Consider the following 96,955-nt stretch of genomic DNA (forward strand, 5'->3'; position numbering starts at 1 on the left):
CCCCACTGTCTTGTTGTATCCCAGCCGCGGTCGGGATTCCTGCGTTAACGAGACGCGTTGCGTCTCGTTCGCACCCCAGAACGCTCTGCGTGCTGGGGACGTCTTCAGGGGCGAGAGGATGTCAAGAGTAGAAGACGACGGGACGTCGATCGCCACCGTGCTCATCTGAACGGTGTGCTGAAAGATCGTCAAGATCGTCCTCACCGAGGAGTTGATTGAGAACATCGATCGCTGATGCCCTCAGAAGTGGCTTGTTATCGTTGCCGCAGTTTTCATCGAACGTACAGGCAGGACAGCCATTGGGTCGCCCACAGCTACAGTCTCTGAGTTGATCTCGAGCGCGTTCGGCGAGCGCCTCGAAATTGTCGTAGATGGCGCGTGCAAAGCCAAGACCACCGTCAACCCCGTCGTAAATGAACCAGCCCGAGGAGGGACGGCCGGACAGTTCGCTGGTTCGTTGTTCGAGGGCGTGTGTTGCAGCTTCGAACGAGTCCCTGATCGAATCGGCGATGTCGTCATACTCAGGGTGGGTATAGTGAGTGTCCATGACGAGTGTGGCGAGACCGCCGAGGTCGTTCTTGTCGACACGAAGCTCGAGCGGCGCAGTCTGAATCGTGGCGTGTTCTGCAGCGTGCAGTCCGGCGACGTATCCGAGATGTGCCACCCCTGCCTGATCCGAATCAACGCCGGTTTCGACGCCGTAGTCCTGGTACTTCCGTATCAGTGGTTTCTCGACGGCTTCGGGGACCTCAACCCAGCAGAGCTGTGTTTCCATGAGGATCGGTGGGTTTTCGGTCGGGATCAGCTGTTGTTTCGGCTCGCTGTTACCGATGTACATCTGATCGTAGGCGTGGTGATGCACTAACACCGTTCCACGGCCGAAGTGGAGCGTAAAGCCGTTGATCTCACGAGACTGCTCGGAGTCGGCATCGAGTACGTTGACCTTGTTACGAGAACGGGTGTAGTACTCACATTCGACCGGCTCGAGTTCGATAATCGGTTGGGGACGGTCCTCATCGACAGTGACGACCTCATACTGCTGGCCGTTCTGGAGCCTGACAGCCCCTTCGTGGTAATCCCGGTAGGCCCGGTTCTGATCGACTGGCTCGAGATCGAGGTCGTCGGGGAGGCCCCAGCGTTCGCGGTCGACGTCATCGGCAAGCTGCAGCCGGTACTCCGTGGTGTTGGTGCCATAGAGATTGACGCGAGTCTGTGGGCGGCTGGGACCGCTGTAGTGGACGGCTGCGTCGAGAGAGCCATCGACGAAACCAGCCTCACGCCACATGCTGACGGCAGACCGAAGCCGGTCTTCGTCGGCGAACGTCCCGATATCGGACTCGTCGAGTGCGATTTCGTCACAGGCACAGCAGACGTGCGTCGCGAAGACGGCATTGTTCGAGGTGTCGACGACGGCGTCTTCGACGTCGGTCTCGAGTAAGTACTCGGGGTGGGTGAGGATGTACTGATCGAGGGTCCGATGATCACCGACCAGGACCGCAAGGCTCCGGCTTGCCTCACGACCGGCGCGACCGATCCGCTGCCAGAAGGACTGCCGTTGTCCGGGATAGCCCATCAAGACGGTCGCATCGAGAGTCCCGATGTCGATTCCGAGTTCCAGCGCCGACGTCGTTGCGAGGCCTGTGAGGGCGCCGGTTTTGAACTGGTGTTCACGGGAGTGGCGGGTGCGGCGACCGAGCCCCGCGTTGTACGCTTCTCGACCGACAGCGGGTAATCGGTCGTATGCTCGAGGATTGTTTCGTCGGTGGTCCTCAGCACGTTGGATACTGAGTTCGGTGAGTTTTCGGCTCGGACAGAACAGCAACGTGCGAACATCGTGTGCGGTGAGATGATTGAATACTTTCGGCGCGTCGACGCTGGCCGGCACTCGTTCCGCGACGAACTCGTCCTCGGAGTCCGCTTCGGAGTCGTCCTCGAGTTCGGAACTGAACGGACCCTCATCGGGTGTCGTGTCACGCGTTTTGTCTCGCGGTGGTGGATTCCACAGGACGATATCGCGTGGCCCGTGTGGTGAGCCGTCGTCGTCGACGACGGTCACGGGAGCGTTGATGAGTTCCGCAGAGTGATCCTGTGGGTTTCCGATCGTCGCAGAGGTGAGGACGTACTGTGGGTCACCACCCCAGTAGTCGGCGACGCGTTGCATTCGGCGGAGAATCCACGCGACGTTCATCCCCTCGATCCCCGTATAGGTGTGTGATTCGTCGATCGCGACGAGGTCGAGGGCGCTGTAGAACCGACTCCACTTGTCGTGGTGCTCGAGGTAGACGTTGAGGCCCGCGAAGTTTGTGAGGATGACGTCTGCCTGCTCGCGGATCGCGCGGCGATCACCCGTCGTATCGCCGTCGTAGGTCCGGACTCGGATGTCGAGGCCGAGCTGGTCGTACAGCACCTCGAGTGACTCCTGTTGGTCATTCGTCAGCGCCTTCATCGGATACACACACAGCGCGGTGGAGGCGTCGTTCTGTTCAGACACACGGGTGCCATCCGCGTTGAGAACGCCAGCCTCGAGGAGATTTCGAGCGATCTGCAACCCGTAAATGTGAGTTTTTCCGCTCGACGTGGATGTCGCCACCGTGACGTTGTCGCCGGCGTCGAGGGCCTCGAGGGCGTCGGCCTGGTGACGAAACAGTTCGTACGGATAGGAGTCGGCGAGTGCTGGTTGTAACACGTCGTCCGTCGAGACTGTGTCGGCTGGTTTTGCAGGGAGTTCAATGGTGTCGACGTATGTGGAGTCTGGTGTGAGACTCGAACGGGGAAAGCTATCGACGAGAGCCGTCCCTGAAACGTCGATGCGAGTGTTCCTGTCGGTTTCGGTGTTGTGTTCGCTCATTTTCAAAAGTCAGTGAGCCCTGCCTGGCGTCCATCTGCGCCGCCAGCGCCGCTGTCAGTCATGTCGCGCCGTGTTGCATCGGTGATCGCTTCGTAGACGTGCCAGAGCGCCCGGCAGTCATCTTCACAGTACGTCTCATGTCGGTCCCAGTCGAGTGCTCGCTCGGGATCGTCTGGGTTCCGCATGAACGACTGGTATGCAACAGCGGTCTGTGCACCCGTCAAGCCGGTTCCAGCAGACTCGTAACCGAGAGCACGGGCCACGTGATCGAGCTTGTTCGTTCGGCCAGGGAGCAACACGTTACCGTCACGAACGGCCCACTTGTACAGATCGTAGGTCCAGACGTCGTCCCAGGCGTCGACGTACGCCGGACAGTACCGATTGAGGAACTGAGTGATGTAGCGGTAGTCGAACCCGTGGCCGTTCCACGTCAGCACCGTCCGGTCACCGTGAGTGGCAAGAAACCAGGTCATAAACGCCTCAAGCACTGGCTTCGGATTCGTTGGATGTTGTTTCTCGATGAACGCTTGGTGACTGTCAGTCGCCGGATCGTAGACGCCGAACTGCCAGATGATTGACGGAGAGAGCCCGTCGGTTTCGATATCGAGACAGATCGGCGGCCGATCGTCACGCGTTTTGACCGGCGTTTTGTTCGTCAAGACGAGCGGCTCTCCCGACTCGATGACATCCGCATGGGCATGCATCTTCTCAGCAGTCGTCCGTCCGATACCTGAGAGGCCGGTGAGATCGGTGACCGAAACGTTTCGGACGTCGTCGATCGTTTCACACCCACGTCGATGCAACTGTTGGGCAGTTGCTTGGCCAACCCCGTGCAGTGCTGTGAGCCCGAACCGGTCGGCGTCGACAGCTTCTGCGGCGACGCTCCCGTGTGTCGTGCACGTGTACTGTGCGAACTTCGATCCGCCTCGAGTCGTTGCGCCGAGTCCGGCGATCGGGACGCGCACAGACGAGCAGTTGTGCGTCAGTGTCCACTCGTGGTAGTACTCAGCTGGCTGGCCGCCCGCAAGAACGGTAACTGGCTCGGAGAGGGCCGCACTGATCGCTGCGAGCTGTTTGGCGTTCGGAAGGGTCGTCGAGAGTGTCGTCGGATTCCAGTCGATGGTGAGTTGCGGGACGAACAGAAACGTCGCGGCGTTGTCGCCTGTCTGGCGCTCACCCGTTGTAAGTTGCGTTTCGAGACGGGAGAGGACGTCACGACTCTGAACGGCGAGGAGATCGATCGTCTCCGCTGATGAGGCTGTGTCGGACACTTCGTGCACCCCTGTCTCGAGAGCGTACCGATAGTGCTCGATGGGTCCTCCACCGTGGCCGAGTTGTGGGTGAATGACAGGCCGGTTCGGAGCACTATCACGAGCGAGTGCGTACGCGTTGCCAGTTCGGGTTCCAGGGATCGTGACACAGTCCGGGGAAAAATACTGGACAGCATCCTGGACTGTGGCTCGTGAAACGCGCTCGAGCGTTGATGCGGGAAGCGAGAGCACCGCCACCGACTCATCAACCGCCATACGGAACGTAGTTCGAACTGTCGCTGTATAAGTGTACCTTCAGCCCTCGAGAGCACGACCCGAGGCACGCTGCCACCTCAGCCCGCAGACACCACTATTATTATCGACAGCTTCCCGCGAGTTCGGGCGCGGGAATCAACCGAACAGCGAGCACGCTACCCGAACGTCTGTTCGGCTGTCTCCCCGTCCACAATCGCGAGCTCGTACTCGACAACGTCGTCCTCGAGACTCATGATCTCGAACGGAATTTCCTCCTCGTCGTCCATGTCGCCGATGCGCGTCGAGCCTTCGTCGACGCGCTCGCCGTCGGCGTCGTAGAACGCGACAGCGACTTCGACAGACATGAGTTCCTCTCCAGAATCGTTGACGACGATGCCGACAACTGTCACCGAGTACTCGTCTTGGACGAGGTCGTCGTCGGTGATGCGAAGGCCTTGGACCGGTGGTTCGCTGTCCACGCCGAACGGATCAGCCTCGTCCTCGGTCGCGTCTTCGTCCTCACTGTCCGTCTCGCCCTCATCGTCGGTCTCCGTCTCGTTTCCGCTCCCGTCGTCATCGGTCGTTTCGCTTTCGGTCTCGTCATCATCGGTCTCGCCGGCGGACTCTCCGTCGTCTGAGCCCTCTTCGCTGGCACAGCCAGCGATGATCGTCGGCAATGCAACACCCGTTCCGAGTAACACCTGACGTCTACGCATGACGCGAGCGACTCCGTCAGGGCGGATAGTCATACGCTGCTTAGGTCAGTGTACGATACCAATATGTGCGCCGTGTGACGACTCTCCGATCGTCGCACTCTCGCTGCGGTGACGGCCTTCACTACGAAGCAGAAGGCGGCCATCCGGCGATGGACTCGAGAAAGAGCACTGCTCCGCTGAGTCGCGCGTTCCACGCAGACTCGCCCGTTGAGACACGGAACTGTGACAGCCCGTACGGTGGGTCTACTGCTGGCGGTAACTGCGTACGGGTCGCCTGCTGTCCCAGACCTTCACGTCTCCATGAACATGGACCTCCTGTTTCGCTGGCGTCAAACTACGGCTCGTAGTGTTCGCGATGGACGACTTCCGACTCGTTTTCCGCCTCGTTGATTGCGGTCACGACTATCTGGTCGCCATCAGTATCGTAGGCGATGTAGAGAGTCATATCCTCCCACGTGGCGGTGAATTCGTCATCATCACGGTCGAATGCTCCCGTGCTCGCACCTTCGATAGTGGACTCGACCTCGATCCGATTTGCATCAACGCCTCGCTCATCGGTGAGCACGACAGCGGCCTGTGGAACGTCGCTTGTCGGACTGTCGTACTCCCAATCGATCTCGACGACTACGTCGTCGTTTTCGTCCTCGATCGGCTCCTCGAACACCGCTTCAGGATCGTCTGGGGTGTCGTCGATTGGTGCTGAAAACAGATACCGCCACTCACCATCCTCAGTCGCGAGCATCCAAACCGTATCGTCCTCGGTTGGATCGTCGACAGTAACCTCGACCGTGGCCATGTCCTCACCCTCAAGCGTCTCAGCGAGTTCGTCCTCTTCGAACCAGAACGCTGCACCTTCTAGCTCGAACACATCCGCGACCGTGGCGTCGTCATCGATTACCTCAGCATCGAGCCCCTCGAGATCCTCCTCGTCGCCGCCGCCACGGAACTCCCAGCCATCCTCGACCCATGCCGCAGGATCCAGTGGATTGTGTGAGTGAGAGAGTTCGCTCATCCGATCGAGGTCTTCTTCCGCAGCTGCCTCCAAGAACGCATAGACCACGGTCAGCGGACCCTCGTCCGAGTCGGTCTCTTCTTCCTCCGATCCGTCGCCATCACCGCTACTCTCGGACTCGGTGTCACTCTCACCGTTCGGGTCGCTCGAGTCAGTATCAAGACAGCCCGCAAGTGAGACGGCAGTGACGAGCCCGGCTTGCAGTGCACACCGACGAGAGACTGTGGTGGTCTCGGTGGTACGGTTACCATCGCTGGACTGGAGGGAATCGTCTGTATCGAAGACCATACGTTGACTACGAAAGTTAGATATTTGAGATTTTTGGCTCTGGAAAACCGCCATACTACGTGGGTTCTGGCGTAGTGTTGTCTCTGCGAGACCGCCCACTCGGTTCGTCAACGCTGGGTCCCTCGAGATTATAGTCAAGAGCGTTCCAGCGTGCCGCCTCGAAAGACGTTGTCACCTTCGACGAACAGGCTGCTCGAATTGTTCGACTCCGGGTCACGGGCCACTGAAACGACGTCGAGAGTTGTCGATCAACCGGCACAGACATGCTCGAGCAGACCGCCAACGTTCCCTCCTGTTGTTATATTACCAAATATAAGGAGTATATCGACACTGCTAGAGACTAGCACTCCATGAACGGTCCAGGGATGCTTGTTCCGACCGTATTCGTTCACCATACGGCGACATACACTATACAATACCGCGGAAAATCTTTTCAATGATGGCTATTTCTAAAGGTCTGTGTTGAATATGAGCACGATCTCAAAACAGGGACCTGCTATGCGAGAGAGACGCGTCGAAACAACAGATTTCGACGTTTGCACCGGGAGAGCGAGTCACAGAGCGACGGCGCAGACGGTAGTCGACTCAAGTTCGTCAACTGGACGTGGGAAAACGGTGATCGAATGTCCGGAACTGTAATCATCGGTGGCGTAGCCATTTTCCTGACGGTGTGTATCACCATCGGGCTCTACATGGCCCGCAACGTCGACGGAAGCAGCGAGAACTACATTCTCGCCGGCCGTGGACTCGTGTTGCCGATCGTCGCGGCGACCCTGATGGCACAGTCGCTAGACGCAAACGCCACGCTTGGAAACACGGACCTTGCAGCTGATTTCGGCTTCTGGGCCGGAGCTGCACTCCCCGTCGGACTAGCGGCCTGTCTGATCATCTGTGGCCTGTTCTTTGCGAAGCCGCTCAATCGGATGAACCTGATGACGCTACCGGATTTCTTTCGCCGCCGCTACGGCCGTTCGGTCGAGGTCTTCGCCTCGGTAGTGACGTGTCTCAGCTTCACGATCCTGTTGGCGGGAAACCTCGTCGCGGGCGGCTTTCTCTTCGAGACGTTCCTCGGAACGTCCTACATCACTGGAATCGTGATTCTCGGATTGATTATCCTGCTGTACACGCTCACTGGTGGGCTGTTCGCCGTCGCGTACACGGACATCATCCAAGCGAGTGTCGCCCTTGTGGGCTCGCTGGCGCTTCTTGGATGGATCGGGATCAACTACGGTCTCGTCATCCCCGACGGCACCGGACCGACGGCGACGGCCCAACTCACCGATCCTGACTCGGGAGCGATCATTAACTGGGCCCAGATCACCGCCCTTGCTTTTGGAAACCTCGTCGCACTCGATTTCAATGAACGGGTGTTATCGGCAGAGTCACCCGAAACGGCCCAGAAAGCGTGTTTCGGCGCTGCAATCGGGACCTTGCTGATCGGCCTCCCGTTCTCGCTGGTTGCGCTCTCGGCACCCGAAATCCTCGCCCAGGCTGGCGTCGACGCCAACGGTGCCCCCGTCCTCTATGCGCTCATGCAGGACGTCGTTCCCCCTAGTCTCGCGGTGCTCGTCCTCGCCGGCGTGATCGGTGCCTCGCTGTCGACCGGTGATGGTGCCGTGCTTGCGACCTCGTCAGTGATCGCCCGCAACATCGCAGGCATCCGCGTCGAAGAAACGGCGTACGACACCACGCAGATGGACAAACTGCTCCTCTTTACCCGCGTCATCGCCGTTCCCGTAGCCGTGATTGGTGCGTTCTTTGCGATTCGGCTCCCCGAAACCGGACTGTTGCTCGTGCTCGCATTCGACATCAGTCTCGCCGGCGTCGTCGTCCCCTACGTGCTCGGGATGTACTGGTCGAAAGCGAACACGCCCGCTGCCCTCACGGCGATCGTCGCCGGTGCTGTGAGTCGAGTTAGCCTGTTCGTGCTGATGCCAGAAACCTACGGCCTCGAGAACACACTGTTGTACGTGCCAAACGATGTGTTCACCGTGGCGTTCGACGGCTACCCGACGTTTATCTGTCTGGGACTCTCGCTGGGCGTGTTCGTCATCGTCGCACAGATCACTGACGAAACCGATACGCCAGCACCAAGCCCGACCGCGTACAACGCGGCCGGCAGCAGTGACGACGACTGATCGACCCCGCCATTTATATCAGTTATTCGTTGTATTGTAGGGACATGGCAGCGGTTGCTGGTACCAAATGGCGTGCACTTGTTCTCATCGGCGTCGCCGAACTGTTCGCGATGACGCTGTGGTTCAGCGGGACCGCTGTCGGTCCTGAGTTGGCCGAGCTGTGGTCGCTGACGGCCGCCGAGACGGCGTGGTTGACCAACGCCGTCCAGCTTGGGTTCGTCGTCGGAGCGTTGCTATCAGCATCGCTGACGATCGCCGACGTCGTTCGACCGCGGTATCTCTTTGCCGGCTGTGCGTTCGCCGGTGCGGCGTCGACAGCACTGATCGCCGGCGTCGTAGACAGCGGGTTCCAAGCCATTGTCCTGCGCTTTCTCACCGGTGTTGCACTTGCCGGCGTCTACCCGACCGGGATGAAAATGATGGCTTCGTGGTTCGTCAAAGGCCGTGGGCTCGCGATCGGCGTCCTCGTCGGCGCGCTTACCGTCGGCTCTGCCTCGCCACACCTGCTGCGGGCCGTCGGCGGGATCGGCCAGCCACGCCTCGTTCTGTATGGGACGGCCGCCATCGCAGCCGTCGGTGGCCTCCTCGCATTAGCCTACGAGGACGGCCCACACCAGCCTGAGACAGCCCCGTTCGATCCGAGCGCGATCCGCCGGATCGTCTCCGATCGCGGCGTCGTCCTCGCCAACACCGGCTACTTCGGCCACATGTGGGAACTGTACGCGGTCTGGACGTGGATTCCGGTCTTTCTCCTCGCCAGCCTCGAGGCCAGTGGGACGCCGACTCCCGAGCGATGGGCGGCGCTGCTTGCGTTTGGCACGATCGCGATCGGTGGCGTCGGTGCGTGGCTCGCCGGCTCGGCCGCGGACCGAGTTGGCCGATCGATAATCACGAGCGCGTCGATGATCGTCTCCGGGGCCGCGTGTCTGCTTGCAGGCGTGGTCTACGGCTCATCGCTGGCGATCATTACCCCATTTGTGCTTATTTGGGGCTTTTTCATCGTCGCGGACTCCGCACAGTTTTCCACAGCGGTCTCGGAACTCGCAGACGACAGCTACGTCGGCTCCGCGCTGACGCTCCAGACGGCCATCGGCTTTCTCATCACCATCGGGTCGATCCAGCTCATCCCCATCGTCCAGCGGGCCGTGGGCTGGCAGTGGGCGTTCGTTCCCCTCGCGATCGGGCCGCTGATCGGGACGATCGCGATGCTCTGGCTGCGCTCCCTGCCGGAATCGGCGCAGTTAGCCGGCGGTCGTGGATAGCGTACCGTCTGTCGAGACGACGTCGATCACGGGCCATCAAGCGAGCGTGTGACAAAAAACCGCGTGGCGAAAAACAGCAGTGCGTGTCTCGTTCGTCAGTCGTCTGCCGGGGCCTCGAGGTCGCCTTTCGGTCCGAGTGGTTCCTTGGGTTTGATCGGTGAGCCTTCGGTGCGGCCCTGTTTGGCGAGTGCCATACTGCCCATCACCTCGAGGATGAGGCGGTTGGCGAAGCCGGAGGTGATCCCGCCGTTGTAGGAGTTGGTGTCGCTGGCGTCGTACTGGGGGGCGACTTCGACGACGTCGAACCCGAAGTGGTCGGGGTCGAGCTGTTTGACGGCGTCACGAACCATGGCGATCGCCTCACGAGGAATGAGGCCACCAGGTTCGGGTTCGCCGGTGCCGGGACAGTAGGCCGGCTCCATGACGTCGACGTCGAAGGAGATCCAGACGGCGTCGGTGCCGTCAGTTGCGCGCTGGACCGCGTCAGTGACGATGTCGTGGAGGTCAAACTGGGCGACTTCCATCGCCGTGTACCACTTCATGCCGGCCTCACGCATCTCCTCGTAGGTGTCCGGGCCGGGCCAGAAGCCACGCGGGCCGATGAGGGTGTAGTTCTCGCCGGCCATCAGATCACTGTCGTAGAGGCGTTTGACCCATGCACCGTGGTCGAACTCGAAGCCACAGAGGCCGTCATCGCCGGTGTCGGCGTGACAGTCGAAGTGGATGAGTCCGATGTCGTCGTAGTCGTTGGCCTCCGCCCAGCCTTTGATGTCGGGGTAGGAGATCGAGTGGTCGCCACCGATGACGATCGGGGTCGCGTCCTGATCAGCGATCTCGTACACCGCGTCTTCGATGTTGTCCTGACTCTCCTTCGTGTCGCCGGGTGAGATCGTCGCATCGCCAGTGTCGGCGACTTTGAAACTGTCGAACGGGTCGATCCCCGTCTCGATGTTGAAGTGCTGGTACGGCGGCGAGGGAACTGTCGACGCTGCACGGACCGCACGCGGTCCGTAGCGCGTTCCGGGGCGGATCGTCGTCGCCGTGTCAAGCGGTGCACCGAGGATCGCGATGTCGACGTCGTCCTCGCCGACCGCATCGCGGTCGATCTGGGGCAGCTTCAGGAAAGACGGAATCCCCGCAAAGATCGGTTCGTTCGCTTCGTCGTACGCGTCGCCGTACATGTCGCGTCCAGATTTGTCGTTTGTCATAGTTATGATCGTTCGAGTCAGTCTCCAGAACAGTGGTCAAACGTGTTCTGAATCAGCTGAACATGTGGAAATTCGGAACCAAATGTAAAAGCGTTCCTTCGAATGTGTACTACGGTCTCCTGATTCCAAGAGCGGGGACAAACCATCGGAGTGGGCATGAACTCCTAATACGCCCTAATACTGTCATCTCTGCGAGGTCTCGAGTCGATCGCCCACACTCGAGTCACGGAGCGGGCAGTGCTCGAGAGCCAAAGCCGTCTCTCGGACGAACTGTCGTCGCCGTCCTCGCGACAGGCCACGATGGGACGACCCACTTCGGAAATCCGTCACCCAGCGATGAAACGTGCTCTCGAGGCAGGGATCAACCGAACCCGTTCACAGTCGCACAAAACCAGCTACGGTTCGTCGGTCGCCGCGTCCGTATCGACGACCGATCGGGAGCGAAACGCGAAGTGATCGGCGACGTCCAGACTGTCCGTCGCGTGCTCGCCGCTCGAGCGCAACGCGGTGAGGCTTCGCTGGAGGACGAGCAGCGGCTCGGGACGTGTTTGCTCGAGATGGGTCTGTGCGCCATCGACGGCCGTCGAGAGCGTGTTCAGTGCCCCGCGTGCTCGACTGATCTCCTCGTGGTCGGGTTCGGTGACGGCCGCCCGGGTCGCATCGGCCGTCGTTGCGAGTGCGTCAGCGACGGCCCGGAACTGTGCCGTCGTGTCGTCGTCGAGCGGTGTGGGATCGTCGCTCTCGGCGACCAGCGTCGCGATTCGGCGTGCTCGTTCGGTCATCAACACGACGTCCTGTGCAACTGAGCGGTAGCCGATCAGCGGGAAGCCGGTCTCGAGGCCGACGGATTGGTTCAGCCGCGGGTTTCGGTACGTCGTCAACACCAGCCGCAAGAAGAGATAAAACAGCTTCTCGACCTGACGCTCGTGGTGGATCGTTCGCCGGGCCAACTCGTCGTCACCGGTACAGAGCGCATCGACGGCGTGCTCTCGCATTGTCGCTTCGGTGCGCCAGAGCCGGGAGAGCAGCGTTGGCAGTTCGAAATCGTCGGGCGCGACGGAGCAGCGAACGTCGACGCGCTCGAGGCGTTGCTCGACGATCCCAAGCCCCATCAACTGGCGTTCGACGTCGGCGACGGCCTCGAGCGCCGCCGGTGAGAGGGTGGTGTCGCTTTCGACGCGGATGAGCTGTCGACCGAGGACGTACTGGGCGAGGATCGCTCGCTCGAGGGCGTCGGGCGCTAAGGCATCGGCATCGATCACCGCCGACTCGTCTGCAGTAGCGGACGACTCGGGAATAAGCAGGAGCGAGCCGCCGTTTTCGTCGCGCTGGATGAGCAACTCGTCGCCTTTCCGTGCGTCGTGGTCGCGGGCCCACTCTGCCGGAAGGGTGACCGCCAGCGTCGAGGAGCCCAGTTGCTGAATCTTCCGTTTCATTCGGATGTCGTCGGCGACCACCGTCGATCACCGCGACCGTACCGACTGATTCACTCGTGCGATCCTGACTGTCCGAGCCATACGTCACCCCCTCGAGGACCGGCCATTTACGTCCACTGATTGCCACAACCAACTTATTTCACACCATATCTGGCGAAATGTACAATCCTAATACGACCTTCACGTGATGATGTTTCAGGAGAGGTATTCCTACCCGTTCGTAGTTTAGAATCACAGCACCGTGGGCAAATATTGTTGTTCATGCTCGAGTTTACATGATATGTGCATCTAACTCGCCATATAATGAAACAACACAGTAGTGAGTCAGTACTGCTCGAGCCGGGTGTCATCGACACATGAGCGAGTTCGTTCCGGGCGAGTTACGCCCGGCCGAGGACCCGGTACGGATCAACGAGGGTCGAGAGACGGCGACGGTACCCGTCGAAAACACCGGCGACCGCCCCGTCCAGGTCGGCTCGCACTTTCACTTCTTCGAGGTCAATCCCGGCCTCACGTTCGACCGGGAGACGGCCTACGGGATGCGCCTCGACGTCCCCGCCGGAACGGCGATGCGGTTCGAACCCGGCTGTGAGCGCGACGTCGACCTCGTCGCCATCGGTGGCAATCGGATCGTCCACGGGATGGGCGGGCTGGTTGGCGGCGACCTCGACGACGACGAAGTCCGGGCTCGAGCCATAGAGCGCGCTCGAGCGCGAGGCTACATGGAGGCCGAGCAGTGAGCCGCGACCTGCCTCGCGAGGAGTATACGGACCTGTTCGGGCCGACCGAGGGCGACCGCCTTCGACTTGGTGATACGAACCTGTTCGCGAAAATCGAGACCGACTACGGCGTTCCCGGCGAGGAGGCCGTCTTCGGCGGCGGGAAGACGATGCGCGACGGCATGGGGATGCAGTCGGGGACGACACAGGCCGAGGGTGCGCTCGACTGGGCGTTTACGAACGTCGTCGTCATCGATCCCGTCCTCGGGATCTGCAAGGGCGATATCGGCGTCCGTGACGGCGAGATCGTCGGCGTTGGCAAAGCCGGCAACCCTGACACGATGGACGGCGTCGATATGGTGATCGGTCCGAGCACCGACACGATCCCCGCCGACGGACTGATCGCGACCCCCGGTGCGCTCGATATACACGTCCATTTCAACAGCCCGCAACTCGTCGACCACGCGCTCGCCTCGGGCGTCACGACGATGTTCGGCGGCGGCTTTGGCGGCGGTGCGACGACCTGCACGCCCGGTCCCGAGAACATCAAGCGGTTCCTGCAGGCTGCAGAAGAGTGGCCCGTCAACGTCGGGTTCTACGGCAAGGGCAACAGCAGCCAGCCCAACGCGCTCTACGAGCAGGTCGAGGCTGGGGCCTGCGGGCTCAAACTTCACGAAGACTGGGGATCGACGCCCGCGGCGATCGACACCTGCCTCGAGGTCGCCGACGAGGTGGATGTCCAAGTCTGCATTCACACCGACACCCTGAACGAATCTGGCTTCGTCGAAGAGACGTTCGATGCCATCGACGGCCGTGCGATCCACACCTTCCACATCGAGGGCGCAGGCGGAGGCCACGCACCTGACGTCCTCGAGTTGATCGGCCACGAGCACATGCTGCCGTCGTCGACGAACCCCTCGATGCCCTACACCGAGAACACGTTCGACGAGCATCTGGATATGGTGATGGTGTGTCACCATCTCAACCCCGACGTCCCCGAGGACGTCGCCTTCGCCGAATCCCGCATTCGCGCGGAGACGATCGGCGCGGAGGACGTCCTCCACGACACGGGCGCGATCTCGATGATGACCACCGACTCCCAAGCGATGGGCCGAATGGCCGAACTGATCTGTCGGACGTGGCAGACAGCACACAAGATGAAAGCCCAGCGTGGGCCGCTCGAGGCCGACGCGGGAACCGAGGCCGACAACGCCCGAATCAAACGCTACGTCGCCAAGTACACGATCAACCCTGCGATCACGGCAGGGATCGACGACTACGTCGGCTCGCTCGAGCCGGGCAAGCTGGCTGATATCGCACTCTGGAAGCCCGGCTTCTTCGGCATCAAGCCGAAGGCAGTGATCAAGGGCGGCTTCCCGGTCTGGTCCCAGATGGGCGAGGCCAACGGTTCGCTGATGACCTGCGAGCCGGTGATCGGCCGCGAACGCGCCGGCGCACAGGGCCGGGCGAAACACGCCCTTTCGGTCTCGTTTGTCAGCGAGGCCGCCTCCGAGAACGACGTTGGCGACGCCTACGATCTCAAAACACCCGTCCGGCCGGTCCGCGACACGCGGTCGGTCCGGAAATCAGATATGCTCTACAACGACCACTGCCCGGATGATATCGACATCGACGCCCAGACGTTCGAGGTCGAGGTGGACGGCGAACACGTCACCTGCGACCCCGCCGATGAAATCCCGCTCGCACAGCGATACCTGCTCTGAACCGATGGTCTACTCAACGAACCCAACCCCCACGACGATTGTTGTATCAACGAAACGAACGACACACTCGAGTCGGCCGACTCATCCACCCATGGCGACAACGGGGGTGAACCAATGAACCTCTCGCCGAAAGAACTGGAGCGACTGACGGTCTTCATGGCCGCCGAACTCGCCCGCCGTCGGAAAGACCGTGGCGTAAAACTCAACCATCCTGAGACGGTGGCGTATATTTCCGACTGGGCCTGTGAGGCCGCCCGCGAGGGGAAGTCGGTCGCCCAAATTCGGACTGAAGCGACTCAGCTGCTCACTCGCGAGGACGTCATGGACGGCGTCCCTGCACTGGTCGACATCATTCAGGTCGAACCCGTCTTCCCCGACGGCACCAAGCTGGTGACGGTCCACGACCCAATCCGCGCCGACAGTCGCGACCAACTCGAGACGGTCGATCCGGCTCCGGGTGCCGACCTCGAGCGATCGGAGGGCGAATAGATGGGGTACAGAGATGTTGCGAAAGTCGGCCTCGGTGGCCCCGTCGGTTCCGGCAAAACGGCGCTGGTCAAACACCTCGTGCCCAAACTCGTCGATGACGGCTACGAGGTCGGCGTCATCGCCAACGACATCATGACGCAGGAGGACGCCGATGTCTTTCGGGAGTCGTTTGCCGACCTGCTGCCTGCCGATCTCGTCGAGGGAGTCGAAACGGGTGCCTGTCCACACACGGGCATTCGTGAAGATCCCTCGATGAACCTCGCCGCGATTGATGAGTTCACCGAGCGCCACCCTGAACTAGACGTGGTGCTGATCGAAAGCGGCGGCGACAACCTCGCCGCCACCTTCAACCCGGAGCTGGCCGACTACTTCGTGTTCATCATCAGCGTCGCAGAGGGCGAGGATATCCCGCGCAAGCGCGGCCCCGGCGTCACACAGGCCGACCTGTTGGTCGTCAACAAGACCGACCTCGCACCCCACGTCGACGCCGATCTGGACGTGATCGAAGCCGACACAAACGAGGTGCGAGGCGACGACCCCTTCGTCTTCACGAACTGCAAGGACGCGACGGGAATTGAAACGGTGCTCAAGCACATCAAGCGCGAGGTGCTGTTCGCGTGAGTGCGATCCACTCGAGAGGTCCCACGGACGGTTTCCCACCGCTGCCACCCGCTTTCGAGGGTTACGCCGACGAATCGCTCGCACAGGCCCCTGCCGGTGGCCCCGGAAAGAACGGGCTGCTCGAAGCGACGTTCGCCCGTGAGGGGGCCAATCCGACCCGGCTCATCCGCGATCACGTCAAAGTGCCCTACCATCTGACGGGCACGCTCGAGAGCGACCCAGCACCCGGCCTCACGACGCTGGTCGCTCAGGAACCAACTGGCGGCGTCGCACAGGGTGATCGACATCGGATGGTCATCGACGCTCGCGCGGGTTCTCGCGCGCACGTGACGACTCAGAGTGCAACGAAAGTCCACAGTATGGGCGCAAACTACGCCCACCTCGACGCCTCACTCAAGGCGGAAGCGGGCAGCTACCTCGAGTATCTGCCGGGAGCGACGATCATCAACGAGGACGCCCGTTGTCTCCAGACGGTCCGGGTCGACCTCGCCGACGACGCTTGTGTCATCGTGGGAGACATCCTCGTTCCCGATGGATTGAGTGACCACGAGCCGTTCAGTCTTGACCACTATCACGCGCGTGTCGAAGCCGAGCACGACGGCCGGTTGGTCTGTGCCGACGCCGTGGATCTGCGGCCGAGCGAACGAAACCCGCAGGATTCCGCGAGCGTCGGCGAGTACGGCGTCATCGGCTCGCTGTACGTCTTTGCGCCGGCCTCGAGTGACAGAACAGCTGCGTTCCGCCTCGAGGAGCTAGTCGAGGGCATCTACGACCGGATTTCGGACCGCGAGGGCGTCCAAGCCGGCGTTTCAACGCTGCCCCATGAGGTGGGAGCAGTCGTCCGCATTCTCGGCCACCGCGAGGCAGACGCAACCGAGACGCTTCGCGCCGCGTGGGACGAAACGCGACAGCAGCGACTGGGGGTCGGCGCACCTGCCGACCGGCGATACTGATGGAACGAATCGACGGCATCGTCGGCAACGTCCACGCCGACGACGACCTCGCCGCGCTTCGAACGGACCACGAGGCAGCCGGCACGCTCGAGCGCGTCGTCATCGACGCCGACAACCGGCGGCGCTCACGATTTCGGGCAACGACAGATTCAGGGACGGATATCGGCGTCACCGTCGACAAAGCAGCAGTCTCCGCTGGCGATGTCCTATTGGTTGATGCTGACCGAATGATTGTCGTCGCGTTCGAGCCACGCGACGCGCTTGCAGTGACGCTACCGACCGACGCAACGACACAGACACTCGAGGCGGCGGTCGAACTCGGTCATCGGATCGGTAACCAGCACTGGGATCTCGCGGTCGAAGAAGGGGTCGTCTACGTCCCGCTTGCGGCCGACCGTCGCATCGTCGAGCGGGTCGTCGCCGATGTCGTTCCCGGCTCGACGATTCAGGAGACGACTGTCGAAGCTGACCTGTTCGTGACGGACCCCGACGACGCCGGGACGGATCACAAGCATGGGCGTGGAGACGAGCAGACCGGTGACGACCACGGCCACGAGCACCCACACGACGGTCACAGCCACGGACACACGCACAGCGATCACAGCCACGACCACCACCATGACCACTGATCCCGGCTCGTTCCTGACTGCACTTCGGCTCTCCGACTCGTTTCTCCCCGTCGGCGGCTACACGGCCTCGTACGGCTTAGAACAGTACATCAACGAGGATCGACTCGAGGACGGCGACGAGTTGCAGGCGCTGCTCGCGGCGTACCTTCGGCGCGTCGTCGGCCCCTGTGAGACCGTCGCGCTGGCCAATGCCCACCGGGCGAGTGAAGCGGGAGAGTTCGACATGCTGCTGGCCGTCGACAACAGACTCCACGCGGTGACGATGCCTCGAGAGTTCCGCGAAAGTTCGACGAAGGCGGGAGCAAAGCTGTGTGAGTTGCTCGCGGAGACGGGTCCGAACCGTGCGAGCGGGGATGAGCGCGATCTCGAGTCATTGTTCGCCACGGCTATCGAAACCGACGAGACGCCGGGTCACTATCCGGTCGTCTTCGGTGTCGTCGCACAACGGCGCGGACTCTCCAGACTCGAGGCCTGCCTTGCTCACGCCTACTCGTTCGTCACGGGACTGCTCGGAGCGGCCCAGCGACTCGGTCGGTTCGGCCACACCGAAATCCAGTCCGTGCTCGAAGAACTCCAGCCCGTAATCACGACTGTCTGTGGACGTCACATCGATGACGAACCGACGGCGATGGCTTCGTTTGCGCCGCTGGCTGAAATTATGGGAATGCGCCACGAACGGGCGGGCCGGCGACTCTTCATGAGTTGAGCGCGGATCCACAGCAACTTGTCCGTCGAGAGGCCCCACGCCGTACACTCTCTGGTCGTCCCAACTGGATCAACGGCCACGAAGGGCGTCTCTTCGCCTTTGCACTTGTACTCGAGCAGTCAGGAAAGGGCCTAGCGCCTCTGTTCAGCTACAGTACTGATTGTGAATCGTGACCTCTGTGGCCGGTGCTATGAGGTGTCATAGCCATGTTCTCGAAGCAGTTCGGGGAGTCGGTCACGGTGGTCGCCTTGTAGTTCGATGGTACCATCATTGACCGTCCCGCCCGTCGCCAGTGACGATTTGAGCGATGAGGCAAGCGATTCGATCTTTGATTCCGGAACATCGAATCCCGAGACGGTTGTGACTGCCTTTCCGTATCGCCGTTCGTCGATACCAATTGATACCTGTTGCTGTGCCTTGTCGAGATCGCCATGGCTCTCAAGTTCATCCAACAACTCGTCTAGGGATTCATCCTTTGTCACAGTATTAACTTTGCACTCTTAGTTAATATAATTTGTTGTACAATACTCCCGGTCGACTAACGCTTCGATGGGGCTCTGACCTATATTGGACAACAGCTCTTGACACGGAGAATTCGTCAACCGATAGGACTATATTTCGCAAATATATTCTCCCAGTATGGTCCAGAGAAGATCAAAAGGTGGGCCGAATAGTATCGGGCTACCGATTGGGAAGCCAAGCGTCCAGGTTGAGACGGTGGTTCATCGTGCAGATTGAGGATACTCGAGCGATATTCACCGCTCTCTTCGCTGGCTCTGTCGTTCTTGCGAACGTGCTGGCGGCGAAATTGACGTGGATTGAGCTGCCTGGAATCGGCGGCGTTGCCGTCCCAGCTGGATTCGTTGCGTTCGGCGTCGCATATCTGGCGTCTGACTTGCTTGTTGAGTACCACGGACGTGAGTACGCGGCATCAGTTGTCAACGGGACCGTGTTCACACTTGTTGTGTCATATCTGCTGGTCTTCTTGGCGATTTGGATGCCGACGGCACCGTTCTACGACGGGCAAGCGGCGTTCGTCGCTACGTTGGGTGACTCGGCATCGATCATTCTCGCGTCAGTTGTAGCATTGGCAATCGCTCAGCACATGGACGTGAGATTGTTCTCGAAGCTCAAGGCTCGAACATCCGGTCGCCACCGATGGGTACGGAACTGCGGATCGACAGCTGTCAGTCAGGGCGCTGATACAGTCGTGTTCATTACGCTTGGGTTCGCAATCTTCCCCGCTCTCGGACTTGGTGGTGATCCAACATGGGGATGGGCGCTAGTCTCGATCGTCGTTGGTCAGTACTTGGTCAAGTTACTGGTTGCGCTTATTGACACAGTCCCGTTCTATGCGGTGACAGAAATCATCGAACAGAAGGCCTGATACACCAATTCGTACGCGACACAACTTCTCGGAGAATCGTTTCTAACTCATCTTCCAGCTCGGAGGCCTGAAGGATCGCGATTTCGCGGTTGGATCCCTCCTCGAGCAGTCTCGACAGTCTACAGGCAGAGCAGGCCGAGTGCCTCGGGGTCACTCAGAAGACGGCCTCGAGTAGTTATCTGAAGACGACGGCTGTCCAACGGGGTGCCCAAGTCTCGCTTTGTTGAGGAGCGTATCGAGACGCTGTAGTGGGAGCAATGATATCAGAACGATATTTCGTGATCGAGAGAGGCAACTGTTCTTATCCTAGTGGACATACAGACGGGGAGGAGACCGCTGACTATGGTAGTAGATCAGAACGATCAAATTGATCAAGAAGTGGTTGACGCGATCACTTCACTCGGAAATTCTCAGCGCTTGCAGATTTTACTGGCGTTGGGTGAGGTGGAACGGGAGCATCACGAACGGCGGCATACAAAGACGTTTACAGAGTTATATGATGCAGTCGATATCGATAGTTCGTCTCAATTTTCGTATCACCTGAACCAACTCGTCGGACAGTTCGTCAGTGAGACACCCAACGGATACCGGCTGACGTATAGTGGTACCAAGATCGTTCGAGTTATTCGCTCTGGTGTGTATGAGAGTACGTCAGCGTTTGATGATCGAGAGATTTCTGGAGCCTGCTTGTTTTGTGATGAGACGACACTTCTGGCAACGCTCGACATCGATCAGTTCCGTATTCGATGCACATCGTGTGATGCGATTCTCATCACTGATTTCTGTCCACAGAGTCAAACTCGTGACCGAACCACCACAGAAATCATCGAGAGTTATTGCTACCGCATCTGGAGTATGTACATTCAGCTCCGAGGTGGTATCTGCCCAGAGTGTTTCGGTCCTGTCGATACAGTCGTTGACCAGTATGAACACGATGAAAGCGTCCAACACATCCACAATAGCTCGTGTCGTGAATGCCAATTCCTGGTCAGTATGCCGATCGAAGTACCGGTGGCGTTTCACCCTGCTGTCCTCACCCTATTCTGGGAACACGGTATTTCGGTACTCGATGTTCCTCTCTGGGAGCTGTACGAGTACATCACATCTGACGTGATTGTAATGGAGATCGTCTCTGACGAGCCGTTCGAAGCACGGTTCACCGTCACACTGAACGACGAGTCACTGGCTCTTAGAATGGACGATACCGTGACTGTCACACTCGAGCCGTGATCACGGGGAACGCTATTTTCGAATGGCTACGCTCCTAATCTCTCGAACCGGGACACCGGCTCATCGAAGCGAAATTCGCGTAGGTGCGTACAGACCGTCTCAAATGTATTTGAGTTGAATACCTGTCAATATGTAAGATAAACAACAATATTTATGCCAACGCGATGATTGAGTGCCCCTATGGACAACCGAACACCAACTCTACACTCCTTGTCGAGGTGTGACCATGGCCGCGATTGAAATAGAAGGCCTCACCAAACGGTTCGGCGATGTCGTTGCTGTCGATAATCTCTCACTCCGGATTGAAGAAGGAGAGATCTTCGGATTTCTCGGGCCGAACGGCGCGGGAAAATCAACGACAATTGATATCTTGCTTGACTTTATCCGACCAACCGATGGAACCGTGACGGTACTCGGCCACGATGCCCAGACGGAGGGAGAGACGGTCCGGCAGCGAACGGGCGTCCTTCCTGACGCCTACCACGTTTACGATCGGCTCACCGGTCTCCAGCACATCCAGTTCGTCCTCGAGATGAAAGGGGCAGACGAAGATCCAATGGCACTCCTCGAACGGGTTCGAATCGCCGATGCTGCGGACCGAAAAGCAGGCGGGTACTCGAAAGGAATGCGCCAACGACTGGTCCTTGCGATGGCGCTCGTTGGCGATCCAGATCTACTCGTTCTCGACGAACCCTCGACAGGGTTAGATCCGAATGGTGCCCGTGAGATGCGTGAAATAATTCGAGAGGAGAACGACCGAGGAACGACCGTTTTCTTTTCCAGTCACATCATGGAGCAGGTCGAGGCAGTTTGTGATCGTGTGGCGATCATCGATCAAGGACAGCTCGTCGCCGTTGATACGATTGATGGACTCCGTGATGCGACCGAAACAGGAGAAACCCTGCAGATCTACGTCTCCGAGATTGATGATGGGGTTGTAGAGCAAGTGTCTGAACTCGACGGGGTTGGAAATGTCTCGGTTACTGATGGTCGGCTTCGAGTCACCGTTGATGGTGTCTCGAAGTTCGCTGTGTTGCATGCAATAGACGCTGATGTAGTTCCTATTCAGGATTTCTCGGTCGCCAAATCCTCGCTCGAAGATCTGTTCGTTCGGTATACCAACGACGAACAAGAGGTGCAGGTATGACTTGGCTGATCATTGCGAAGAAAGATTTCCGAGACGCTGTCCAGTCTCGGGCACTGTGGGCACTCGTCACGGTATTTGTATTGCTCTCGGTGATCTCAGCGTACGCGTACATCGAAGTGCCAGAGATGTTCGGCGAGCCAGCAGGGGCAACGTTTGGTGGACTGATCTTTTTCATTGTCGGCCTCACTGGGCTATTCGTTCCCATCGCGGCCATCGTCGTTTGTTACAAATCTCTTGCTGGGGAGCGTGAATTGGGAAGCATCAAACTGCTTCTTTCATTACCGACCACCCGGTTGAACGTCTATACAGGGAAAGTCGTTGGACGAGCAGCAGTGCTTGCGTTCGGGTTGGGAATCGGACTCGTAATTGGACTCGGATTCGGGTCCTTGCTACTTGGCGAGATTAACGTGCTGTCGGTACTGGTATTCGTTCTCGTCACAATCGCGTTTGCAGCGATCTACGCCGGAATTATGGTTGGACTTTCAGCGACGACAGGGTCCACGTCACGAGCCACAACGCTTGCACTCGGCTTCTTTGTGGTGTTTGAACTGTTCTGGGACGTTGTCCCAATGGGAGTTCTGTATGTCACTGAAGGGTTTTCACTGCCGACCGAAATTCCAGATTGGATCTTTCTCGTCACTCAGGTCTCGCCGTCATCTGCCTATTTCACGTCAATCGTTGCGCTGTTACCCGATCTTGCAGACGGAGTTGGTGCTGATCCAGCACAAGCTGGAGGCGTTGAAGTAACGCCTGCCGAAGCTGACCCGTTCTACGTAACCCCCGAGGTCGGTATTATCGTGCTCGTCCTCTGGCTCATCGTTCCGTTCGCCGTAGGATACTATCGATTCAATTCTGCGGATTTTTGAGATCCGCTCCGTCCTCGAAAAACGACGCGTTTCGGTTTGTGGTTCGAGATGTTACTAGGTATTCGACTCCGACAAGTATGCTAACTATGAACATTCGGTGTGACGTCCTGCTCGTCTCACAGCCTGGCAATTCCTTCTTCGGTCTTCTCGAGGACAAGTCGTAGCACGTCTTGGTAGTCGCTTGGCGACGAGCTATCCTCGCCAAGTGTCGGGACAGTTGAAAAAAGATGAGAATGGGCAGCAAGAACGCCGAATCATTGTAGTACTCGGGGTCAAAGTGTTGTTTCTGTTGATGCCCCTAGCACATTTGGCGGCGCTGACGGGTCCTAAACACATCTGCTGTACCATCCAAGACCGAATCACGTGGAGGCAGCCAGCGGGTTCAGACGCCCTCCACGACCGCGGCATCATCCCACGATTCGCGAAAGCCCTCCTCGACCCGTGCAGCGAAGATTGGGTCCCGGAGGTTCAGCATGCCGAACAATCGGTTGGGTGCGAGCGGGTCAGGAACCTCCAGACACACCTCTTCACCGTCGATGAGGTGGAAGGTGCCGTACATGTCATCGGAGACGCGGAGCTCGAAGGGGCCTTGTGTGAGGGTACGTGCGACGCGCTCGTTGTCGATCGCGGCCATCGCGTCGTCGAAGAGTGACGGTGAGAGGAGGACCGATACTTCCACCCCTCGCCGTATCGCGTCGAGTAGGTGGTTCAGCAGGTCTGGTGTCTCGCGGTCGAGGTCGAACTGCTCAGAGACCGCAGGCGAGGCGACGACCACAGACTCGTCAGCGGCTTCAACGCGCTCGATGAGCAACTCTAACGAGTCGTCAGCGCCGACTGCTGCGGTCCAGAACTCCTCGGCGGGAAGGCTGGTGTCCGCAAGCCGGGCGATGAGCTCGTCCCGTCCGGATTCGTACGTTTCGATCCGTGTCTCCAGCTCACGCCGCTTGGCGCTCACCAGCCGGTCGACGGCGATGTCCGGCTCGACCGGTACGTAGCGTTTCGGCTCGCGGTCAGACTGTACCCGGACCAGTCTCCGTGACTCCAGCCCGCCGAGCGCATCGTACACACGCCCCTTTGGAACGCCACTCTCCTCGGCAACCGCAGCCGCTGTGCCGGTGCCGAGTTTGAGCAGCCCCCGATACGCGCGTTCCTCATAGCTTGAGAGTCCGAGGTCACAGAGTGACTCCATGGTTGACAGTACGATCTCAGTATTTAAACTCCCGTCGGTGAAACCAGATTTCGTTTCAGTCGATGTCAGAGATGGGACAAAATATCGCTGAACTACCGGCACAACGTCTCGAGACAGCATCTATTTCCAGATAAACATACAGAAACTGATGCGAAGTTTTCCTATGTTTGCCAACCGTATTAGTCGTCGACGCAATATCAAACACTACATAATATGGATCGAACTGGGGCGGTCCTCACCGTCGCACTCCTCACGCTCATGGTTGCAGGGACTGCAACGTTGGTGGCTGCCAACGACACCGCCGTCGGCGATCCGGACGTCGATGGGTACGCGCCGGAGACCGAGTTCGTGCCGGGCGAAGAGGCAACGCTGTCAGTGACGCTGAACAACCGCGGAGATCTAACCCAAAGCGGATTCGACAACCTCGAAAGTGAGGTATTGACAGCCCACGAGACAACCGCGCGAGTCCTCACCGGCGAGGAGGCCGATAACAAGGGGTTTGAGGACGTCCCTCTGGACGTGCGTACGGATGAGCAAGCCATTGGCGACGTACCACAGGGGACCACCGGCCCCGTCGATTTCACTGTCGTCCCCGACAAGAACGCGGAGTCGGGCGTCTACGAAATCCCGGTCGAGCTAGAGTACCGCAACGTGCGTCTCGCCGAGGATGACAACGGAGCCACCGACCGCCGCGAGACGACCGAGACGCAAGTAGTTCCGGTCGTCATCGAAATTACCGACCGCGCGGAGTTCGCCGTCGTCGACATTACGGGTGACGTACAGGCCGGCGTCCCAGGGACCGTCGACGTGACCCTTCGCAACGTCGCCGGGGAGTCGGCCCGAGACGCCAGCGTGAGTGCTACTTCTGTTGATCCAGACCTCTCGTTCACCTCCAACGCCGATGCTACGGACACCTACGTCGAGGAGTGGAAGCCGGATGAGAATGTCACGTTCACTTACCGGGTCGACGCCGACGCCGAGGCGACGACTCGTCCCTTGACGTTCAATCTCGACGTCGACTACCGCGACGGCGAGAACGCGGACGCCGAGGCCCGGACGGTCCGGACTGGAATTACCCCGCTCGCCGAACAGTCATTCGGCTACGAGGGACTGAAATCCACGCTTCGCGTCGGCGAAGACGGCACTTTCGAGGTGGAGGTAAAAAACGATGGTCCAAAGAACATCTCCGACTCCGTCGTGGTGTTTGATAACGAGGCACCCGCGGTCGAGGGTATCGTCGACGAGCCCCTGCCCACGGATCCGAACGTCGTTCCCCGAGACACGCAGGTGACCGTCGGCGATCTGGCGGTCGGCGATTCCGAGACAGTCTCGTTCGAGGCCGGCATCCGCGATGACGCTTCGCCCGGTGACCGCACGCTCAACCTTGCAACCCGCTACCGGACTGCTGAAGGTGACCTCGCGGTCTCTGACCCCGCAGACGTCGTCGTTGACGTAGCCGAATCCAAGGACACCTTCGCCGTCGAGCCAGCCGATCCCGCTACGGAGCCCGCGAAAGCGACCGCGGGCGAGACCGTCCGCTACGACATGCGCGTCACGAACAACGGCCCCGAGCCAGTGACCGACGTGCAGGCCAAGCTGTTCGTTGACGACCCGCTTGACGCGGACGACGACGAGGCATTCGTTCCCGCGCTCGATCCCGGGGAAGAGACGACAGTGAGCTTCACTGTCGATGTGGACGGCAGCGCGAACTCAGAGGCGTACGCCGCCTCGGTCGACTTCCGGTACGACGACGCCGACGGCGACGAGCAGCTGTCGGACACCTACCGGGTGGCGTTCGACGTAGTTGAGGATGACGACGACGGACTGATTCAAGTGATGCTCCTCGTTGTCGGACTATTTGGCTTCGTCGCTGCTGTCGGGTTCACCGCCTACAGGCGAGGTGGGCTCACCAACCTGGTCGACGATACACGCAACTGGTCCCGGGACCGACGCGAGTAGATGCGCCGTTCAGAGCAGCTCTTTCGGGCAGTCACTGATCGGGTCGTGGAGCAGCCGCGCCGGATCGTCGCCGTCTGCCTGCTGCTTACGCTCTGTTTTGCGCCCGGTATGGCGCTACTAGAGGCGGAAGCGGGCAGCGACCAGTTCGTTGACGACATCCCCGAGGCGGACGCGCTTGACCGCGTCAACGAGCAGTTCGACCCCGCGTTTGGCGACGAGGAACCGACAACACAGCTGATCCAGCAGGACGGAAACGTCCTCGACCGGCGCGGGCTGCTCGCCATGCTGGAAACCGCAGAGCGGTTAGAAGAGCGCGACGAGCTTCGGGTGCAAGACGTCTCTGCGCCGGCCGTACAGGTCGCAAGGGAGCTCGATCCCGAGGCAGAGACGCTCGAGGAGCAGCGCAAGGCCGTCGAGCGCGCCAGCCCGGGGGAGATAGACGACGCCGTTGAGTCGGCGGGCGAGGACCCGGCGTTTGCCACGCTGCTCGGAGAGGACTACAACGAGGAGGCCGGCTCCGCGTCCGCGTCCCTCGGCATCGTCAGCCATGAGTTCCCGGCGGAAACAGATCTTCAGGCAGTCCAGTTGGAGGCCGAGACGGTCGCCGAGCGTTCGCAGGGCGACGTGGTCGTCTTTGGCGGCGGAGTCGTCGATGCGGAGTTCGGGGGCGTTATTTTCGACTCACTCACCATCGTCGTCCCGGCTGCGCTCGCCGTCATTCTCGGGCTGCTGGCGTATGCCTACCGAGACCCGTTCGACTTCGTGCTCGGCGGGATCGCGCTGCTGATGACCGTCGTCTGGACGTTCGGATTCACCGGGTACGCTGGCATCCCATTCTCCGACATGTTGATCGCAGTGCCAGTCCTGTTGCTCGCCATCGGCATCGACTTCGGCATTCATACTGTGAACCGCTACCGTGAGGAGCGCGTCGAGGGAGTTGCACCCGTTCCAGCGATGCGGGTTTCGCTCCGACAGTTGATTGTCGCCTACACTGTGATTGCCGGCAGCACAATCATCGGATTCCTCGCAAACTTAGTCAGCGACCTCGGCCCGCTCCGGGAGTTCGGCATCGTCGCCGGCATCGGCATTCTCTTCACGCTCGTCATCTTCGTCGGGTTTCTCCCCGCAGCCAAACTGGAGATCGACCGCTGGCGGGCGTCGACAGACTACCAGATTCCCGAATTCGGCACCCGGCCGCTTGGCTCCGCCGACTCTGTGCTCGGACGCGTTCTCCCCGCTCTCTCCGTGCCCTCACGTCACGCACCAGGCGTCTTTCTCGTCATTGTCCTCCTCCTGACTGCGGGAGCAGCGGGCTACGGTGCGGGCGTCGACACAACCTTCGACGACGAGGATTTCCTGCCGCCGAGCGAGGAGCCATCGTACGTCCAGCACTTCCCCGGCCCCATGCAGCCCGGCGAGTACACCGTCACCGAGACAATCGACTTCCTCTCGGAAAACTTCGAAACGGGTGAAGACGATACGATCACGATCTATGTCGAGCAGCGCATGACCGACGACACAGCGATCCAGTCGCTCGAACGCGCGGAGCGCGACCCTCCCGACACGTTCCTCGAGACCAACGGGCAGGCCCGCACCGAGAGCATCACTGATCCGATCGACGGTTATGCCGTCGAGAACCCCGAGTTTGGAACACTGGTCGAGAACAGCGCGCTCGACGACGGGCCTCCGAGCCGAAACTTGGACTTGATCTACGACGAACTCCGCGCGAGTGAGTTTGCGCCGTTCACGAACGAGTACCTCGCCGAGGACAACCGCGCAACCCGCATCGTCTACGAGGTCCAATCCGACGCCGACGACGAGGCGATCACTGCTGACGCCCGCGAAGTCGCCGACCGCTACCGCGGAAGCGCGATTGCCACCGGCGAGATTGTCGTCTTTCAGGCAGTCGCCGATGAGATTTTCGAGTCTGCTATCCAGTCGCTGGCAGCCGCACTCGGCCTCTCGGCCATCTTCCTCGTCGTCCTGTTCGGGCTCTTCCTGGGTCGTCCCTCGCTCGGACTCGTCACCCTGATCCCCGTTATCGTCGCTATCGCCACGCTAACTGCCTCAATGCGGTTCGCCGGCATCCCCTTCAACGCGCTCACCGCGACGATCCTCGCGATCACCATCGGGCTCGGCGTCGACTACACCGTCCACGTCACTCACCGCTTCCACGACGAGTACGAGGCGACTAACGACGTCGACGCTGCCGTCCGCACCACCCTGCAAGGCACTGGCGGCGCTCTCACCGGCACCATGTTGACGACCGCCCTGGGGACCGGCGTTCTCGTGCTTGCCATCACGCCGCTACTCGGCCAGTTCGGCCTCCTCACTGCACTCTCAATCGTCCTCGCGTACCTCGCCGCGCTCGCCGTCCTCCCGACCGCGCTCGTCGTCTGGGTCGCGCTCGTCGATGGACGCCGCGACCTCCTACTGTTTGGTTGATATGCTAGTCATTCCAGGTCGGCAGTTTCTCGAGCCCATCCCCACCGCTTTTTTGACCGCCTCGTGGGACGTTTCTTGCTCCTCACTTTCTCTGGTGACTCGTGGACCGTTTCTTCGAACTCTTTTTGATCTTTTCCCGATAGTTTTCGTTTTCTCCCAGATCGATTGGCATCAGTAACGGCCTGCTCGAGCGACTCGTCGGTGTCGAATCGTTTAACCCAGCTATAGATCGTCCGTCGTTGAACGTCGTACCACTCGGCTAGTTCAGTCTGTGTAACGCCGTTCTTGTACGCTATTGCCGCTAAGAGCCGCTTTGTCGGCTTCTTTCGATCCACATTGTCGAGGGATCTTGTAACCCCTCGACAGAAATTTCGTCGAGGTGACATCCACCCCGCCGTGAATGGTCCACTGAAAGTGACTACAAACTATGAGCAAAAAGCTCTAACAGCCGCTACACTACTGTCGATCTGTGGATGCCCGACGACGTGCTGCGACGACAAGACAGAGGAGTACGACGAGCGAAATGGTGACACCGAAGCCTGGCATCTCGTCGTCTAGTTCGTCGGTTCTCTCATCAGCCGGCTCAGGTTCTTCTCCGAGTTCGCCATCCGCTGTCGTCTCGTCGGCTGGTTCTGATTCTTTTCCGGACTTGTCATCCGCTGTTGAGTCAGTGGCATCGGCCGTCACGACAAACACCGAGAATCCCGGCGTTTCGGCGTTGATAACCACACTATCGGTCGTTTCCTTAGCGACCGTCGTCTCGAGAGAGTCCCATTCGCCGTTGTCGCTGTCGAGTCGGCTGATGACGAGTCCATCGCTTGTTGCCCCGGCCACCTCGAGTTGAGCGGTTGGCACCGCCGTCGTGATCGTTGCCGGCGAGTCAGTGAGTGATTCGGGAACAGCGATCTGGACAACACTGAGGACAGTTCCTGATGGGCTTGCAGCCGATCCAGGGACGCTATCGAGCGTTCGCACGACGACTTCGCCGTCGGCCGATTTGTCGAACGTAATCTCTCGAATGCCGTCGTCTGTCTCGAACGTCGCTGTCGAAACTCCGGTCTTTAGGTGGGTCTCGAGTGTTGTGCGGGCGGTATCGGTCGCATTGGTTCCCGTCGGGATTTCAGGAACGTCAGTAGTTGGGTCGGTCGGCATTGGAAAGCTCCCGCCGCCCGATTCCGAACTACCGCTATCGGACTCAGCCACGCTAAACTCCGTGTCAGCGGTCGCAGTGTTGCCGGTAGTGTCCGCGACGGTGATGGTTGCGCTGTAGGACGTTCCGGGCTCGAGTGTGAGAGTGTGTTCCGCTGCCGATGATGTGATGTCGGTGTCGTCGCTCGCTGTGACATCCTCACCGTCGACTTCCATCGTGACCGTTCCCACGTCGATACCGGAACGATCATCGGCGTACTCGAATCGGACCGTCGTCTCTTCGACATCCGAGTCGAGCGTCGATCCATCGGCTGGCGATCGGTCACTGATCACCGGTGGCTCAGTATCGGGGACGAACGCGCCGTAGGTGGAGAAGCCAGTAACCGAGGCCGTGAGGAACGGATCATCGTCGATCTGTGTGACGGTCGACCCCGCAACAGGGTCCCAGCTCCCGCTTGCGTCATCGTAGTAGTGTAATTCGACTTCGTCGGCCGATGCACTGCCAGGGAGTTCTTCTTCGTTGATCGCCATCGAGATCGATGCGCTCTCGACGGTGCCCTCCTCGAGGTAGTAATCGAGCAGGTTGTCGAGGTCTGCGGTGATGAAGCCGGCCCCAAGTTGGCCGTCGCCGAGGTTTGCGTTGGCCGTCGTCTCCGACAACGAGGCGAACAGGTCCTGAGTGAGGACCGCCTCGTCAGCTTCGTCAGCGACCTCGAACTCGATTGCGGTCCCAGTGTCGTCGATCTCGATGACGCCATCCTCGAGCGTGAATCGGGTGTCGACGGTGACCGAAGCGGTGTCAGTACCCTCGTTGCCGGCATGGTCAGTGCCGACGCTGGTGATCTCGTAGGTCCCAGTCTCGCCGGTTGCGAACGTGCCGGTGAAGTGAGTGTCACTTCCGCTGACTGGAAGCATCGAGACTGAGCCGCTTTCGGTCGAATTATCGGATGCGGTGAACACGCCCTCAACTTCAGGAGGCTCTGCCAGCGGCTTGTCGCTCTCGACGACTACCGTCGCGCCCTCGCTGTCGACGTCCTCGAGGGTCGCCGAGAGACGAGGCGCGTCGCGGTCGATCACAAGTGGGTTGTCGGCGGTGTCGGTCCCAGCGGAACCAACGCGGTCGACGGCCACCACTGACACTTCGTAACGGCCGTCGTCTTCGATCGCAGCAGGCGAAACCGTCGCCGTCCACGTCTCGTCTTCGTCGTGGCTCGCCTCGAACGAACGGACGTAGTTCGTCTCGAGCGAACTCACCAACACGTTGACCGTCTCGAGGTCAAGATCGGCATCAATCTCGACAGTAACGGGAACGTCCTCACTCGCGTGCACCTGTTCCGTCTCGGTCTCGGGGTCAAAGCTGACTGAGTGGCCTGCGACGTCGACGATCGACGCCTCGACGGTCGACTCGGTGACATCGATGGTGCCGGCGTTTCTGTCGCCTAACTCGAGGTCGTAGGTGCCTGCTTGGTTGAACTCGGCAGTGATGTTGATCGCGCCGAGGTGGTAGAAGCCGGGTGCAAGCGTCACCTCCTGGCTGCCGATAGCCTCCGTTTCGCCGGTATCCTTGTGGGTAGCATTGAGCGAGATTTCCTCGGTCCCTTCGACGTTCCCACCCTGGTAGACGCTGCCGACGACGTAGGCGTGCTCGCCCTCGATTAGTTCTATTTGGGAGGTGGAGGCGGCTATCACCTGAATATCCGATTCGGCCGGGTCGACGTCGACGGTCCCTGCGTAAGTATCGCCCAATTCGAGGTCGTACGTACCGGCCTCATCGGGCTCGAACGTGATATTGATCGCGCCCAAGTGGTAGAAGCCTGGCTCGAGTGTTGCCTCCTGGGTGCCGACGACGGCGGTGTCGCCGGTCTCGGTGTTCGTCGCGGTGAGTTCGATTTCTTCGGGGCCGTCGATCGTACCGTTCTGATAGATGCTGCCCGTGACAGAGGTCTGTTCGCCTTCGACGAGTTCGATCTCGGAGACGCCTGCCGCGATGACTTGAATATCGGATTCGGCGGGCACAACCTCGACTGTTCCAGCAGCTCTGTCACCGAGCTCGAGGTCGTACGTTCCTGGCTCGTCGGGCGCGAACGAGACGTTGAGCGCGCCGAGGTGGTAGAACCCCGGCTCGAGGGTCACTGCTTGTGACCCCACGACCTCGCGCTCGCCGGTATCGACGTGCGTGGCGGTGAGGTCGATCGTCTCGGAGTCGTCAACCGTACCGTTCTGATAGATGCTGCCAGTGACGAACAGCTCCTCACCCTCGACGAGTTCGACCTCGGAGACGCCTGCGGCGATGACCTGAACGTCGGAGTATGCTTCTTCGACGTCGACCGTGCCGGCGTCAAGGTCGCCGAGTTCGAGGTCGTACGTCCCCGGCTCATCGGGGACGAACGAGATATTCAGCGCACCGAGATGGTAGAAGCCGGGCTCGAGGGTCACTGCTTGTGACCCCACGACCTCGTTCTCGCCGGTTTCAGAGTTCGTGGCGGTGAGGTCGATCGTCTCGGTCGCCTCGTCGCTACCGTTCTGGTAGATGCTGCCCGTCACGTGAACCGGCTCTCCCTCGAGGGTATCCACTGCCGAAACCGACGCCCCGATCACCCGGATGTCGGTGACGATTTCGTCGACAGTGATCGTGCCGATTTCGCGATCCCCAAGCGCCAGCTCGTAGTCGCCCGGTTTGTCGGGCGTGAACGAGATATTGAGCGCGCCGAGGTGGTAGAACCCCGGCTCGAGCGTGACGTTTTGGCTGCCGAGCACGTCTGTCTCACCGTTCTCGACGTTCGTAGCGGTGAGTTCGACCTCCTCGGGGCCGTCGACGTTGCCGGCTTGGTAGATGCTACCGGTCGCGTAGAGCTCGTCGCCCTGTGTGACTTCGACCTCGGAGACACTCGCGGCGATCACTTGGACGTCGGAGTACGCTTTCTCGACCTCGATCGTGCCGGCGTGTCGGTCACCGAGTTCGAGGTCGTAGGTACCCGCCTCATCCGGGACGAACGAGACGTTGAGCGCGCCGAGGTGGTAGAACCCCGGCTCGAGCGTGACGTTTTGGCTGCCGAACACGTCCGTCTCACCGCTGTCGGTGTTCGTGGCGGTGAGTTCGATCTCCTCGGGGCCGTCGACGTTGCCGGCTTGGTAGATGCTGCCGGTCACGTAGAGGTCGTCGCCTTCGATCGCCTCCACGTCAGAGACGGACGCTGCGATGACCTGAATGTCTGACTCAGCAGGTTCGACCTCGATCGTGCCGGCGTGTCGGTCGCCGAGTTCGAGATCGTACGTTCCCGGTTCGGCGGCAAACGAGACGTTGAGCGCACCGAGGTGGTAGAAGCCCGGCTCGAGCGTGACGTTTTGGCTGCCGAGCTCGTTCGTCTCACCGCTTTCGACGTCCGTGGCGGTGAGTTCAATCTCCTCGGGGCCGTCGATCGTGCCGTTCTGATAGATACTGCCGACTGCGTAGAGCTCGTCGCCTTCGACGGCGTCCACGTCGGAGACAGACGCCGCGATGACCTGAATGTCCGATTCAGCAGGTTCGACCTCGATCGTGCCAGCGTGTCTGTCGCCGAGTTCGAGATCGTAGGTGCCAGCTTCGTCAGGCACGAACGAGATGTTGAGCGCACCAAGGTGGTAGAAGCCCGGCTCGAGAGTTATCTCTTGGGTACCCACAACTTCGCTTTTGTTTGTCTCGGTGTTCGTGGCGGTGAGTTCCACCGTCTCAGGGCCGTCAATGTTGCCCGCTTGGTAGACGCTCCCGACTGCGTAGAGCTCGTCGTCCTCGACCGCCTCCACATCAGAGACAGATGCTGCAATGACCTGAAGATCCGATTCGGCTTCTTCGACCTCGACGGTGCCGGCATGACGGTCGCCAAGTTCGAGGTCGTAGGTGCCGGCCTCATCTGGTTCGAATGTGATATTGATCGCACCGAGGTGGTAGAAGCCCGGCGAGAGAGTTACCTCCTGGCTACCGATACTCTCCGTCTCGCCGGTCTCCTGGTGGGTGGCGTTGAGCGAGATTTCCTCGGTCCCTTCGACATTACCAGCTTGGTAGATGCTGCCAACGACGGAGGCGTGTTCACCTTCGATCAGCTCGATTTCCGACGTCGAGGCTGCAATCACCTGAATGTCGGAGTACTGGTTTTCGACAAATACCGTCTCGACAACGAACCCGTTGAGGGAGATCGTCGCGTTCATTTCGTCTTCATCGGCGGGCAGATCCGCTTCCGTCGGCGTCCATTCGAATTCAACAGCGCCGGGCGTCGCGCCCGGCCCAACCTCGACAGTTGTGTTTTCGGCGCGCTCCCCGTCGACGTTCAGATCGACGTCGTAAGTTCCGGGGCCGCCGTTGTTGAGCAAATCGCCAGTGATCGTGATCGTCTCCCCGAGCACGACCGACGACTGGTTCACGTCCGCGCCGTAGATGAGGACGTCGGCGTCCTCGATGACGGTAACCGTTCCAGCGTCCTCACCGCCGACACCCAACTGGAACTCACCGGCGGTTTCGAAGGTCCACGTGAACGTGACCTCCGTGCTCTCGCCCGCTTCGAGCGTAACCGCCGTGTTCTCGACCGTCTGGCCGTTGACTTCGAGCGGAACAGTCAGTTCGCCCTCAACCTCACCGACGTTCTCGACTGTCGCCTCGATCGTCGCGTCCTCGTCGGTTCCGAGTTGGGTCGGCTCAACGTTCGCGTCGCGGACGTCGAGTTCAGCGGCAGGATCGGGAGCCTCGCCGTCGTCGGTCGGTGTGACGGAGAGTTCGACCGTGTCGAACCCGACAGCGACCGCGTCCGAGTCGTTCGGGACGCCCGAGACGACGACCGCCTCAGCGCCGTCGTACGCGAGGTCGGATTCGAAGGAGAACGTCTCCGAGAGTGTGTCACCCGGACCCAAGACACGCGGCAGCAGGCTGCTTTCGTCGTACAGCGTGTCGACATTCGTGGGAAGTTCATCCCCGTCGAGAACGCCGGCTTCGACGACGCCGAGTGCGGTGAACTGGGCTGCAGCGACGTCGCCGGTGTTAGCGATTTCGGCGACGACAGTGATCTCTTCGCCGTCTGCGACGTCAACTGTGCTCTCGTCGGTGCGGATCTCGACCGCGAGTTCGACGTCTTCGGGGTCGGGTAGCGGTTCGACCTCGAGGTCGACCGTCGCCGTCTCTCCTTCGGCTACCGTCTCCGTAACGGGAGCGGCGATCCACTCCTCGGCGAAGACGCTTACCTCGTAGGTTCCGGGCGGCACATCGATCGCGTACTCGCCCGCTTCGTTCGTGACGGGTCCGAGTTCGATCGGCTCGCGGTCGTCCCCGTCAACCTGCACAGAGTCATCCATCGCTCTGTCTGGGCTACCGACGACCTCGCCGGTTTCCACGTCGATAACCTGTATCGGAACGCCAGCGATCAGAGCACCTTCTCCATCAGTGACGGTCCCGGTGATCGTCGTGGGTTCAGGGACGGGCTCGAGCGCGACGTCGACAGTCGCGGTTTCGCCATCGACCACTTCGACGTCGCTGACGGTCGTCGGCTCGAGTCCGAACCCCTCGACGGACACCGAGACCGAATAGGTGCCGGGAGCGACGTCGACCGCGTACTCGCCCGCTTCGTTCGTGTCTACACTGTCCCAAGACTCACCGAAGACCTGTACGAGAGCGTCCGGTACCGGCTCGTCGCCATCGACAGCGGTGACCGTCCCCTCGATCGTCCCGAGCGGTATCGGTTCGAGTTCGACGGAAACGCTCGTCTCCGAATCCGCGCTCACGTCGACATCTGTGACGGTTTCGCTTTCGAGCGCGGGATCGGACGCGGTGATCGTGACCGTGTACGTCCCGGGTGCGATGTCGATGGCGTACTCGCCGTCGGCGTTCGTTTCGGTGTCCGCGATACCGTTCACCGACACGCTAGCGCCGGAGACCGGCTCACCGTCGGCGGTGATGACACCGGAGATCGTCCCGTCGACTTCGGGCTCGTTACCGTCTCCCGGATCCTCCACGTCGCTCTGTGGGGTCGTCGCGAACGGAGCGAACTGGATTGGCCCACTGTTGATCTGGATCTCGTCACCGTCGCCGTCCGCAACGAGGTCCGTATCCTCGGCGTCGACAAACGGCTCGTCGCTTCCGGTGGTGCTTGGGCCGCTCTCGGCACCCCACCAGTTGTTCGTCGCCTCGAGTGCCGGAGAGTCGCCGTCGTATCGGAGGCCGTAGCCGCTGTTTCCGTCGATATCGTTTTCTGTCACCGAAATACGATCGGCATCTGCATCAACGTAGACTCCCCAAGTATTGTCGATTTGATTACCCGTGATGTCGATGTCGCCGTCACCGACCGAATCGATACGGAGTCCATAGCTGTTCGATTCGAGCGTGTTCGACTCGAGCGTGACCGCACCGTCCGCATTGATCCTGACACCAGCAGCGAACCCAGTTCCACCGTCAGTATGTCCACTGACTTCGTTGTTGAGTAATTCGACGTCGCTGGCTTCGTTGACATTGATTCCATCTCGACCATTGTCGACGAACGTGTTACTTTCGACGGTTATGCCGGAGCTGGAGTCCAACTCGATACCATGATCGCCGCTATTCTGAACGTCATTGTTAATTAATGTGATTGAGTCACTGTTACGGACCCATACTCCGAGACCGTCGTTTTCTTTGATATTATTGTTCTCAACGGTCGCTTCTGCCGCGGAAAACACTCGGATGCCGTATCCACCGTTTTCAAGTACGGTATTGTCCCTGATCGCACTGGCTGCTGACCGACCTTGGATACCGTAGCCACCGTTGTTCTCCACGTGATTATCGGCGATGAAGCCGTCAGCCAATATCGCATTCCCTGCGTTGTCGCGGACAGTGTTATTTGTCACCGCCTCGGCACCGTCTGCACTGATTCCTCCTGAGTCGCCATCGAAGATCTCATTCGAGTCGATCGTCGTGGCAGTGTTCAGGGTATAGATTCCACTCTCGGTGACGTTCCGGACCTCGTTGTCCGCGATCTCGACGGATCCGGAATCCTGCGCCCAGATCCCTCGATCTGTGTTATCGATGTCGTTCGCTTCGATGCTTCCCGTCTCGACCTCGTCGAAGCGAATTGCGTGCGAAGCGTGTCCCGTGAGGTTGGTCGTCGTGATCGTCACGTCGTCCGAATCGGTGGCGACGATGCCACCCGTGTCCTCACGGTCGCCAGTGCTGTCGGAGACGTCCCCATCGACGAACGTCGCGGTACCGACGGCATCGAACTCGACGCCGGTGGCGTATCCGTCAACGGTCGCCCCGGTGATGTCGATATCCGTTCCACCGATCACCGCGATCGCGCGCTCGCCACCCGCGTCCGCCTCGGTCACCGTCACGTCGGTAAGCTCCACGTCGTCGCTGTATGCGACGAGGACACCGATCGGCATCCCCTCAGTGTCGATGTTTTCAACCGTGACATCAGTCGAGTCGACGACGAAGGCCTGTCTCGCATCCTCCGGAGCGGTCATTTCGGACTCACCGGTCACGTAGAACAGCGGTGAGCCGTCTTCGAAGACGTTCTCCTCGACCTCGTGTGCGAAGTGCTCGAGGTCGTCGCCGTCGACGGAGATTCCGGCCTCGAGGGTGTTGTCGAACAGTTTGACGTCGCTTACGCGCTCGAGGACGAGGTCGGTGTCGTGGTCAACGTACTCGTTGTTCTCGATCTCTATCTCGGAGACATAGGGGGTGAACACGGTTCCGTTCCCGTTCGCCTCGAAGCGGTTGTCGGTCACGACCACGCCCGTCGGGAACTCGTTTTCGGGGTCGGGTTCGCTGAGTTCACTGCCCCCGCTTCCATCCGCCGTGATCGGTGCTGCGATCGTGTCGATGTACAGCCCGATCTCGACGCTGCCGACGACGTCGTTACCGGAAACCGTAGTATCCTCGGCCGCGCGGAAGAAGTCCTCGGCAACGCTGTCATCGGTCGCGGATCGGTACGCGAGGCGGACCCCGTGTTCGGCGCTGTCGGTAACCGTGTTGTCGACGATCTCGATTCCCGTCCCGAAGTCGACGCGGATCCCGTCGACGCCGGCGTTCGTGATCTCGTTGTCGATTACCAGCGCCTCGTTGCGCTGATCATCGAAGGCTGATCCGCTCGATCGTGCATTTCCGGGGCCCGCCCAGGCGTCGTCGTAGAACATGACGCCGAATCGGCCGACGTCGGTAATCGTGTTGTTTTCGAAGGTTCCGCCACCCGCCGAGCCGATCTGGATCCCGTTGCCATCGCCGCCTTCGATGTGGTTCTCGTAGGCGTGGAGGTCGCCAGCCGATCCGGAGAACCGAATCCCGGCATTGGTGCTGTCTATGATCTCGTTGTGGCGAAGGACCGTGTCGGTCTGGTTTGATTCGGAGGAGATTCCGACATCGTTACTCGCCAGTAGATTGTGTTCGACGGTGGCACGCGTCGTGGCTCTGAGCCGAACTCCGGCATTGCTCTCATTGAGTTGGTTGTCTTTGATCGTGACGTCGGTCGTGTCTAGAAACGTCTCGGGATCGCTCGTATCGGACGCGCCCCCTCGCGCAACCAATATCCCCGACGGACCACCGTTCGTTATCTCGTTGTTCTCGATGACGGTTCCCGAGGAAAGCCCGGCAAGGTAGATAGCATCACCGGAAGTGCTCTCAATGACGTTGTCCGCAATGACGGCGTTCGCAGAGCCGTTATATATCGAGCCGTCTTCACTGAACCCGAATTGAATCGCCGGCCCGTTCTCGACATTGGTGAGTTCGTTGCCGCGAATCTCCGCGTTCGACGAGTCAAATGGCTTGTCGCCGAACGTATCGAAGCCGTCCTCTGAAACCAGTATTCCTTGGCCAACGTCGGTGAGCGTGTTGTCTTCGATGACGACGTTTTGTGAATCGATCGCCTGAAGCTCGTGACTGGTCTGGACGCGCGGATCAGAAACATCGTTTCCTCGTATCTCGACATCGGTCGTTTCTTCGGCCACAATCGCTCGGAGGCTCTGTTCGAGAACGTTGTCCTCGACGACCGCGCCGTCGACGCTCTGGAGATAAATCCCGGAGTAGGCCCCATCCTGACTGTTGTTCGCGATTTCATTACCACGAACCTCGATACCAGTCAGAATCTCTTTCTCTTCGCCGAAATCGGCAGTCGCTTCGACGTGAATCCCACGGTAGCCGTTCGCTTTGGCAACGTTGTCCGTGATCGTCGCTCCGTTCGCGTCTTGGAGGTAAATCCCCGACCGGTCGTTGCCAGATGCGGTGTTGCCCTCGACGAGCGCGCCGGCTGACTGGTTCCAGACGTTGATTCCTTGTCGGGCATTATCGTTGACGACGTTGTTTGTGATCTCACCATTGGGTGAGTCGAAGAACCGAATGCCAGGGACCGGCGGTTCGCCGACATCGAGGTCGTCGGTCTCGATCTCGAACCCGTTTCCGGTGACAGAGCTGTCAGTCACCATCCCGTTCCACGAGTTCTCGAGTAGAACACCGACTCCGCCATTATCAGCCACTGTCACGCCATCGATGGTGACGCCAGAGGCACCCTGTACACTGATTCCGTGCTCGTCGAACTCACGGACCTCGAGGCCATCGATGGTGACATTGTCCGCTGTAACAACGATACCAGTCGAACCTGACGCTTGGGTGCCGTCGAGTATTGTCGACCCTTCGTCAACGGCTTCAAGCGTTAGATCGGCGACGTCGATGATCAGCGATTCTCCGAACGTCCCAGACTCAACGTGGATTGTGTCCCCTTCCTCAGCGTCGTTGATTTCGTCCTGAATGCTATCGCCGCTCTCAACGGCAGTGGTTGTTATAGCACCGGCCGCACCCACAGTGAGGACGGCACCACAGATCGCGAGAATAGCGAGTACCACGAGTACTCGCGATCTACGTCTTACCGAAGTTCGATCCGCGTTTATCATAGTGGAGATGATACTCAGCGTATCATAACATTCTGCTTAGCTAGACCGTAGTGGGGTACTTAGGGCAGGCTAAGTGGGTCACTCTCGTTTCGGAAGCCGAACGATCACGTCAGTACCCTCTCCCAGTGTGGATTCGATACCGATCGACCCACCGTGTTGTTCAACGATTTTCTTACACAGAGCCAGTCCAGCACCGGTTCCGGGCACCGGTTCTGCGTGCTGGCCTCGAGTGAATAACTCGAAGACGTACTCGAGTTCGTCCGGGTCGATGCCGACACCCTCGTCTGTGACGGTGAGTACGTGTTCGGTCTCGGTTGCCGTGGCATCGATCGAGATTACCGGCGGCTCAGGACCCGAATACCTGATTGCGTTCGAAATGAGGTTCTGAAATAGCCGAACGAGCTGATGCTCAATGCCACTCACTGTTGGCAGCTCATCGACGGAGACTGTTGTGTCAGTCTCTTCGATCGAAAATCGAAGGCTCGTCGTCGCCTGGTCGACAACAGCAGTCAGCGAGATCGGTTCGAACTGGTCCTCATTGCGTTCGATTCGTGAATACTCGAGCAGATCCGACAGCATCGACTGCATTTGCTCGGCGTTCGTCTGTGCCACCGCGAGTATCTCGTCGTTCTCAGTCGAGAGATCCGTTTCTGACCGACGAACGCGGTCGATATATCGTTCGGTCGTTCTCGCTGGTTGCCGGAGGTCGTGAGAGATGGCCGTCGTGAACGTCTCCAGTTCACGGTTTACGGCCATCACCTCATCCAGTTGCGCCGAAACCGCTGCCTCGAGCGCACGTGTTTCAGTCACATCCCGAAGTGTAAGTGTTCGGCCAATCGAGTTCTCATTGATATCAACCAGTGGCGTCTTCGTCACTGCCAGCGTGCGTGGTGTGTCATCGATTTCACACGTCACCTCGCTACTGACTGATGACTTATTCTTGGGGAGTTCCGTATCAGTCACTACGTCCGGAAGAACCTGATGAACACTAGTACCGATTACCGCGTCGCCATCAAGCTTGAGTATCGTCACTGCCGCATCGTTGATATCGACGATTTGGTTTCGTTTATCGACGACAATGATCCCTTCAGTCAAGGTATCAACGACCGACTCTCGAGCAATCGGAACCAGATCTAGCAACTGATAGTGATAGATCGCCAGGAAAAACAACACACCAGTTGCGACGAAGCTGAACGGTGTGAGGTCGAAATTGGACGGGGTATAGAGGTCGGTATGAAATGCGAGATTGGCTGCCATCGGAATCACTGCCCCAAGCAACAACAGCCCAACCTGTCGACGATACACCTTCGGGGCCCAGACAAAGAGCTGTGCAAACAGCAACGCACCGACGGACATGAGCGTATAGCCGTACACTGCGTGAACCCAGAATGCCGGACCGAACGCCTGATCGATAAGCAACAGTGACCCATCATGAACAGACTGGACGCCGAACGACTGACGAATTAACTCGTGTCGCGGGTTCGTCCACACGAGAACGAGATATACCGATGGAATCACCGATAGCGCGCCGACCGTCCGTGGCGTAAGCAACTGTTCTCGACCAGTAAACTGCAGCGCAAACCCGATCCACGCGATTGGGACGGCCGCGACGGCGATATGGTTGAGATTCGCCCAGAACAGTTTCGTCGCCTCAGTTGCACCAGCGATCTGCAACCCATATGTAACAGCCCACAGAGCCATCGCGCCAATCAACAGCAAAAACGCAGTGCTACCGGGTACGTCGCGCTTTTGCCACGCACCGACAGCGACGATCGCCATTGTTGCCGCTGCCAACAGCAAAAACACCGTATAGACCGTCCACTGCCACTCCCACGTAGCAAACAGTGCGGTCGAAAGTGGTGACACGTCGATAATACATCTCCTAAGGAGATGGGAATAATAAAAATACTGATGGGTGTCCTATGCCACACTCCGTGATCGTTCGCTCCCACCGCTGTCGTTCGGAACTACGTATTTTCGCACCAAGCTTCGCCAGTGCTCGAAGACTCGAGGATGCGCTAACGTTCTGTATCACTAACGTGGAGTTGAATCACTGACCCAGAGGGAGTGTTCGCCCGAACAGAAACAGCGATTCCAAACCTCGACAGGATCATCGACGCCAGCTGCAGTCCGACATTCCCACGAGGGATCGTGACATCTGCGTCACCACTCGCTGTCAGGAGCATTTCGTGCTCCGCCGCCAGCTCTGCCCCAGTATTGGTGAAAGTGACTACTGCATCACCATCTACAGATTCGGTTGTAATCGAGACAGCTCCCGAAGGAGAAGCCCGGTCGACTGCGTTGTAGAGGAGATACGTAATCGCCATCCGAAGCGAGGGAGGACAACCAAAGCCAGCCACATTGGAGTCAGAATCATACTCGATTGAGACGCCGGTTGTCTGCTCAACGCGGCTGATCGCAGTCGAGACAAGCGCTCCAAGCTCATGCGTAGGGCCAGTCCCGTCACCGGTTGCAGCTGAGTCAGTAAACTCAGCAGTGATATCGATTGTCTCTTCGATATCGCGTGCGGCATCGAGAATTGATTCGATCGATTGATCGCTGTACTGATCAGACTCAGCGAGCTGGTCTACCTGTCCGACGATGACGCTGATATCGTTTCGCAGTTGACGCCGAACAATCTGGTTTGTGAGTTGAAGCCGATCAGTTGCATCAAGCAGTCGGCGTTGTATTTCGTGTCGTTCCACTGCGTATCGAATCGTCCGAAGCAAGAGCGCGTTTGTGAGATTACCTTTATAAATATAGTCTTGGGCACCACGCTGTATCGCAGTGATTCCAAGCTCCCCTTCATCTCGACCGGTAAGAACGACAACTGGAACAGGTGGGGTGCGGCTAACAAACCTCTCGAGTGTTTCAATACCACGACTATCCGGAAGATCGAGATCAAGGAGGACGACATCCGGAGACTGTGTGTTGGTGTGATCGACTGCTTCGGATAGTCGTGTAACAGGCGAGAGGTTTGTTATATCGAGAAGCGGCTCATCTTCAGCGCCGTAGTGCTGTGGTGTCGCCGATCGGCTGTGTGGGTCAGGGGCTGCCGAGAACGCCCACTCAACGAGACGAATATCGTCGGGATTGTCTTCAACGAGCAAAACATCGAGTGGCGACGTAGCAGATAGTCTCGACATAGACCCTTTCAAATGAGAGTAATGCTTGAGAAACATATATATGTTAGTTAGCCGGTAACACCGTATGGATCGTCGCACGGTGTTGGTGCCACCGAGTGATCGGCCCTCGCTCGAGGCACTCGAATTACTCTCAAACAAATGGGAACCTGCAATCATCCTTACGCTCCTCCATCACGAGCCACTTCGTTTCAGCGAACTTGAATCAGGGTTGCCGGATATCTCTGCGAACATGCTCACGACAGCGCTTGCATCGCTCACCGAAAGCGGATTGGTTCAACGGCAACCTATCAGCAACACGCCACCACAGGTCGAGTACGAACTGACCGCTTCCGGTCGTCAGTTAGAGCCAGTCTTTTCGACACTCAGTACATGGGGAAAAGATCACCTCGAAACACCGACTCCGACGGCCGTCGTAGCCGATTGTGACGACCGACTCACAGAGTTGTACGGCGAATGGTTAGCTGAGAATTTCGATGTGGAACCAGTCAACACCACCGCCGGCCTCCGTGAGTCACTCTTAGACGCCCCTGAGCTCGTCGTTTTTGATATCGATCTGTGGGATGGCTCGATGTATGAGTTCGAGACGCACTGTCCGATCACAACCCGACGGGTGTTGCTTGTCGGCGGTCGTCCAGAGCTGTCACTGGCAGCGTGGCGATGTGACGATGTTCTACGGAAGCCGATCCGGAAGGCAGAACTCGTCGCCCGGGCCGAAACCCAACTCGACTGCATTGGCCAGTCAGAAACTGAACGCGACCGTGCCGGAATCGAGGCAAAGCTAGCGATTCTCGAGTCAATATATCCAAAGTCACAACTGGAAACCCAGGATGTTACTGCCCGACTCTACGATCAATTGTGACTGTGTTGAGCAAACTCGTTCCCGCCACGAGACTGCTTAACGCTCAACTTCGATTGCTCTGGCGGCAGTCGCTTTGAATGAGACGGTAATTGGCTCCCCGTTTTTGATTGCTAACCGATCGGCACTGGCTTTCGTGATGAGTGCCTGGAGGGGGGTGTCCTCGTTGAGTCGAACGGTTACTCGTGTGATCGCATCGCCTGCTTCCAGTTTCTCGACAACCCCTGTAAACTGGTTGCGCAAACTGGTTCCATCTGCTTGTGGAGTCGCCTCAGGCTGGGTCAAAACGACTGCATCGGACCGAACAGTGACCTGTACCTCTGTCGCCCCCTCTGGGACGAGTGCCAGGACCGATCCAACCGATGTCTCGACAGTTGCCAGTTCCCCGGTTCGATCCCGAACGGTCCCCGCAAAGACAGACTCCGTTACCTGTGCCACACCGTCGAGTTCAGCCTCGTGTCGATCGAACTGCTGTCGCAGTTCGTGTGCCGTCTGTGTCAGCTCAGTCCCACCGCCACCGCTTCCTCCTCGTTGTCGTTCCGTAATCTGCCCCACGGCTGCTTCGATTTCGACGACCCGCCGTTGCAGTCGGGCGTACGATCGACCGAGAACGTCGGCTGCTTTGTGCAGTGAACCATGTTGGTCGATCGCGTCAAGCATCTCGATATCGCGCTGCTCGATCGTGACACCGTCGACCGAGAGCTTCGTACTGTATTCTTTTTCAATCGTCATTTCTGGCAAGCAACCGTGATCGGAGGCGGACAGCGGTCGGTCATCACGTCTCGATGGTTAGTATATCAGTTCACCCTCGATAAATTTCCGGGTCCGTTCGTCGGTTGGGTTCTCGAAGATTTGCTCGGTCGGGCCGATCTCGATAATATCGTTCTCGAGGAGCACCGCAACCCGATCTGCAACACGTTCAGCTTGATGCATATCGTGGGTTGCGATAACGACGCCGATATCGCGATTTTTCGCCTCGAAGACAGCTTCTTCGATGACGGCAGTGTTTCGAGGGTCCAGATCCGACGTTGGTTCATCGAGCAGGAGAATCTCCGGGTCGTAGGCCAGTGCACGTGCGAACGCGACACGTTGTGCCTCGCCACCAGAGAGTGAGGTGGCGTCTTGGTTGGCTTTCTCCCGTAATCCTACGGTCTCGAGTGCGTCGATTGCGTCACCTGTCCCGTTGGTGTGTCCAACGAGACTCGAGAGTTCGTGACGGAGGCGATCAGCCCACGATTGGCGAACCCGTAACCCGTATTCAGCGTTGCGACGAACGCTCGCATCGAAGAGACTCGCCTCCTGAAAGACCATGCCGATCTGTCGGCGGTACTCGAGTCGCTGCTGTTCTGAAACCTGCCAGATGGCATCGTTGTCGTACTCAATCGATCCGCGGTTGGGTTCATCGAAGAGGGCGAGCAATCGAAGCAAAGTCGATTTCCCTACACCAGACGGCCCGATAATCGCGACGACTTCGCCGGGCATCACCGACATGGAGACGCCCTCGAAGACGGGTTCATTTTCGTATCCGTGATGGATGGCAATCGCCTCAAGCATTATTGATGCCCTCCGTTCCCACTCCCGAGTCGGACGACGATTGCGTTGACGAGCAGGACGAGGACGACGAGGATCGCCCCGAGTATCATTGCCGTTTCGAACCGACCCTGCTGCGCCTCGAGTTGAATCGCAGTTGTCAGCGTTCGTGTCACTGATGTCCCGTCTGAACTCGCAATGTTGCCACCGACGATGAGCACGGACCCGACCTCGCTGATCGCCCGCCCGAAGCCAGCAAGGACCGCAGTTGCGATTCCGTAGCGGGCTTCTTTGATCGTTACGAGAGCGACGTCCACCTTTGTCCCGCCCATGGCGTACGCAGCGTCGCGGATGTTCTGCTCGACGCTACTTACTGCAGCGAGACTCACCCCGATAATGACCGGTGTCGCGAGGACGAACTGTGACATGATCATCGCCTCAGTCGTGAACACAAGCTCGAGCGAACCGAGTGGACCCTGGTTGGACACCGCAAACAACACGATGAGTCCAACGACGACGCTCGGAAAGCCCATTCCAGTGTTGATGATCGACGTCAGTAAGGTCTTCCCGCGAAACTCCTTGAACCCGACGAAGAGTGCAATCGGGAGACTGAACATCGTACTCAGCGCGATTGCGACGAGGCTCACGTAGAGTGAGACGTAGATGATACTTCGGATATAGTTCCACTCGAAGGGAAAATCAAGTAACACCGGCGTCAGGACACTGGGTTCGAGTGACATCGTATCGTCTCTTACTCGTCGCTACTTGACTCCCATCCGTCGGGGACGTGCTGCTGAAAGTTCGGCTCCGCTGCTAGCGCTTCAGCGAAGAACAGCTGCTCACCGTCGGACGTGTAGCTTTCGATAATCTCCTGTCCGTCGCTACTCGTGACGTAACCGATGTAGGCCATCGCCAAATCGTAGTTCACGTGCTCGTGAACTGCGGGATTGACGGCGACGATCCCGTACGGATTTATCAGCGACTCTGGCCCACCCTCGACAGGGCCTTCGACATAGATCTCGAGGTCGATTCGACTTTGCATGTTCAGGAACGTCCCGCGGTCGGCCAGCGTATAGCCGCCCTGCATATTCGTCTGATTCAAGATCGCTCCCGTCCCATCACCGCCGTCGATATACCAGTCGCCGAACGATTCGACGGTCAAGCCCGCCTCATCCCAGAGCTCGAGCTCTTTCGCGTGGGTCCCGGAGTTGTCGCCTCGAGAGATGAACGTCGATTCAGTCGCCGCGATCTCCGTTAGTGCTGTCTCGACAGTATCCTCGCCAGCGATCTCGGCGGGATCGTCTGGCTCCCCGACGATGACGAAGTCGTTGAACATGAAATCACGCCGGTTGACACCGTAGCCGGCTTCGAGAAACTCGTCTTCGAGCGAGCGGGCATGCAACATCACCACGTCACAGTCACCATTTCGCGCTGTCTCGAGTGCAGCGCCAGTTCCCTGGGCAACGGCGTCGACGGTCACGCTGTAGCGGTCTTCGAACGACGCGTTGAGTTCATCAAGCAGACCCGTATCGTAGGTGCTCGTCGTCGTTGTAAGCGTCAGCGTTTCACCGATGATCCCCGGTTCGCCATCGGTGTCTTCGCTACCGAGGACTGCACAGCCAGCAATGCCGACTGCACCGCTACTGCCGACCGCAGCGATGAACCGTCTCCGTTGTATCCCCATAGATACTACGATAGATACTGGCGATAAATAGCTTTGGGTAGCGAGGTAACTACAAACAGTTTCAGTAGTCGACTTCGAGAATCACTGGGAGAGAAACGTAACCGGTGCAGGTTTCCCAGCCGTGTCCGACTGATATGGGAGCCTCCGTTCCCGTGCTGAGATCTCTGTGACTCGAGGCTCTCGAAGAGGCCGACAGTAACGACGGTGCGACGAGGAGAGGAGTGCTGGCAACGCCAGGTGCAGAGAGCGATGGCACCCAATTGTTGCTCGCCAGTCAGCAACAGTCGTCGTCGCTACAGATCGCGCCGTAATCGATTCCAAGACCGTGTTTGAGTTCTTCGTTGCACTCCAACAGGAGCGATGTATACTCCTCATCGGCCGATTCTTCTTTGGCTGCTACAAGCGCATCACCCAACTGTTCTGCTGCGGTCAGTGTCTCTGCGTTGGTTGTCAACAGCATCCACCTCCGGTTGTCTGTGCGAACTCCTGACCGATCTTTTCGCTGATGATGTCGTTGGTCTGCTCGAGCAGCGCGACTAGTTCAGCTTCGGCTGCTCGCACGTCACTGATCGTCTCGTTGTCCTCCATCTCGGTCTTGAGCTCGCGCAGTTCGCCCATCGTTTCCTGGTCGAAGCCGTCGCGTTGCAACTGCTGTTGTTTCGTCTGGAACTCGCGTAGGAGTTCCTGTGCCTCGTCGTCCGCCTTCAGCTCCTGTTGGCTGTCGACGAACTGCTGGTAGGGTTTCGATTCAGTGATCGTCTCGATGAACTCGTCTAACCGGTCGTCGACGGCCGAGTTCGTGGTTACGTGTTCGCTCATTGGATTTCGATTTCGGGGGTGTCGTCGTCCGCAGTCGGTTCCTGTGCCGGGAAGAGTTCGGAGCCGAAGTTTCGAAGGTCTGCAATCCCGGTCGGTTCCTCTCGCTGAAGCGGTGCAAGCAACATCGGGACGTCGAATCGATCGCCGATCTCCTCGAGGTACGCCTGTTGTTGCTGTCGGCGACTCTCGAAGAAGGCGTTCGTGCCGTACTCGTCGGGAAGCAGGTAGTTGACCGCGACGAGCGACGTTTCGATGTCGACCTGATTTCGGAGATCTTCGGCTGCTCGCCACGCCTCCATCATCGGCGTATACTCGGGATACATGACGAAAACAAATGAGCTCTTCGTCGGATCCCGCATCGTCTCGATGACACGGTCGTATTTTGCACCCGTCTCGGACGCTTCCTTGGTCAGCGAGCCGAGGTCCATGAATCCCTTCCAGTCCGACGGAAGTTCGAGCAATCTGAGCGTGTGGCCGGTCGGGGCGGTGTCGAACACCACCACATCGTGTTCGTCGTCGTCGAAGTACCCGACGAACTTCTCGAGTGCGGCCATCTCCTCAGCACACGGCGAGTCCAGCTCCTCGTTGACCTGTGCTTTGACGGTTTCGACGTCGGCTTCCGAGTCGTCAGCGTCGAACGATTGTTCGACCTGCTCGAGCATCCGGGTTTTGTACTCCTCGAGTGCGCGTTCCTGATCGATACGGGCAGCCTCGAGGCCCTCGATGCCGACTGTTGTGGGCTCGTGGCCGACCTCGGTCCCGAACACGTCCTGCAGGTGGGAGGCAGGGTCAGTGGTGACGATCAGTGTGTCGTACCCTTCTTCGGCCAGCACGGTCGCAGACGTGGCTGCGATCGTGCTTTTGCCGACGCCGCCTTTCCCCGTGAAGAACAGATACCGAGTGTCCTCCTGGGGACGAAGTTCCTCCATGACGGCAGCCGTATCCGTCTCGCTGGCTTGGGTCTCAGTCGTCTCAGCGGGTGTCGACGATTCGACGTCGACGGTCGGGTCCGCATTCTCATACAGCACCTCGGAGACGTCCGTAAGCAGGTCAGCACCCGTGATCTCGCCTGGCTGGAGCGGGTACGTCGCGATTGGCTGTTCGGCGAACGAGGACTCGACATCCTCGAGGATTTCCTGCTCGCGCTCGCGCTTGTCCTCGAAGAACGGATCTTGGCAGACCGCTTCGGGAAGATAGCCGTTGACGACGACGAGATCCGTCGAGATACCCAGTTCGGCGAGGTTTTCCGAGCTGCGTTCGATCTCGTTGATCGCCGCATCCTCAGGCTTGCCCACGAACACGAACGAGGTTTGAGCGTCGTCCTCGAGTGTCTCGATCGCGTTCTCGTACTGCTCTTTCTGGTCCTCGAGTGAGGCAGCGGGACCGATACAGGTCGCCCCACCGTCTTCTAACTCCTCGTTCCAGCCACTGGGCAGTTCCATGAGCCGGATGGTGTGACCGGTTGGGGCGGTGTCGAACACCACCACGTCGTGTTCCGGCTCGTCCATGAACTCGACGAACTGATCGAACGCGGCGATCTCTTCGATACACGGACTATCGAGCTGTTCTTCGACGGTCTTGATCTGCTCGTCGTCGAGGAGTTGGCGCATTGGCTCGAGGGTGCGCTGCCGGTACTCCTCGGCGGCCTCGTCAGGGTCGATTTCGATCGCCGAGAGATTCGGCACGTCCTCGATCGACGTCACAGCGTGGCCGATCGACTGCCCGAAGATATCCGAGAGGTTCGGTGCCGGATCGGTCGTCACGAGCAGCGTGTCGTAGCCTTCTTCGGCGAGCCACTGTGCAGTCGCACAGCTCGCCGTACTCTTACCGACGCCGCCTTTCCCGCTGAAAAAGACGAACTCAGTGTCCTCACCTTGTGGTTCGACGATTTCTCGAGGCGTCGTCTCGGACATCGATTATGCCTCCTGTGTGTGAGACGATTCGATCAGTTCAGCAACCGACTCGTAGGAGGGGTACTCGCCACGGTCGACGATTTCGTCGTCGACGACGGTGATCGGGAGTATTTCTGGGCCGTCCGACTGGACAGCGTCCGCGACGCCCTCGTGTTCAAGAAACCGGTCCATATCGCTCGACATGTTCGCTCTCGTTATCTCAGCGTCGTCGAACTCTTCCTCGAGTTTATCGACTGCGTGGGTAAACGAGACGAGTTCCTCGTCGGGATCCGGTCCACAAACGCCGGTGGAGCAACACATCGCTTCTTCAAAAATCGTGATTTCGACCATGAGTAGTGTGTGGGTGGCTTCAGAGCGTAGTGGGTCACGACGACCGCGGTGGTGTGTCGCCCGTCGTTTCGTCGGTCGACGATTCCCAACTCGTTCTAAACGCCCTCTGCGATAACGGTTGAACACATATTAAAATAAGTGTGTCGGTGTTTTCACAGCGAGCCGAGTACTCGAGTTCGTTCGCTGTCTCGATAGAACACTGCCCCAGAGGTTCGGAACGTGGTTCAACAGCAAGCGATCATCCATCGTCTCTCTGCAGAGATATGACGCTGGACGGATGAAAACTCATTCAATCATCTCAACAGGATATTACTACAATAGCGATTCGTCAGTCGAGACGCGGACGCTGTTTGTCCGTTCGGAACCTATCTAGTTCGTTCCGGCTCGAGCGCCTCGATACTACGGCGATCGAACCCCGAGTGTGAACGACTACTGTCGGTCGGACACGTCGAGGCCACCGAACGAACGCGTTTCCTCATCGGCCTCATCGTCATCTTCTTCATCTACGTCAGCAGTCACGCTCTCGTCGCCGTCGTCGACCGGTTCGTCGTCCTCTTCGACTGCTTCCGGTGTCGCCTCGAGAGTGTCGTCAGCCGACGCCTCGCCGTGGTCGGTCGCCGATGCTGTTTCATCTTCGTTCTCGAGTCCGCCGTACGTCGTCGGCGTCGTCAGCTCATCGCGCGTTGGGTTGTCGGGATCGATCCCGGCGACGTCGGCGCGATTGATCGCACCGATGCGGTTTGCGACTGACTCGACGAGATCCTCGAACGGCTCCGAGGCATCGGTGTCCCAGAGCACGACCGGTGCGCCATCGTCGCTGCGGGTTCTGATCTCGGGATTCATCGGAATCTCCTCGAGCAGCGGGACGTCGTACTTTTCGGCGACCTCCCGGCCGCCGCCGCTGCCGAACAGGGTGTGTTCGCCCCCACAGTCGGGACAGTGATACGCACTCATGTTCTCAGCGATCCCAAGCACTGGCGTGTTGTGGTTTCGGAACATCTCGATCCCTTTTCGAACGTCGTCGATCGCGACCTCTTCGGGTGTCGTCACGACCACGGAACCAGTGACTGGGAGCGTCTGGAGCAGCGTTAGCTGGGCGTCGCCAGTTCCCGGCGGGAGGTCGACCACGAGATAATCGAGTTGGCCCCACTCGACTTCCTCGATGAGCTGAATGAGGATTTTGTCGACCATCGGCCCTCGCAACACGGCAGGATCGTCGTCCTCTCGAGTGAGGAATGCCATGCTGATGACTTTCACGCCGTAGGCCTCCGGCGGCACGAGCGTTCCATCGTCGGTAATACCTGGCTCCCCATCGATGCCGACCATCTTTGGGACGTTCGGGCCATAGATGTCGCCGTCGAGCAGCCCGACGCGAGCGCCCGCGTCGGCGAGTCCAGTCGCGAGGTTCGTCGCAACAGTCGTCTTGCCGACGCCACCTTTCCCGGAGGAGACGGCGATGACGTTTCGGACACCCGGAAGCGGATTGGAACCGTCGTGTTGTGGGACGGTGACCGACAGCCGCGTCTCGAGACCGAGATCGGCGACGACCTCGCGGATACGGTCGCCCATCGCCATCTCGTCGGTTGCGTATGGGGCGTTGAACGCGAGCGTGATGTTCGCGACGCCGTCCTCGATACGGATATCTGTGACAAGTCCCAGCGAGATGATGTCGATGCCGAGTGCTGGATCGTCGACCATCCGTAACCGTTCGCGAAGCTGTGATTCGGAGACCGTCATCGATCGCTCACCCCCTGGTAGTCACGGACTTGGTCGTCGATCATCGTTCGATCCGTCGGCAGTCGGGTCGTCGGGGTAGTCGTGCTCATGAGTTGAAGACAAGGTCGCCTTTGCAGTTGCTGCAGTATTCCGCCATGTGGCCCTCGACGGTGTCCATCTGGCCATCCGGAAGCTGTGCTTTGAGATCCTCGACAGTCGAGACGCTGGCGACGACTGCGCCACAGCTTCGACACTCGAACAGCTCTTCCTCGTGGACGGTCGTCCAGGCGTCACCGTCGTTGTACTCCGGCAACAGCCCCAGATCGAGACCGGTGTCCATCGTAATCGCGCTCTCGGGGCAGCCGGTCTCACAGAGTCCACAGTCGACACATCGCTCGTGGCTGAACTCGAGATTGCCCTCATCACGACGAATCGCTCCGGTCGGACAAAGGTTCTCACAGGTCGGCGTCAAGCCACAGGCCTCGCTGACCGACATCGTCCCGAAGTTCTCGAGTCCGCGGATTGTCTCGCGCTCGGGATCAACGTGCTCGAGGATCGCCCGGATGCTCTCGAGGCTCCAGACGCGATTGCCGTACGCTGGGAGTTCGTCGTCCGCACCGAGTGCGGTGCCCGAGGCGTTGTGTTCATCTGCTGGAATCGGCGTCTCAGTGAGGTCGTCGACGAACGCCGACAGCTCGTCGGCGAACGCATGCGGCGCGTCGGGCTCAGGGGCGAGAAACGCCACGCGCTCACCCAGTCCGAGGTCGGCCGTCGCGGCGTTGAGCCGCTCGACTAGCTCGGCTTTCGGATCGGGGCCGGAGTGGGCACAGTCACAGCCACAGCCGACGATCGTTACGCCGTCGGCACCTGCGGCGAGTGCGTGCAGGACGTGAGCCTGCCCAACGGTGTCCGTACAGTTTACGCGAACGGGGAGGATCGGTGGATAAGAGACATCCTCTCGACCGCTCGCAGCTAGCTGACCGTATCGTGACAGCGCCGTCTCGGCCCGTTCGGAGCAGACGAACGCGACAACCTGCGGGTCGATCGCAGTCGTCGACGACCAGTCAAGCAACCCACCGCTCGGTTCCTCGTCGAGGAGCGCCTCAACCTCGCGGGCGAGGCGCTCGTTTGATCGATCCGCGAGCTCGACTGCCCCCGTTGGACAGGAGCTCGTACAGGCCCCACAGTTCTGACAGGCCGAGAGATCGAAAGAGACCTCGTGAGGTGCAGGTTTCGACACCGCCTCGTGTGGACAGGCGTCGTAACAGGCACGGCACCCTTCCTGACCGGAGTCGCCCGACGCACAGACGTCCATCTCGAGATCGAGATACGACGGTCGGTCGGGCTCGAGTAAGTCGCTGACGGCGGCGATCGTTCCGAGATCGGCGTCGGTGTGGTAGCCGGTCGTGCCGCCGGGAGCATCGTCCTCGCCGTCGGGGAAGACGACTTGGTCGAACGAGACGGTTCGCTTGACCCCATCGAGATCGATCGCGTCGGTCGGACAGACGTCGACCCACTCGCCGCCCGGGGCGTCGGGATCAACATCGACCGGGGTTCGCGTCACTGCGTCGTCGGGTCCGGCTCGGACACACTCCATACAGTCGATACAGTCCTCGGTGACCCGTGCCTCGAGAGTGATCTCGATGTTTCCCAGCGAGCCTGAGACGTCGAGGACGCGACCACGCTCGAGCCGGACGTCCGAGAGATCCGTCCCGACGTCGTCGAACTCCTGGCCGTCGGCGACCAGGGTGACGTCGGCCGACTCCGGCATCGCTGCTGCGAGCTGGGCGTCACCGACGACGGCGACCGATCGACCGACGTTCCCGCCGACCGATGCGGGCTCGCTCTCGACGTCGAGTCCTGCACGGGCGGCGTTAACCAGCCGAGCCGTCTTCTCCGTGGCTGCGTCCCTGTCGTGGACCCAGCCAGCCCCCTCACGCTGGTCGACGAAATGAACGGTCGCGCCGGTCTCGCGTTCGATGCGCTCGAGGCGTTCCTGGCCGGCCGCGGCCGGGCATGTGAGAATCAGTTCCTCGAGGTCACGGTCTTCGACGACGCTACAGATATCGCCGACTGTCTCTTTCTCACATAGCAGATCCGAACTCGCGGCCATCGCGACGTCTTCGACCCGTTCGCGGGCCGTGTCCAGATCGATATCACAGGTGTCAGCACACGAGCAGACGAACGCACCGATCTCTCCACTGTTACTCATTGGATTCCTCTATGGTTTCAGCATGTAGTTCGAGCAGCGATTCGGTCAACGTGAACACGCCACGGTAGAACGCCGGTGGCTCCTCATCGAGTGCGGCCTCGTGAAACTCCGGGAGCCAGGCACCGATGTGAGTTCGGATGAACCCAAGCTGTGCGTCTCGAGCGCCGCGTTCACACAGCTCTGCGAGGAAGGAAAGCTCGTATCCGGCGTGGTCGATCAGTTCGTCCTCGACGGCGAGATCGACCCCCATCTCGAAGTAGAACGCCTCGACCTCGGTCGTGCTCGGACCGTTGAGCATCTCGTCGACGTACATCGACTCGTACGGCGGCGGCGTGGACTCGCCGTAGCTGACTCCCTGTAGCAGCCGGGTAAACGCTGACCGGAGGTTGTCAGGGTCTGTCTCGGCGGTTCTGACGGTCTCAGCAGCCGCCTCGAGTTCAGGCGGCAGCGATTCATCGGCAAACAGCTCACACCACTGTTGGATCGCGGTGACCGTGCGTTCTTCGGGCGGCTCGAGATAGAGCTGGCCAAGCACGCGGTAGGCCGGTGCCAGTAGCGAGCCGATTTCGGTCAGTTCTGCGTCCGCGTCAGTCATTGTATTCATCTCCAGTTTGTCGGTCCTGACGGTCCAGTTCGTCCATTGGAAGTCGGTATATCGATCATATTGGGAACAACTAATACGTGTCTTGGAATCGGTTAGGGAAATCTCTTCTGCGAGACGGAAACGGAAGTCGTTTCTGTGTCTGTTCGATGCAACGGGCCGGTCTCAGCCCGGGATGATGACCTGGAACCCGATCGGGATGAGCGAGCCCACGATCATCAACAGGAGCAACCCTGCCAGGATTCCGATACCGATACCGGCGGTTCGATAGTCGCGTGGCTCGCCAAAGAGCCACCCGAGCACCGTCACGTACAGCGGGATGAGCACGAGGCCGAAGATCACCCACAGGCCAAGACTCATGCCTCGCTCACCTCCACATCGGCGTCGTCGGTCTCATCTGGCGTCGATCTGGCGTGCTCGAGTTCGACGATCGGAATCACCTTCGTGGCCACGAGGAAGATGAGGACGGCAACGGCGATCGTCCCGAACGCCATCGTGAACTCGGTCAGCGTCGGCCAGTAGGAGTTTTCGGCAAACATGCTCGCGAGTGGATCTCGAGTTGGGTAGAGCAGTCCCTCGATGACAAAGACGATCTTCTTCAGCAAGATCGCCGTAGTCACGAGGACGGCAGCGACTGCCGATGCGGCCACGCTGAACAGCGACGGCTGAAGCGCCTGGGCGACGAGATACGCCAGTGCGACGAGCAGACCGCCGACAGCGAGCCAGAACGGGACCGCCATACTTCCGCTCACAAGCGATTCAGTAAGCTGGCCGGTGTCGGCGGGTGCAGCCGGGTAGGAGCCGGTGACGAGACTCTGGGCGAGGAACCACAGCGTCACCAACACGAGCACGATCAGCGCCTTGTTCAGGCCACGGAAGATCTCATCACCGATCACGTCGTCCCAGCCGTAGGCCCATCGGAACACAGCCGCAGTGATGACCACGGCGGCGATAGCCGAAGTCATCGACTCGGCGAACATCGCGGGTCCGTGGGAGGCACCGAACCAGCCGGGGTGCATTCCCATCGTGGCGAACAGCCACGGGACCACGCCACCGCTCATCAACGGCACGAGCAGCAGGATGCCGATCGCCATCCACCACGCCATCTGGTGGGTCTTCTTTCGCTCGGTTGGACGGTAGCCGATCAGCAACAGCTGATACACGGGCTTAAATGCCGTCGGAAGCGTGCCGCGCTGCCAGCAGTCGTAGATGTCGTTGCGCAGCGTGATGATGAGGTACGTTCCTGCCATGATGAAATACAGGAACGTCGCCGTCATGTCCCAGGTAAGCGGCGAACTCTGGACTGTCGACGGCCAGTTGGCGATCATCACCCAGAGCGTGTCGGGACGGCCGATGTCGAACAGGATGTTCGTTGCCGCCATCGGCAGCGCGATCAGCGTCAGGATTTCGGCGATCCGGGCGATCGGCAAGAACTCCTCGAAGTCAAACAGTCGGACCGCAGCGGAGATCGCAACGCCGCCGTGGGCGATCCCGATCCACCAGATGAACGTCCCGATGTACAGCCCCCACGGGACGCCACCCTGGGTTCCCCAGCCGCGAAGGCCGGTGACGGCCATCCCAAACCGGAGCTGGGTGAAATACGCGACCGCCGTCGCGAACGAGAGGATCGCTGCGATAGCGAGTGCGATGTAGAACTTGGTCGAGGTTCCGCGGAGCGGTTCCGTGAGTCGCTCGACGTCCGCATCGATTGCGCTCATTGGACTTCACCACCGTCAGTCGCGAGGTACTGTGGCTCGCGTCCGCTTTCGGCGTTGATCGCGTCGTCTGGGTCTTTGTAGTCGTCCTCCATGTTCCGAGCGTCGCCAGTTGGCTTGTCACCGAGATAGACGACGTTCGGCTCGTTACCCGTGCTTTTGAGCATCTCCCACTGCTGTGTGTTGCCCTTGGCCTCAAGGTGTTGGCGCGGTTTGCTCTCGGGATCTTCCATGTCCCCGAAGTGGATGACGTTGGTTGGACAGACCTCTTCGCAGGCGGTCGTCCCCTGGAGGTTCTCGTCGTCGCCGTCTTGACGATGGACACAGAACGTACATTTGCCCATCGTGCCGACCTTGTGGTCGCCACCGCCCATCTTGTTACCGCGTGGCTCTTGAGTTTGACCGAGGCTGTAATCGGCCCATGGCCGATCGTCACCATCGTACTCCGCGTCGAGTTCCTGGAGGTTCTGGTGGACCTCCTGTGTGAGTTCGTCCTCGGAAGCGAAGCCGTACTGTCCCTCCTCGGATTCGCGCCACTGGAAGTAGTTGACGCCGTACGGGCAGCCAACCTCACAGTATCGACAGCCGATACAGGTGTCGTAATCCGTGAGAACGATCCCGTCCGATTCCCGCTTGAAGCGGGCCTCAGTCGGACAGACCTCCGTACACGAAGGCTCCGAGCAGTGATGACACGGGTTCGGCGTAAAGCCCTGGTCGACGTCCGGGAACTCGCCTTCCTCATGGCGGAAGACGTTCATCCAGAACGCGCCACGGGGCGTGTCGTTTTCCGTCTTACAAGCCAACACGCACGCGCGACAGCCCTGACAGCGCTCTAAGTCGATGGCCATCCCCATCTGGGTCATTCGCCATCACCCCCTGCGGGCTCGACCTTGACACGGATGTGGAACGACTGGTCGGCCGACCACGAACAGTACCCCTCCGTCGAGTCGAAGAGGTCGTTCGGATTCGCGCCCTCGTCAAGCGCCTTGACGTTCGGATGTTGGGTGTGGGTGTCGTTCCCGTATGGAATCGCGATCGTTCCGGGTTTGATTCCCTCGAGAACCATCAGATCACCCTCGAGTTCGTAGGTGTCGCCGGTGACCGCGTTGTGGCTCTCGACGACGACCCGATCGCCGTCAGAGACGCCGATCTCTGCTGCGTCGCGTGAGTTCATTCGGATGTAGTTGTTCGGTGCGAGTTCGTTGAGCATCGGGTTCTGTGCAGTTCGGGACTGCTTGTGTTCGATCTGTTTGTAATCGAACAGCGTCAGATCGTACTCGTCGGGCGAGTTCCACATGGTCGGCTCGCGCCACTGTGCAAAGCCAGTGATATCCTGGATGTACGGGAACTGTTCGTCGGCGTCGTCGCCGTACTCTTCTTCGAAGCCCTCGCGGACGTTCTCTCCGAGCAGTTCGAACGATTCGAGGTAGAACTGCCACTTGAAGCCGAACGGACTGTACTCGGTTCGGTGGATATCCTCGTCGAGGTTGTCCGACTCGGGCATGAGCACCCAGTAGCGTTCGTCGAGTGGCCGTTCTTCGCTCTGTGGTCCCTCTCGGTACTCCTCACCGTACCGTGGTGAGCGGTCAAGACACTCCTCGACGGTGAGTTCATCGACGTCGTCGAACGCGTCCTCACCCTCGAGTTCGAACGCGTCGTTGACGTAGTCGACGTACTCGTCACCAGCATCGAGCTCAGCGGCGAGGTCCTTGAAGATCTCACCCTCGTCACGACACTCCCACAGCTGTGGGATCGGGGCCGTTCGCGTCGAGCTCGTGTAGTGAGTGTTGCTCATCCCGTCTTTGGCGTTCTCGTACTTGTCGACGGTCGTCGTGGGCAACACGTAGTCGGCGGTGTACGCCGCTGTATCGCTCATCTGCGGATCGACCGCGATCACTGTGCCGTACTGGGAGTACCCCTCTCGACTTCGCTCTCTGTTGGGTGCCCCCGAAAGTGGATTCGCATAACAGACGACGACGGCCATATCCTCCGGATCGTGCGGCAGGTTGTACTCGTCGGGGTTGTTGAGAACGTGAGGGACCTTGGCGTAGGAGCCGTTTGCGTCCGGGTGGAAGTAGGTTCCCTCGAGGTCCGGCGCGTCGGGCTCCCAGGTGAGCGTCTCCTCGGGATCGAACGCCCGTTCACGGACGTGTTCCCTGTGGGACGGGTCCGGCGCGTTCACGTAGCCGGATCGACTGCTTCCGACTGTTTCGACGGCACCCACGAGGAACAGCGGCATCATCCCTGCCTGCATTGCGGTTGGACCGAGTTCCTGCTGGCTGACGTGGTACAGCGACATCGAGACCGGTCGATACGGAACCTGCCGGCGCTCACCGTTGATCTCGACGGTCGTCGTCGAGCCGATTCGGGCCTCCTCGCCCCACTTCTCGGCCACACGTCGGATCTGCTCAGCGGGGAGATCAGTTATTTCGGACGCCCACTCGGGGTCGTACTCCGCCATGTTCTCTTCGAACAGTTCGAAAGCGGGGCGCACTTCGTCGCCATCGACCTCGAGGTCATCATCGACACGCAGTGCGGCCGTACCGACCGCGGTCGGATCGTGTGGGTCGTCGGGCAGCGTCTCCTCATGTGTCGTGAGTTCCTCGGCCTCCTCGTCGTAGACGACCTCACCTTCAGTCCAGAGGATCGCCGCGTCGGACTCAACCGGGTCCTCCGAGTCAGCGTCGATCTCGTCGACATCGGCCGCACGGACGACCTCGCCCTCGTTGTCGCCTTCCGTATAGACGAGACACGGAGCGTTCGTCGTGTTCCTGAGGAACCACTCGTCGATGTACTCCTCTTCGAGGAGCACGTGATTGAACGCGAGGAAAAACGCCAGGTCGGTGCCGGGTTCGATCGGCATCCACTCGTCACACCATTGGCCCGATCCCCGTCGCTGGGGGTCGAGCACCGCGATGTCCATCCCGTTTTCGTACCCTTCGGACATCTCCCGGGAGTACGTCGTGTTACACAGGTGTGGGCCACCGGCCTGCGTCGCGTTCCAGCCCCAGTTCAGGAAGAACTCGGTGTTGTGAAAATCAGGTTCGGGCGACGAGAATCCTGCCCCCATCCGGCTGAGCGCCATCTTGTTCCCTGTCGCACAGACGTTGCCGTGGCCACGGACGTTGATCCCCTCGTCGTACGCTTCCTCGAGGGCCGCAACCCAGCCGTCCATATGCCACTCTGCGCCTTTCACGCGGCCGATCTGGAAGTGAACTCGGCGAGGGTCATCCTCGAGCATCGGGCCGAGTTCCTCGCCGATTTCCTCGGCTGCCTGCTCCCACGAGATCGGCTCGAACTCACCGACTTCGCCTTTCTCGCCACTGACTCGCTTGAGCGGCTGTTTGATTCGATACGGGTCGTAGAGATCTGCGACCGTCGAGACGCCTTTCGGACAGAGTCCATCGATCACCTCGTCGTTCGGATCGGGTTTGAGCTGGACGACACGGTCGTTGACGACCTTTGCCCGCATCGTACAGTCCTGTTTGCCGATCCAACAGGCCGTCGACACCTCTTCGATATCGTACTCGAGCGGATCATCCGCGCTTCCGACATCCGTAAAGTAGTACGTCCCGCCGAGACTCGCCCCCGCAGCCGCGAGACCGATGGATTTCAGGACACTGCGTCTCGAGACACCATCCGTGACTCCATGGTCTTTCTCGGTAATCTCCAGCGCCATTAGCTGGACCACCTGTGGTTCGCCCCACGATCTTTCGTGATACCCATACTCGCCATATTACCGTATCATAATATTAGTAATTGTTCATGCCGTTCGTCCACATGTTGTCAGTAAGTAATTGTAATGTACAATAGCGACATACAGTGGCAGTACTGGGCAAAAGAAGGAGTTCGTGAACGGCAATCGGGAGACTCACCGCGTCCCTGATGAAATTAAACCGAATTCCTCGACGGTCTTTCCCCTTACAGGAATAGCAGGGCGAGTGCCTCGGGGCTTGACCCCGAGGTGGTTGACGAGCGAAACCGCCTGATCCGCACTCATACGGACTGCTGTCGTCACGTACCGACGATCATGACCCCGCCGCTGGTGATCAGCGGTGAATCGTTACAGCAGACCGTATCAGTCAGAAACTGCTGCCATTTTGTCGGTTTCTGTCTCCGAAAGTGCAATAACTTTTTTCCCCTTTTCAGTCGGTTCGTAGTATCGCCATCGACCATCCTTCGTTCTCGAGACGAGGCCAGCTTTTCGCAGGCGTGACAGCGATTGGCTGATGCTGCTCTGTCCGACGTCGACGTACGGTTCGATCTCGCATCCACAGACGGGTTCGTCTGCCAGCGACAGTAGTAACAGAATACGATATCGGGTTTCGTTGCCAAGCGTCGAGAAGATCTCGACCTGAGTTTCAAGTGAACGATCAGTGACGCTCTCGAGCGCCGTATCGGACAGGGCCAAATCACATCCCGGTGGCTCGTCTTGCCGGCTGTCGTCCGTTGCCATTGTCATACCATTGTACCCAACCGTGTATAATGCTCCGGGTTTCAGCCCACATCAATCAGAAGTTCATCATATATGCGTCCAGCGCTACTGAATTACTGCTCGACGGCGCTACCCCATTTTATCTTATTAATTACGCAGGTTTTCATCTCTGGCTGAATGTCCAAATGTGCAATTGATCATATGTTTGATGCGACCATGGTCGGTCGTATCGGTGGAGTACGAGCACTGCTGAGTCACCGACGGATTTTTGTATGGCTCGACAGACGGCTACGGCATGCGTGCAGGGCTCATCGTCGCCGGCGGCCAATCAACACGCTTTGGGAAGCGTGACAAGGCTGTCGCCGACCTCGCGGGGACACCGATGATACGCCGAGTCGCAGACCGGATCGCACCCCTCGTCGACGAACTCGTCGTTAACTGCCAGCCGAATCAAAGACCGGCTATCGAAGAGGCTCTCGCCGGAGTCGAGCCTGAACCGATCTTCGCCGAGGACCCCGAACCGGACCAAGGACCGATGATGGGAATTCTGACTGGGCTCCGGGTAGTCGAATCAGCGTATACGTTCGTCGTCGCTTGCGACATGCCGTTCGTCGAGTCGTCACTGGCCGCGTTCCTGTTCGACCGCGCCACGGGCCATGACGCGGCCATCCCTCAGCCGGACGAATGGCGACAGACGATCCAGGCAGTCTATCGGACAAGCGCGATGGTGCGTGCCTGCGAAACTGCGCTTGCTCGCGACAGGCGGGGAATTATCGATGCCCTCCCCGAACTGGAGTACGTCACGGTCGAGCGAGCGGAAATTCTACGCCATGCGCCGCTTCGAACGTTCGAGAATCTGAACACGCCCGAGGCGTTCGACACGGCTGTAGAACAGTTCCAATCTGACACGCTCGAGCAGCACTAGCCTCGCTCCGAACCGACGACGTGAAAATCGGACTGATTCGCTAGTCGGAGTCCGTTTCGTTCGGTCGCATCGTCACCACTGGCACCGTCGCCGTTCTGACGACATCGTCCGTCACGCTGCCGACGATGAACCGTTCGAACCCACCACGTCCGGCGGTCCCCATCGCGATCAGATCGATGCCCTCCGTGTCAGCGTAGTCGACGATTTCCTCGGCTGGAACGCCGTCTCTGATCGTGGTAACAGCGTCGATGTCGTGGGCTCGAGCCTCGGCGGCTCGCTCATCGAGGCCGTCGGTCGCCCGCTCGCGAAGTTCGGCGACGATGTCGGCATCCGTGTCGGTAAGCGCCGAAAGCATCTGTACACGGTCGCTATCGATCACCGACAGGAGGTGAACCGTTGCGTCGAGTTGGGTTGCGAGGTCGAAGCCGTACTGGATCACCGCCTCGGCAGTGTCGCTTCCGTCGGTCGGCAGCAAGATCGAGTCGATAGTCAGTGCTTCGGCCGTTTCACTGGCCGCCTCCGGGTTGATCGTCACGACTGGAACCGACGCCGTTCGAACGACCTTGTCAGCGACGCTTCCGACGACGGCACGTGTGACACCACCGCGCCCGGACGTACCGATAGCGATCGCATCCATAGCATGTTCGTCGGCGTAGTCGACGATCTCCTTGCCGGGAATCCCCTCACGAGTCGTGGCAGTGGCCTCGAGTCCGCGCTCTGTAGCCTCGTCTCGAAGCGCCGTCGCTCGAGCGGTCGCCTGTTCGCGGAGTCTGTTTCGGATCGACTGGGAGTCGCCCGAGTACCCTGCACCGGTCGCAATACTGCTGTCTGCCACGGAGAGGACATGGACTGCTGCGTTGCATTGGGCTGCGAGGTCGAACCCACGTCGGGCAGCGGCTTTAGCCGGATCGCTTCCATCGGTTGGAATGAGAATTGTGTCAAATGTCATTGGTGATCAGTCGTCATCTGTTTTTGACGGGGTCACGTCCTCGCCTGCGGGCTTCGTACTCTCGAGTTGGCCGGTCTCGTAGCCACCCCAATCAAACTTTTCCTGGAAGTAGATGGCCACGTGGACCAGTGCGAGCAGGACGGGTACCTCGATCAGCGGCCCGATGACAGTCGCGAACGCGACACTGGAGCCAACACCGAAGACGGCGACGGCGACAGCGATTGCGAGTTCGAAGTTGTTCGACGCGGCGGTAAAGCCGATGGCAGTCGTCGTCGAGTAGTCCGCGCCAATTCCTCGCCCCATCGCGAAGCTTACGAGGAACATCACGACGAAGTAGATCGTCAGCGGGACCGCGATCCAGACGACGTCGGTCGGCTGGGCGATGATGTTGTCACCCTGCGTGGCGAACATCACGATCACAGTAAAGAGCAGCGCCAGCAGCGTCACTGGGCTGATCGTCGGGACGAACTCCTCTTCGTACCACTCCTCACCTTTGGCCCGTACCCCACCGAAGCGGGTGAGGATCCCGCCGGCGAAGGGAATCCCGAGGAAGATCGCGATCGCCCAGAACACCTGTTCGACCGTGATGTCGAACGTCCCGATACCAGCGACCAGGGCGTCCATTCCCAGCAGTGGTGGCAGGAACAGCGCGAAAAACCAGATGTACACCCCGTAGGTGACGATCTGGAAGACGCTGTTGAACGCGACCAGGCCCGCAGCGTACTCGCTCGAGCCGTCAGCGAGGTCGTTCCAGACGAGGACCATCGCGATACATCGAGCCATCCCGATGAAAATCAACCCGAGGAAGTACTCGGGGTGGGCTGGGAACGGTGACACGAGTCCGCTGAAGAAAACGACCGCTAACAGGAACATCAGCGTCGGGCCGATGAGCCAGTTCTGGATCAGACTCAGACTGAGCACGCGCCACGCGCTGAACACCCGCGGCAGCTGGCCGTAGTTGACTTTCGCCAGCGGCGGGTACATCATTGCAATCAGCCCGATTTCGACGAGATAGTAGTCCTGGATTGGGCCGACGACCGATGGGGCAACGTATCCGAGGCCGACACCGATCCCCATTGCGAGGAAAATCCAGACGGTCAGATACTTATCGAGGAAATCCATCGACCGCGGATCCCCACAGTCTGGACACGCACAGTCCGGTCCGTGTTCGTGGTCGAGATCACTCATTGTCTCACCTTCGGCTGCAGACAACGACTCGACGACTCGATTCGACGTGTTCTGAGTAGTTTGTTCATCATGGAGCGTTCTGGTTACTTACCGACGGCAGCAGCATGTACAGTCGTCCTACCGAGACCGGAACAGATGTCGACTGTCGTCCACAGCGGATGCGCTCCGAGATCGAGTCTATTGAACCAGCTCACAACTCGCGTATTGGTTGAGCGAATGTTCAATGATCTTTCGTCGGGCTTTGGAAAAGCGCTCTCGAGAAAACGATGGTTCAACTGTCCTGTTCGTCTGTCAAGTGTTCCAATAGTACCAGAAGTGCCTCGGTTTCGTCTGTTTCTACTGCCAGAGAGAGGGACCGGTTTATCGGTAGTGGATCCTAACTTCCCATCTCCACTACTCGAAATCAGTTGAGCCATATCTCATTTGAGAGGGGCCTCATACATAAATGCAGTCGTTCAGCAGCAGCTTGCACGAACTGATAAGCTGCAAAAACGGAGTTATACGTCGCTACGACTGTCGACGCGCACGAACCAGTGCAATCGAGAGTAGTGCGAGGACTGCCACTGTAACTCCAAAGCCAGGGATGCTGTCATCTGTTTCCACGTCTTCAGGATCGGTGACAGTCAGCGTGCCAGCAGAAGTCCCGCTGACCGCGATCTCGAACTCACCGCTCTCGTCGAACGTTTCGGTGAACGTGACTGTTTCTGACTCGCCAGGGGCGACAGTGACGTCCTGTTCAGCGACGACACTACCGTCGACAGTTAACTGGGCGGTGACCGTCCCGGCCTTCTCGCCGGTGTTTTCGATGGTTCCAGTCACGTCAACGGAATCGCCGACGTCGATCTCATCCTCGCTCAGTGACGCGTCGGTCACGTCGAACTGGGCCTCGAGGGAGTCGTGGACGCTGACCGTTCCAGCGCTTACGTCGTTGATTGCAACCTCGTACTCACCTGCCTCGTCGAAGGTGTGTGTGAACGTCACCGTTTCTTTAGCGTTACCAGCCATCACGACGTTTTGTGTATCGACGACCTCACCGTCGATGATCAGTTCGGCAACAAAGAGACCGCTGTTGCCGGCCTCTTCAGTGATCGTCCCTGTGATGTCGACGGAGTCACCAGTCATGATCTTGGTGTCGCTCACGCTGACATCCGAGAGTGCGAACTCAGGATCAGGGTCTGGGCCGGGGTCAATAGGACCGGGACCAGGTCCGGGACCAGGTTCAGCTTCCTCTTCGATTGTAATTGTATCCGTGTTCATCTGAATCTGATCGCTGGAGGAGCCAGCGGCCGTGTGGATCCAGCGATAGTCATCTTCCGTCCAGTTACCGAACGTTTCGATTTCCACGGTAGTCTCGTTCTCGTCGGCCTGGACGATTGCGGACGACGCGTTGAGCACGTCATCGCCAGGGTCCGTTTCAGGTCCCTCAGAGTCATCGAGATCAGTTTCATTTGCGAGGAAGCTGATCACATCTGCAGTCTGGACAATACCAGCCGAATTCCGTTCTTCGAACGTCTGTCCGAAGGCGCTGAGATTCTCACTAACGTTCTGGACACCGTTGATCTCCCCGATCGTGTGTTCGATCGTCACGTCCTCTGAAGAGAGGTCAGTGGAGATATCTTCGGTGACGTTGATCGTCATCCAGCTGCTCGTGAAAGTATCTTCGTCGTAAAGCACCACGCTGTGAGTGGTGTTGCCTTCCCATTCTGTTGCGGCGACGTCGAAGCTAATGGTATCGCCAGGCTCAGCGGAGTCAGTGACATCAACGTCCGAGGGACTGTCCTGAGCGACGAGTTGTTCGACACCGATTATCTTTGTCTGATCGACAATTGAGAGATCTCCATCGTCAACCGCAAATCCGTCACCGGTTGCGAGCATGTACATGTGGAGACCGGATTCATCGGGCGTAACTGTCGTGTCGAGTTTGCCATCCTCGACATTCAGATCCTCGTTAAGGTCCTCGTCAAGGCTGAACGAGACGTTCTCGTTGAGGTTCTCGAGGTTCTCTGCAGAAAGTTCGTCCATCAACTCCTGTCCGCTCGTTGGCAGGTCGCTGACGTTGACATCATCTTCAGTGGCATTTTCTTGTAGATGAGCACTGAGGAGTTGGATGTCGTCGTCATTATTGAACTGGCTCGTGTCAGCAGCGAATCCTGACCCGTCGAACGAGAGGTCAATGGTTGTACCCGTACTGTAGACGGCCAAATGTTTCCGGTTTACAGAGTCAGGGCCACCCTGGTTCGTCTTCATCTCAAGGTTGAGATTTTCGACGGAAATCGAACCATCAGCGGCTGTATCAGTACGCAGCGGAACCACTGACCGCTCCCAAACCTCAATGTTTTCGTGGATTTCGTGGAACTCATCCTCGTGATGGTCAGTAGACGATGCGTCTGCCGTCGTCCCTGCTCCGCCGGACGCTCCGGCAACCCCAGCAATCGGTGCCAGAAGCATGATTGCGACGAGGAATATCGCAGTTATGAGACGTTCATGTTGCGTCATACTTCACCTCATTACACTGCACCGTTTTAACATTTCCGAGGGGATTTCCAGTATTCAATTCTTAGGGTATTGAAGAAAGTCACTGACCAGCGTGGCCGAGTTTTCTTTGGAAGTCATTGTAATAATAGTAATTGTTAGTATGGGATGATATAACATTCAACGCCCTCTGACGACGAAGAGGGTGTCAAGACATCTGAAACAGTCACCGATATTTTCAGTTACTGGCTACCTTCACGGACGTGGCTGCCGAAGACAAGCAGACCAAGGAGTAAGAAAACCGTGAGGAAGACTGCCCCGGGTGTTCCGACCGCATCATCATCGTCTTGATCACCGGTCCCATCGTCGTCCTCATCATTTGGACTTATAACTCCAGTCTCGCTCTCGCCGCCCTCATCGTCACCATGTTCTTCAGTTTCCTCGGAAGAATTGTCCGCTAAACCGCTCTCGGTTTCGTCCTCGGTGTCGGTTTCGTTGCCGGGCATATCAGACTCGCTATCCTCACTATCGGTTTCGTTACCAGGCATATCGAGTTCGCTATCTTCACCATCGGTTTCATTTTCAGGAGTACCAGACTCACTCTCCTCATCTGTGTCCTTTTCACTGTCGTCGCTATCCTTATCATCTTCGTGACTGTCATCTGCGCTCACGGTCATCGTTTCCCCGTCCTCGATAGCGATCGGTGCCGGATACCCCTCGGCCTCATCGTCGCCAAAGGCAGCACCATAGATTTCGTATTCGCCCTCGTCGTAGTCATCGAGATCGAGTGTCTCGCTGTAAGTGCCATCATCCTGATTATTGAGTGTTATATTAGTGGCATCGTCGGCAGACCCGTCCCAGAGAGCTACCTCAACGCTCTCGACCATCGATGTATCGCTCGAGTCGATCGTTGCACTGATTTCGACCGTTTCCCCCTGTGTTGCCGTACTTGGATACTCGAGATGGAAATCGAACGCCTGAACGACGACTGGATAGACGGCTTGGCGTCCCTCATCTTTCGGATTGAGTGTCAGCATGTATGTCCCTTCCAGATCGTTCGTGTCCAGCTCATCAGTTTGAGTCCCAATTGAGGTACGATCATTGTCCGCATCAATGTCATCATCACTGAGGTACTCACGTTCGCTATTCGTATTGAACAGCATGATGTGATAGTCCTTGTTTGAGGTCACCTCAATCTCGATCGGTTCACCAGGTTCGATCACTCCAATTCCATCGATGGTATAATCGTCACCTAGTATGTTGACCGTTTCCTGAGGTGTCGAAACGGACGAAACTACCTCGATATCATACTCAGAAGCCGCGGCTGGAGTCACAGCGAGCGACGCTGTCATAAGCAAAAGACAGACAACGACGACTCGAGTGATAGCTGCTTGCATAGCTTCCAATACCCGTGATATAAATAAAGTCTTTCTGCTGTACAGATATGTCCTATAGGGATTTGTCTATCCCATTTTCAAAGTGCCTTACAAAACGGTGATAGTCGTGACTGAGCATGATGCTCTCGGAGTGATGCCCCAAACCACTACTCTTCGAGTCACATGCCAACGAGGGGCGTTGTGACCACCAGTTCGTGATCGTTTTCACGGTTCGGGATCCAAAAAAAGACGGACAGCGCAATGTCGGACTCCATGCCGCCTGAATCAGAGACGCAACCCGCAAACGCGGACACCCCTGCCGAATCACGTGCTGGTAACTCGGAGGTCACGTTTGGCTACCATGGGGTTCGGGCAGGATTCCTCATTTCGCTCCCGGTTGCACTTGGCGTTGCTGGCTATGGCCTTGCCTTCGGTATTCTGGCAAACCAGGCTGGTCTCAGCGTCGCAGAAGCGACGTTGATGAGCGCCACCGTCGTTGCAGGCGCGGCACAGATCGTCGCCATCGAACTGTGGGCGGATCCGATCCCGGTTGCAGCGATACTCCTGACGACGTTTGCGATCAATCTCCGCTACTCGTTGATGGGCGCAGCATTACAGCCGTGGTTTCAGCATCTCTCGGCGAAACAGGCCTACGGCAGCCTGTTTTTGATGGCCGACGAAAACTGGGCGCTGACGCTTCGCGATCTCAAAGCCGGCAACGGACGGGGTGCGTTCCTCCTCGGCGGTGGGCTCGCGGTCTGGGTAGCGTGGGTGCTGGCGACCATCGTTGGAACGGTTGCCGGCGGCGCAATTAGCGATCCGGCGACATACGGGATTGATTTCATCTTCGCAGCGGTGTTCGTCGCGCTTGCAGTGGAGCTCTGGGAGGGACACACGTCACTCGTGCCGTGGACGGTTGCACTCGGAACCGCATTGATCGCTGCCCAACTGCTCCCCGGGCAGTGGTATATTCTCCTCGGCGGGCTCGCCGCGTGCGTTGTCGAGGTGATCCGCTATGATCGATGAGTCGGTCATCTCGCTTGACCCACTTGTCGTCGGTGTAATCGTTGGGATGGTCGTCGTTACCGTCATCACGAAAGTCGGTGGCCTGTGGCTCCTGAGCCAGTTCGAAGTGAGTGATCGACTCGAGGCAGGGATTTCGGTGCTACCGGGAGCCATCGTCATCGCGATACTCGGTCCCGAACTCGCTGCTGGTGGCCCCGCAGAGTGGAGTGCAGCGGCCATCACTGGACTCGTTATGTGGCGGACGGGAAACATCCTCCTCGCGCTGTGTGCCGGACTTGCAGCAGTTATTCTACTCCGGGTACTCATTCCGGTCTAGCTGTCTGGCGAAGAAATGGAAAGCGGAGCTCTGGGCTAAGTTGATATCAGGGGAATAAAAGACTACTATATGACAGCTATTCTCCAAAACCGAAAGACTGGGCCGAGATGACAACCCTTAACCGTGGCTAGCAGAGAGGAGTATGTAGCGGGATGGGATAGCCAGGAGATTCCGGCGGGCTCATAACCCGCAGACCGGTAGTTCAAATCTACCTCCCGCTATATTTTGACGCTCACAAACTCGAGAGCGTCGGATATAGCACAGTGAAGACAGGCAGTGACGTTTGGAGGACCGAAGCACAGAAACAGTCGGCAACACTGCCAATGGCAGAACCGAGGCAGGTCCTGTGTTTCAGCATTCCTGTCGATCTAGTACGGTTGTCATTAGTCGTGTGCACCATCCTCAGATGGCATGTTCTCACCGCGACGACCGGACAACGTCGTGATGTCGATTTCGTACCACTCTTTGTCGAACCGTTCGTCGTCCATCCAGCGGGCGTCGCCGGCGGCATCATCAGCACGACCAAAAAACAGCGCGGCGACTCGACTCGAAACCTTCTCGGGAGGCAGTCTGTGAAGGGTTCCAGTCACGACAACGCTCGCCCACGTCGTCGGATCGCGGAACTCATACGTCGAGAACGACACTTCTTCCGTCGCTGTGATGAACCGCTGTTTCTTGCTCGAGTCAGCTGAGAGAAATCCCATTACGATCCGGTCGTACGCCTCGTCGTATCCGTAGGAGATCGGGAGTCCATACGCGCGGTTTTGGTTTGCTAGCGAAAGTGTTCCATGGCCTCTCTGCTCGAGGAACTCGATCGTTTCTGCAGTCGACAGTGAGTAGCCGATTTGTTCTTTCATATCCATCGTATATCAGCAAGATGGAATAAATACACCGGATAGCGTTGTCGACGCGATGACTCAGACAGCGACAACACTCCTGCATTCGTCGTCGAAACGAGGTTTTAAGTCCTCGAGTTAGCAACTGATACTATTCAACTTGCTGTTGGTTTGTGAGACGAACCGATTCCGTGGATGCCAATAAACAGTATGTCTGAAGAGCATTTGTCACTCGATAGCGATCAGGGTGGAGACGAGGTGAGCGGAGAGAGCGACGGGGCCCTGAGGGAGTTTGACCACGATTCAAACACAGACCGAGCATCGAATGCCGAAATCGAAGACGTGGTTTCAGAAGCACGGACATACTCGCGTCCGCTTTTCGAGAACGAGCCATTGGATCCCCCTCGAGAGCCGGATATCGACGAGACGTTCTTCGAATTTGAATACCTCGATACGTACCAACACGCTGACTGGTCGTGGGTCAACGAGCCGTATGCATATCTCGCTACTGTCTTCGATGAAACAACGGACGACCCCGCTATTTGGATCGTCGAGCCAGCACTCGATCAGTTTGAGGCGTACGTTCGTTCGGATCTCGAGCAGACGCTTCGAAGCGAATTGATGTACGCTGAGGACACTGGTGACCAGCCATCACTCCAAGTTTTTAACAGGGTGGTAAGACGGGTCGTTCAGGAGTCTGCGGCCTCCGTTTCAAGCACGTCACTCCACAAGATCTGCTACTATTTGCGTCGGGATTTCATCGGATACGGAACGATCGATCCGCTCATGCGTGCACCGGCGGTCGAAGACATTTCGTGCAGCGGAACGGACGTGCCAATATACGTCTACCACCGCGAACACGGGAACATCACAACGAATCGTCAGCTTAGTTCAGAACAGCTCGATTCGTATGTCCTACGGCTCGCCCAGCGTGCAGGAAAACATCTCTCTGTGTCAAACCCACTCGTCGATGCGAGTCTTCCAGACGGGTCCCGTGTTCAGGCGACGCTGGGTGGGGACGTCACGACACGTGGTTCGAACTTTACGATCCGTAATTTCACCGATACGCCGTTTACCCCTATCGACCTCATCGATACCGGAACGTTCAGCGTCGAGCAGATGGCGTTTTTCTGGTTTGCAGTCCAGAACAACCGATCGCTGTTGTTCGCCGGGGCGACAGGATCCGGGAAGACAACAAGCATGAACTCGATGTCCTTTTTTATCCCTCCACAGAGCAAGATCGTCTCGATCGAGGACACGCCCGAACTCACGCTTCCACACGACAACTGGATCCAGAGCGTCTCTCGAGAGCCGACAGGCGATCAGGGACAAGGAGAAGTGTCGATGTACAACTTGCTGGAAGCCAGTCTGAGACAACGACCTGAGTATTTATTGATCGGCGAGATCCGAACGGATCCACGAGTTGCCTCAACGTTTTTCCAGGCGATTTCGACGGGCCATACAGCGTACACGACGTTCCACGCAAACTCTGTGCAAGGACTGTTGAGCAGGATGCAAAACGACCCGCTCTCCGTTCCCAGACAGATGATCGCCGAACTCGATCTCGTTTCGATACAGAAACAGGTCCGGGTCGATGGCAAAAACGTTCGCCGAAACAGCGAAATCGTCGAGATAAGCTCTCGAAACAACGAACAAGACACACTGCAGACGCGTTCAGTCTTCGAACGCGATCCAGCGACCGACCGTTTTGACCGAGCACGGACCTCACAAACACTCGAAGATATTCGCGAGGAACGTGGCTGGTCGACGAACCGAGTTCAAACCGAGGTCGAACAGCGACGTGATGTCCTCGAGTATCTTCAAACGAATGGAATCAACGGGTACGACGAGGTAGTTCAAGCAACGACGATGTTTTCCCGCCGGCCAGATGCCGTTCTCGATCTGGTTCGAGATGAGGAGTTGGGTGCCGTACTCGATGCGTCAATGGAGGAGTAAACGTGGAGAGAGACCGGTGGTGTGATGACGACCAGACACCCGCTGCGACACAGATCAGTGGTAGTAGCGGTCAGAACCAATCTGTCAGCCGAAACACGGAGACTGAACGGAATCAGAACAAACTCACCGACGACTACGGCAGGCTCCGATCGTATTTCAAGCGTCACTCGGGGCGGTACGATGATCTTCAACGTCGGCTCAAGCAAGCACGGATCCAAACGACTGTGGATCAGTACGTCGCTGAAAGCGCTGTCAACAGTCTGAAAGCAGCCGTCGGCAGTGTCTTACTCGCCACCGTTGTCCTCACAGTAGGACTGTCTGTCGCTGTGTTTTCCGACTGGTCACTCGGTGTGACTGGAAACACGTTGCTTGAAACAGTGGGGCTCTATGTCGCCATAATTTCGATTAGTGCCCTCTGCTGTGGCGGCGCAGTATGGGTTTGGCAGGTACATTACCAGCCACGCCGGCTCGTCACAGCGCGCCGTAGTGAGATTGAGTTGGGGCTGCCATCCGCTGTGACGTTTCTGTATGCGATGACCGGTGGTGGCGTTGACATTATTACGGCGATCCGCTCACTGGCGGACGAGAAAGATGTGTACGGCGAAATAGCGAACGAGTTTGATCAGCTGGTTCGTGAGATGGATCTCTTTGGAAACGATTTCCAGACAGCGCTCAGAAAGACGAGTGAACAAACCCCTAGCGACAATCTTCAGCAGTTCGTGGACAACTTGCTCGGAGTACTGGAATCTGGGGGAGATGTCAGTAGGTTTCTCGAGGACGAAATCGAGCAACAGACCGAACTAGCCCTCCAGAAACAGGAGACGTTCATCGAACGGATTGGGTTGTTGAGTGAGGTGTTTATTGCTGGGTTCGTTGCCGGACCATTGTTCTTGATAATCACACTGTTAGTGATCGGTCTGCTGGGCGGAGTCAGCGTTCTCGAAATCGTGATCATGATTTACGTCGTCTTGCCGTTGAGTGCGGCCGGGTTCTTCCTGCTCGTCGACCTGTTCTCCCAGCCTCGCCAACTCACCCCGTCGAAATCAGCTAGCCACTCACCACAAGAAATCGACCACGCTGGACCCGAGCCGTCCCCAGATGATCCGCAACTGAAAGACTCCACTCGGTACCAAGCATATCAACACAGTCGGCTCCGGACGAAACTGCTGGAGCGCTCTTCTGACGTAATCGGCACGGTGGTCCAACGGCCAGCACTGGGATTTTTGCTTACGGTCCCATTGGGACTGCTTCTCGCGATTGGTCTCGTGTTCAGTGGCACCGTTCAACCGACGGCCACCGCGGTCGTCGCCCGACCCGTGCAGACGACACTCTTGCTTGTCGTTCTCCCTGGGCTCGTCGCCAGTGTTCCAGTTTCAGTGCTGTACGAACGAAATCGTCGCCGGGAACGCACAATCATTGACCAGTTTCCGGATGTGTTGGAAACGCTGGCAAATGCCAATCGGATGGGTGTAACACTCACCGCCGCGTTCAAACTCGTCTCAAAAGCAGTTACTGGGCCGCTAAGAGCCGAACTGACGGCGGTGAGAAACGATATCGTCTGGAACAAGGAGCCATCAAACGCGTTTCGTCGCCTCGCGAGCCGGCTGCCAATTCCTCGAGTCGCGCCGACATTGACCATCGTTGCAAGGGGGAATCGGATCAGTAGCGACCTCCATGAGGTCCTCGAAATCGCTGCTTCGGAGTTGCGGATTCACGCACGGATGGAATCGGCCCGTCGGAACGAAGTGAGTCCGTATCTGGCGATCGTCTTCATTGGCTCGCTTATTTATTTATTCGTAATTGTCGTCTTGAATGTGAGCTTTCTCGAGCCGATGGCAGAGGCGTCAGTCCCAGAGACGGACGAGGAAACTGTTGCACCAGTGGCGCTCTCGATCGATGTCGACATCTATCGAACGGTGTTTTTTCACTCTGCTCTTATCCAAGGGATCGTGGCGGGATTGATCGGTGGGAAGCTCACCGAGAACAGTCTTCTCAGCGGCCTTAAATACGCAATCGGGCTAACAGTGCTCATCACGGTGGTGTTTTTCTTCGTATGATCCGAAACAGTTCCAGTAACGAACGTGCCGTCTCACCCGTCATCGGTGCCATCCTCCTCGTTGCGATTCTCGTGGCTCTCGTGGGGCTGTTACAGCTGAACGCGGTTCCCGCACTGACAAGCCAGGCCGAGTTCGAGCACAACCAGCACGTTCAGGGCGAGGTGCGCGATATCGCGGCCGGAATCGACAGAACAGCAACGACCGGCACGAGCCAGTCCGTTGCGGTCACACCCGGCGTGCGATACCCGTCTCGAGTGGTTCTGGTGAATCCACCACCAGCGAGGGGAACGATTCAAACGAGTGAGCCGAGAGACGTAACGATCGCTGGGGCATCCGCAGACGGTGCGACAGGCGACTACTGGAACGGCGAGCCGAAAGCAATCGAAACGCGATCACTCAGCTATGCGCCAACCTACAACGAGTACCACAACGCACCAGAGACGGTGTACGAGCTAGGGACGATTTACAACCGCATCGACGAAACGACGATCGTAACGGAAGAACAGAGCCCGATCAGCGATCGAAAAATAGCGCTCACAATGGTCGCAGGTGAGTTTCGCCATACCGGAATCGATCGAACACTCGTTGATCTCCGCCCCTCGAGCACCGAAACCAGAACCGTCTCGGCCTCCGATACCGACGACCCGATCACGCTCACGATCCCGACTGAGCTTTCCGAAGACGAGTGGGAGACAATACTCGAGTCAGAGCTTGATGACAACGGTGGATATGTGGCTGACTATCGCTGTGCGAACGACCCGCCAGAGCCGTGTGGTGAACTCACCATAACGTTGCAGGACAAGACAACCTACGAACTACAGCTCACTCGAGTCGGCGTTGGGAGCGATACGGTAACGCAAACGCCAGCCTATCTCACCGATCTCGAGGGGAACGAAACGAGCGTGCGCGCGGGCGCTACCCAGCAGCTCGTTACCGAAGTCAGAGATCAACTTGACAACCCGGTCAGTGGCGAGTCAGTGACAGCAAACGTTTCCGGATCGGGCGAACTCCGCAAGAACTCATCGATCTCGGGAACTGACGGCCGGACGACGTTCGTCTATGAGGCACCAGCAGATGTCTCCGGGACAGAGGACGTAACAGTTGAAGTAGCATTTGACAACGGGACTACTGAACAAACTGTTACGTTTTCGCTTCGTGTGTGGGGGGAGTCGGACGGTGGTTCAGACGAGCCGTCCGATCCATCTGATCCAGGTGATCCAGACGATACAGATGATCCAGCAGATCTATGGGTGAATATAACCGACGTAGTCGATCAAAGCAACCCGATTTTCGATCGCTATGAGGTGACGGCCGAGCTGGAAAGTGCCCAGAGTGAGCTATCACACGCCGAGTTCCGACTCATCGATTCGACGACTGGTGACGTCCTCGATACTGCGAGTGACGAGACGATTTCTGGCACCACTGCAACAGTTACAGAAGCCCTCCAACATAGACCGGAATCACAAGACAACGACACCCAGTATCGGATCGACGTCACGGCGTCCACGACTGATGGAACGAGCGAATCAACCAGCTACGAGGTCGGTCACTCCTAGCGGCCAATTAGTCGAAGGTGGAACGGATTTTGAGAGGCAAAACTGGCATTCAAGACCCTCGTCATTATTACAATCTGGTTCCTAGAAACGATATGGCTGTTTCCACGGGGGTCGATAAATTAGACGAGATCCTCGGTGGCGGGTTCCGAGAGAACAGAACTGTCCTCGTTACTGGACCACCGGGAACCGGCAAATCGACGCTGTCGATGAACTTCTTACAGGCAGGACTCGACGAAGGGAGTCGCTGTACGTTCATTAGCACCGAACAGACGCTCGAGGAACTGCGTGACACGTTCGAACCGTTTTCGTTCGATCTCGAGAATGAGTTACTAACAGTGATCTCGCTGCATGCTCGGCCAGGGACAGGCACTGAACAGTACGAACAGGGGACGATTGTCAATACACATGGGACGGCGCGTTCTACCGATGACGAACAGTACTTGCTCCGAACCCTTGGAGGGAACAAAGAGATCGATGACCATCGCATTGATTTCTCGCCATCAAACCTCCGTGAGTTCTTTCGGTTCAACATCTCGGGAGATCGCGTCGTCGTCGACAGCATTTCCGGACTGCAAAGTGTCAGTCAGAACAATGATACGTATCGGCGTCTTCTGTTAGATCTTATTCAGCTGATAAACGATAACCATGGTGCGACGGCGCTGTTTACTGCAGAGTCATCACAGCCATACTACAACAGCGAGACGGCCGGGGAGTTTTCTGTTGACGAACTAATACAGTACAATCTTCACGGGGTAATACGGCTCCACCGTGAGCGACTACGGGGAACTGATAGACGCTTACTCGAGGTCACAAAGATGCGTGGTGTCGAGTACGACTCCCGACAGTTCGAACTGGTATTCGATGACAGCGGGATCCGTATTCTGCCGGAAAACCGGACGTTCAGTTCGGCGTTTCGCGCGACAGATCACGTTTCCACCGGCATCGATGGGCTTGATACCTTACTTGGAGGTGGGTTACTGTCTGGGGAGAGTACTGTCATCCAACACGATGGCAAAGCAGAAGTCGGCGGGATTCTCTACATCCTTCTTTCAAACATGCTTTCGACGGATCGGTCCGTCGCACTCTTGCCACGTATCGACTCACAGCCGCTGTTTCCCCAGTCTGTTTTCGAACGACTCGGAACGTCGATGGACGACCTTCTCGATGCTGATCGTCTATTCGTCTTCGACCATCACGGCGTGTGGGACGATCACCAGAACATCTTCAAATCAGTTGCCGATGAGCGTGGAATCAAAGACGCAATGACGACGATACACAACCGGGCTCGTGGCGAGGGTGTGGTTATGGCACTCGATACAAATACCCTAACTCACGCTCTCGGACCGGAGGCAACACGACGAGTTCGATCGTGGCTCCAGTCGGACGAACTTGGTACAACCGATGCCATCGTGGACATACACAATCCAACGCTGTTGCGAGACGAGTTAGCCTCGTTCCATGTCGATAGCGCCTCCCAAGTCCTCGAGACATGGCTAAACGATACTGGACTGCAGTATATTCAACTTCGAAAGAGTCCGACCGGTGATATCGGTGCCGTACGACTCATCGAATATCTCGACAAATCCCCGTATATTAGAGTTGTAACATGAGAAAGACGAACTCGCGATCGTGCTGAAAGTCCCCGCTGGGAGTCACTGTTGGAACGATTAGGCTCCATTAAATATAATTTTATTTGATGTATTTTGAGGAATGAATAACGTGTCGCTCGCTTAGCCACATCTCCCTTCGAGAGAACGCCATAGCAACAGTTAGGCCACTCGAAAATAACAGCACCATTCCCCGAGAATGCCACGTCACGAAAGTATATCATCATCCAGACCAATCTTGAGCGAATGACTGCTGATCGAACAGACAAGCACAGCAGCGTACTCGTGGTCACGGGAAACCAAGAATTCGCTGCTGCCTGTAAGCGCCATCTCTCTGCAGTTGCAGATCTTCATATCTCGACCGCTAAGACAGTCGAGGAGGCGACCGACACACTCGTCGCCAAAGACGAAATCGACTGTATCGTTAGCGATCACAATCTTCCCGATATTGACGGAGTCACGTTTCTCGAGGTCGTCCGGGCACAGTCTCCCACCCTCCCGTTCATTCTCCTGACGAGCGATGGAAGCGAAGCAGTGGCCAGTCGTGCCATCTCCGCCAACGTCACCGAGTATCTCATCAAAGACCCCCAGAACGACCAGTGGGAACAACTCGCCACCCGCATAGAGGCTGCCGTTGCGTACTACCACGACCAGAACAAACACGTCAAGACTGAAGCACGCACACGAACACTGCTCGACGCTGCCGATGACATGATTGCTGTTGCTCGTGATGGGGACTTCGATTACATCAATAAAACCGGAGCTGAGCTCTTCGGTGTCGAAGATCGGACAACCATCATCGGCAAGCCCGTAGACGAGATGCTTTCGCTCGAGATGACACCATCTCTCGCAGATCGGCTCAATGACATCCAACAGGGTGGACAATCACTCGATCATGCCGAAACACAACTGAGCCGAAGCGATGGAACACGTCTGCCTGTCGAGGTCACGATCACACAGCACACCTGGTCAGAGACACCAGCAGTCGTCCTCGTTATCCGCGATATTAGTGATCGGCTGGAACGAGAGCGCAACCTCACGCTCAAAACTCGAGCAATGGACGAAGCCCCCGTCGGCATTACGATCGCCGACGTGAGTCAGCCAGACAATCCGATGATCTATGTCAACGAGGAGTTCCAGCAGGTGACGGGTTATTCGGAAGCCGAGGTGCTTGGTCGGAACTGTCGGTTACTCCAGGGCGACGAGACTGACTCGGAACCAGTCAGAGAAATGCGCGAGGCGATCGACGCCGAGGAGTCGGTCACCGTCGAAGTACGCAACTACCGCAAGGACGGAACCCAGTTCTGGAATCGTGTGACGATCGCCCCGATCAACCAAAACGGAGCCGTAACCCACTACGTCGGGTTTCAAGAAGATATCACCGAACACAAGGAGTACGAGCAGATGTTGCGGCAGTTCCGACAGGCGGTCGAGGCCGCGGGACACGCCATCTACATGACCGATCCAGACGGGACCATCACATACGTCAATCCAGCGTTCGAACGCATTACTGGATACGAAAGCAAAGCGGCCGTTGGTCGAACACCGCAGATTCTCAAGTCGGGCGAGATGTCCGAAGATTACTACGAGGAGCTATGGACAACGCTTTCGGCGGGAGATGTCTGGGAAGAAGAGATCTGTGACAAACGCCACTCTGGAGAGTTGTATCACGCACACCAGACGATTGCGCCACTGACCGACGACGGTGAGATCGACTCGTACATCGCCATTCAGACGGATGTGACAGAACAGAAAGAACGCGAAGCACAACTCCACCAGTACGAACGCGCGATTGAAGGTTCAAACGAGTTGATCGCTGCCATCGACGACGAGTACCGCTATCTCTTTGCCAACTACGCCTACCAGGAGTTTCACGATCTCGATGCAGATAGCGTAACGGGAATGCCCTTAGCCGATGGGATCGGTACCGAGACGTTCGAGCGGGTCAAGCCCTATATCGAGCAGGTGTTTGCTGGCCAGACGTTCCGCTACCGAACGACCCGGACGCGATCAGAGAAACCGAACCGGACGTTCGAGATCCGATACTATCCACTCAAGGACGACTCAAACGACGTTCGTGCAGTGGTGGTAACGATGCACGATATCACCGAGCGGATCGAACGAGAAAACCAGCTCGCGTCGCTCGATCGGATGTTGCGCCACACCCTCAAAAACGAACTGAACGTTATTCTGGGTTCGGCAGAGCTGATCAACGAGCAAGCATCAAGCGATATTGCAGCGTTAGCCACGTCCATCGAAACAGCCGCCGATCAGATCCTCTCCCAAGCAGACAAAGAACGGGAAATCGTCGAAATGTTATCAAACCCATCCTCACCGACGATGTTGTCACTTGGTGAGCTGACCGAACAGGTGGCCGCAAACGTTGAAACGGAGCATCCGAATGCTGAGATAACGGTTGACGTTCCGGCGATCGATCTGACGACGATCCCGGAACTCGAGCGAGCCGTTTCCGAACTCGTCGAGAACGCACTCGAACACACCGATCAGGATCGACCCGAGGTCACGATTACTGCCGACGTGACTGCGGAGGTGATCAGACTCAGCATCTCCGACAACGGTCCGGGAATTCCCCTCGAAGAACGGGCCGTAATCGCTGAGAACGCCGAGATCGAGCCGCTACTGCACAGCAACGGAATGGGGCTGTGGCTGGTCAAGCGCGTCGTGACCCGAGCAGGCGGGACGATCAAATTCACAGACGCTGAGCCTCGAGGCAGCGTCGTCACACTGATTCTCCCCAAGTGACGGAACAACGCGGTTCAGAAAATCGACGGCTTCATTCAGTCACCCAAAACACAACACGTTTCGAGGACGACCCCGGTTGCGGTCGGGATCGCGTTATTCCGTTTCGGGGTCGTCGCCGAGCGAGCCCTCATACTTGGCCTGCTCGTCCGCCGGGAGATACTGGCGTTCCCACTCGACGACCTCGGGAAATCCCGAGAACTCGTGGAGGCTGCCAACGGGCTGGTCGTTGAACGTGTCGTCGATATCTCGCATTGCCGCGACGGGATCGTCAGCGAACGCACTGAAGTCAGCGTAGACGTTCGCGATCGTCGACAGCGTTGCGGCGATCGGGAACAACACGAGGTCGAAACCCCACTCCTCGAGCGACGAGAGGTCGACGTACGGCGAGGAGCCGAGATCGCCGACGAAGTTGTAGACAAGTGGCCCGTCAACCTCCCGACCGATACGCTCGAGTTCCGCTTCATCGGTCGGCCCCTCGACAAAGGCGATGTCAGCGCCAGCCTCGAGGAACGCGTTGACGCGACCGATCGCCTCCTCGAGCGAGCCGTCGCCAGTCCCGCGGGCGTCGGTACGAGCGATGAGGGTGAAGTCGGGGTTGCGCTCGTCACGCACGTCGGCAGCGGCTTTGATCTTGCCAACAGCTTCCTCACGGGGGATGACCTGTCGGCCCTTCGTGTGGCCACAGCGTTTCGGGAACGTCTGGTCTTCGATGTGGATGGCGGCGACGCCGGCTTTGATGTACTCTCGAACGGTTCGGACGACGTTCGTCGCGTTGCCGTACCCGTTGTCCGAATCCGCAATGAGTGGGACGTCGATCCGCTCTTGGATGTTGCCGGCGTTTTCGATCATCTCCGGCATCGTGATGAAGCCGGCATCGGGGTAGCCGGTTTTCGAGAGCGAGGTCCCGTAGCCGGTCATGTAGATTGCATCGAAGCCGACGCTGTCGGCGACGGCAGCCGTGAGTGGGTCGTGAACGCCGGGACAGGCCAGCAGCTCATCTTGCTCGAGGCGCTCTCGGAGTGTCGCTCCGTAGTTGGTCATGGTCGACCACAGGCCAGTCGCGGGCAAGCAGGTGTCGATTCGGTTCGTCTGTCGATGGGTTCGTTAGTCATTCTCATAGAGGTGGTCGATGACGTCGTCGGTCGTGACAACGTCGCCGTATTTCGCGTCGATGTCGAAGAGATTCGCGCGGTGTGGCCCCTCGGCACGGTCGCCGACCGCGTCTTCCGGGACGATGGTGCGATAGCCATGCTGGAGGCTGTCGACGGCCGTCGCGCGGATACAGCCGCTCGTGGTGACGCCGGCGAGCACGAGCGTGTCGACACGCTGGGTCGTCAGCTCCGTCTCGAGGTCGGTTCCGAAGAAAGCACTCGCGTACTTTTTCAGGATGACGCGCTCGTCGCCGACGGGTTCGATCTGGTCGTCGACTTCGACGGCTTCGGTTCCGAGTCGGAGCTCCCGGAGTGCGGGCACCTTCTCGATGAATCGGCCGGCATCGCCATAGGACTCTTCGAACGCAACGGTCGTGAAGTACCGCGGCAGGTCGTGTTCGCGGAAGGCCGCGAGCAGCCGCTCGGTCTCCTCGAGGACGCCGGAGACATCCGAGCCGAGGCTCGTTTCGGGGTCCGTGAAGGCGTTTATCAGGTCGATGACGAGCAGTGCTGGCTGTTCGCCGAGGCCGACACTCGCGCCGAAGTCGTCCTCGTCGTAGTGGGTGTCGTGTGGTGGGTCCATTGTGAATTGGGTGTCAAAGAGGGGATCGGGTGTCGGTCAGTTGTGCCGATCGTTGAACGCTTGACGCTCGTCAGCGATATGTGCTGCAAGCGTCTCGTCGTCGGGAAGTGGGCCGTAATCGAACGCGGCGGGTTCGTCGCGAGTCGATCGAAGCTCCTCGCGTCGCTCGCTGGTTGCGGCGTCGTCGACGGTGCCATCGTCAGCGAGAACAACGCCGTACTCCTCGTGAGCAGCGGATTCTGAGATCAGTCCGCGCTCGATCTCCGCAGCGACGACCGTAGGCTCGCGCTCGAGTGGGTCGCCAAGGCCGCCACCACCGGCGGTCGAAAAGACGAGTTTATCGCCAGCCTCTACGGCGACGTTTTCGACTTTCGACGGCAGTTCTTCTTCGGTGCCGTCAGTGCGGAGTAGTATCTTCTCGCTGGTCTGGGCGTGGGAGCCGCCGTCGACACCCCACGGGTAGGTGTGGGCGCGGTCGTCTTGGAAAGTGATCGCGCCGTCTTCTTCGAAGGTGTAGACTTTCGTGATGCCGTGGCCGCCACGGAACTCGCCGGCACCACCGGTGTCGACGCGAGTACTGTACTCGTCGATCGAAAGCGGGTAGTACGCTTCCTGGTACTCCGCGGGCACGGTGCGAAACAGCGGCCACCACGAGTGGCCGTCGAGGCCGTCGCCGCCCGGTCGGGCCGGAATCCCGCCGTAGAGGATCTCGAGCATCTGGAAGTCGTTCCCTTCCGAGTCCGTCCCCGCGTAGACGAGGTTCGGCGACGTGCCGTAGCTGCCAGCTACGGAGAAGCCGTCGATGAGCTTCGAGAACGTCGCCTGCAGCACGTCGAACTGTCGGGCCATCATCGGCAGGCGGTTCCCGAGCGGGGCCGGGAACTCCGGTTGCACGACGGACCCTTTCGGCAGCGTCACCTCGAAGAGGTCGTAGTAGCCGTCGTTAAACGAGAGCAACGGATCGAACGCCATGATGAGGAAGACGCCGGTGAACATCTTGAACATCTTCTCGTTCAACAGGAAGTTCACCGTTCCGGGCACCTGATCGTCCGTGCCGGTCCAGTCGAGATAGACGGTGTCACCCTCTCGGTAGATCTCGAGGTGGAGTTTGATCGGGCCGTTGCCCATCCCATCGTCGTCGACGTAATCCTCGAACGTGTAGCGTTCGCCCTCCGGGATGAACTCGTGGATGAGATCGATCATCCCATCGCGAGTGCGATCGAGGATGGCGTCACAGGCCTCGACGTACGTCTCCTTGCCGAAGCGGTCACAGAGTTCGTGGACGCGGGTTTCGGCGGCTTTCGTCCCCGCTGCCAGCGCTTTGATGTCGGCTTCGGCGTGGTCGGGGAGGCGAGTGTTGTGGGCGAACGTCTCGAGGAGTTCGCTGTCGATCTCACCGCGTTTGTAGAGTTTGACTGGCGGCAGTCGCATCCCCTCCTCGAAGATGGTTCGTGCCTGGACAGGCATACTGCCGGGGGTCTTCCCACCGACGTCCATCAGGTTCCCCCACTGGCTCGAAAAGCCAACGAGGTCGTCCTCGTAGAAAATTGGGCGCAACAGGAGCATGTCCGGCGTGTGCGAGACCGCGCCGGCACACATGTAGGGGTCGTTGGTTGCGATCACGTCGCCATCCTCGAGGTCCTCACGCTCGAACGGCGAGTTCTCGAGGATCGTATCGATCGCCGAGCCGAACTGGCCCATGACCATCCGTCCCGCGGCGTCTGCGATGAGCGGGAACTGGTCGGACTGTTCGCGGATGACGGGGCTGATCGCCGTCGTCTCGACGACCCGATCCATCTCGTAGCGGGTGTTCGAGAGCGTGCTCTCGATGATGTCGAGTGTTGTCTGATCGATGTCGTGGTCGCCGACGAACGCAGGTGGTGTGTCGCTCATTGGTCCTCACCTCGGATGATTTCGATGTTTGCATAGCGGTCGATAGTCGCGGTGTGGTCCGGTTGGATGACGACCGTCGAGTCGTCGTCCGTAACGATAGCCGGCCCCTCGAGTTCGTTGCCCGGCCGGAGTTCAGCCCGGTCGTAGATCGGTGTCTCGTGGTATGTCTCTCCGAAATACACGTCGCTGGTGTCGATTTCTGCGTCACTTGGATCGACAGTAGTCAGTTCCTGTTCCTCGATGGTAACGCCCTGAAGCGTCCCTTTGCCGATGACACGAAGGTTGGCGATCTCGAGTGGTGCGTCGAGTGAGAACCCAAACTGGCGGTCGTGGCGGGCTTCGAAATCGCCTTTGATCTCTGCAAGCCCGGCCTCACCACGGAGATTCTCGAGTGTCACCGGGATCGACATCTGGATATCCTGCCGGAAGTACCGGCACTCGGCAACGTACTCGAACGCCTGATCGGCCTCGTCGACACCTTCGGAGGCGAGCCAGTCGCTCGCTTCGTCCTCAATCGCCCGCAGTTCCTCGTAGACATCCTCGCCATCGACATCCTCGTCCGTCTCGAGATACGTTTCCGAGAACTCGTTTTGGATGTCAGATGTGAGAAAGCCAAAGGCGGACATAACGCCTGGTCCTGGCGGGATCACCAGTGGGTAGGCGTCCATCACGTCCGCGAGCGCGTTGGCGTGCATGGGACCAGCCCCGCCGAAGGCGACGAGTCCGAACTCACGAGGATCGTAGCCGCGTTCGACGCTCACGACGCGGAGCGCGCCGTGCATGTTCTCGTTGACGATGTCGAGGATGGCCTGTGCAGCCTCCTCGATCGTGCTGTCACGTTCATCAGCGATCGTCGCGACGGCGTCTCGAGCGGCGTCCCGATCCAGATCCATCCGTCCGCCGAGTTGGACCGACGGCGGAATTCGGCCCAGAACGACGTTCGCGTCCGTGACGGTTGGCTCCTCGCCACCCAGTCCATAACACGCCGGTCCAGGGTCCGCACCGGCGCTTTCGGGACCCACCTGCAGCGAGCCGTTTAGCTGGACGCGCGCGATCGAACCCCCACCGGCCCCGACCGTGTTCACGTCGACTGACCGGGATTTGAACTCCCGATAACCGACTTTCGTCTGGCGTGTCGTCTCAGCTACCCCACCCTCGACAAGAGAGACGTCAGTCGAAGTCCCACCCATATCCAGTGTCAGCACGTCCGGGACACCCTTCTTTTCGGCGATGGTCGCCGCGCCGACGACGCCACCGCTTGGCCCCGAGAGCGCGAGTTCGACGGGTCGTTCCTTGGCAGCCTGCGAACTCATCAACCCGCCATCCGACCGGACGACGTTCATCGTCGCCGTCGATCCGGCTTCCCCAAGTGACTCGTCGAGATCCTCGAGATACGAAATCACTGTCGGCCGTGCATAGTCGTTGATAGCAGTCGTCAGCGTCCGTTCGTACTCACCGTACTCGGGGACGATCTCGGAAGAGATCGAGACTGGCAGCTCTGGCGCTTCCTCGGCAACGATCTCGCGGACGCGCTCTTCGTGTGCGGGATTGAGATAGGAGTTCAACAGCGCGACGGTCAGTGCCTCGACGCCGGCGGCCTCGAGTTCCTGAACGGCTTCTCGTACCGCCGGCTCATCGAGCGGTTCCGTCTCCTCACCTGCTGGCGAGCTGATCGTTCCACCGACACCACGCGTGTCGGCCAGGTCGGCAAGCGGGTCCGGCTTCTCCATGTCCATCCAGCCATACAACGGGCCGGGTGTCCACGCCCGCGCGAGGTGCAAGACGTCTTCGTGGCCCGCCGTCGTGATGAGTCCAACTCGTGAACCCGTCTCCTCTAAGAGCATGTTCGTCACGACTGTCGTGCCGTGAAACAGCAACTCGAGTTCGCTGACAGCTGTTCCAGCTTTCGCTGTCGCCTCTTTGACACCGTGAATAACACCCTCAGAGGGGTTCGCTGGTGTCGAGAGAACCTTGTCGATTGTGAGTTCGTGCGTCGATTCGTCGAAAACGATGACGTCGGTGAACGTCCCGCCAACGTCGACGCCGAGATTGTATGTCATGTGATACCGTGTACGGTATGAATCTGCTTGTTGGGGAGTAAGCGTTGTCCCAACAGCTGTTGGTCATTTATATATAATGATTGTTCAAGTCTACTGAGGCCGTCTGAAACTGCAAGGAACCGCCTGATGAACACAGAGGATTCGTGCAGCACGACGACTTCATTTGTTCCACGTCAAAATCAGTGAACCATCCGTTCACTACACATGCGAACTGACCGCCAGGCTATCTACCAAATAGCGATGATGCTCTTAGCGGCGTGCAAGATACAGGGCGCGAATGTGGCACCGGCTGAGTGTCGATCGACGTGGGTAGTGATCGGTAAGTACAGGGCGAGTAAGTAACGGAGCAACCATTGGTCAGACCCACGAACGGACCGCTGGCTCAACACTCGTTCTGGTGAAACTCCACGTCGTCAGTACCGATGAACGCTACGTCGTCAGTATTGTAGATTTCAATATAAAACGCATCCTGTTGTTCGCTTCCATCGGGATTGGTTGCACCAACGCACTGCATCGTGAACGTCTCCTCGAAGCCTTCCCCGGAATCCGATAAATAGACCTCGGCCGAAACTTCGTCGCCGTTCCGTCCCGTTAGAATTTCTTCAGCTATTTCAGGGGACCCTGTTGAATAATCGAGTTCGTCGTCGTACGAGAAAAGTTGCTCCCCGTCTGGGCCGACTGCTGAAATTTCGATGTCGATTGGATTCTCGGTCCGGTTGATAACGACGAGCCTTGCTGCTTCTTCAGACTCGAACAATTCTACACACCCGGATACGAGAGGCAGTCCCCCCATTACAGCCAGCAAAATACCCCTTCTCTCTGCCATGTCCGAGGCTATGCCGGTGTTTAAATAAGTTTTCTGGAGGGGCGATTAAACCACCTACAAGCGCCGTTTCCTCTTCCGGTACATTCGCTACGTCAACCCATTATCCATTCACGAACGAGCACAGATACTCTTCGTCGTAACGGTCCTTCATGCGGTCACAGTCTTTGAGGAAGATCTCGAGTGACTTTCCGGTGAAAAACTTTGAGGTCATATCGTGATTCCGGAACTCCGCATCGGCGATGACACAATCCGCACCGGTTTCGGACGCGAATTCTGTTACCGACCGCTCCGCTTCGTCACCTCGATCCATCCGAACGCGAACCGTATACTCGCCAGCTTCGTCCCCCCACTCGCAGGCGGCAACGGATCCCGTTTTTGCCACTCCCGGATCGAAATAGGTAGCAGGGTCGAGCTCGTGCGAGGACTGATGAACGAGGTCTCCATCACGCTCGACTTCGAGATCGAACACGTGTGTTGACTCTGGATCTGCGTTACTGACGCCAAATAATCCGAGCTGGACGGAGGAGTCTCTCAGCTGTGAAAGGCAACCTGCGCTCAGTGTACCTACTGCGATTGGTGTCGTTGTAAGGAGGGTACGGCGACGCATAATAAAAATAAAATATTTCTGGAATATAAATTTTGTGTGGTGGTCGTTTATCCCGTTCGTCTTAGCCTTTCCCTCGTCGGTGTGTAGCGTGATACCACTCTGTCCTGACAGCCCATTCAGCATGTACGTTCTATTTCGGGTGTATCAGAGTTAGAAAAGTGAAATAAAGGCCGCCGTCGTGCTGCATCCATCCTCTGTATGTTGCACGCGGTTTCTGGCAAGAACCGGATAGATTTCGACCTGTACTGGTATGTGAGTCTCCTATATACAGCAGTCGGTTTCTGACACCTATCCGTGAGACGGGTAGCTGCTCCAGTATCTACTTCACCTGTACTGAACGATCACTACCGGTGCATATCGAGTTGATCCCCGTGCAACATTCGCGCTGTGTATTCATCACGGCTCCCGAAATATGTCGCCAGTCAGGAGATTCAATAGAGCCAGTTTTTGCTTGACACCTCGTCGGACACCGGACGTGTCGCGTATCTTTTTGACTATGGGTCTCTTTCACAGACAGACGCAGAGATGTTTATCGCGACCGTCCACTTCACCCAACACCGCGAATGTATCCTCCGACGACTCACGGCCGACGTCGACACCCCAATTCCAATCGAAATCGAAGAGATTCAGAACGGGTTCGTGACCTTTGTTCTCCGCGCTGGCCCCCATGCCGATAGCTTTCAGTCAGAACTCGAGGCCGCCGACCACGTCGACCACGTCAAGCGTCTCGACGAAGACAATCTGCTTGTCACCAAGCCCTCCTGTGGAGCGTACTCGGCGATTTACCAAAACCATGGCACGCTCCGACGATCAAACACGGTTTCGGGTCGCCAGCGAGAGTACAACGTGCTGGTGTTCCGGCGTGAAGACCTCAAAAATATCATCGACGATCTGGGTACGTTCGGGACGGTCACACTCGGAAAACTCGAGGAGTTCAGGGCGACTGCTGACTCGTCGCTGACGGAACGACAGCGCGAAGTCGTCACCGAAGCGCTTTCGCGTGGGTACTACGACTGGCCACGGGAGATCACGAACGAGAAACTCGCTGAGGAACTGGAGATCAGCCGCGCCACATTGCACGAACACCTCCGAAAAGCAGAACGGACGCTGTTGTCGTCGGCGCTCGCAGACGGTTACAGACAAACCGGCAGAGGAGAGTTCGAACGGATCGATATCGGACGAGGATAAAACTCGAGTGACCACGCCTCCCTCGAGGGCACCGATTGCGAACAGTACAATCCTGATGCAGATTCCCTGGAGATGTGGAACAACGTCGAAGCCCTGCGGTCACGATTGAGTGAGTGACCACGTGAGAAATGCTGTCATGACGGTGCTCGTCACACGTCCGCACACCTCTATCGATTTGTTTCGTGCTCGGGCGATCTCAGGCACACACCCCTATCGATTTGTTTTCACCACGCCGGGTTTCGGCCGCACACCCCTATCGATTTGTTCAAAATGGTCGAAATTGACAGGTTCACACCCCTATCGATTTGTTTTTCTCACTCACTGAGATTCTTTTCGGAGTTGGGCTTTGACCACCGAACGGAGTTCGTGATCATGGACATCGTTGAACCGCGAGTCCTCGCGAAGCGTATCGAGAATCGTCGCTGGGTTCTCTCCGAACGAAAACTCGAGATAGCTCCCAGAGTGTGGGCCTTGACTTTTCCGTTTGGACTCGACAAGAGAGTACGTCGTGAGTTCTTTCATTTTATTCACATACGTCTCCTGATGGTACTGATCAACATCGAGCGTGTCGGTGAGATACTGGTAGACCGTATACCCATTGGGGCTTTTTGCCGTCCCAGTTCCTGTCTGACGGGCTACCGCCGCAGTTGCCAACAGACACAGTTTCTTCTGCGTGCTGATCCCACGTGTGACCTCGAGGACACGGTTTTTCTCGACTTTGTCCTGTGCCTCTCGGACGTGGTTTTCGGAGACCTGATCGGCCCCTTGGCGCTCTGCAAGTGACCCAGCCGTTCGCATGAGATCGATTGCCTTCCGTGCATCACCGTGTGTCTGCGCAGCGAAGGCGGCTGCAAGTGGAATCACGTCATCGCTCAGCGCATCTTCGTAGAAGGCATCCGTTCGGTGATAGAGAATTTCACGGAGCTGGTTGGCGTCATAGTCGTTGAAATGAACGTCTTCAGGAGTGAACGAACTCACAGCACGACTCCCGACGTTTCCCATCATCGTTGCATCGTTCGTGATCGCCGTCACCGAAACGTTCGCTCTTGTTTCATCGGAGCTGCCAGCGCGTGAGAGTTGATACAGTAGTCGAGAGAAAGCGGGTTCGTCAATATCTCGCCGCCCAACGAGCATATCGAGTTCGTCGAGAACGAACACGACAGTGTCGTAGTGTTCATCGATCAATCGATACAGTTCGCGCCATTTCTTTTTCGTCGGAATACCATGTTCCGGGACTTCGACAGGGACGCCAGCGTCGTTCGAAACCTTTCGAGCCAGTTCATAAACTGCAGAGCCCAGCGTCCCGACGTTCTGGCAGTTCATGTGAATCACGCCAAAGCGAATGTCCCGGCTCTCACAGAGTTCGAGGATATTCTGGCAGACAGCGTTGATAATCAGCGACTTTCCCGTTCCCGATGGGCCATAGAGAAAGAGATTCGGTGGCCGTTCGCCGTTGATAGCAACGCGAAGATGCTGGGTGATCTCGGTGAGTTGGAAATCACGGCCAACGATCCGATCTTCGTCGACGATCTCATTTGGCTCGAGGAGCGAGCGATTTCGGATAAGACTCGCGGATTCCTCTTGCTCGAGAATAAGATCCTTAATAGAACCCGTCTGTGTGGAGGGGGTGTTAGAATCGGGATCTTTTGGCATATGATTGGGGTCTCAACCAAGAGACTAAAAGCTTCCCCCATCGATTTGAGATTGGGCGAAAGAGCGTCTGAAGACTAGATCTCAGGCAATTATTTCGAGAGAGCCTAGAACCCACAACGACTTGTTTCATGGGAACAGAGGCCAGACACCTCGAGGCCCGATCTCGAGGGCGTTTGCGGACACACTCACACCCCTATCGATTTGTTCGGGGGAAAGATGGGGGGACCTGAGAACGGACGATTCAGGAGCGATGGGGAGACGAGAGCGATAGATAGACTAGACGTCTTCTTTCTTCTAGCTTTCTAGTCTAGAACTAGAATAGAACACACCCTTATCGATTTGTTTTGCAGTGACTCGAGCAAGGGACGATCGTCGATAAATCTCACTCAACAGTCTTTCTTTTCATCTCCATCAATCAATCTCACAAACACCGGACCCACCTCTATCGATTTGTTTTACCTCTATCCCTGGTGGTGGTTTTCGGCTTATTTCTATACTTAAGTCAGCTCCACAGCGAAATCACCGCGATCTGTTCGCTCTTGACCATCGACCCACACTCGGAGGCAAAAACAAATCGATAGGGGTGTGAGACCACTCTTGTAACAGTAGATATTTAGAGTGACAAGTCGGATCGCTCTCCGCCATGGAGTGGTTTCTTCGTGGTTGTTCTGCGTTCTACAGGTGGAGCAGGCCGAGTGACTTGAGGCGGTTCACTCTTCGGGCAGATTGTCGACACCGCACGCTTGCAGTACCTGTCGAATGTGGAAATCTTTCTCGGATGGGTCGTCCGTCTCTAGTGCCGACTCGAGATGCTCTTTGCTCCGTTTGCTGAGTTTTGCCATGTAGTGCACAAATATATCTGGCCAATAAATGCCTTATCAAATATAATAATTACCCAAAACACGTCTCTCATCTTCCCGTGAACTCTGGACTCCGACTCTCGAGAAAGGCGTCAATTCCTTCGTCTTTGTCCTCAGTTGCAAACAACTGGACGAACAGTTCGGCTTCGTATTCGAGTCCTTCTTCAAGCCCCATCCGAGAACTTGCTTTCACGCCCTTCTTGGCGAACTCGAGAGCGATCGGGCTCTTTGCAGCCATTGATTCGGCGAGGCCATAGACGCGAGCGTCGAGTTCGTCTTCGTCGTGGACCTCGTCGACGAGACCAATCTCGTCGGCTTCTGTGGCGTCGATGAGTTCGCCGGAGAGGATCAGTTTCATCGCCTGCCCCTCGCCGACGAGTCGGGGAAGGCGCTGGGTCCCGCCGCCACCGGGGATGAGACCCAAACTGATCTCGGGCTGGCCGAGTTTCGACCCTGCTTTGGCGATCCGGACATCACAAGCCATCGCGAGCTCGCAACCACCACCCAGCGTGTGGCCATTGATCCGGGCGATAATTGGGATCGAGGCGTTGTCGACGACTTCGTAGACCCGGGGGCGCTCGCTGGCGTTTCGCTGTTCAACCACGCCGCGGTCTTTGAACTCGGTGACGTCAGCACCAGCCACAAACGCACCGGTTCCCTCACCACCCGTGAGCACGAGGACGCGCACGTCGTCGTCCGCTTCGGCCGCGGTGACGGCGTCTTTGAGTTCCGTCCGAACCTGATCGTTGAGTGCGTTGCGGGCGTCCGGGCGCTCGATGGCGACCGTCGCGACGTACTCGGCGTGTTCGCCGACCTCGACTGTGAGCAGGTCGTACTCGTCCGTGAGCTCACTCATCGGCTTCACCCCACTGGCCGCTCATGTCGACGCGTTCGCCGTCTTCCCAGACGTAGTAGCCCTCGCCGGTCTTCTTCCCGAGCTTACCTGCTCTGACCTTCCGGCGTAACGATTGAGGTGGTTTGAACCGCTCGCCAAGCTCTTCCCGGAGATATTCGGCGATCTGCAGGCGTACGTCGAGGCCGACGTGGTCGGTCAACTCGAGTGGGCCCATCGGGTGAGCGTAACCGATCGACATGGACGTATCGATGTCGGCTGGGCTGGCAACGCCGTGATCGACCATCCGGATCGCCTCGAGGCCGAGGGCAATCCCGAGTCGTGAGGACGCAAAGCCGGCTGTATCGCGGACGATCACGTCCGCCTTCTCGAGATCCTGGACGTAGTCGACGGCGAACGTCTCCGTTCGCTCATTGGTCTGTTCGGCGACGACGATTTCGACGAGATCCATGAGATGTGGCGGGTTGAAAAAGTGTAACCCGATGGCGCGTTCGGGATGGTCGAGGACGCTGGCCATCTCCGTGATAGACAGTGAGGACGTGTTCGAGGCGATAACGGTCTCCTCATCCGTGGTCGCCTCGACATCCGCGAACACGTCCTGTTTGAGGTCCATATCCTCTGGAACGGCCTCGATGACGAGGTCGGCGTCCGTGACGGCCGCCTCGAGATCGGTCGTCCCATCGATACGCTCGAGGGCGGCGTCCATCTTGGCTGCAGTGACCTTGTCCCGGTCGACACCACCCTGAAGCGTGGTGTGAATCTCCTCGAGGCCGTTCTCGACGAACTCAGTCTCGATGTCTCGCAACACGACATCGTGGCCCGCCATCGCGGACACCTGTGCGATTCCATGGCCCATGCTGCCGGCTCCAAGCACTGCAATTTTCATGTTGGATGTTCTCTAATGACAATCAAAAGCGTTCCCCATTCGACTGCTAGTGTCTCAGCCGACTGCGAGTGACGGAGCCGTCTCTGGGTCAGCAAAATGCTACTGTCTCAGCCGGCTACGATGCTGTTCCAGCGACGGTACTCGGCGTCCAACAGTGTGTCACCTCTCTCGAAATCGATGCTGATGGGGGCGGTCTCCTCGAGCAGATCGAAAACTAATGGCAGCGACTATCATCCGAATAGATAAGTGGTTTCACGATCCGTCTGTACCTACTGCGGTACAAGTACGCATACATGGGGCTCAACACGAACGACCGGTCGATCGCTGGATTCACGATGGCGGGCCACTCGCTTGTCCACTGGTTCGAAACCTCGATTCCGATCTTTCTCGTCGTCTGGCTCGCGGAGTTCGACGTCTCTGTCGCATTGCTTGGAATCATCGTCGCACTCGGGTATGCACCGTTTGGTCTCGGTGCCCTCCCTGGTGGCATCCTCGCCGACCGATACGGAACAAAGCGGCTGATCTTGCTCTGTCTCCTCGGGATGAGTGGCTCGTTCATTATTCTTGCACTCGCTTCGATCGCTGACTCGATTTACGCCATCGCTGTTGGACTCATCCTCTGGGGTATTGCAGCGAGTATCTACCATCCTGCCGGTCTCGCACTTATCAGCACCGGCGTCGATGAACGGGGAACTGTCTTCGCCTGGCACGGCATCGCGGGGAACGTTGGGATCGCACTCGGCCCGTTCGTGGCTGCCACGCTCTTGATTTTCCTCGAGTGGCAGTACGTCGCTGCGGTGCTCGCCGTTCCAGGCATTCTCGCTGCACTGTACGGCTTGCAAGCGGATTTCGATCCGACAGCGGCAGTCGAAGCCGATGTCGATGCGGGACCGGACGAAGAGCTGTCGCTTGCGGACCTCGTTTCGAACTCCCGAACACTCTTTGCGAGTGCGTTCGCTGTCGTCTTCGCTATCGTGACCTTCGAAGGGCTGTTCTACCGTGGGATGCTCACGTATCTGCCCGAGATCCTCCACGGATTGCCCGTCATGGATGGGGTCAGTATCGGTGCTGGATTTGACGGCATCCAACCGGCAGACTACATCTACGTCGGCTTGCTCGTGGTCGGCATGGCCGGTCAGTACGCCGGCGGAAAGCTTACCAACCGCCTCGCTGCCGAGCGTGGCCTGATGGGTATCTTCGTCGTTCTCGCTGTGCTTGCACTGATGTTCGTCCCCGTTACGTCCCTGGGACTGGCTCCACTGCTCGCGCTCTGTGGTGTGATCGGCTTTTTCCTCTTTGCTATCCAACCGTTCTATCAGGAAGCCGTCGCTGTTCACACACCGGCCGATACGCGTGGTCTCTCCTATGGCTACACGTATCTCGGCGAGTTCGGCTTCGGATCGGCCAGTATCGCACTCGGCGGATTCGTGCTCGGCTCGTTCCAGCTGATGGCGTTTTTCGCGATGCTCTCCGTGTTCGCGTTGATCGGCGCTGCGCTCTCGTTTGGGTTGTTCGTCCGGATTAACGGTGGCTACGGAGCCACTGAGGATGTGAGCGCCTGATTCCCGTCTCGCGTTCAGTCTCCCGAACAACACATCTCGAGACAGACGGCGCTGTGATGATTTCTCTTACAAACTCCACCTGCGGTGGAAGCCCTGGCGTTCGCGGCGCTTGCGCCGCGAGCTTGGGCGAGCAACGCTCTCTCAACTCGAGTGACGACAGCGGCGGTCTTTTTCCATCTCGAGTGTGAATGCCTGCCATGACAGACACGCTCTTTCTCACCAGCGACGAAATCGACGGCCTTGCGACACCTGCTGAGTACGTTGACGCTGTCAGGGACGGCTATCGTCAGGTCGGTGAAGGTGCACCAGCCTACCCACGCCAGAAGTTCTTCCGGTCGGATCCTGACGGACTGTTCACGAGCTACGCCGCCTTGCTCCCGGAAACTGGCGCGGTCGGTGGCTACATGTACACCGCCGGCTTCGATGCAGGCAACGCCTGGTTCATGACGCCGCTGTTCGACGCCGAGAGCGGTGAACCGCTCGCCGTCCTCGACGGGGCGAGCATGAATCCGTTCAAGACTGGTGCCGCCGGTGCCGTCGCCGTCGACGAACTCGCACGCGACGACGCGACGACCCTCGCCGTCATCGGCAGCGGCTCGCAGGCTCGTGGGCAGGTCAACACGACCGTGACCGTCCGCGACTTCGAGGCGATCCGCGTCTTCTCGCCCACCCCCGAGAACCGGGAGACGTTCGCAAACGAGTTCGATGAGCAACTCGAGGCCGACGTCCACGCCGTGGACTCGAGCGCATCCGCACTCGAGGGCGCGGATGTCGTCATCACGGCAACGAAATCGAGCGAGCCCGTCTTCGACGGCGACGACCTCGAGCCTGGCACGCACGTGACAGCGATGGGCCAGTATCAAGAGGGCAGCCGGGAGATCGATACGACGACGGTCGAACGGGCGACCTACGTTCCGGATCTCCGAGCGCGTGCGACCTTCGACGCCGGGGCGTTCCTCGCGGCGCTCGAGGACGGCGCCGTCACCGAGGACCACATCCACGGCGACCTTGGCGAAGTCGTCGCTGGAACCGCGCCGGGTCGGACGAGCGACGATGAAATCACCGTGTTCGACAGCGGCGGCACGGGGATCGAGACGACCGCAGCAGCGTATATGCTCTACGAGCGGGCACAAGAGCGAAATCTCGGCTCGACGATCTCGTTCGCACCGGCGAGTGAGGCACTGACCGGGCGGCTTCCACAGTGAGTCCGACAGCGATCACTCGTTCATCAGAACGCTCGACTGTGGCTCGTACGGATCGGTTGGGATCTCAACGAGTGTTGGCCCATCGCTCTCGATAGCTTCGGCAACCGTTGCAACGACGTCGTCGGTCGTTTCGGCACGCAAGGTGTCGATACCGAGGCCGTCGGCAACCGTCGTGTACGACACCGGCGCGGATTCCCAGCCATACTCGCCCGGGTCCATCCGGTAGCTTCGCCCAGCCTCCTCGCTGATGATCGCGTAGTCGCTGTTGTTCAATACGACCACCGTCACGTCGATCTCTTCGCCCGCGAGTGTGTGGAGCTCGTGAATGCACATCAGCAGGCCGCCGTCGCCGGTCAGCGCCACGACGTCCTGATCAGGGTTCGCCTTTTTCGCCCCAATCGCGGAGGGGAGTCCCGAGCCCATCGTCGCCCACGATCCCGGGTTGACGTAGTTTCGCGGGTCGTACGTCGGGAACGTCAGCAGCGTCCAGAGGCGGAAGCCGCCGGCGTCGACGGCGACAACCGCATCTCGAGGCGTGCCCTCGCGAATCGCCTCGAGTGCGCTGACTGAAGTCAGCGGCGCTTCCGTCACCTCGCGTAACTCTGCGAGTCGGTCGTCGATTGCCTCGCGCGTCTCGCGTGCTCGCTGTGGGCCACCCTCGCTGGCGAGAGCGCGGTCGGAAAGCGCCCCGTCGAGTGCCTCGAGCGTAGCCGCGGCGTCGGCGACGATACCAACTGCTGGATCGTAGCCCGTTCCGATGTCGTCGGCGTCAAGCGTCACGTGAACGAGTTCGTCGGGGACATCGATCGACCAGTTCTGCATGGTGACCGCATCGAAGTCGGTGCCAACGCCGAGCGCGGCGTCGGACTCGGCAATGAGTTCTTTCTGTGCTATGCCAGTCCCACCACAGAGGACGCCGCCAGCAAGGTCGTGATCGTCGGGGAACACCGCTTTCCCCTTGTACGTGAGGACAACTGGTGCCTCGAGGCGCTCGGCAACGGCTCGGAGTTCGTTACTCGCATCGGAGGCGCGGATGCCACCACCGGCGATAATGATCGGCGCAGTTGCACCTGCAAGCAGTTCGGCCGCCCGTTCGACTTTTGCCGCTGGAACGTCGCTGAACGTCTGGCGTTCAATCTCGCCGGGTTCGGCGACCTCGGTGTCCATCTTCAGGAAGTTCTTCGGGATGCCGATGCGGACGGGACCCATCGGTGCTGTCAATGCAGCGTCGATGCCTTGCTGGAGTTCGGCGACCGCACTCTGTGGCGTTTCGACGGTGATGTTCTCTTTGACGACGTTGTCGTAGGTGTCTGGCGGCGTCTCGTGAATACCGTCGCCGCCGCGAATTTCGGGTTCGGTCTCGACGGCGATGTGAAGCAGCGGCGTACAGTCGTTGAGCGCGTTTTTCAACCCGTTCATCGCGTTCATATCACCCGGCCCAGGGATCACGACCGTTGCGGCCATTTTCCCGCTTGTTTCCGCGTACCCCCAGGCCTGATGTGAGACAGCCGTCTCGTGGCGAGCCATGACGAACTCGATATCATCACGTTCACCGACACTCTCGTTCAGCGGAAGCGATTGCTTCCCTGGAATGCCAAACAGCGTGTCGATACTGTTCGCGACAAGACAGTCAACAATTGCTTCATTGATGTTCATATATACCCTTTAGTGGGCATTACGGTAAATATTCAGGACGTGCTAACAGTAGTTGGTAGTGCGATTTCTTTATTCAGAGTTGTCCGTGAAACTGGTGTTCAGTATAGACCAAACACACATTGCTCACCATCACAGAGAATTTTCGTTCTACTCCCTTGCACCAGATACCTTCTTCCATAATAGATAAAATAGCAAGGAAATAATCTGAGCCACCAGTGGAATTACAATACTGTCAAAGAGAAACACACCAACTATACCAAGTGCAAAAATTCCGACGCCAAGTGCGATTGCTCCTAATAGCGATTTTCCATATGTTTCATGTATAGGAGCGTGTCATAGAAAGCGTCACGTACGAAGCAGCAGGGTGCGGAAAGTGTGTCCAGCACAACCGCAACCCTGCAAGACATAGCTTCGGTAGACGACTTCTTGAATGTCGCGGCTACCGAGACAGTACCGCTGTTCAAGCACCTTGAGTTCGAGTTTCTG

Annotated in this window: 69 protein-coding genes, 1 tRNA gene and 3 pseudogenes; 29 read left to right on the forward strand and 44 right to left on the reverse strand. The window is 58.4% G+C overall.

What is annotated here, in order from left to right; genetic code table 11:
- Window positions 1-121 precede the first annotated feature (121 nt).
- The 4 genes from ACERJA_RS16180 to ACERJA_RS16195 all read right to left on the reverse strand — a co-directional run bounded on the left by ACERJA_RS16180 (window position 122) and on the right by ACERJA_RS16195 (window position 6,369).
- Entirely contained in the window at window positions 122-2,848 is a 2,727-nt protein-coding gene (locus ACERJA_RS16180) for a DEAD/DEAH box helicase (protein ID WP_373609288.1), read from the reverse strand.
- Between the two features lie 2 nt (window positions 2,849-2,850).
- Complete coding sequence (locus ACERJA_RS16185; protein ID WP_373609289.1) at window positions 2,851-4,374, reverse strand: ribonuclease H-like domain-containing protein; 1,524 nt, start codon at window positions 4,372-4,374, stop codon at window positions 2,851-2,853.
- 155 nt (window positions 4,375-4,529) lie between these two features.
- Window positions 4,530-5,069, reverse strand: coding sequence for an FxLYD domain-containing protein (locus tag ACERJA_RS16190; RefSeq protein WP_373609290.1), 540 nt, complete (start codon window positions 5,067-5,069; stop codon window positions 4,530-4,532).
- Between the two features lie 334 nt (window positions 5,070-5,403).
- Window positions 5,404-6,369, reverse strand: coding sequence for a hypothetical protein (locus ACERJA_RS16195; protein ID WP_373609291.1), 966 nt, complete (start codon window positions 6,367-6,369; stop codon window positions 5,404-5,406).
- Window positions 6,370-6,992: 623 nt separating this feature from the next.
- On the opposite strand from ACERJA_RS16195, the gene ACERJA_RS16200 reads away from it, so the two are divergent.
- Entirely contained in the window at window positions 6,993-8,507 is a 1,515-nt protein-coding gene (locus ACERJA_RS16200; RefSeq protein WP_373609292.1) for a sodium:solute symporter family protein, read from the forward strand.
- 44 nt (window positions 8,508-8,551) lie between these two features.
- Window positions 8,552-9,769 (forward strand): MFS transporter, encoded by a 1,218-nt coding sequence (locus ACERJA_RS16205; RefSeq protein ID WP_373609293.1) that lies wholly within the window; start codon window positions 8,552-8,554, stop codon window positions 9,767-9,769.
- Window positions 9,770-9,864: 95 nt separating this feature from the next.
- Here ACERJA_RS16205 and ACERJA_RS16210 read toward each other — a convergent pair whose 3' ends face one another.
- A complete protein-coding gene (locus ACERJA_RS16210; RefSeq protein ID WP_373609294.1) occupies window positions 9,865-10,977 on the reverse strand; it encodes an agmatinase family protein in 1,113 nt (370 codons plus the stop codon).
- Between the two features lie 395 nt (window positions 10,978-11,372).
- A complete protein-coding gene (locus tag ACERJA_RS16215; RefSeq protein ID WP_373609295.1) occupies window positions 11,373-12,413 on the reverse strand; it encodes an AbrB/MazE/SpoVT family DNA-binding domain-containing protein in 1,041 nt (346 codons plus the stop codon).
- A 356-nt stretch (window positions 12,414-12,769) separates the two neighbouring features.
- Here ACERJA_RS16215 and ACERJA_RS16220 point away from each other — a divergent pair, with 356 nt between their 5' ends.
- From ACERJA_RS16220 to ACERJA_RS16250, 7 genes are all read left to right on the forward strand, one after another.
- Window positions 12,770-13,153: an urease subunit beta gene (locus ACERJA_RS16220; protein ID WP_373609296.1), complete on the forward strand. Its 384-nt coding sequence runs from the start codon at window positions 12,770-12,772 to the stop codon at window positions 13,151-13,153.
- The gene (ureC, locus tag ACERJA_RS16225) at window positions 13,150-14,856 is read left to right on the forward strand and encodes an urease subunit alpha (protein WP_373609297.1); all 1,707 of its coding nucleotides are present in this window, start codon (window positions 13,150-13,152) and stop codon (window positions 14,854-14,856) included. Before ACERJA_RS16220 ends, ureC begins: the two co-directional genes overlap by 4 nt.
- A 114-nt stretch (window positions 14,857-14,970) precedes the next feature.
- Window positions 14,971-15,345: an urease subunit gamma gene (locus tag ACERJA_RS16230; protein ID WP_373609298.1), complete on the forward strand. Its 375-nt coding sequence runs from the start codon at window positions 14,971-14,973 to the stop codon at window positions 15,343-15,345.
- A complete protein-coding gene (gene ureG, locus ACERJA_RS16235) occupies window positions 15,346-15,966 on the forward strand; it encodes an urease accessory protein UreG (RefSeq protein ID WP_373609299.1) in 621 nt (206 codons plus the stop codon).
- Entirely contained in the window at window positions 15,963-16,919 is a 957-nt protein-coding gene (locus ACERJA_RS16240; protein WP_373609300.1) for an urease accessory protein UreD, read from the forward strand. The genes ureG and ACERJA_RS16240 overlap by 4 nt, the downstream gene beginning before the upstream one ends.
- On the forward strand, window positions 16,919-17,548 hold the full coding sequence (ureE, locus tag ACERJA_RS16245) for an urease accessory protein UreE (protein WP_373609301.1): 630 nt from the start codon (window positions 16,919-16,921) through the stop codon (window positions 17,546-17,548). Before ACERJA_RS16240 ends, ureE begins: the two co-directional genes overlap by 1 nt.
- Entirely contained in the window at window positions 17,538-18,254 is a 717-nt protein-coding gene (locus tag ACERJA_RS16250) for an urease accessory protein UreF (RefSeq protein ID WP_373609302.1), read from the forward strand. Before ureE ends, ACERJA_RS16250 begins: the two co-directional genes overlap by 11 nt.
- A 188-nt stretch (window positions 18,255-18,442) precedes the next feature.
- Here ACERJA_RS16250 and ACERJA_RS16255 read toward each other — a convergent pair whose 3' ends face one another.
- Window positions 18,443-18,736 (reverse strand): translation initiation factor, encoded by a 294-nt coding sequence (locus ACERJA_RS16255; protein ID WP_049889899.1) that lies wholly within the window; start codon window positions 18,734-18,736, stop codon window positions 18,443-18,445.
- Between the two features lie 245 nt (window positions 18,737-18,981).
- On the opposite strand from ACERJA_RS16255, the gene ACERJA_RS16260 reads away from it, so the two are divergent.
- From ACERJA_RS16260 to ACERJA_RS16275, 4 genes are all read left to right on the forward strand, one after another.
- The gene (locus ACERJA_RS16260) at window positions 18,982-19,641 is read left to right on the forward strand and encodes a queuosine precursor transporter (RefSeq protein WP_373609303.1); all 660 of its coding nucleotides are present in this window, start codon (window positions 18,982-18,984) and stop codon (window positions 19,639-19,641) included.
- Window positions 19,642-19,983: 342 nt separating this feature from the next.
- On the forward strand, window positions 19,984-20,871 hold the full coding sequence (locus ACERJA_RS16265) for an ArsR family transcriptional regulator (RefSeq protein WP_373609304.1): 888 nt from the start codon (window positions 19,984-19,986) through the stop codon (window positions 20,869-20,871).
- 226 nt (window positions 20,872-21,097) lie between these two features.
- Window positions 21,098-22,018 (forward strand): ATP-binding cassette domain-containing protein, encoded by a 921-nt coding sequence (locus tag ACERJA_RS16270; protein ID WP_373609305.1) that lies wholly within the window; start codon window positions 21,098-21,100, stop codon window positions 22,016-22,018.
- Window positions 22,015-22,884: an ABC transporter permease subunit gene (locus tag ACERJA_RS16275; RefSeq protein ID WP_373609306.1), complete on the forward strand. Its 870-nt coding sequence runs from the start codon at window positions 22,015-22,017 to the stop codon at window positions 22,882-22,884. Before ACERJA_RS16270 ends, ACERJA_RS16275 begins: the two co-directional genes overlap by 4 nt.
- Before the next feature lie 382 nt (window positions 22,885-23,266).
- Here ACERJA_RS16275 and ACERJA_RS16280 read toward each other — a convergent pair whose 3' ends face one another.
- Window positions 23,267-24,073 carry a TrmB family transcriptional regulator gene (locus ACERJA_RS16280; protein ID WP_373609307.1) on the reverse strand — a complete coding sequence of 269 codons (807 nt, stop codon included), beginning with the start codon at window positions 24,071-24,073 and terminating at the stop codon, window positions 23,267-23,269.
- A gap of 213 nt (window positions 24,074-24,286) precedes the next feature.
- On the opposite strand from ACERJA_RS16280, the gene ACERJA_RS16285 reads away from it, so the two are divergent.
- Together ACERJA_RS16285 and ACERJA_RS16290 are read left to right on the forward strand one after the other, a co-directional pair.
- Window positions 24,287-26,032 carry a COG1361 S-layer family protein gene (locus ACERJA_RS16285; RefSeq protein ID WP_373609308.1) on the forward strand — a complete coding sequence of 582 codons (1,746 nt, stop codon included), beginning with the start codon at window positions 24,287-24,289 and terminating at the stop codon, window positions 26,030-26,032.
- Entirely contained in the window at window positions 26,033-28,477 is a 2,445-nt protein-coding gene (locus tag ACERJA_RS16290; RefSeq protein WP_373609309.1) for an RND family transporter, read from the forward strand.
- An 83-nt stretch (window positions 28,478-28,560) separates the two neighbouring features.
- Here ACERJA_RS16290 and ACERJA_RS16295 read toward each other — a convergent pair.
- The 4 genes and pseudogenes from ACERJA_RS16295 to ACERJA_RS16310 all read right to left on the reverse strand — a co-directional run.
- Window positions 28,561-28,886, reverse strand: a pseudogene (locus ACERJA_RS16295) (helix-turn-helix domain-containing protein); the annotation flags it as partial.
- Between the two features lie 47 nt (window positions 28,887-28,933).
- Window positions 28,934-39,454 (reverse strand): right-handed parallel beta-helix repeat-containing protein, encoded by a 10,521-nt coding sequence (locus ACERJA_RS16300; protein WP_373609310.1) that lies wholly within the window; start codon window positions 39,452-39,454, stop codon window positions 28,934-28,936.
- 126 nt (window positions 39,455-39,580) lie between these two features.
- Window positions 39,581-41,368, reverse strand: a complete 1,788-nt coding sequence (locus tag ACERJA_RS16305; protein WP_373609311.1) for a histidine kinase N-terminal 7TM domain-containing protein — start codon at window positions 41,366-41,368, stop codon at window positions 39,581-39,583.
- A 152-nt stretch (window positions 41,369-41,520) separates the two neighbouring features.
- Window positions 41,521-42,684, reverse strand: a complete 1,164-nt coding sequence (locus ACERJA_RS16310; protein WP_373609312.1) for a response regulator — start codon at window positions 42,682-42,684, stop codon at window positions 41,521-41,523.
- A 28-nt stretch (window positions 42,685-42,712) separates the two neighbouring features.
- Here ACERJA_RS16310 and ACERJA_RS16315 point away from each other — a divergent pair, with 28 nt between their 5' ends.
- Window positions 42,713-43,507, forward strand: a complete 795-nt coding sequence (locus tag ACERJA_RS16315; protein ID WP_373609313.1) for a winged helix-turn-helix transcriptional regulator — start codon at window positions 42,713-42,715, stop codon at window positions 43,505-43,507.
- A 36-nt stretch (window positions 43,508-43,543) separates the two neighbouring features.
- Here ACERJA_RS16315 and ACERJA_RS16320 read toward each other — a convergent pair whose 3' ends face one another.
- The 16 genes and pseudogenes from ACERJA_RS16320 to ACERJA_RS16395 form a co-directional block, all read right to left on the reverse strand.
- The gene (locus tag ACERJA_RS16320) at window positions 43,544-44,236 is read right to left on the reverse strand and encodes a TOBE domain-containing protein (protein WP_373609314.1); all 693 of its coding nucleotides are present in this window, start codon (window positions 44,234-44,236) and stop codon (window positions 43,544-43,546) included.
- Between the two features lie 57 nt (window positions 44,237-44,293).
- Window positions 44,294-45,058 (reverse strand): amino acid ABC transporter ATP-binding protein, encoded by a 765-nt coding sequence (locus ACERJA_RS16325; RefSeq protein WP_373609315.1) that lies wholly within the window; start codon window positions 45,056-45,058, stop codon window positions 44,294-44,296.
- Window positions 45,058-45,774: an ABC transporter permease gene (locus ACERJA_RS16330; RefSeq protein WP_373609316.1), complete on the reverse strand. Its 717-nt coding sequence runs from the start codon at window positions 45,772-45,774 to the stop codon at window positions 45,058-45,060. Before ACERJA_RS16330 ends, ACERJA_RS16325 begins: the two co-directional genes overlap by 1 nt.
- Before the next feature lie 11 nt (window positions 45,775-45,785).
- Window positions 45,786-46,718 carry a substrate-binding domain-containing protein gene (locus ACERJA_RS16335; protein WP_373609317.1) on the reverse strand — a complete coding sequence of 311 codons (933 nt, stop codon included), beginning with the start codon at window positions 46,716-46,718 and terminating at the stop codon, window positions 45,786-45,788.
- 274 nt (window positions 46,719-46,992) lie between these two features.
- Complete coding sequence (hcsS, locus tag ACERJA_RS16340; RefSeq protein ID WP_373609318.1) at window positions 46,993-47,178, reverse strand: halo-CC-star protein HcsS; 186 nt, start codon at window positions 47,176-47,178, stop codon at window positions 46,993-46,995.
- Window positions 47,169-47,537, reverse strand: coding sequence for a halo-CC-star protein HcsL (gene hcsL, locus ACERJA_RS16345; protein WP_373609319.1), 369 nt, complete (start codon window positions 47,535-47,537; stop codon window positions 47,169-47,171). The genes hcsS and hcsL overlap by 10 nt, the downstream gene beginning before the upstream one ends.
- Entirely contained in the window at window positions 47,534-49,450 is a 1,917-nt protein-coding gene (gene arsA, locus ACERJA_RS16350; protein ID WP_373609321.1) for an arsenical pump-driving ATPase, read from the reverse strand. Before arsA ends, hcsL begins: the two co-directional genes overlap by 4 nt.
- 3 nt (window positions 49,451-49,453) lie before the next feature.
- Window positions 49,454-49,780, reverse strand: a complete 327-nt coding sequence (gene arsD, locus ACERJA_RS16355) for an arsenite efflux transporter metallochaperone ArsD (RefSeq protein ID WP_373609322.1) — start codon at window positions 49,778-49,780, stop codon at window positions 49,454-49,456.
- A 705-nt stretch (window positions 49,781-50,485) separates the two neighbouring features.
- Window positions 50,486-51,517, reverse strand: a pseudogene (locus ACERJA_RS16360) (P-loop NTPase); the annotation flags it as partial.
- A gap of 85 nt (window positions 51,518-51,602) precedes the next feature.
- Window positions 51,603-53,708, reverse strand: a complete 2,106-nt coding sequence (locus ACERJA_RS16365) for a hydrogenase iron-sulfur subunit (protein ID WP_373609324.1) — start codon at window positions 53,706-53,708, stop codon at window positions 51,603-51,605.
- Window positions 53,701-54,303, reverse strand: coding sequence for a molecular chaperone (locus ACERJA_RS16370; RefSeq protein WP_373609326.1), 603 nt, complete (start codon window positions 54,301-54,303; stop codon window positions 53,701-53,703). The genes ACERJA_RS16365 and ACERJA_RS16370 overlap by 8 nt, the downstream gene beginning before the upstream one ends.
- A 171-nt stretch (window positions 54,304-54,474) precedes the next feature.
- On the reverse strand, window positions 54,475-54,669 hold the full coding sequence (locus ACERJA_RS16375; protein ID WP_373609328.1) for a hypothetical protein: 195 nt from the start codon (window positions 54,667-54,669) through the stop codon (window positions 54,475-54,477).
- Window positions 54,666-56,027, reverse strand: a complete 1,362-nt coding sequence (nrfD, locus tag ACERJA_RS16380) for an NrfD/PsrC family molybdoenzyme membrane anchor subunit (RefSeq protein ID WP_006067055.1) — start codon at window positions 56,025-56,027, stop codon at window positions 54,666-54,668. The genes ACERJA_RS16375 and nrfD overlap by 4 nt, the downstream gene beginning before the upstream one ends.
- Entirely contained in the window at window positions 56,024-56,887 is an 864-nt protein-coding gene (locus ACERJA_RS16385; RefSeq protein ID WP_373609330.1) for a 4Fe-4S dicluster domain-containing protein, read from the reverse strand. The genes nrfD and ACERJA_RS16385 overlap by 4 nt, the downstream gene beginning before the upstream one ends.
- Complete coding sequence (locus ACERJA_RS16390) at window positions 56,884-59,703, reverse strand: molybdopterin-dependent oxidoreductase (RefSeq protein WP_373609332.1); 2,820 nt, start codon at window positions 59,701-59,703, stop codon at window positions 56,884-56,886. The genes ACERJA_RS16385 and ACERJA_RS16390 overlap by 4 nt, the downstream gene beginning before the upstream one ends.
- A 399-nt stretch (window positions 59,704-60,102) precedes the next feature.
- Window positions 60,103-60,480 carry an ArsR/SmtB family transcription factor gene (locus ACERJA_RS16395; protein ID WP_373609334.1) on the reverse strand — a complete coding sequence of 126 codons (378 nt, stop codon included), beginning with the start codon at window positions 60,478-60,480 and terminating at the stop codon, window positions 60,103-60,105.
- Between the two features lie 274 nt (window positions 60,481-60,754).
- On the opposite strand from ACERJA_RS16395, the gene ACERJA_RS16400 reads away from it, so the two are divergent.
- Window positions 60,755-61,384, forward strand: coding sequence for a molybdenum cofactor guanylyltransferase (locus ACERJA_RS16400; protein WP_373609335.1), 630 nt, complete (start codon window positions 60,755-60,757; stop codon window positions 61,382-61,384).
- A 40-nt stretch (window positions 61,385-61,424) separates the two neighbouring features.
- On the opposite strand, the gene ACERJA_RS16405 is transcribed toward ACERJA_RS16400, so the two are convergent.
- From ACERJA_RS16405 to ACERJA_RS16420, 4 genes are all read right to left on the reverse strand, one after another.
- A complete protein-coding gene (locus tag ACERJA_RS16405; RefSeq protein WP_373609336.1) occupies window positions 61,425-62,333 on the reverse strand; it encodes a universal stress protein in 909 nt (302 codons plus the stop codon).
- A gap of 6 nt (window positions 62,334-62,339) precedes the next feature.
- Entirely contained in the window at window positions 62,340-63,521 is a 1,182-nt protein-coding gene (gene arsB / locus ACERJA_RS16410; RefSeq protein ID WP_373609338.1) for an ACR3 family arsenite efflux transporter, read from the reverse strand.
- Window positions 63,522-64,028: 507 nt separating this feature from the next.
- Window positions 64,029-66,017: a CARDB domain-containing protein gene (locus ACERJA_RS16415; RefSeq protein WP_373609339.1), complete on the reverse strand. Its 1,989-nt coding sequence runs from the start codon at window positions 66,015-66,017 to the stop codon at window positions 64,029-64,031.
- A 218-nt stretch (window positions 66,018-66,235) separates the two neighbouring features.
- Window positions 66,236-67,183, reverse strand: a complete 948-nt coding sequence (locus ACERJA_RS16420) for a hypothetical protein (RefSeq protein ID WP_373609340.1) — start codon at window positions 67,181-67,183, stop codon at window positions 66,236-66,238.
- 459 nt (window positions 67,184-67,642) lie between these two features.
- Between ACERJA_RS16420 and ACERJA_RS16425 the strand changes: the two genes are divergently transcribed.
- The 3 genes from ACERJA_RS16425 to ACERJA_RS16435 all read left to right on the forward strand — a co-directional run bounded on the left by ACERJA_RS16425 (window position 67,643) and on the right by ACERJA_RS16435 (window position 68,932).
- A complete protein-coding gene (locus tag ACERJA_RS16425) occupies window positions 67,643-68,395 on the forward strand; it encodes an AzlC family ABC transporter permease (RefSeq protein ID WP_373609342.1) in 753 nt (250 codons plus the stop codon).
- The gene (locus tag ACERJA_RS16430) at window positions 68,385-68,711 is read left to right on the forward strand and encodes an AzlD family protein (protein ID WP_373609344.1); all 327 of its coding nucleotides are present in this window, start codon (window positions 68,385-68,387) and stop codon (window positions 68,709-68,711) included. The genes ACERJA_RS16425 and ACERJA_RS16430 overlap by 11 nt, the downstream gene beginning before the upstream one ends.
- Window positions 68,712-68,857: 146 nt before the next feature.
- Window positions 68,858-68,932, forward strand: a tRNA-Met gene (locus ACERJA_RS16435).
- Between the two features lie 162 nt (window positions 68,933-69,094).
- Here ACERJA_RS16435 and ACERJA_RS16440 read toward each other — a convergent pair.
- Window positions 69,095-69,568 (reverse strand): pyridoxamine 5'-phosphate oxidase family protein, encoded by a 474-nt coding sequence (locus tag ACERJA_RS16440; protein ID WP_373609345.1) that lies wholly within the window; start codon window positions 69,566-69,568, stop codon window positions 69,095-69,097.
- A 372-nt stretch (window positions 69,569-69,940) separates the two neighbouring features.
- On the opposite strand from ACERJA_RS16440, the gene ACERJA_RS16445 reads away from it, so the two are divergent.
- The 5 genes from ACERJA_RS16445 to ACERJA_RS16465 all read left to right on the forward strand — a co-directional run bounded on the left by ACERJA_RS16445 (window position 69,941) and on the right by ACERJA_RS16465 (window position 79,486).
- A complete protein-coding gene (locus ACERJA_RS16445) occupies window positions 69,941-71,503 on the forward strand; it encodes a type II/IV secretion system ATPase subunit (protein ID WP_373609346.1) in 1,563 nt (520 codons plus the stop codon).
- A 2-nt stretch (window positions 71,504-71,505) separates the two neighbouring features.
- Complete coding sequence (locus ACERJA_RS16450) at window positions 71,506-73,560, forward strand: type II secretion system F family protein (RefSeq protein WP_373609347.1); 2,055 nt, start codon at window positions 71,506-71,508, stop codon at window positions 73,558-73,560.
- A complete protein-coding gene (locus ACERJA_RS16455; RefSeq protein ID WP_373609348.1) occupies window positions 73,557-75,116 on the forward strand; it encodes an archaellin/type IV pilin N-terminal domain-containing protein in 1,560 nt (519 codons plus the stop codon). The genes ACERJA_RS16450 and ACERJA_RS16455 overlap by 4 nt, the downstream gene beginning before the upstream one ends.
- 92 nt (window positions 75,117-75,208) lie before the next feature.
- Complete coding sequence (locus ACERJA_RS16460; protein ID WP_373609349.1) at window positions 75,209-76,726, forward strand: RAD55 family ATPase; 1,518 nt, start codon at window positions 75,209-75,211, stop codon at window positions 76,724-76,726.
- Between the two features lie 243 nt (window positions 76,727-76,969).
- Entirely contained in the window at window positions 76,970-79,486 is a 2,517-nt protein-coding gene (locus ACERJA_RS16465; protein ID WP_373609350.1) for a PAS domain S-box protein, read from the forward strand.
- 93 nt (window positions 79,487-79,579) lie between these two features.
- On the opposite strand, the gene ACERJA_RS16470 is transcribed toward ACERJA_RS16465, so the two are convergent.
- From ACERJA_RS16470 to ACERJA_RS16495, 6 genes are all read right to left on the reverse strand, one after another.
- On the reverse strand, window positions 79,580-80,527 hold the full coding sequence (locus tag ACERJA_RS16470; protein WP_373609351.1) for an oxaloacetate decarboxylase: 948 nt from the start codon (window positions 80,525-80,527) through the stop codon (window positions 79,580-79,582).
- A 63-nt stretch (window positions 80,528-80,590) separates the two neighbouring features.
- Window positions 80,591-81,220 (reverse strand): isochorismatase family protein, encoded by a 630-nt coding sequence (locus ACERJA_RS16475; protein WP_373609353.1) that lies wholly within the window; start codon window positions 81,218-81,220, stop codon window positions 80,591-80,593.
- A 36-nt stretch (window positions 81,221-81,256) separates the two neighbouring features.
- Entirely contained in the window at window positions 81,257-83,113 is a 1,857-nt protein-coding gene (locus ACERJA_RS16480) for a hydantoinase B/oxoprolinase family protein (protein ID WP_373609354.1), read from the reverse strand.
- Entirely contained in the window at window positions 83,110-85,173 is a 2,064-nt protein-coding gene (locus ACERJA_RS16485; RefSeq protein ID WP_373609356.1) for a hydantoinase/oxoprolinase family protein, read from the reverse strand. The genes ACERJA_RS16480 and ACERJA_RS16485 overlap by 4 nt, the downstream gene beginning before the upstream one ends.
- Before the next feature lie 382 nt (window positions 85,174-85,555).
- Window positions 85,556-85,999, reverse strand: a complete 444-nt coding sequence (locus tag ACERJA_RS16490; protein ID WP_373609357.1) for a hypothetical protein — start codon at window positions 85,997-85,999, stop codon at window positions 85,556-85,558.
- 100 nt (window positions 86,000-86,099) lie between these two features.
- Complete coding sequence (locus ACERJA_RS16495; RefSeq protein ID WP_373609358.1) at window positions 86,100-86,729, reverse strand: hypothetical protein; 630 nt, start codon at window positions 86,727-86,729, stop codon at window positions 86,100-86,102.
- Between the two features lie 402 nt (window positions 86,730-87,131).
- Between ACERJA_RS16495 and ACERJA_RS16500 the strand changes: the two genes are divergently transcribed.
- A complete protein-coding gene (locus tag ACERJA_RS16500) occupies window positions 87,132-87,794 on the forward strand; it encodes a helix-turn-helix domain-containing protein (protein WP_373609359.1) in 663 nt (220 codons plus the stop codon).
- A 318-nt stretch (window positions 87,795-88,112) separates the two neighbouring features.
- Here ACERJA_RS16500 and ACERJA_RS16505 read toward each other — a convergent pair whose 3' ends face one another.
- The 4 genes from ACERJA_RS16505 to ACERJA_RS16520 form a co-directional block, all read right to left on the reverse strand.
- Entirely contained in the window at window positions 88,113-89,447 is a 1,335-nt protein-coding gene (locus ACERJA_RS16505; protein ID WP_373609361.1) for an orc1/cdc6 family replication initiation protein, read from the reverse strand.
- Between the two features lie 710 nt (window positions 89,448-90,157).
- The gene (locus ACERJA_RS16510) at window positions 90,158-90,289 is read right to left on the reverse strand and encodes a hypothetical protein (RefSeq protein ID WP_373609362.1); all 132 of its coding nucleotides are present in this window, start codon (window positions 90,287-90,289) and stop codon (window positions 90,158-90,160) included.
- A 67-nt stretch (window positions 90,290-90,356) separates the two neighbouring features.
- Window positions 90,357-91,163 (reverse strand): enoyl-CoA hydratase/isomerase family protein, encoded by an 807-nt coding sequence (locus ACERJA_RS16515; RefSeq protein ID WP_373609363.1) that lies wholly within the window; start codon window positions 91,161-91,163, stop codon window positions 90,357-90,359.
- Window positions 91,156-92,046, reverse strand: a complete 891-nt coding sequence (locus tag ACERJA_RS16520) for a 3-hydroxyacyl-CoA dehydrogenase family protein (RefSeq protein WP_373609364.1) — start codon at window positions 92,044-92,046, stop codon at window positions 91,156-91,158. Before ACERJA_RS16520 ends, ACERJA_RS16515 begins: the two co-directional genes overlap by 8 nt.
- Window positions 92,047-92,339: 293 nt before the next feature.
- On the opposite strand from ACERJA_RS16520, the gene ACERJA_RS16525 reads away from it, so the two are divergent.
- Together ACERJA_RS16525 and ACERJA_RS16530 are read left to right on the forward strand one after the other, a co-directional pair.
- Complete coding sequence (locus ACERJA_RS16525; protein WP_373609365.1) at window positions 92,340-93,608, forward strand: MFS transporter; 1,269 nt, start codon at window positions 92,340-92,342, stop codon at window positions 93,606-93,608.
- Window positions 93,609-93,805: 197 nt separating this feature from the next.
- Window positions 93,806-94,813 carry an ornithine cyclodeaminase family protein gene (locus ACERJA_RS16530; protein ID WP_373609366.1) on the forward strand — a complete coding sequence of 336 codons (1,008 nt, stop codon included), beginning with the start codon at window positions 93,806-93,808 and terminating at the stop codon, window positions 94,811-94,813.
- A gap of 12 nt (window positions 94,814-94,825) precedes the next feature.
- On the opposite strand, the gene ACERJA_RS16535 is transcribed toward ACERJA_RS16530, so the two are convergent.
- Window positions 94,826-96,469, reverse strand: coding sequence for a thiamine pyrophosphate-binding protein (locus ACERJA_RS16535; protein WP_373609367.1), 1,644 nt, complete (start codon window positions 96,467-96,469; stop codon window positions 94,826-94,828).
- Window positions 96,470-96,844: 375 nt separating this feature from the next.
- Between ACERJA_RS16535 and ACERJA_RS16540 the strand changes: the two are divergent.
- Window positions 96,845-96,955, forward strand: a pseudogene (locus tag ACERJA_RS16540) (IS5/IS1182 family transposase); the annotation flags it as partial.

Origin of the sequence: Natronorubrum sp. A-ect3 (assembly GCF_041821125.1) — an archaeon.
GTDB classification, from domain to species: domain Archaea; phylum Halobacteriota; class Halobacteria; order Halobacteriales; family Natrialbaceae; genus Natronorubrum; species Natronorubrum bangense.

Excerpts from the sequence above, each read along its gene's own strand:
- ACERJA_RS16180 (WP_373609288.1), bottom strand. The coding sequence starts at position 2,848 with ATGAGCGAACACAACACCGAAACCGACAGGAACACTCGCATCGACGTT.
- ACERJA_RS16185 (WP_373609289.1), bottom strand. The coding sequence starts at position 4,374 with ATGGCGGTTGATGAGTCGGTGGCGGTGCTCTCGCTTCCCGCATCAACG.
- ACERJA_RS16190 (WP_373609290.1), bottom strand. The coding sequence starts at position 5,069 with ATGCGTAGACGTCAGGTGTTACTCGGAACGGGTGTTGCATTGCCGACG.
- ACERJA_RS16195 (WP_373609291.1), bottom strand. The coding sequence starts at position 6,369 with ATGGTCTTCGATACAGACGATTCCCTCCAGTCCAGCGATGGTAACCGT.
- ACERJA_RS16200 (WP_373609292.1), top strand. The coding sequence starts at position 6,993 with ATGTCCGGAACTGTAATCATCGGTGGCGTAGCCATTTTCCTGACGGTG.
- ACERJA_RS16205 (WP_373609293.1), top strand. The coding sequence starts at position 8,552 with ATGGCAGCGGTTGCTGGTACCAAATGGCGTGCACTTGTTCTCATCGGC.
- ACERJA_RS16210 (WP_373609294.1), bottom strand. The coding sequence starts at position 10,977 with ATGACAAACGACAAATCTGGACGCGACATGTACGGCGACGCGTACGAC.
- ACERJA_RS16215 (WP_373609295.1), bottom strand. The coding sequence starts at position 12,413 with ATGAAACGGAAGATTCAGCAACTGGGCTCCTCGACGCTGGCGGTCACC.
- ACERJA_RS16220 (WP_373609296.1), top strand. The coding sequence starts at position 12,770 with ATGAGCGAGTTCGTTCCGGGCGAGTTACGCCCGGCCGAGGACCCGGTA.
- ACERJA_RS16230 (WP_373609298.1), top strand. The coding sequence starts at position 14,971 with ATGAACCTCTCGCCGAAAGAACTGGAGCGACTGACGGTCTTCATGGCC.
- ureG (WP_373609299.1), top strand. The coding sequence starts at position 15,346 with ATGGGGTACAGAGATGTTGCGAAAGTCGGCCTCGGTGGCCCCGTCGGT.
- ureE (WP_373609301.1), top strand. The coding sequence starts at position 16,919 with ATGGAACGAATCGACGGCATCGTCGGCAACGTCCACGCCGACGACGAC.
- ACERJA_RS16250 (WP_373609302.1), top strand. The coding sequence starts at position 17,538 with ATGACCACTGATCCCGGCTCGTTCCTGACTGCACTTCGGCTCTCCGAC.
- ACERJA_RS16265 (WP_373609304.1), top strand. The coding sequence starts at position 19,984 with ATGGTAGTAGATCAGAACGATCAAATTGATCAAGAAGTGGTTGACGCG.
- ACERJA_RS16270 (WP_373609305.1), top strand. The coding sequence starts at position 21,098 with ATGGCCGCGATTGAAATAGAAGGCCTCACCAAACGGTTCGGCGATGTC.
- ACERJA_RS16275 (WP_373609306.1), top strand. The coding sequence starts at position 22,015 with ATGACTTGGCTGATCATTGCGAAGAAAGATTTCCGAGACGCTGTCCAG.
- ACERJA_RS16280 (WP_373609307.1), bottom strand. The coding sequence starts at position 24,073 with ATGGAGTCACTCTGTGACCTCGGACTCTCAAGCTATGAGGAACGCGCG.
- ACERJA_RS16285 (WP_373609308.1), top strand. The coding sequence starts at position 24,287 with ATGGATCGAACTGGGGCGGTCCTCACCGTCGCACTCCTCACGCTCATG.
- ACERJA_RS16290 (WP_373609309.1), top strand. The coding sequence starts at position 26,033 with ATGCGCCGTTCAGAGCAGCTCTTTCGGGCAGTCACTGATCGGGTCGTG.
- ACERJA_RS16310 (WP_373609312.1), bottom strand. The coding sequence starts at position 42,684 with ATGTTTCTCAAGCATTACTCTCATTTGAAAGGGTCTATGTCGAGACTA.
- ACERJA_RS16315 (WP_373609313.1), top strand. The coding sequence starts at position 42,713 with ATGGATCGTCGCACGGTGTTGGTGCCACCGAGTGATCGGCCCTCGCTC.
- ACERJA_RS16320 (WP_373609314.1), bottom strand. The coding sequence starts at position 44,236 with ATGACGATTGAAAAAGAATACAGTACGAAGCTCTCGGTCGACGGTGTC.
- ACERJA_RS16325 (WP_373609315.1), bottom strand. The coding sequence starts at position 45,058 with ATGCTTGAGGCGATTGCCATCCATCACGGATACGAAAATGAACCCGTC.
- ACERJA_RS16330 (WP_373609316.1), bottom strand. The coding sequence starts at position 45,774 with ATGTCACTCGAACCCAGTGTCCTGACGCCGGTGTTACTTGATTTTCCC.
- ACERJA_RS16335 (WP_373609317.1), bottom strand. The coding sequence starts at position 46,718 with ATGGGGATACAACGGAGACGGTTCATCGCTGCGGTCGGCAGTAGCGGT.
- hcsS (WP_373609318.1), bottom strand. The coding sequence starts at position 47,178 with ATGCTGTTGACAACCAACGCAGAGACACTGACCGCAGCAGAACAGTTG.
- hcsL (WP_373609319.1), bottom strand. The coding sequence starts at position 47,537 with ATGAGCGAACACGTAACCACGAACTCGGCCGTCGACGACCGGTTAGAC.
- arsA (WP_373609321.1), bottom strand. The coding sequence starts at position 49,450 with ATGTCCGAGACGACGCCTCGAGAAATCGTCGAACCACAAGGTGAGGAC.
- arsD (WP_373609322.1), bottom strand. The coding sequence starts at position 49,780 with ATGGTCGAAATCACGATTTTTGAAGAAGCGATGTGTTGCTCCACCGGC.
- ACERJA_RS16365 (WP_373609324.1), bottom strand. The coding sequence starts at position 53,708 with ATGAGTAACAGTGGAGAGATCGGTGCGTTCGTCTGCTCGTGTGCTGAC.
- ACERJA_RS16370 (WP_373609326.1), bottom strand. The coding sequence starts at position 54,303 with ATGACTGACGCGGACGCAGAACTGACCGAAATCGGCTCGCTACTGGCA.
- ACERJA_RS16375 (WP_373609328.1), bottom strand. The coding sequence starts at position 54,669 with ATGAGTCTTGGCCTGTGGGTGATCTTCGGCCTCGTGCTCATCCCGCTG.
- nrfD (WP_006067055.1), bottom strand. The coding sequence starts at position 56,027 with ATGAGCGCAATCGATGCGGACGTCGAGCGACTCACGGAACCGCTCCGC.
- ACERJA_RS16385 (WP_373609330.1), bottom strand. The coding sequence starts at position 56,887 with ATGACCCAGATGGGGATGGCCATCGACTTAGAGCGCTGTCAGGGCTGT.
- ACERJA_RS16390 (WP_373609332.1), bottom strand. The coding sequence starts at position 59,703 with ATGGCGCTGGAGATTACCGAGAAAGACCATGGAGTCACGGATGGTGTC.
- ACERJA_RS16395 (WP_373609334.1), bottom strand. The coding sequence starts at position 60,480 with ATGGCAACGGACGACAGCCGGCAAGACGAGCCACCGGGATGTGATTTG.
- ACERJA_RS16400 (WP_373609335.1), top strand. The coding sequence starts at position 60,755 with ATGCGTGCAGGGCTCATCGTCGCCGGCGGCCAATCAACACGCTTTGGG.
- ACERJA_RS16405 (WP_373609336.1), bottom strand. The coding sequence starts at position 62,333 with ATGACATTTGACACAATTCTCATTCCAACCGATGGAAGCGATCCGGCT.
- arsB (WP_373609338.1), bottom strand. The coding sequence starts at position 63,521 with ATGAGTGATCTCGACCACGAACACGGACCGGACTGTGCGTGTCCAGAC.
- ACERJA_RS16415 (WP_373609339.1), bottom strand. The coding sequence starts at position 66,017 with ATGACGCAACATGAACGTCTCATAACTGCGATATTCCTCGTCGCAATC.
- ACERJA_RS16425 (WP_373609342.1), top strand. The coding sequence starts at position 67,643 with ATGCCGCCTGAATCAGAGACGCAACCCGCAAACGCGGACACCCCTGCC.
- ACERJA_RS16430 (WP_373609344.1), top strand. The coding sequence starts at position 68,385 with ATGATCGATGAGTCGGTCATCTCGCTTGACCCACTTGTCGTCGGTGTA.
- ACERJA_RS16440 (WP_373609345.1), bottom strand. The coding sequence starts at position 69,568 with ATGAAAGAACAAATCGGCTACTCACTGTCGACTGCAGAAACGATCGAG.
- ACERJA_RS16455 (WP_373609348.1), top strand. The coding sequence starts at position 73,557 with ATGATCCGAAACAGTTCCAGTAACGAACGTGCCGTCTCACCCGTCATC.
- ACERJA_RS16460 (WP_373609349.1), top strand. The coding sequence starts at position 75,209 with ATGGCTGTTTCCACGGGGGTCGATAAATTAGACGAGATCCTCGGTGGC.
- ACERJA_RS16465 (WP_373609350.1), top strand. The coding sequence starts at position 76,970 with ATGACTGCTGATCGAACAGACAAGCACAGCAGCGTACTCGTGGTCACG.
- ACERJA_RS16470 (WP_373609351.1), bottom strand. The coding sequence starts at position 80,527 with ATGACCAACTACGGAGCGACACTCCGAGAGCGCCTCGAGCAAGATGAG.
- ACERJA_RS16475 (WP_373609353.1), bottom strand. The coding sequence starts at position 81,220 with ATGGACCCACCACACGACACCCACTACGACGAGGACGACTTCGGCGCG.
- ACERJA_RS16480 (WP_373609354.1), bottom strand. The coding sequence starts at position 83,113 with ATGAGCGACACACCACCTGCGTTCGTCGGCGACCACGACATCGATCAG.
- ACERJA_RS16485 (WP_373609356.1), bottom strand. The coding sequence starts at position 85,173 with ATGACATACAATCTCGGCGTCGACGTTGGCGGGACGTTCACCGACGTC.
- ACERJA_RS16490 (WP_373609357.1), bottom strand. The coding sequence starts at position 85,999 with ATGGCAGAGAGAAGGGGTATTTTGCTGGCTGTAATGGGGGGACTGCCT.
- ACERJA_RS16495 (WP_373609358.1), bottom strand. The coding sequence starts at position 86,729 with ATGCTGAATGGGCTGTCAGGACAGAGTGGTATCACGCTACACACCGAC.
- ACERJA_RS16500 (WP_373609359.1), top strand. The coding sequence starts at position 87,132 with ATGTTTATCGCGACCGTCCACTTCACCCAACACCGCGAATGTATCCTC.
- ACERJA_RS16505 (WP_373609361.1), bottom strand. The coding sequence starts at position 89,447 with ATGCCAAAAGATCCCGATTCTAACACCCCCTCCACACAGACGGGTTCT.
- ACERJA_RS16510 (WP_373609362.1), bottom strand. The coding sequence starts at position 90,289 with ATGGCAAAACTCAGCAAACGGAGCAAAGAGCATCTCGAGTCGGCACTA.
- ACERJA_RS16515 (WP_373609363.1), bottom strand. The coding sequence starts at position 91,163 with ATGAGTGAGCTCACGGACGAGTACGACCTGCTCACAGTCGAGGTCGGC.
- ACERJA_RS16520 (WP_373609364.1), bottom strand. The coding sequence starts at position 92,046 with ATGAAAATTGCAGTGCTTGGAGCCGGCAGCATGGGCCATGGAATCGCA.
- ACERJA_RS16525 (WP_373609365.1), top strand. The coding sequence starts at position 92,340 with ATGGGGCTCAACACGAACGACCGGTCGATCGCTGGATTCACGATGGCG.
- ACERJA_RS16530 (WP_373609366.1), top strand. The coding sequence starts at position 93,806 with ATGACAGACACGCTCTTTCTCACCAGCGACGAAATCGACGGCCTTGCG.
- ACERJA_RS16535 (WP_373609367.1), bottom strand. The coding sequence starts at position 96,469 with ATGAACATCAATGAAGCAATTGTTGACTGTCTTGTCGCGAACAGTATC.